Raw genomic sequence first — 113,471 nt, forward strand, 5'->3', positions numbered from 1 at the left:
CCTCGGCGAGTTGGTTCTTGTTTTGTACGAGTAGCCCTTGCGGCGCACGAAGGCCCAGACGGTGCGGTAGTCGACCTTGAGCCCGCGCTCGGCCAGTTCCACCACCAGTCCGCGCAGTGTGAACGGCTCCGTTATCCGCTCCAGAAGCCACGCCTCATGCCCGCCTGCAATCTTGCGTGGCGGGTGGCCGCCTGTCCCTGCCGGAGCGCAACTCCCGGTCGCACGCAAACGCTGCGACCACTTCACAACACTGGACGGAGCCACATCCAGGGCCGCTGCGACCTGACGCACGCTCTCGCCCCCCAACAGCCGCGCCATTGCCCTCTCTCGAAGGTCCATTGAAAGTGCTCTACCCACTACTCGCCCTCCATCTTGTGGTCGGCAACAGTGAATCACCAAAATGCAGGCCTGTGAATCCTCTATCGATTCAGGCTGATTTCATCCCGCTCTAGCGCCGGCCGCAGCCACATGCCCAGAACGAAGCCGTTCATCTGATAGAACGCGATCTCTTCGTTCTCGAAGATCGGTGCCCATCCGAACCCGCCCCGATAGAACCGCGTCGAACGACCCAGATCGCGGATGCCGAGGGTTACGACCGAAATCTGCTGCTGCATGTCAGGCTCCATGATCCGTCCCTCTACCATCGCCGAAAAAGTGCCGTGAAATTTCAGGGATGGCGTTGGGCACGGACGCCATCCCCGCGCCAGTCATGGGAGCGCGTCGAGCAGCATCCTCAACGCATGATCACAGGCCGCCGCGCGCACGGCATCGCGGCCTATGGCGCCGAATTCCACCGTCTCTGCCGTGATGCCGCCGGGGGCCGCGACCGCAAAGCACACCCGTCCCTCGGGTTTGTGCTCCGACCCGCCCGGACCTGCGATTCCGGTGACCGCCACGGCGTGGCTGGCCCCGCACCCGCTTCGCGCCCCGTCCGCCATTTCGCGCGCGACCTCTTCAGAGACTGCGCCGGCACGGCCGAGGGTGTGGCGCGAGACGCCGAGCAGCGCAATCTTGGCGGCGTTGGAATAGGTGACGTACCCCCGGTCGAACACCGCCGAAGCGCCCGCAGGCCCGGTCATCGCGGCCGCGACCATGCCGCCCGTGCAACTCTCCGCGGTCGCGATCGTCGCACCCGCCGCCCGGGCGCGTTCCAGGATCCGCGCGGCGGGGGTCACACCACGAACCCGTGCGCCAAAGCCGCCAGGACAACCACGCCGACGGCCGCCATCAGCCCGGCGATCACATCGTCCAGCATCACACCCGTGGCGCTACCCATCCGGTCCGCCCAGCCCACGGGGCCGGGCTTCCAGATGTCGAAAAGGCGGAACAGCGCGAATGCCCCGGCCCACCCGGGCCAGAGAGCGGTCACGGAGACGTCCGCATACGCCGCCCCGAACGAAAGCGGCAACAGCGCCACCCACTGACCCGCGACCTCATCGATGACGATCCAGCCCGGATCCTTCACGCCCGCGCGCGCCGTTTCCACCGTGGTCGCCCAGTGGCCAAGCGCATAGGCCACGGCGATCCCGACGACGGCGAGCGCGGGGCCGCCCAGCACATGCAGCAGCCAGAACGCCGGCAGCGCCGCAAGGGAACCCCAGGTTCCGGGCGCGGGTCTCAACAGTCCCACGTAGAAGAATGTCGCCACGATCCGGCTCATTGCGACACCAGGCAAACCGCCGACATCGCGGCGATCCCCTCCTGCCGCCCGGCAAAGCCCAGCCCCTCGGACGTGGTCGCCTTGACCGAAATCCGCTCCGGCGAGATGCCGATGATCGCGGCGAGTTCCGCGGCCATGGTCCGCGCATGGGGACCGATCTTCGGCATCTCGCAGATCAGCGTCACGTCCACGTTCGACACCGCATAGCCGCGTGCGCGCGCCAGTTCTGCGGCATGGGTTAGGAAAACGCGCGACGCCGCCCCCTTCCACTGCGGATCGCTGGGCGGGAAATGGCGGCCGATGTCGCCTTCGGCCAGGGCGCCGTAGATCGCGTCCGTCACGGCGTGCATCCCCACATCGGCGTCGGAATGGCCCAGCAGGGCGCGGTCATGGGGCACCGCGATGCCGCAGAGGGTCACGCCGTTCCCGTGCGTGAATGCGTGCACGTCGAAGCCATTGCCCACGCGAATGTCCATCTCTGCCTCCAGGATCGCCTCGGCCCGGGCGAAGTCCTCCGCGCCGGTGATCTTCAGGTTCCTCTCATCGCCCTGGACGATGGAAACGTCCAGACCTGCCCCCAGCGCGACTGCCACATCGTCGAGCGCGCGGCCGGTATCGGCGCGGTGCGCCTCCAGGATCGGCTGGAACCGGAAGCCCTGGGGCGTCTGCGCGCGGAACAGTCCCTGCCGGTCCACGGAACCGGTCACCTCGCCGTCCCGCCCGGTCCAGAGCGCGTCCGTCACCGCGATGGCCGGCGCCGCACCGGGCGCGCCGTCCAGCGCGGCGATTACCCTGTCGATCAGGGCCCGCGGCACCAGCGGCCGCGCCACGTCGTGGATCAGGACCCGGTCGATGCCCTGGTCGACCAGGGCCTCCAGCCCGGCACGGACCGACGCGCCGCGCGTCGTGCCGCCCATGGCGACCGCCATGTCGCCGTGGGCCCGCCAGCCTGCGGCCAGCCCCATGTCGTCGGGATGCAGCACCAGCACGGTACGCGACACCGACGGATGGCTCCGGAACGCTTCGATGGCGCGGGCGGCCACGGTTCGGCCGCGCAGGTCGCGCCACTGCTTGGGCAGGCCGGCCCCGGCCCTGGTGCCGCGTCCTGCCGCGACGATGACTGCTGCGATCCGTGTGCTGCCACTCATGCTTTCTTTCCGATTAGGGTCCCGGCCATGGTTGCATAGAGTAACGCGCAGATCCGGGGGACCGGCACCGCCTCTCTTTTGGGCAATTCAAGAAAATTTACGGAAAATGCGGCTCTGATCATTGGCTCTTGTCGGTGGGGGGCGATACTTGACCGGGCAAACGCACATTGTTTCATCAGAACGGGCTGCCGTGCTTCCGATGTCCTCGCCCCTCGACCTGACCCCTCCCGTCGTGCTGGCCCCGATGGCCGGGATCACCGATCTGCCGTTCCGCAGCCTTGTGCAAGGGTTCGGCGCCGGTCTGGTGGTCAGCGAGATGGTGGCCAGTCAGGAGATGGTTCAGGGCAAGCCCGGCACGCGCGAGCGGGCGGCGCTGGGTCTGGGGCGGGCCGGCACCGCGGTGCAGATCGCGGGACGCGAGGCGCATTGGATGGCAGAGGCCGCGCGCCGGGTCGAAGGCGCCGGTGCGCGGATCATCGACATCAACATGGGTTGCCCGGCCAAGAAAGTCGTGAACGGGCTGTCGGGCTCGGCTCTGATGCGCGATCCGGACCATGCGCTCCGCCTCATCGAGGCGGTGGTGTCGGCGGTGTCGGTGCCGGTCACGCTGAAGATGCGGCTCGGCTGGGACGAAAGCGCCATGACCGCGCCGGACATCGCGCGCCGCGCAGAGGCGGCGGGGGTGCGCATGATCACGGTCCACGGCCGGACCCGGTGCCAGTTCTATACCGGCCGCGCCGACTGGGCAGCGATTCGGGCGGTGACCGAGGCCGTGGAGGTGCCGGTCGTGGCCAATGGCGACATCCGCTCGGCCGCCGACGCGCGCGCGGCGCTGGCGGATTCGGGCGCCGCGGGGGTGATGATCGGCCGCGGCATCCGGGGGCGGCCCTGGCTCATCGCCGGGATCGCGGCGGAGCTTTACGGAACGCCCGCCCCCGCGGTCCCCGGCCCGGCGGCGCTGGCGGATCTGGTGGTGGGGCATGTGGACGCGTCGTGCCGCTTTTACGGCCGCGCATTGGGCACGCGCGTGGTCCGAAAACACCTGGGATGGTACCTGGACCATGCCGCCCCGCAAACGCCGCTCAGGCGCATGATCCTCACCGCGGACGGACCTGAGGCCCTGGCCCGTCTGCTCCCCGATGCGCTGGCGCGGGAGGCGCGGGCGGCATGAGCTTTCCCGAAGGTCTCTGGGCGTCGCTACCGCTGCCCGCCTTTCTGGTCGATCCGAAGGACCGGATCGCCCAGGTGAACGCCGCGGCCGAGGATTTTCTGAACGTGTCCATGCGCTCCTTGGTGGGCGCGCCGCTCTTCGACCGGGTCTTCATCGATGCGCCGCTGGACGACGCGTTCCAGCGCGTGCGCGACAATCGCTCGCCCTTGTTCGTGAACACGGTCGATGTGGGATCCGGCACCCGCCCCCCCGAAAGCTGCAACATCCAGGTCGCCCCCATGGTCGGGATGCCCGGCCATCTGCTGCTGCTGGTGACCCCGCGCCAGCTGGCCGTGCGTCTGCAGAAGGCAGGGGCCGCACGTTCTTCCGCGCGCTCTGCCATCGGCATGGCCGAGATGCTGGGCCACGAGATCAAGAACCCGCTGGCCGGGATCACCGGGGCGGCCCAGCTGCTTTCCATGGGGCTGTCCCAGAGCGACCGGGAACTCACCGACCTCATCGTGATCGAGACCCGGCGGATCACCGCGCTGATCGACCAGGTGGAGCAGTTCGGCAACTTGCGCCCCCCCGCCTGCCGGGCCGTCAACGTCCACGATGTGCTCGACCACACCCGCAAGAGCGCGTCGCTGGGGTTCGCCGCGCAGATGCGCATGGTCGAGGACTATGACCCGTCTTTGCCGCCGGCCTGGATCGATGCCGACCAGATCCAGCAGGTCGTGATGAACCTGATGAAGAACGCGGCCGAGGCCGCCGGCCCCGCGGGCGGGACCCTCACGGTGCGTACCTTCTACGACCACTCGCTGCGCGTGCGTCGCCGCGACGGATCGGGATCATCGGTGCCGCTGCAGGTCGAGATCGTGGACGACGGGCCCGGCCTGCCGTCCGAGCTGATCGATTCGATCTTCGACCCGTTCGTGTCCGGGCGCGAGAACGGCACCGGCCTGGGCCTCGCGCTGGTCTCCAAGATCGTCAGCGAACACGGCGGGCTTGTCGGCGTCGAAAGCTATCCCGGACGCACCGCGTTCCGTATCTCGCTTCCCCTCGCACCGTATGCAGCAACCGAAGAGGACTGACATGGACGGCACCGTTCTCGTCGCCGACGACGACCGCACGATCCGAACCGTTCTGACCCAGGCACTGACCCGGGCCGGCTGCAAGGTCCACGCGACATCTTCGATGGTCACGCTCATGCGATGGGTCGATGAGGGCAAGGGCGATCTGGTAATCTCCGACGTCATCATGCCCGACGGCAACGGGCTGGAGGCGCTTCCGGAGATCGGGACCAAGCGGCCCGGTCTGCCGGTGATCGTGATCTCCGCGCAGAACACGATCATGACCGCGATCCAGGCCGCGGAAGCCGAAGCCTTCGACTACCTGCCCAAGCCGTTCGATCTGCCGGACCTCATGAAACGTGCGGCCCGCGCGCTCGATACGCCACCCAAGCCCCCCGCCGCACTCCGGCGCGAAGAGCTTCCTTCCGCGCAATCGGACCTGCCGCTGGTGGGACGGACGCCGGCCATGCAAGAGCTATACCGGCTGGTCGCGCGGATCATGAATACCGACCTGGCGGTGCTCGTCACCGGCGAATCCGGCACCGGCAAATCGCTGGTCGCCCGTGCGGTGCACGATTTCTCGGACCGCCGGACACTGCCCTTCGTTGTGGCCGGCGCCGGCGATCTGGCCAGCATAGAGGGCACGGCATCCATCCTGGCCCGCGCGAGGGGCGGCACGATCCTCTTCGATGAGGTGGGCGACCTGGACCAGGACGCGCAGGCCCGGATCGTGCGGCGTCTCGACACGCTGCCGGAAAACGCCCCCCGCATCATGGCCACCAGCCAGGCGGACCTTGCCGAACGCATGGAGGCGGGGCGGTTCCGCTCCGACCTGTTTTACCGGCTGTCCGGGGTGACGCTCGCCGTTCCGTCGCTGCGCGAACGGGTCGAGGACATCCCGCTTCTGGCCGAGCATTTCCTGCGCCGGGCAGAGCGTGACGGTGCCGCGCCGCGGGCCATCTCGGACGACGCGATGACGCTGGTGCGGCGCTATTCCTGGCCCGGCAACGTGCGGCAGTTGGAGAACACCGTGCGCCGTCTGATGATCACCGGCGGGGAAGGAGAAATCACCCGCCCGGAGGCGGAAGGCGTGCTGGGCAGCCAGCCGGCCATGGAGCCCCTGAAGGGCGGTGGCGACGGAGAGCGCCTCCAGGCCTCTGTCGCCCGGCATCTTCGGCGGTATTTCGACCTCCACGGCAGCGTGCTGCCGCCGCCGGGGCTCTATCAGCGCATCCTCAGGGAAATGGAGATCCCGCTGATCGAGATCGCCTTGGATGCCACAAGCGGGAATCAGGCGAAATGCGCCGATCTGCTGGGCATCAACCGGAACACGCTGAGAAAGAAGATCACCGATCTCGAAATTCACGTGACACGCCGCAGAAAATTGATGTAAAGCTGCAACAGAAGCGTGGCGCAGGGGCATCCAACGACCCCGACGAACGGTCACGCCCGAGCGGTACAGGCGTACACGGCGCGCCGTCATTTCTGGGGGTCCCCCATGGCGCATCCAAGGCGGATGCTGAGCTGGGAACGGCTGGCGCGTTTGCGTCGCCACAGGCGTGCGAAGACGGCGGCGACCATCGGGCTCGTCGTCCTGGGGCCCGTGCTGGCTTTTGCCACCTACGTCGTGCTGGGCCCGCTCGACGCCTCCAGCGTCGCCGTGTCGCTGCGCCTGGTGCTGCTTGCGGACCTCATCTACGTCATCTCGCTGGCGACGCTGGTGATGATGGCCCTTGCGCGGACCATCTCCGCCCGGCGCGCGCAATCCGCCGGCTCCCGGCTGCACCTGCGCCTGACGGGGGTCTTCGCCGTCATCGCCCTGGTGCCGACGATCACGGTGGCGATCTTCGGCGCGCTGACGGTGAATTTCGGGCTGGAGGGCTGGTTCTCGGATCGGGTTCGGGAGGTCGTTGGCGCGTCGCTCGACGCGGCCGTGGCCTACGAGGAGGAGCAGCGGCGCGATCTGTCCACCGATGCCGAAGCGCTGGCGCGGTTCCTGTCCGCCGCCAACGCCAACTCCTTCCTGCTGTCGGACGGCGAGATGCGCCAGCTTCTGGGGCAGGGACAGGCGCAGATCCAGCGCGGTCTGCGGGAAGCATTCGTCATCGACGGAGAGGGCGGGATCCGCGCCCGCGGAGAGGGGTCGTATCTGTTCGACTACGAGGCGCCGGACCCCGACGCCATCGGCCGCGCCCGCGACGGGGAAACCGTCATCATCGAGGACTGGGACATCAACGAGTTCCGCGCGCTGGTGGCGTTGGGCGGCATCGGGGACCGGTTCCTCTATGTCAGCCGCGACGTCGACGGAGAGCTTCTGGCGCTGCTGGACGACACCAAGGATTCCGCGCGGCTCTACAACCAGCTCGAACAGGATCGCGGGCGGCTGTTGTTCGAGTTCGCGCTGCTCTATCTGGGCTTCGCGCTGATCCTCGTCCTGGCTGCGATCTGGCTGGGCCTGTGGTTCGCCGAACGCCTTTCGCGCCCCGTGGGGCGGCTTGCGCAGGCTGCCGAACGGGTCGGTAAGGGGGATCTGGACGTGCGCGTTCCCGAAGAGGACGGCGACGACGAGATTTCGATGCTGGGGCGCCTGTTCAACCAGATGACCGGTCAGCTCAAGGTGCAGCGAGAGACGCTTCTGGACACGAACGCGCAGATCGACAGGCGCCGACGCCTTTTCGATTCGGTGCTGTCGTCGGTGACCGCCGGCGTCGTCGGGCTGGACGATGCCGGCCGCGTGACCTTCGTCAACCGCTCGGCCGAGCGGCTGCTGCGGCTCGAAGAGGGACAGGGACAGGCGGTGCACCTGACCGTGGCGGTGCCGGAATTCGGCCCGCTCTTCACCCGCATCGCCGAGGGGCGGGAGGAAACCGTGCAGGCAGAGGTGCGGGTGTCGCGCGGCGGGATCCTCGAAAGCCTGCTGGTGCGGGTGGCCAAGCGGCGCTCTGGCGACGGCGCGCTTGAGGGATACGTGGTGGCCTTCGACGACGTGAGCGACCTGGTCGCGGCCCAGCGGCTGGCCGCCTGGGGAGACGTCGCGCGCCGCATCGCCCATGAGATCAAGAACCCGCTGACGCCGATCCAGCTGTCCGCGGGACGGATCCAGCGCAAGTTCGGGCGCGAGGTGTCGGAGCCGGAGAAACTGGCGCAGATGACGGAAGTGATCGTCCGCCAGGCCGAGGGGCTGCGACGGATCGTCAACGAATTCAGCCAGTTCGCCCGCATGCCCGAACCGGAGCGGCGCCAGCAGGACCTCAAGGTGCTGGTCGAGAGTGCCGTCCTTCTCCAGCAGGCGGGCCAGGAGGCCGTGCGGATCGGCGCGACCCTGCCCGACGCTCCGGTGCCGGCCGATCTCGACGAGAACATGATCGGCCAGGCGCTGACCAATCTCATCAAGAACGCGGGCGAAGCGACGCAGAGCCTGATCGAGGCCGGCGCTCCCGAAGGCTACCAGCCGGAGATCCGGGTCAGCCTGATCCCCGGCGACGCCGAAATCGCGATCGTGATCGAGGATAACGGCATCGGTCTGCCGGAGGACCGATCGCGCCTGTTCGAGCCCTACGTGACCACACGTACGGAGGGCACCGGCCTGGGCCTGCCCATCGTTCACAAGATCATCGAAGAGCATGGCGGCACGCTGGTTCTGACCGACGCGCAGCCGTTCGCGCCGGGGGCCCATGCCGGGGCCCGGGCGGAGATCCGGCTTCCGGCGCTCGACGCACCGGCACCGGCACAATCAGAAACGACCAACAAGGAGGCGGAGAAGAAATGGGCGACATCCTGATCGTGGACGACGAGCGCGATATTCGCGAACTCATCGGGGATATCCTGGAAGACGAGGGCTATACCTGCCGCAGGGCATCGAACTCGACCGAATGCATGGCCGAGATCCAGTCCGACCCCCCCAGCCTGATGATCCTGGACATCTGGCTCAAGGACAGCGACATGGACGGGATCGACATCCTGAAGGTCGCGAAGCGCGACTATCCCGGCGTTCCGGTCATCATCATCTCCGGTCACGGCAACATCGAGATCGCGGTCGCCGCGATCAAGCAGGGCGCTTACGACTACATCGAGAAACCGTTCAACATCGACCAGCTGATGGTGGTGATCGGCCGCGCCATGGAGACCTCGCGCCTGCGCCGCGAGAATGTGGAGCTTCGGCGCCGCGATGTGGAGCCCCCGGAACTGATCGGGTCGTCGCCGGCGTTTCGCGCGCTCAAGGCGTCTCTCGACAAGGTCACGCGCTCCAACGGGCGGGTCATGCTGACCGGCCCCGCAGGCTGCGGCAAGGAACTGGCCGCGCGCTACATCCACGCCAATTCGGGCCGGGCGGAGCATCCGTTCGTCACCGTCGGCGCCGCCGCGATCGAGCCCGAGCGGATGGAAGAGGTGCTCTTCGGCCGCGAGAGCGCGGAGCGGGGGATCGAGCCGGGCCTGCTGGAACAGGCCGACCAGGGCGTTCTGTTCTTCGACGAGATCGCGGACATGCCGCTGGGCACCCAGTCGAAGATCCTGCGCGTGCTCGTGGATCAGGCCTTCACCCGCGTCGGCGGCACCGAAAGGATCAAGGTGGACACCCGCGTCATCTCCTCCAGCAATCGCGATCTCACGGTTCTGGCAGAGACCGGCGCCTTCCGCATAGAGCTGTTCCACCGCCTTGCCGTCGTCCCCATCGACGTGCCCGGCCTCGACGACCGCAGGGAAGACATCCCCGAGCTCGCCGCCTTCTTCCTGGGCCTCTTCAACCGCAGCCAGGGCCTTCCGGCGCGCGCGTTGTCGCAAGAGGCAGAGGCGATGCTGCAGACCATGGTGTGGCCGGGCAACGTCCGCCAGCTGAAGAACATGATGGAGCGCGTCCTGATCCTTGGCGACGGCAAGGAAGAGATCGCCGCCGCGGAACTGCCCGGCCCCGACGTCCAGCCGTCCGGCGACAACGGCCGTGTGGTGCTGTCCGGCAGCCTTGCCACGCTGCCCCTGCGGGAGGCCCGGGAACTCTTCGAGCGCGAATACCTGCTGACGCAGATCAACCGGTTCGGCGGCAACATCTCTCGCACGGCGAATTTCGTCGGGATGGAGCGCTCTGCCCTGCACCGCAAGCTGAAATCGTTGGGCGTGGTGACCACGTCCAAGCAGGGCGCGCGCGTGGCGCATCTGGACGAGCAGACCGTGGACTGATGCCCTATGCCGACCGCACCGCTACCGTGGGCGGACGGCGCATCGCCTATGTGGACGAGGGGCCACGCGATACGGTGCCCCTTGTCTGCCTCCATGGCGCCGGGTTCGATCATGCCGAACTCACCTGGCGGCTGACCGTGGCCGCCATGCGCGACACCCGCCGGGTGATCGTCCCGGACCTGCCCGGCTACGGGGAAAGCGAATCTCTGGCCGGCACCCCGGACCTTCCCGGGATGGGTCGCTGGGCGGTGGCGTTCCTCGACGCGCTGGGACTGGACCGGGTGGACATGGCGGGCGTTTCGATGGGCGGCGGCATGGCGCTCTGGGTGGCGATCCGCGCACCGCACCGGGTCCGGTGCCTGGTGCCCGTCTGTCCCTACGGGTTGATGCCGCGCGCCCGCTACCACGCCCTTGCCTATGCGGCGTTCCGCATGGGCATTCTCCCGGTCGCCTACCGTGCCGCGGCACTCTCTCCGCGCCTCGCCCGGTTCGGCCTGGCCATGAGCTACGGCGACCCCGCGCGCGTCAGCAAGAAAGCGGTGGCGGAACTGCGCCGCACCGCGCGCCAGCAGATGCACCGCCGCAGCCTCGACGCCTTTCTTTCCGCCGAGATGGACGCCGGCGGGCTGAAGTCCGACCTGACGCCCCAGCTTCACCGCATCACCGCGCCCACGCTGCTGGTGGCGGGCCGTGACGATCGCCTGGTGCCCGCGCACCTTGTTGCCCGTGCCCGCGAACGGATCCCCGACTGCCGCTATATCGCGCTGCCCACCGGCCACTGGCCCATGCGCGAAAGGCCCGATCTCTTCCATCCTGTCCTGCGCCGCTTCCTGGAGGCGGAGACGCCCCCCGCGGCGCAAACTTGATCCCCCCGTTGAGACGTGCCACACCCGGTCCATCCGCGTGGCGGCAAAGGTTTCCTCCATGAAAATCATCATCTGCGGTGCGGGGCAGGTCGGCTGGCAGATCGCGCGCCACCTGTCGGGCGAGCAGAACGACGTCACCGTCGTGGACAACAATCCCGACCTGGTGCGCCAGGCCACGGACACGCTGGATGTCCAGGGTATCGCGGGACACGCATCCTATCCCGATGTGCTCGACCGTGCTGGCGCGCGCGACGCCGACATGATCATCGCCGCGACCCATTCCGATGAGGTCAACATGGTGACCTGTCAGGTCGCCCATTCGGTCTTCGCGGTGCCGCGCAAGATCGCGCGGCTCCGGGCGCAATCCTACCTGGATGCGATCTATTCCGACCTCTACCGGCGCGACCACATGCCCATCGACGTGGTCATCAGCCCCGAAAGGGAAGTGGCCGAAGCCGCGTTGCGCCGCCTGTCCACGCCGGCCGCCTTCGACAACCAGACCTTCATGGGCGGCAAGGTGCAGCTTCTGGGTATCGGCCTGGACGAGGACTGCCCGGTTCTGAACACGCCGCTCAAGCAGCTGACCGATCTCTTCTCGACCCTTCGCAGCCTGGTGGTCGGCGTTCGGCGCGGTGGCGTGCTCTTCGCGCCGGAGCCGGGCGACCAGCTTTTCGCCGGCGACGAGATCTACGTGGTCAGCCACCGCGACGACACCGACCGCGCGCTCGACATCTTCGGCAAGGCCGTAAAGCGCCAGGAGCGGGTGGTGATCCTGGGCGGCGGCAATGTCGGTCTGGCCGTCGCCCGTGCGCTGGAGGCGTCGGAACTGCGGATCCGCGTCAAGATGATCGAGAAGAACCGCCGCTGCGCGGAGTTTGCCGCCGATGCGCTGGACCGGACCATCGTGTTGAACGGCGACGGCATGAGCCGGGAGCTTCTGGCCGAGGCGACGATCCACAAGGCGGATTCGGTGCTTTGCGTCACCGACGACGACAAGACCAACCTGCTGGCCGCAGTCCGCGCCAAGCAGGCCGGCTGCGGCATGGCGATCTGCCTGGTGAACGATCCGTCGCTCCAGACCCTGATGAAACCGCTGGCGATCGACGCGTTCATCAACCCGCGCGCCACGACGGTCAGCTCGATCCTGCGCCACATCCGTCACGGTCGGGTGCGCGGCGTCTATTCCATCGGCGATGCCGAGGCAGAGGTGATCGAGGCGCAGGTGCTCTCCACCTCTCCGATCTCAGGCCAGCTGATCCGGGAGATCGACTTTCCCGAGGGCGCGCTGGTCGGTGCGGTCGAAAAGAACGGCAAGGTCATCCGCCCAACGGGCGCCACCCGGATCGAGGAAGGCGATATCGTCGTCGTCTTCGCGCTTGCTGCCGACGTTCCGGCGGTACAGCGGCTCTTCCAGGTCTCCATCGACTTCTTCTGATGCGCGCCACGCTCAAGCGTCTGCCGTTCATCTTGATCCTGCAGGGGATCGGCGCCGCGGCCATGTTCCTGCCGGCCATCCACGCCTATCAGTTGCGCTACCTGCATACCGCGCGGTCGTTTTTCTACTCGGGCGCATTGTTTCTGGTGCTGTTCTGCCTTCTGGCCGTGGCGCTGGGGACGCGGGGCAGGGAGGGCACCGTGCGCGGCCAGCTTCTGGGGCTGGTGGCGGCCCTGGTGCTGCTGCCGCTGATGCTGGCGGTTCCGTTTCGCGAGTCCATCGGCGATGCGCGGCTGCTGAACTCCTGGTTCGAGATGGTCTCGTCCCTGACCACGACTGGCGCGTCGCTCTATTCCGAACGGCCCCTGTCGCCGACGCTGCATCTCTGGCGCGCCATGGTCGGCTGGATGGGGGGGCTGCTCTTCTGGGTTTCGGCCCTTGCGGTGCTGGCGCCCCTGAACCTCGGGGGGTTCGAGGTCATCGCCACGGACATCACCGCCGCGGGGCGCGCGGCTCTGCGCGAACGCCGCGCCGTACGTCCGGGAGAACGGCTCCGCCGCTACGCCGTGCGGCTGGCGCCCGTCTACGTCACGCTCACCGGCATCCTGTGGATCGCCCTGGTCCTGGTCGGAGAGACCGCGACCGACGGCGCGATCCTGGCGATGTCGACGCTCTCGACCTCTGGCATCGTGCCGTCGGGCTGGTCCGGCGACAGCATCGCGGCAGAGGCGATGATCTTCCTCTTTCTGGTGTTCGCCGTTTCGCGCCTGACGTTTCGCAACGACTTCATCACGCGGGAAAGAAATATCTTGTTGCATGACCCCGAGATCCGCCTGGCGGCCACGCTGGTGGTTCTGGTCCCCGCTTTTCTGTTCCTGCGCCACTTCATCGGCGCGATCGAGACCGAGGACCAGGAAAACATCGCGCGCGCCGCCCATGCCCTGTGGGGCGCGGTGTTCACCACTCTCTCGTTCCTGACGACCACCGGGTTCGTAAGCACCGCGTTCGAGCAGTCGCGCTACTGGTCCGGACTTGAAACGCCGGGAATCCTGCTGGTCGGGCTGAGCCTCATCGGTGGCGGTGTGGCGACCACTGCGGGCGGGGTCAAACTTCTCCGGATCTATGCGCTCTACACCCACGGCGCGCGGGAGATGGCGCGTCTCGTCCATCCCAACTCCGTCGGCGGCTCCGGCCGCGGCGGGCGGCGCCTGCGCCGGGAGGGGGCGTTCGTGGCCTGGATCTTCTTCATGCTCTTCGCGCTGACGGTGGCTCTGACGATGGCGGCGCTGGCGCTGATTGGCCTGAACTTCGAGGCCGCCACGATCCTGACGATCGCTGCCCTGTCGAATACCGGCCCGCTGGCGGCCGTGGGCGGAGAGCAGCCGATCGCCTACGCCGACCTCGGCGCCGCCGCGCGGGTGATCCTGGGTTACGTCATGGTCCTGGGGCGGCTTGAGGCCCTGGCGCTGATCGCGCTCTTCAATCGGGATTTCTGGCGCGGTTGACGTCCGGGAAAAAGCTATGGAAAGTTCTCCCCTTGCGATCCATACTCCTCCGGCGTCGGCCAAAGCCGGCGCGAAACAAAAATACGGCGACAAACGCGCCTGTTCAGGGACAAAGACCGGATGGCTGGTGACAAGCAGAACCTTCAGGAAACCTTTCTCAATCATGTCCGGAAGACCAAGGTTCCGGTGACGATCTTTCTCATCAACGGTGTGAAACTGCAGGGCGTCATTACGTGGTTCGACAATTTCTGCGTTCTGCTGCGCCGCGACGGGCAATCGCAACTGGTGTTCAAGGGCGCGATCTCAACCATCATGCCATCCCAGCCGATCCAGCTCTACGAAGGCGACGAACAGGCGTGATCCGTCACGCGCGGACCCGTTGGCGCCGGCCCGGCGTTGCGTTGCCATGACCACGCGTGCCCTTGTCCTGCATCCCGACATCCAGACCGACCGCGACCGACGGGATGCGGAGCCCGCCCTGTCCGAGGCGATCGGCCTGGCCCATGCGTTGCCGGGGCTCGACGTCGTTGGGGGGCAGGTCGTGCGGCTGCCCCGCGCCCATCCCGGCCATCTCTTCGGCACCGGCAAGATGGATGAGCTGAAGGCCCGGATCGAGGCCGACGATATCGGTCTTGTCCTCATCGACGGCCCGGTTTCCCCGGTCCAGCAGCGCAACCTGGAAAAGGCCTGGGACACCAAGCTTCTGGACCGCACCGGACTGATCCTGGAGATCTTCTCGGACCGCGCCCGAACCCGAGAGGGCGTGTTGCAGGTTGAAATGGCCGCGCTCAGCTACCAGCGCACCCGGCTGGTGCGCGCCTGGACCCATCTGGAACGCCAGCGGGGCGGGCTTGGCTTCGTCGGCGGTCCGGGCGAGACCCAGATCGAGGCCGACCGTCGCGCCATCGACGACCAGCTGACGCGGCTGCGCAAACAGCTCGACAAGGTGGTCAGGACCCGCGAGCTGCACCGCGCCGCGCGCGCCAAGGTGCCGTTCCCCATCGTCGCGCTGGTCGGCTATACCAATGCCGGCAAATCCACACTTTTCAACCGGCTGACGGGGGCAGAGGTGATGGCAGAGGACATGCTTTTCGCGACGCTCGATCCCACCATGCGCGCCGTGGACCTGCCCGCCGGAAAGCGCGCGATCCTGTCGGATACGGTGGGATTCATCTCCGATCTGCCGACGCAGCTTGTGGCGGCGTTCCGCGCGACGCTGGAAGAGGTTCTGGCGGCCGATCTGATCCTGCACGTGCGCGACATCAGCCATCCCGGCAGCGAGGATCAGGCCCGCGACGTCATGCGGATCCTGGGCGACCTGGGCGTGCGCGACGACATTCCCATGATCGAGGTCTGGAACAAGATCGATCAGCTTCCTGCGGAGACCGCGGCGGCGACGGAGCGTCTGGCGGGGCGGCGCGACGACGTGCAGCCGATCTCGGCCCTGGCAGGCACCGGCGTGGCCCCACTGGTCGCGGCGGTCGAAGGCGCGCTGGACGAGGCGCGGACCCGCAAGGATCTGCTATTGCCGTTTTCTGCGGGCCGCAGACGCGCCTGGCTCTACGATCAGGGCGTGGTCGAGGATGAGCGCCAGGGCGACGACGGTCTGCATCTCAGCGTGAACTGGACCCGACGCCAGGCGCGCGCCTTCCACGACATCTGACCGCCGGCGATCGGTGACGGGTGCTCGGCGGGCGACCGGGGCAGCGGCTGGGTTTGGTCCACCGGGACCGTGCCGGTCCGGACGGGCCCCGCCGCGTGCCGGATCGGGGTTTCAGCTGCCCCAGGATCGGACCGGACCGCAATCCATGTGCACGAAATTCGATGAATTGTAGCGTCCAACGCCGCCGGCCGCGACGGCCGCCGCCGCACTGTACATCTGATTGACGGAACGGGACTTGAGCCGCAGGTCGGCGGCTTCTCCGCGCAGGTGGCGCGAATTCTTTGCCACGCCAGACGAACGTCTGCGAAGCATCTCGTTGGTTTCCGGGCTGCGATAGCCGGAAATGAGCATGTACGGCTCTGACGTATCGAGAAGATTATGCGAAGCGGCCATGATGTCCACCGTGCGCGGGTCGATCGACTTGAGCTTGTTGTTGCGCCAGTCGCGCATGAAGAAATGGACCTCGTTCAGGGCGTCCTTGATATATTCGCCTTCGATCCAATATATCGTGTCGAGCGTCTCGCCCGTCCGTCCGGAATACATTCGCAGCCTGCGGATGTCGCCGGCGCCGCGAAGGATGCCGAAAGCGTTTGCGAAGGTCGGTGCGGCCGTCACCGCAGTGGCCGCGAACGCACCAAGAAGTGCGCGCCGCGATAGCCCGGTCGGTTTCATCATCATGTCCTGCGTCCCGTCTGTTCGAACCTGCTTTGTGATCTCGCGTTGATCGCGATTGTGTGCCCGTGCCTCCGGACCTCTTTTCTATGACATGCGTGACGCATTCGAGGAAGAGGCCCTAACCCTATCGGCGAAAACTTCCCTCATTCTGGCAAACTTTCGCTTAACGGATCGTAAAAGACTACTGAACAATCGGATGTTTATAAGAGTGGCTCCGGCGCAACGGTCGGCCCAAAAAATCGACATGACTCGCCCATCATCTGATCCATGTCGCGGCGACGCCCGGAGCTTTCTGCGTCCCGACGCCTGGAACGTCGCTTTGAGACGGGGCTCCACGGCGGGCGTGGACGACGGCGTATCGCCGTCCGTCCGACTGTGCGCCGCCTCAATCGTCGCCGACCGGTCCGCTCACACGCGCTGCGGGTTCTTTCGACGCGTCCAAGCGGATCGTCAGATTGGAGGGCCGGACCCGGCAGGGGCGCTGCCCCTCGCAATGCATGCAGGTCCGGGGTGCGATTGAGCGGAGCTGCGTGGGGACTGTGCAAAGGCGATGTTGGCGACGGCATCGCGGCTGGGACGCCGGGTTCCGTGACGTATATCTGGCGGTTGATGTTTGAATGGCCGCGGGACCGGAACAGGTGGCCATGACCGCCGCCCACGGCTAATCCTGTCCGCGACGCGTCAAGAGGACTACCATGGCATACAGGCTCAACGCCATCGCAGAGGCGCTGTCGGCCCGGCTGGAGGGCGATGGCACTCTGCAGATCGCCGGCGCAGCGGAGCCCGCGGACGCTGGACCGGAAGACCTGGCGCTGGCCATGCAGCCGGCCTATGCGGAGCGCCTGAAAGAGGGCCGTGCCCGCGCCGCGATCCTGTGGGAAGGGGCCGACTGGCGCGCCCTGGGCCTGAAAGCCGCCCTCTTCGTTCAGCGACCGCGCCTGGCGATGGCGCGGCTTACCGCCCGGCTCGATCCCGGTCCGCAGATCGCGCCGGGCATCCATCCGTCGGCGGTGGTCGCTCCCGATGCGGAAATCGGCGACGGCGCCGCCGTCGGCCCGTTCGTGAGCATCGGCGCGGCGGCCCGGATCGGCGTGCGCGCCCGGATCGCGTCCCATGTCTCCGTCGCCGAGGACGCCCTGATCGGTGATGATGCCCTGATCCTGACGGGCGTGCGCATTGGCGTGCGCGTGCGCATCGGCGACGGGGTGATCCTGCAACCCGGTGCGGTGATCGGCGCGGACGGCCTGTCCTTCGTCACGCCGGAAACCTCGGGCGTGGAGCGTGCCCGCGCCAGTCTCGGGGACCAGGGCGACATCGCGCCGCAAAGCTGGACGCGAATTCATTCCCTGGGCAGCGTCGAGATCGGCGACGACGTAGAGATCGGCGCCAATGCCACGGTGGACCGGGGCACCATCCGCGACACGCGGATTGGGACGGGCTGCAAGATCGACAACCTGTGTCACATCGCCCACAACGTCGTGCTGGGACGCGACTGCCTTCTGGCGGGCCAAACCGGCATCGCGGGCTCCACCGTGCTGGGCGACCGGGTGGTGTGCGGGGGTCAGACAGGCGTCGGTGACAACCTGACGGTGGGATCGGACGTGATCCTGGGCGGCGCCACCAAGGTGATGTCCAATGTGCCCGCGGGCCGCGTCATGCTTGGCTATCCGGCGGTGCGGATGGACCAGCACATAGAGATGTACAAGGCGCTCCGCCGGTTGCCCCGCACCCTTCGCGCCATGGCGCCGGGCAAGAAACCGGTTTCAAAAGACGGCGCGGACGACTAGATCTCGCCCCGTCACCGAAGGGGCGAAACCATGGCAGACGACGTCAAGGACAAGGTCATCCGGATCCTCGCCGAACAGGCGATGCTGGAGCCGTCCGACATTGCCCTGACCCAGACCCTGGAGGATCTGGGAATCGACAGCCTGGGTCTGGTGGAGTCGATCTTCGCCATCGAGGAGGAGTTCGACATACAGGTTCCGTTCAACGCCAATTCACCTCAGGACAGCGCGTTCGACATCTCTACCGTGGCCTCCATCATCGGCGCCGTCGAGGGTCTGGTCGCGGCGCAATCCACGTGAGGCGGGTGGTCATCACCGGCGCGGGCACGATCAACGCGCTCGGCCACACGGTCGGCGCCACGATGGAGGCCTTCCGGGAGGGACGCTGCGGCATCGGCCGGCTCGACATTCGGGATGTGGAGCGGCTGACCGTCCAGATCGGCGCGCAGGTGAAGGACTACGACGAGTCCGCGCAGTTCAACCGCCAGCAGATCGCGCTCTACGACCGGTTCACGCAATTCGCGCTGATCGCCGCGGCGCAGGCGGTCGCGCAGTCCGGGCTGAACTTCCAGGGAGAGCTCGCGCAGCGCGCGGGCGTCATCATGGGCACGTCCGGCGGCGGTCTGACCACCCAGGACGAGAATTACCGCGCCGTCTACGAAGAGGGCAAGAACCGCGTCCATCCCTTCGTGGTGCCGAAGCTGATGAACAACGCCGCCGCCAGCCACGTGTCGATGCAGTACAACCTGCAAGGGCCCAGTTTTACCGTGGCGACCGCCTGCGCGTCGTCCAATCACGCGATGGGACAGGCCTTCGCCACGATCCGTTCCGGCGTCGCCGATGTCATGGTCACCGGCGGGTCCGAGGCGATGCTGTGTTTCGGCGGCGTGAAGGCGTGGGAGGGGCTGCGGGTCATGTCGCGCGACGCCTGCCGCCCGTTTTCGGCCAACCGCAACGGGATGGTGCAGGGCGAGGGTGCGGGGATGTTCGTGTTCGAGGAGTACGAGCATGCCCGCGCCCGCGGGGCCGAGATCATGGCCGAGGTCGCGGGCTTCGCCATGTCCTCGGACGCCGCCGACATCGTGATGCCGTCCAAGAAGGGGGCCGCGCGCGCCATCGCCGGCGCGCTGACAGACGGGCGGCTGGCACCCGATGACGTCGGCTACATCAACGCCCACGGCACCGGGACGGCGGCCAACGACAAGACCGAATGCGCCGCCGTGGCCGATGTGTTCGGCAGGCACGCGAATGATCTGATGATCTCCTCCACCAAGTCGATGCATGGCCATCTGATCGGCGGCACCGGTGCGGTGGAACTTCTGGCCTGCATCATGGCGGTACGCGACGGTATCATCGCGCCGACCATAGGCTATGAGGAGTCCGATCCGGAATGCGCGCTCGACGTGGTCCCGAACGAGGCACGGGAGGCCAGCGTCACGGTCGCGCTGTCGAACGCCTTTGCTTTCGGCGGGTTCAATGCGGTGCTTGCCCTGCGCCAGGCCTGAGATGCGTGACCCGATCGCAACCTACAATGAGCGGGTGAAGGCGATTTCGACCTTCCTGACGTCGCTGGGGATCGGGCTCATCGGTTTCGCCGTCATCCGCCCGGCCATCGAAGGGAGCGACACCGAGACTGTCGCCAGTGTCGCATGGGGAGGCGCGGGACTGGTAATGCACGCCATTGCGCTCTATATTCTGAGGTATCTGAAGAGGAACGTATGACATGCTGTTCGATTTCGGAATTCCCATCGCCGCGCTCACTCTGGCGCTGTTCAGCGTCCTGTGGGTCCGCCACGAGGGCCAGAAGCTCGACGACGCTGTGCGGCAGAAAAACGACTGATCCGACGCAACCGACTGACCCCGAAGGAAGAAACCGGGGCGAGCGGCGGATTGACCATGTGTTCCACGACATGAGGCACATCACCTGTCAGCCGAGGGGCCGGCAGGTTTTTTTCACTCCGGACCCACGGGGGAAGTTGCGCTTTTTCCGCGCACTCTGACCGATGGTTTGACAGGTCCGTTCACTGCTCGGGTGCCCAAAATTACCTGAATAACGCGTCGCAAAGCCTTGAAAGGATGACCTATTATCCCCTAAGGCATTGCGGTTTTAACCTGCAACATATCCGGCAGCCTTGAAGTAGTTCCAGCACTCTGCTGGGTCGTAGAGATCGCAGATTGCGCCGATGGCTTGAAAGACCTCGGTGAAGGTTCTGGCCCCGATTTTTCGAAGGTGGGCTTTCAGCTTTGAGCAAGCCTGCTCTATGGGGTTCAGGTCGGGTGAGTATGGCGGCAGGTAGAGGAACCAGCAGCCGTGGTCTCGCAAGGCCTGCGCGGCCTCCTTATTCCGATGCGTGGCCAAGTTGTCGAGGATGACGACGGTGCCGCGTACGATCTCTGGAACGAGCACCTCGCGGATGTAGGCGGCAAAGGCGGGGCCGTCCATCGCGCCCTTGATGACCCACGGCGCGATCAACGCATCTTGTGTCAGCCCTGCAATCAATGTCTGCGTGCCCCAACTTCCGAAAGGCGCCTCCATCGTCAGTCGTTGACCGCGTTTGGCCCTGCCGCGCAGGCGCGTGAGGTTCGTCTTCACTGCYGTTTCATCAATGAAGACAACGCGATCCGGCAAGGCCGCAATGGCAGGCAGACGGTGTTTGAACCACTCGGCCCGTTGCTGCCTTACCTTGGCACGGCGGCGCTCGGTCGCGACCAGTGACTTTTTTTGTACGTGAACCCGAGCCGGGACAGCAGGTTGGCGATGGAAGAGTGGTGCACCCGCACGCCTTCTGCCTCAGCCAGCGCATCGCGCAACTCGAACAGCGTGATGTCGGGGTCCTGTGCGATCAACTCCTCAAGGAAAGCCTGATGCGGTGCCAGCTTCCCCTTGCCGTGCGGCGGTCCCTGGGGGGCCGGTTCCGCATGGCCCTTGGTTCTCACCTGGCGCGCCCACCGCGCGCCCGTCGCTGGCGACAATTTCAGACGCAACGCCGCCGCGCGCCCGCTTGACCCTTCTTCAATGTACTTCTGAAACCGCGCCCGAAGTGCGGATGGCAATGGTGCTGACATGATCCATCCTCCCAAACAGGATGAATCACAGACCAGCTCTCAAGGGAATCCCTCACGATCCAAGTTCAAACCGAAACGCTTTAGAACCGAAAGTACTGGAAGGCCGTTCACCTGCGCAGAAGGCTCGGAGACTTCCGATCTCTGCTACCGTAGCGACCCGATTGCGGGACCCGGGGATCGAACGCTTTCTTGAGGATCCATAGCGCCCTCTGCCCTAGTCGTTCCGGGAAGAACCGGCGAAGCGGCCCGCAAGCTCGGCGGCACGGCGCAGCGCTTTGGCCTTGTTCACCGTCTCGACGAACTCGGCCTCTGGGTCGCTGTCGAACACCACACCGCCGCCGGCCTGGAAGTGCAGCGCGTCGTCCTTCAGTACGGCGGTCCTGAGCGCGATGCACATGTCCATGTCGCCGCTGGCGCTGAAATAGCCCAGGCCGCCGCCGTAGACGCCCCGTTTTTCCGGCTCCAGCTCATCGATGATCTCCATCGCCCGGACCTTGGGCGCGCCCGACACCGTACCCGCAGGCAGTCCGGCCAGCAGCGCGGACAACGCATCCTGATCGTCGCGCAATTCTCCGACCACGTTCGACACGATGTGCATGACATGGGAATAGCGCTCTACGATGAACTCCTCCGTCGGACGCACGGTGCCGATCTTCGCCACGCGGCCGACGTCGTTGCGGCCCAGGTCGAGCAGCATCAGATGCTCGGCGCGCTCCTTGGCGTCGGCCAGCAGATCCGCCTCATGGGCGCGATCCTCTTCCGGCGTGGCGCCGCGGGGACGGGTGCCGGCGATGGGGCGGATCGTGACCTCTCCGCCCATTACCCGGACGAGGATCTCCGGGCTGGCGCCGATGACCTGAAACCCGCCGAAATTGAAATAGAACATGAAGGGCGAAGGGTTCTCGCGCCGGAGGCTCCGGTAGAGGGCGAAGGGGGGCAGCGGAAAGCCCATGGTCCAGCGCTGCGACGGCACCACCTGAAAGATGTCGCCGGCGGCGATGTAATCCTTGGCGCGCTTCACGATGGACAGGTAATCCGCGTGGGAGATATTCGAAACCGGCTCCGCCAGCGGGCCGCTTTCGCCCAGATCGCGGGCATCGGCGGGGGGCGCGCGGTCGAGGTCGCGCAGCGCGTCCATCACCCGCTCGGCCGCCTGGGCATAGGCCGCGCGTGCCGACTGGCCCGACCCCGCCCAGGCCGGCGCCACCACCGTGACCTCTCCCTTGACGCCGTCGAGCACCGCCACGACCGACGGGCGCAGCATCAGCGCATCGGGCAGGCCCAGGGGATCGGGGTTCACGTCCGGCAGATGCTCGACAAGGCGGATCATGTCATAGCCGAGATAGCCGAACAGCCCCGCAGCCGCGGCGGGCAGATCCGCGGGCAGGTCGATCCGGCTTTCAGCCAGGATCCGGCGGAGGGTTTCCAGCGGGTGGCCCTCCATCGTCTCGAAGGCGGCGTCGTCGAACCGGGCGCTGCGGTTCACCCGGCTCACCTCACCACGGCACTCCCAGACCAGATCCGGTTTCATGCCGACGATGGAATAGCGTCCGCGGACCTCACCGCCGGTCACCGATTCCAGCATGAACGTATCGCGCCCGGCCTGTCCAAGCTTCATCATCAGCGACACCGGCGTGTCGAGATCGGCGGAGAGTCGCGCGTGGACGACCTGGTTGCGTCCGGCATCGAAGGCGCGGGCGAACGCCTCGAAATCGGGGAAGAGCTGCATCAGTTGAACTGCGACAGCACCGCGCTGACCGCCTGACTGTTGAGCGATATGCCCTTTTGCGATTGAAGCGCCGCGGTGAAGGCCGAGGTGATGTCCTGTGCGATCCCCTGTCCGGCGGCGGTGCGCACGCCCTCCTTGACGGCTTGCGCCTCCTCGGTCGCGCCGCCGGGCACGCTGACCCCATCCACCCGGATCAGAAGCGCGCCGTCGGCCGTCTCGATCACCTCCGACGCGCCCTCGTCCAGGGCGAAGGCCGCGGTGACGGTACCGGCGGGCAGACCCTCGAGGAACGCGTCGCGCAGCACGCCCTCCTGCCGCGTGACCGTGCCGCCGATGGCGTCGATCGCGGCACCTTCGCGCAGTTGCTCCATGGCCGCGGTCGCCCTGTCCGTAAGTCTCGCGCGGCGCTCTGCCGCCGTCCAGTCCTGCGCCACGCGGTCGCGGACATCTTCCAGCGGCTGAAGCTCCGGCTCCAGCACCTCATCGACGCGGAGCGCGAAAAGACCGCCGTCCGACAGCTGCGTGACTTCCGGAAAATCGCCCGGCTCCGCCGCGGCGGCTGCGGTACGGAACTCTTCATAGGCATCGATGTCGGCGCCGTCCTCGCCGGCCTCGCCGGTGCTCCAGACGGTCTCGCCCAGCCGGAATTCGGTCTCTGCCGCGACCTCTTCCAAGGTGGCGCCGCCGGCCAGAAGGTCGGAGACAGGTTCGATCTGCGCATCAGCGGCGCGGCGCGCGGCGCCGGCGGAAAGTTCCGCGCGCAATTCGTCCTCCACGTCCTCAAGTGGCGTCTGCTGCGGGGCGAGGATAGCGTTCACGCGGAAAAGCGCGGGCCCCAGCGGCGTCTGGACCGGCCCAGCGATCCCCGGTGCGTCGAGCGCGAAGACCGCCTCCGACGCGGCCCCCAGACCGTCCGCCGCGACCGTGCCCATGTCCACGTCCTGAAGCGTAAGGCCGCGCTCCTGAACCAGCGTGTCGAAATCGGTCTCACCGGCAGACAGAGCATCGGCCGCGGCCTGGGCCGCAGCATCGTCGGGAAAGACGAGCCGCTCTACCAGACGCATTTCGGGGCGGTCGTATTCGTCGGACCGCTGCTCGTAGAGATCCTGCACCGCCGCGTTGTCGACCGGAACGCTGTCCGCCAGCATGTCGGGTGACAGCCAGACATAGGTGATACGCTTGCGCCGGGGCAGGGTGTAGGCCTCCGGGTCGGATTCGTACTGGGCGGTGAGGGCGTCGTCGTCCGGCTCCGGCACGGATTGTTCCAAGTCGTCCGGGCCGAAGCGCACCAGCGTCAGGTCCCGGGTTTCGCGCGCGTAGTCGTAGAGCGTGTCCACGAAGGTGGTGGGCGGCTGGACGCCCGCGATCACGGCCCCCTGGAGGAGCGAGCGGGCAATCTCATCGCGCAGCTGGTTCTCGAATTCCGCGACACTCAGCCCCGCGCGTTCGAGCGAAAACGCATAGGCCTGACGGTCGAAGCTGCCGTCGGCGCCCTGGAACGCCTGCATGTCCTGGATCGAGCGCGCGACTTCCCCATCGCCGACCGACACGCCCAGCGTGTCGGCCTCGTCCTCCAGCGCGGCCAGCGACACGAGCCGCTGCAGCACGATCCGGTCCAGCCCGAAATCGCGCGCCTGGGACATGGAGAGCCGCTCGCCGGTCTGCGCCTCCATGGCGCGTATCTCCTGCTGGAGCGCGCGGGCGTAGCGGTCGACGTCGATCTCGGTGTCCCCGACGGACCCGACGACGCGGGCCGAGCCGCCGAAGCTGGTGGCTCCGAATCCCGCGAGGCCGACAATGAGCAGCAGCAAGATGGTCCAGACGACCGCCTTGCCGACAGGGTTCTTGGTGCCCTTGGCCATGGTCACGCGCTCCTTCGCCGTGGGGGTTGGGTCGGTGCGCGCCGGTCTAGGGCAAGCTCAGCGGCGCCTCAAGGGATGATGCGCGTGTACTTCGTGCCCTCGACGGAGGCGCCGGCCAGAAGGCCCGCCTGGCCGAAGACCACGCCGATCACCGGCGACAGCTGGGTGATGGTGGTGGCCGACAGGTTCTGGCCGCGGTCGTTCAGCGCGTATTCGATGTCCGCGCCCGCGGTCCAGCCAGGGGACGAGCGGAAGTCGTAGAGCGCGTTGTTGGTCATGAAGAACAGCACATGGGCGTATTGCTGGGCGCCGAGCTGAAAGCCGAGGCTCGCCTCGGCGGCGGAATAGTAGTCCACGGTCGAGTCCTGCACCAGCAGCGCGCCGCGCCCGTAGGAGCCGCCCGCGCCGAGTGCCGCCTTGGTGATGAGCGGCATGACCAGCACGCCCGCGGCCTTGTCGCGCAGCTGCGCCGTGGCGGGATAGTTGCTGTAAAGGTAGTCCATGGTGGACGCGACCCGCGCGTCGATCGTGGCGGCCCCGTTCGAGCCGACGGCGTTGCTGCAGCCCGCCAGCGCGGTCGCGCCCACCGTGGCCAGCGCGCCCGATAGAACCCTGCGCCGTGTCATGTTGGTCATGGGAATGTCCCTCGTTCCTGCCGATGCCTCTTTGGCGGTCTTTTTGGCGACCGCTCGAACGCCACTATACGTGGGCGTGGCGGGTTTGTCATCCGCCCCGCGTCCGCGCCGTCATCGCCGGGATCCGCACCCCGGCCGGCGGGGCCGGGGCGCTACGAACCGCCTTCGAAAGCGACGCGCCGAAGGGCTTTCAGGCAGGGAAGGGCCGATTGCGGGCTGAGTGACATCAAAGAGGCTTTCCAGTGACTGCGGGGCTGTCTCTGACACGCGTCGGTCACATGTCATCACCGATAGTCGGACAGGCGCGAGCTTGGGAAACCGGGCGCGTGCCGATCCTGCCGGCGTTGGCGAACCACAATCGACCGAACCGGGCCGCGGATGCGACGCCGCGCGCGATCTATGCCGGAAGCTGTCCGCAGGATGCAGTGTCGCCCGGCGGCGGCACCCGATCGGCAAAGGCCATGTGGATATGGTCGGCCCGGGCGATCCACACCTCGTCCCGCGCGTCCGAGATCTGCCGCAGGACCGCCCGAAGGCGCCTGAGCCGGTAAGGCTGGCCGACGATGTACGGATGCAGCGCCACGCCCATGACAAGCGGCTGGTCTGCGGACTGTTCGAGCCGTTCGTCGAAATCGTCCAGGACGATCTGCGCGAACGTGCTGGCTGGATCCTGGCGCGCGATGACCGATGGGATGTCGTTGACCTCCTGCGGATAGGGAATCGACAGCAGCGGGCCGGCGCGCGTCCGCATCCAGATCGGCTGGTCGTCCATGCACCAGTTGAGCGTATAGCTGTAGCCCGCCTCGGCCAGCAGGTCCGGGGTGATCATCGTCTCGGCGATCCAGGGACTCAGCCAGCCGGCGGGCGCGCGGCCTTCGGCCTGGGCGATCACGCGCGTGGCCTCTGCGATCAGCTCTCGCTCCTCCGCCTCCGGCATCGTGCTCTGGCGTTCGCTGTTGGTGCGGCCGTGGCCGGCGATTTCGTCGCCGCGCACGCGGTGCGCTGCCAGCAGTTCGGGGGCATGGCCGTACATCGCGCTGTTGGCCAGGACCGTGGCGGGAAGTTCCAGCGAGTCCAGCAGCGCCAGAAGCCGCCAGGCCCCGACCCGGTTGCCGTAGTCGCGCCACGCATAGTTCAGGACGTCGGGCTGCGCCCCGCCCGGCACCAGTTCCGCCCCAAGGCCCTCGCCGAAGGCGAAGTGCTCCAGGTTGATGGCGAAATAGACGGCCAGGCGCTTGCCGCCTGGCCATGTGAAATCCGGGCGCCGGGTAATCGGAACATAGTCGTACCGGCCATGACCGGGCAGGGCGGTCACAGCGGCGCCTCTGACAGGCCGGCCCGATCCAGCAGGATTTCGGCGCTGTCGTTCCAGACTTCGGTGCGCGTGATCAGCCCGTTTCGGACGGCGAAGAAATCCACATAGCGGTTGCCGTCGAACGCCTGTCCGTCCGGCCATTCCCCATAGAGATGACCGGTGTTCCAGACATGGACCGCGCCGGCCGTCTCATCGAGCGCCGCATCCATGCGCAGGACGCGTTTCCTGACCCAGGCGTAGCGCCTGGCGTTGAAGGCGGCCGGGTCTTCGGGGCCCTGCATGATGCGACCGCCGGTGAAGACGATGACGCAGCCCGGGGCCATGTGGCGGCGTGCGCCATCCGCATCGCCCGCCATCGAACACTCCAGATAGGCGTCGACGATGCGCTTTGCCTGGCCCAGGATGTCTTCTGTCATTGGGTCATCTCCGGTTGTCGGGCCCTTCAGCCCAGTTCCAACGTCGCCACACCGAAGGTGCGGTGCAGATCCTGCGCGGGGGCGGGTCCGCGCCACATCCGGGCGGTCTCGAAATCCGGCGTCAGTTTCAGGTCTGCGGCCAACGCCATGGCGGCCGAATTGGGTTCCGGCACATCCAGGCTGACCCGCGCGGGTCCGGTGCGGTGGGCGCATCCGTTCAGGAGCGACTCGGCGGCGGTCCGGTCCGCTGCGAAAAGCGGCCCGATCTTGTGGCCCGACACGCAGGTTCGCAGCACGGCCAGGCCCGCAAGCGCTCCGTCGCGTAGCAGCACGCGGGCCACGCGGCTCGGATCGCCCGCCAGCCAGCCGCGCAGGAAGGCCGCGCGCTCGAAGCCGGTCACGGCGCGGTCGAGCGCCTGTGCCGTCTCCATATGTTCAGGCTCAAGCGGCCGGGTCCGGTCCGGCCCCGCCGGTGTCAGGACGCCCGAGTGGCGCAGGTTGCGATGCGCCGTTACAAAGCCTGACCTGGTGTAATTGGCCTGCTGTGCCGGCACGCCGTCCAGACCCGTGGTGCGCGGTGCCAGCCGCGCCATACCCTCTTGCCAGAGGGTCAGGCCGACGCCGCGTCCGCGCAGGTCCGGGCGACAGATATAGAGGCCGAGAAACGCGGTCGCGTCACCGAACCTCACGATCGACAGGCTGGCCGCGGGTTCTCCGTCGATTTCGGCCAGAAGGAAGCCGTCCGGATCGGCGGCGTGGAAGGCCGGCGCATCGGCCAGGCCGGGATTCCAGCCCTCCGCCTCGGCCCAGGACAGGACGGCTTCAAGCTCCGTTCGGGTCATCGTTCTGATCGCGGATCGGCCGCGCGTCATGGTTCGGCAGTCTCCGTCGGGCCCGCATAGGCACCGCGTTTCGAAGTCTTCAGCCCCGCGCCCGCCACGGCCGAGACAAGCGCCAGGCCTGACGAGATGCCCTCGATCACCGGGCAGCCGAATTCGGCCTCCAGATCGGCCGCCAGCCGCGCCATGCCGGCGCACCCGAGAACGATGGCGTCGGCCCCGTCCTGCGCGAGTGCCGACTCGACCTGCCGGCGGATCGCGGCCACGGCCTGCGGCGTACCCGCGTCGATATCGAGTACCGGCACGCCCGCGGCCCGCAGCCCGGCACAGCGATTGGCAAACCCGTAGCGCACCAGGTTGCTGCGCAGCACCGGCAGAGCCTGGGAAACGGAGGTGACGATCGCGAAGCGGTCGGCCAGCAGCGTCGCGCAATGGGCCGCCGCTTCGCCGATGCCGATCACGGGTGCGCGGGCCAGGCATCGCGCCGCGTCCAGTCCGGTGTCGTCGAAGCAGGCGATGACATGGCCATCGGTCCCCCGGGCCTCTGCCTCGGCGATCCGTCGCAGCATCCACGGCACCGCCATCGCGCCGTCCAGCGGACCCTCGATCGACACCGGACCGCCTGCCGCGCCCGTCGTTTCGACCGTCACCCCCCGGGGCGCCGCGGCCGATGCCGCGTCGGCGATACCGGCCGTCATCGCCGCGCTGGCGTTCGGATTGACGACGTGGATGCGCATCAACCGCCGCGCCGTCGCTTCTGTATCAGGCTGGCCAGCGTGAACGTGACGATCACCAGCACGACCGATCCGAAGGTCGTCGCGGTCCCGAGCGCGTAGATTTCAGGGTCCGTGACCGTTGTCGTCTTGGCGGCAAGCTGCATGGGCAGGGTATTTTCGGATCCCATGACCTGGGACGAGCGTGCAAGCTCATCCCAGCTGAGCGTGAAACCGAACACGGCGACGCCGATCAGGAACGGCGCGATGATCGGCAGGGTCACGTGGCGAAACGTCTGCCAAGAGGTCGCGCCAAGGTCGCGCGCGGCTTCCTCATAGGCCGGGTCGAACCGGTTGAAGACGGCGAACATGATCAGCAGGCCGAACGGCAGCGTCCAGGTCAGATGCGCGCCCAGCCCCGATGTGTAGGGCCCCAGGGCCGAGATGAAATTCCCCTGGATCCAACCGATCCCCATCGACGCGCCAAGCGCCTTGATCGCATTATCGAACAGCCGGAATTCCAGCGCGATCCCAAGCGAGACCACGATGGACGGCACGATCAGGCTGGCGATGGCGACGTAGAGGAGCACGGTCGCGCCGCGAAACCGGCGACGGAACGCAAGTCCCGCAAGAACCGAGATCGCCACCGTCAGCACCATGACGACGATCGCCAGCAAAAAGGATCTGCGCAGGGCAGACCCGATCCCGACCTGGCTGCCGCCGGCCAGCAGCGTTCCGAACCAATGGGTCGAGAACCCGTTCATCGGAAACACCAGACCGCCCTCCGGGCCCTGGAACGACAGGACAAGGATGGAGATCATCGGCCCGTAGAGGAACAGGATGAACAGCCCGAAGACAATCGACAGGACATAGAAGGCGCGGGGGCGGCGGCCGGTCATGGCATCAAAGCTCCTTGCGGATGTCGACAAGCCTCAGAAGCGCCCAGACCCCGCCCAGAACGGCGACGAGCAGGATGACCGCATTCGCCGCGGCAAGTGGAAACTGCAGAAACTGCATCTGCGTCTGGATGACCTTACCCACCGATGCGATCTGCTGACCGCCCATGATGCCGATGGTCAGGAAATCCCCCATCACCACGGTCACGACGAAGATCGACCCGATCAGGATGCCGGGCTTTGCCAGCGGGAGGATGACAAATGCCAGCGTCTGGAACCCGGTGGCACCGGCGTCGCGTGCCGCCTCGATTAGGGCGCGGTCGATCCGCATGAGCGAATTGAAGATCGGCACCACCATGAACAGGGTATAGAGGTGGACCATCGCCAGGATCACCGCAAAATCGGAGTAAAGCAGCCCTTCGAGCGGGGTGTCGATCGCACCCATGAAAAGCAGGGTCTGGTTGACAAGCCCGTTGCGGCCCAGAAGCGGGATCCATGAAATCATGCGGATCACGATGGAGGTCCAGAACGGGATCGTGCAGATGATGAACAGGATTACCTGCACCTTCAGCGTGCGCACATGGAACGCAAGAAAGTAGGCGATGGTGAATCCGATCACCAGCGTCGCCGCCCAGACGATCAGGCCGAACTTCAACGTCGACAGATAGGTTCGAAAGGTCGTGCAAAGGTTTGGCAGATCGCGCAGGCAGCCGTAGAAGACATCGCCATAGTTCTGAGCGGTAAAGGCGGGTTCGATGGAATATTGCGTGTACTGCCAGAAGCTGACAAGGACGGTTGCGGCCAGGGGCAGCACGAAAAAGATCAGGAACACCAGCGCCATCGGCGCCGCCTGAAGGTACGGCGCGATGGCGGATCCCCTGCGGCGGCCCTTGCGGCGGCCGCGGGCGGCGGTCCGGCCGGTCCGGACCGCCGCATCGGTATCGGCGGCGTGGGTCACGCCGCGATGAACTCGTTCCACTTGCGAACCATGTACTGGTTTTCGTCCATGACGGCGTTCCAAGCGGCCACCGCCCCCATGCGCTCCTCATAGGAGCCGCCGTCGCGGACCGCTCCGGCTTCTTCCAGCAGGCGTCCGTCGGGGGACATGATGTCCTGTGCCGCGGCTTCGCCTTCGTACCAATACGCCCATTCGTAAGGCTCCATGAACTCTTTTGCGGTGTCCAGGACGGCGGCGTAGTAGCCCTGCTTGGAGAGGTGCGCGCCGGCCCAGCCCGACAGGAACCAGTTGATGAATTCATAGGCGGCGTCCTGTTTGCGCCCTTCGATCGTACGTGGCAGTCCGAAGCCGGACGCCCATGCGCGATAGCCCTCCTTGAGCGGTTGATAGACGCAGGGAATGCCCTGGGTGCGGACGGCGGTGACCGCAGGCGACCACATCGACTGGAGCACGACTTCGCCCGACGCCATCAGGTTCACCGATTCCTGGAAGTTCGACCAGAACGCCCGGAACTGGCCGGCGCGCTTGGCTTCGATCAGCGCCGCGATGGTGGCGTCGATTTCTTCGCGCGTCATGTTGCCCTTGTCGCCATAGGTGATGTCGCCGCGTGCCTGCAGCGCCATGGCCGCGTCCATGATGCCGATGGAGGGGATGTTGAGGATTGCGGTCTTTCCGGCAAAATCGGGATCGAGCAGCGACGCCCAGGAGGTGATCTCCTTGTCGATCAGGTCGGGACGCAGACCCAGCGTGTCGGCGTTGTAGGTGGTCGGGATCAGCGTGATCCATTCGGTCGGCTCGGCTGCGAAGGACGTCGCGTTCTGGCCTTCCAGATAAAGAACTTCATGCGGCGCGGTGCCGTCCCAGCCGACCTTCTTGCCGTCGACCGTGCCCTTGGCGATCACGCTGGCCAGATCGTCGATCCGGTCGATCCGGTTCGCATCCATGCCGATCATATTGCCCGAAGGGACAAGGTTGGGCAGCGAGAAATACTCCGAATCCACCAGATCGAAGGAGTTCGGCTGGGTGATGACGCGGCGCGGCACCTCGTCGGTGTTCACGGCGATATACTCGATGTCGATCCCCAGATCTTCGGACGCCCGCTCGGCTATGGCGGGCGACTGGTTCACGGCCGTCGAAAGATAGCGCAGCGTGACGCGTTCCTGGGCGTGTACGAAGGGCGCCGGGAACGCTGAGGTTCCGACCAGCGCGGCGGCGCCTTTCAGGACGCTGCGGCGGCTTGCCTTGGGTGCGTTCGCGGTATCGGTCATGGTGCTGCTCCTTGGTGGTTGTCCGTTGGGTGGGTCAGGCGTCCTGCGCGAGCGCGTGGACCGCGTCAGGGCGCCATCCGACGCAGACGCGTGCGCCGGGAGTGATGCGACCGTCGAAGAAGGCGCGTTCGCCCATCACGGCGGTCAGGGCCTCGCCGGCCTCTGTCTCGAGGGACAGGCGCACGTCCGGGCCGCGATACTCGACCTCCCGCACCACCGCGCTGTGTCCGCCGCCCGGCGCATCCGCAGGCCGAACCTCAAGCTCATCGGCCCGCACCGCGATCGTGCGTCCGCTGTCCTCTATGATATTGTGGCCCCCCATGAACTGAGCGACGAACCGATTGCGGGGGGCGTTGTAGATTTCGCGCGGCGGACCGGATTGCGCGATCCGTCCGTCCTTCATCACCACCACCAGATCGGCGAGGGCCATCGCCTCTTCCTGGCTATGGGTGACATGGATGAAGGTGATGCCCAGTTCGGCCTGTATCCGCCGCAGTTCGGACCGCATCCGCACGCGCAGGAACGGGTCGAGCGCAGAGAGCGGCTCATCCAGCAGCAGAACGGATGGCTCTGTCATCAGCGCCCGCGCCAGCGCGACGCGCTGTTGCTGCCCGCCGGAAAGCTGGTTGGGAGACCGGTCGGCGTAGTCTTCCATCGACACGAGCTTCAGCATCTCGTCCGCGCGGGCACGCCGATTGTTCCGGTCGACACCCTTCATGCGCAGCGAGAAGGCGACGTTCTCGGCAACGCTCAGATGCGGAAACAGCGCGTAGCTCTGAAACATCATCGCGGTTCCGCGCCGCGCCGGCGGGTCGTCGTTCACGACCCGATGCCCGACCACGATATCGCCATCGGTGACGTCCTCGTGCCCCGCGATCATCCGCAGCGTCGACGTCTTCCCGCAGCCCGACGGACCCAGCAGGCAGCAATAGCTGCCGGCCTTGATCTTCAGGCTGATCGCGTCAACGGCAACCGCGCTGCCATAACGTTTGGTGACTGCGGCAAGCTCCACCATCTGTGCCCTGGACATCTTCGATCCCCCGTTGCTGGCACCAGAAGGTTTGCCAACGCCCGGGTGCTCAAGGCCGGCAGGGCATCAGACGCCGATCTTTGCGCGCGATCCTTCGATGGGGATGGATTCGTTTGCAGGCGCGGGGCAGGTGACCAATAATTGGGCGCTCCGGAGCACGTACCGTCCGACAGCGGTGCAAGCCAGGAGCCGCCGAAGATCGCCGGTGGTCGTGAGCGGTTCTGGGACGGCCATCGACGTTCGTCCTGCCCGGGTGGATTTGCGAAAGAGCGGGTCGGATCCCGCGATCGGCTGAAACTGGCCGAACACCCCGCCGCACCCGACCCATCCGACCCGATACCGTTGCAGGAATGAGACATCGCGCGGAGGTTCCCGCGGCGGAAGATCGCAGCGGCCCGAACCGCGTCGTACCCTGGATCGGCGCGACATTTCAGCCGCCCGTTCTTGGAAGGAAAGCCAACATGACCAGGACCGCCATTCTTTATATTACAGCAGCCACCGCGGCCCTTGCCGGGCCGGCCCTTGCGCAGGATGGAGCGCGCATTTCTCAACTCGAAGCACGCATCGCCCAGCTGGAGGCCGCGCAGAACGGGGGTAGCGGCCCGAAACTCACGTTCGGCGCCGGCACGGCAACCGACGTCGAATTCTACGGCTACATCAAGACCGACTTCATCGCCGATTTCGGCGCCGAACTGGGCGACACGACGTTTCCGCTGGCCGCGCTCACCTCCGACGACAACGGCACCTTCTTTAACGCCACGGTGCGCCAGACCCGACTGGGGTTCCGCACCACCACGCCGACCGCCTTCGGCGACCTCGGCACCCAGGTCGAGATCGATTTCTACGGTCCGGACCAGATCGAGCCACGGATCCGGCACGCGACGGCAACGCTCGGCGGGTTCCGGGTGGGGCAGTATTGGACCACGTTCATGCCGATCGCGTCCTATCCCGTGACGCTCGACTTTCAAGGCGTCGCCGGGATCCCCTTCGCCCGGCAGGAAATGATCCGCTATACCTATGACGCCGGTGCCTTCGTCGGCGAAGTGGCGATAGAGGAATCCAACGCGGACAGCGACGATCCCGTCCTCATCGCGACGGCGGCCTACGACACGGATCCGCTGCTGGTGAAACTGGCCGCCCTCTACGGCACGGTAAACGCCCCGGACGGCACGGAGACCGACGTAAACGGTTTCAACCTGTCGGCCACGGCGAAGCTTTGGGAGGGCGGGACCATCGACGCCTCCTACACGAACGGCGACGGGATCGCCTCCTACATGGTGTTCGGGGGAAACAACCTAAACGCGGACGGCGATGCGATCGGGTTGCAGTCCGCATATATAGGCCTGTCGCAAGCGGTGAACGACAAGCTGACCCTGCGCGCGATCTACGGCTGGCGGGACAACGACGAGGGCGCCGACGACGATTTCGAGACCCTGACGTCGGTCCACCTCAACGCCCAGTATCAGCTGCTCGAAAACACCGTTGTCGGACTGGAATACTTCCACGGCACGGTCGACCGGTTCTCGGGCGCGACGTTCGAGGTCGATCGTCTGCAGGCATCGGTACAGATCGACTTCTGATCGGCCCCTCCAATGTGACGTCCGCGTTTTCCGCAGGCGTCGCGGACCGAACGTCCCAAGTGCGAGCGGGCCACTTGCCCGCCCCCGCGGCCGCCCGTCGGTGAAGGATCGAGACGGCGATGTGGCTTCGGGGGGCGGGGTACGAAGCCCGCGCGCCTCTCAGCCGTCCCGCGCGTTGCGGACCCAGGCGACGATCCGGCGACGGGCGTCTTCATCCATCTGGATCGCGTTCGGGGGCGGCATGGCGTGGCTGACTCCGGCCTGCAGGTAGATCTCTTCCGCGTGGCGCGCGACATCGGCTTCCGTCTCCAGATGAACGCCCTTCGGAGCCCAGCGGAGCCCGTTCCAGGCAGGTTCGCGCGCGTGGCACATCGAGCAGTTGCCGACGACCGTGTTATAGGCGTCGTCGAACCCCTCGGCCGACGCGAACTGCCGGTCGCGCGGCGTCATCTCGGCGGTGCCCAAAGCGTCGTAGTCCCCGTCCCAGGTCGAGGCCGTTGAGAGCCACGCCATCACGATGAACAGGACCGCCGTGACGCCCCAGGTCCACAAGGGCCCCTTGCCCGTTGCGTGCATGGTGTTGAAATAGTGCCGGATCGTCACTCCGGTCAGGAACACGAGGCTGGCGATGATCCAGGAGAACTGGGTTCCGAACGCCAGCGGATAGTGGTTGCTGAGCATCAGGAATATGACCGGCAGCGTCAGATAGTTGTTGTGGGTCGAGCGCAGCTTGGCGATCTTGCCGTATTTCGCATCCGGTGTACGCCCCGCCTTCAGGTCCGCCACCACGATGCGCTGGTTCGGCATGATCTGAAAGAACACGTTCGCCGTCATGATCGTGGCGGTAAAGGCGCCAAGGTGCAGAAGGGCGGCGCGGCCGGTGAAGATCTGGTTGTAGCCCCATGACATCGCTACGAGAATGCCGAACAACACCAGCATCAGTGCGGTCGGCCGCGTGCCCAGACGCGACTTGCAGAGCCGGTCGTAGGCAATCCATCCGATCGTCAGGGACCCCGCCGATATGACGATGCCCTGCCACAGCGCCAGATCGGCCTTCGTCGGATCCAGCAGGAACAATTCTCCGCCGACCCAGTAGACGATCATCAGGAGCGCCGCGCCAGAAAGCCAGGTCGTGTAGCTCTGCCACTTGTGCCAGGTCAGGTGCTCGGGCAGTTCCCGGGGCGCCACAAGGTATTTCGTGGTGTGGTAGAACCCGCCGCCATGCACCTCCCACTCTTCGCCCGACGCACCTTCGGGCAGGGTCGGAGACGGCTTCAGCATCAGGTCCAGCGCGATGAAATAGAACGATGCCCCGATCCAGGCCATCGCGGTGACGATGTGCAGCCAGCGGACCGCGAAGCCCACCCAGTCCCACATGATCGCCAAATCGTACATCGCGTGCTCCTTCCGACGGTCCGAACCGCGCCAGTCTAGGCGGCCGGTGTTTGTTCGGGTATCCTGCGGCGGTTCCAAGCTATATCAAAAAAAGCGGAAAGATGTCCTATCTCGACAACATCCGGACCTTCGTACGCGTCTATGAACTGGGCGGCATGTCGGCGGCGGGGCGCGACCTGCGGATTTCGCCGGCGGTGACGTCGTCGCGGATTTCGCAGCTTGAGGATCATCTGGGCGTGCGCCTGTTCCAGCGCACCACCCGCAGCCTTGCGCCGACAGAGCAGGGAAAGCTCTTCTACGATGGGGCCTGCAGTATCCTCGAACAGGTCGAGGCGGCGGAAGCGCAGGTCATGAACATCACCGAGCGTCCGCGCGGGCCCATCTATGTCGCGGCGCCCCTGGGTGTCGGACGGCGCCTGATCGCGCCGCAGGTGCCATTGTTCCTGGCCGAGTATCCGCAGGTGAACGTGCGGCTCCGCCTGACGGACCGCAGGGTGGACCTGACGACCGAGGGACTGGATCTGGCGTTTTTCCTGGGTCAGCCCGAAGACAGCACCCTGCGCATCCGCAAGATCGCCGATGTGGCCCGCGTCCTGTGCGCGTCGCCCGGCTATATCGCCCGCCACGGGCACCCCCGATCCGGAGACGAGATCGTGCGCGACCGGCACGAATGCCTTGGCCTGCGCTTTCCCGGAGCGACCGAATTCCGCTGGCCGCTGGTGACGGAGGCCGGGGTGAAGCGGTTCCAGACCGGCGGGCGCTACGAATGCGACGATGGGGACGTGCTGACCGACTGGGCCGTCATGGGTCATGGAATCGCGTTGAAGCCGGTGTTCGAGGTCGCCGAGCACCTCAAGACCGGGCGGCTTGTCGTGGTGGGTGAGGATACGCCGCCCGAACCGATCCAGATGGCCTGCCTTTTCACCCACAGGCGCCATCAGGATCCGAAAAACCGTCTGTTCATGGATTTCGTGATCGAGCGGATCGGAGCGGCCGTTCGGGACAGCGGCGCCGCCGGGCCGGTTCTTCAACTGCCGCGGTAGGTCGAGTACCCGAACGGCGAAAGCAGAAGCGGAACATGGTAATGTGCGGTTTCCGACATGCCGAAGCGGAGCGGGATGATATCCAGGAATTGCGGCTCTTGGGACACGGTGCCCGTCTGGTCCAGATAGTCGCCGGCGTGGAACAGAAGTTCGTAGGTGCCGGTTCGGAATTCGCCCTCGGGGAGGATATGTTCCTCCGTGCGCCCGTCCTCATTGGTCGTGAGCGTCCGGAGATGCTGCCGGGTCCCGGCCTCAAGACGGTAGAGTTCGATCTTCAACCCGGCGGCCGGGCAGCCGCGCGCGGTGTCGAGGACATGGGTCGTCAGATAACCGGACATGGGGCCCTCCGAGCCGAACGGGTCGTCGCATCAGAATAAGCGTCGAACGCCACGCGGGCGCAATCGGCGCAATGCAGAGGCTACTTCTCGAATTATTTGAAGATCAACCTCATTATTCTGCCTTATGGAATGTCCCATGATGAAGGAAGCGCACATGAACAGGTATCCGCGCGATATGACGGGATACGGAGCCACCCCGCCGCGGGCCAATTGGCCCGGCAGCGCCAGTATCGCCGTGCAGATCGTCCTGAACTACGAAGAGGGCGGCGAAAACAACATCCTTCATGGCGACCCCGCGTCCGAAGCGTTCCTGTCCGAAATCACCGGCGCCACGCCCTGGCCGGGCCAGCGGCACTGGAACATGGAGACGATCTACGAATACGGATCGCGCGCGGGATTCTGGCGCCTGCACCGCATGCTGTCGGACCTGCCGGTGACGGTCTTCGGCGTGGCGACCGCGCTTGCGCGCGCGCCTTGCCAGCTTGCCGCGATGAAATCGGCAGGCTGGGAAATCGCGAGCCACGGGCTGAAGTGGATCGAGCACAAGGACATGCCCGAAGCCGAAGAGCGCGCCCTGATCGCGGAAGCGATCGCGCTGCACACGGAGGTGACCGGCAGTCCGCCCCGCGGCTGGTATACGGGCCGCTGTTCGATCAACACCGTGCGCCTGGCTGCCGAAACCGGCCGGTTCGCCTATGTTGCTGACAGCTACGCCGACGACCTGCCGTATTGGGAGCATTTCGACGGGACCGACCAGCTGATCGTGCCCTACACCATGGACTGCAACGACATGCGCTTTGCGATCCAGGCGGGATTCACCAACGGCGACCAGTTCGAACGCCACCTGCGCGACAGTTTCGACACGCTCTATGCCGAAGGGCAGGGGGGCACGCCCCGGATGCTGTCGATCGGGCTGCACTGCCGCCTGGCTGGGCGCCCCGGGCGGGCCGCGGCGCTCAAGCGCGCGCTGGACCATATGCGCGGCCATGATGGGGTCTGGTTCGCCACGCGGCTGCAGATCGCGCAGCATTGGGCCGCGACACAACCCCCATCCCATCGCCCCCGCCCATCGCAGATGGACAGAGACACCTTCGTGTCGGAATACGGCGGGGTCTTCGAGCACAGCCCCTGGATCGCCGAGGAGGCGCACGGACTCGAACTGGGACCGACCCACGACAACGCCGCGGGCGTCCACCTGGCCCTCACCCGCGTGTTCCGGACCGCGGATGCCGACCGCCGGCTTGCGGTGCTCAACGCGCATCCCGACCTTGCCGGCAAACTCGCCGCCGCCGGACGCCTGACGGCGGAAAGCACCGCGGAACAGGCGGGGGCGGGCCTTGCCCTGCTCACCGACGCAGAGCGCACCGCGTTTCAGGAGCTGAACGCGCATTACGTGGAGAAACACGGTTTTCCGTTCATCATCGCCGTGCGCGACCACGACAAGCCATCGATCATGGCCGCCTTTCGCCGTCGCATCGACAACGACCGAGAGACCGAATTCGCTGAGGCCTGCCGACAGGTCGAGCGCATTGCAGAGCTGCGGCTGCAGGAGAAATTCCCGTGACCCGGCACATCCGGACCGAACCGCTGACCGCGGAGACCTTCGCGGCCTTCGGCGATGTGCTCGACGCGTCGGGGGCGCCGGACAGGACCATCAACGAAGGCCGCTGCCAGCGCTACCACGACAAGGCCCGGCTGGATTTCTCGGACGGCCGCGCGGGTGTCAGCATCTTCAAGAGCGAAACGGTCTCCCTGCCGCTGACGCTGACGTTGGTGGAGCGTCACCCGGACGGCAGCCAGGCATTTCTGCCGATGTCGTCCGACCCGTTCCTGGTCGTCGCCGCCGGTGATCGGGACGGCACACCGAAGACTCCGCGCGCCTTCCTCACCAGAGCGGGGCAGGGGGTCAATTTCCACCGAGGTGTCTGGCACGGCGTTCTGACTCCGCTCGGCGGTCCCGGTCTGTTCGCGGTCGTCGATCGCATCGGCGACGGCGCCAACCTCGACGAACATCGTTTTGCAACGGGATTCATCATCACGTCGGATTGAATCGCGCCGGGGGAGACGCCGGCGGACAACCGCAATGGAGAGGACACCATATGGATAACTCATCGATCGGGACGCCGGAGCAGCTCCGCGACCCCGACTTCACGCCGCCGATCTACCAGGCGATCCCGCTGGGTATCCAGCATGTCCTTGCGATGTTCGTCTCGAACGTGACGCCGGCGATCATCGTCGCCGGGGCCGCCGGCTTCGGGTTCGGCTCCGGCTCTGCCGACTTTCCCGAACTGCTCTACCTGATCCAGATGTCGATGCTCTTCGCCGGGGTGGCGACGCTTCTGCAGACGATCACCATCGGCCCCGTGGGCGCGGCGCTGCCCATCGTGCAGGGCACATCCTTCGCCTTCCTGCCGATCATGATTCCGCTGGTGGCCGGAAAGGGTATCGACGCGCTGGCGGCGCTGTTCACCGGCGTCGTCATCGGCGGCCTTTTCCACGCCCTGATCGGCACGTTCATCAAGAAGATCCGCTTCGCCCTGCCGCCTCTGGTCACCGGCCTGATCGTAACCATGATCGGGCTTGCGCTGGTCCGCGTCGGCATCCAGTACGCCGCCGGGGGCGTGCCCGCCATCGGCACCCCCGAATACGGGAGCCTTCTGAACTGGTCCGCGGCGATCGTTGTCGTCGTCGTCACGCTGCTCCTGAAGTTCTTTACCCGCGGGATGTTGGCGATCTCGGCGGTGCTCATCGGCATCGCGGCGGGCTATGTCTACGCCTTGCTGATGGGCATGGTGTCGTTCGGCGGCGACTTCGGCATCGCGGCCAGCTGGAACAACGCGTCGTGGTTCGCCCTGCCGCTGCCGTTCAAGTACGGGTTCGAATTCAGTGCCGCGGCGATCATCGGATTTTGCCTGATGGCCTTCGTGTCGGCGGTGGAAACCGTGGGCGACGTGTCAGGCATCACCAAGGGCGGCGCGGGGCGCGAGGCGACGGACACTGAGATCCAGGGCGCGACCTATGCCGACGGAATCGGCACCGCCGTGGCCGGGATCTTCGGCGGCTTTCCCAATACCAGCTTCAGCCAGAACGTCGGTCTGATCGCCATGACCGGCGTGATGAGCCGGCATGTCGTCACCTGGGGCGCGCTGTTCCTGATCCTCTGCGGGCTGGTTCCCAAGGTCGGCGGCGTGATCCGCACCGTGCCCATCGAAGTGCTAGGCGGCGGCGTGATCGTCATGTTCGGCATGGTCGTGGCGGCCGGCATCTCCATGCTGTCGGACGTGGACTGGAACCGGCGCAACATGGTGATCTTCGCGGTCGCCCTGTCGATCGGACTCGGGCTGCAACTCGAACCCGGCGCGGTTCAGCACCTGCCCGACTGGGCGGAGGTGCTGATGGTGTCCGGCCTGCTGCCCGCGGCGGTGATCGCCATCGTGCTGAACCTGGTGCTGCCCGACGATCTGACCGCCGAATCGGTCAAGGAAGTGTCCGGCGGCATGTCCGGCCACGGCACGGGACTGAAGGGAAAAGCCGAAGCGGGCGCGGCCAACGTCTGACCGCTTGCGGCCGAGCCGCAGGCGCAGGGCACGGGCCACATGCGGCTCGTGCCCCGCGCAGGAATTCAGACAGCAGGCAAAGATCCGATGATCGCTCATTCCGGTCGTCGCGGTATTCGTTGGCTTGCACTCATGCCGGCGCCGAACGTGTTCCAGACGGAACCTGGCAAACCTGCTCGCCGCTGGCCTGGAACGGTTACGCGACGCGGGTCCCCGGCGCGGCATCGGCGGTAGCGGAGCGGCGCAGATGCAGGCGACCTGCGGACAGTTCGTCGCGGAGGCGACGGAACGAATGTCACGACGTTCGGTATGGCGCAGAGCGTCCACTGTGCGGCCGAGCCTCGCCGAAAACCCCCGCTGGGCCGGAACTTTGGCCGTCCCGAGCTTCGCGGTCCCGTTGCGGGGTCAGAAAAAACCGACGCGCGACCGGTACGCCCGATGCGCGTCCGGGTATCGCCGCGCCAGCCAGCGGTCCTCGACCACGCTGGCATGGACCAGCGCGGCGCAACCGGCGGCGGCCGCCAGAAGCCCGCCGGCGCTGCCGCCCAGGATTCCCAGCCCGACAAGGCTCAGCACCTGTCCTGCATATTGCGGATGGCGGCGCGTGGCATAGGCGCCGGTCTCGACCAGCCCCACGTCCCAACCGCTGGTGCCCTTGAGGCCCAGGTCCCAGATCCCGCGCCCCTGCACCCAGAAGGACGCCAGCGTCAGACCTGCGCCGCCGATCCCCCAACGCAGCCAGACGTTCCAGCCCAGCGCGTTCCAGTCCGCCGACGCGCCGCGGATCAGCCCGACGTAGATCAGCGTCGTCAGCCCCCAGGCCCAGGCGGCCGTCAGCCATCCGCCCCGCGGCCAGATCCGCGCCCAGCCCCGATCCGACACGACCAGGATCACGCCCCAGGCTGCCGATGCCGCGAGAGAGGCCCAGATCCATCCGCTCACGCGCAGGCTCCTTGCGGGAAACGCTGCCTCTCGACGGGGGCGGGACCTGCCGACCTCATCCGGCTTCCATCTCGTCCAGCACCTGCCGCCACAAGCCGGGCTGCTGCGCGCCGGGCACTGCGTGGCGCTGTCCGACGATGAACGTGGGAACCCCGGTCACGCCCCGCTCCCGCGCGTGGGCGTCGCGCGCGGCGACATCCGCGCGATCCGCGGTGGTGCCCAGCAAGCGCAGCACCATGTCGCGGTCCATCCCGATCCGTTCGGAAAGGTCCGCCAGCACCTCCCGGTCGCCGATGTCCTCTCCGCGCAGGAAATAGGCGTCGAAGAGCTGGCTCACGGCGGCGATCTGGCGCCCCTCGATCCCGGCCCAGTGGATCAGGCGATGCGCGTCCAATGTGTTCGGAGTCCGGGCGATCCGGTCCCAGGCGATGTCCAGACCGGCCGCCTCGGCGGCCTCGATCACCGGGGCATAGGCCCGAAGGGCGCCGTCGCGGCCGCCGAACTTCGCCTCCAGATAGGCGCGGCGGTCCATGCCCTCCGGCGGCATGTCCGGGTTCAGCTGGAACGGATGCCACTCGATCTCGAACGGATGGTCGGGGCGTTCCGCCAGCACCACGTCCAGATGGGTCTTGCCGATATAGCACCACGGGCAGATCGGATCGGACAGGATGTCGAGTTTCATGGCTGGTCCGTCTCTCTCCCGTTGGCGCCTTTTCGGCATCGCGATGGCTGGCCGGCCCCTTTGCCCGCGATGCTGGGGGAGGGTGTATCGCACCAGCCCCGAACCGCAATGCGACAGTCGCACCGCGCGGTCCGCATCCGGGACCTGGCGGATCGCAAGGCACTCCTCTGGGAAAGGAACCCGGTGGGCGGGATAGACGGGTCGCGGAACGGCGCCGGACCGCGTCGGGGCGCGCGCAATCTGGGGCCATGCGACACGCGTGCCCGCATCCGCCGCGCCACAGGAGCATCGAGAGTTGAACCCCGACACCCCATTCTCCGTTGCCGTGCGCACGGTGCGGCCCTAGCCTTGCGGGAATCCTGACGGCGAACCGAATCATGACCTATTGCGTGGGACTTCTGCTCAACGAGGGCATCGTCCTTCTTTCCGACACCCGCACCAACGCCGGTGTCGACAACATCTCGACCTATCGCAAGATGTACACCTTCGTGGAGCCGGGTGAGCGGGCCATCGCGATCATGACCGCGGGCTCTCTGTCGGTCACCCAGACCGCCATCGCGCGGATGGACGAGGCGATCGCCAACCCGGACGCGCGCTCTATCATGAGCGCCGGCACGATGCTCGAGGTGGCCGAGGTGGTGGGCGAAACCCTGTCCGACGTGACCAAGCAGGTCCGCTCGCGCATGGGCGAATCGGCGCAGTCGGCGCGGGCGTCGATGATCGTCGCCGGCCAGAGGCGCAACGGCGCCGCGCGGATGTTCCTCATCTATCCGGAGGGCAACTTTATCGAGGCGACCGAGGATACGCCCTATCTGCAGATCGGCGAACACAAGTACGGCAAGCCGATCCTTGACCGGGTGGTGCGGCCGGACACCAGGATCCACGACGCCAAGAAGGCGGTGCTGCTGTCGATGGATTCCACCCTGCGGTCGAACCTGAGCGTCGGGATGCCGCTGGATCTCTGCGTGATCGGGATCGACACGCAGCAGATCACCGAGCAGCGCCGGATCGAGCCCGAGGACGAGGTTTTCCAGGCCATGAGTCACGCCTGGTCCCAGGCGCTGCGCGATGCGTTCCAGGGGATCGAGATCTGAGCGTCCCGCTCAGCCCAGGTGACCGATCAGCGCGGCCATGGCCTGCGAGCGCAGGGAAGGCGCCTCCATCAGGCATTCGTGGCGCGCGCCGTCCAGCACCTTGAGGTCTCCGCCGGGCCATCGGGCCATGCGCGCGCGGACCGCAACGGGATCGACGATGGCCTCATCGGTGCCCAGAAGCGTCAGGCAGGGCGTATCGGGCGAAGGCAGCGCGGCCAGCGCCCGGCATTCCATCAGCGCCTCCGACAGCCAGCCGAGCGACGGTCCGCCGAGCGCAAGCTCCGGAACCGCCTCCGTCTGCCGCGCCATGCGGGCGAACTGTGCGGGATCGGTGGTCAGCAGGTTGTCGGCAAAGGGGATGAGGGACGCATAGGCCCTGGCGGACCCGCCCGGCGCGTAGCGATGCGTCAGCCCCAACCAGCGCGCGGCCCTTGCGGTGGCCCATGCGGCCGGACGCAGGCGGGGGGCGATCAGGATCCCCCACATGGGGGCGGAGAAGACCGCGCGGCGGATCGGCGCGCCGGCGATGAGCGCGCGCAGACCGATGGCCCCGCCCATGGAATGAGCGACCAGCGACAGGGGTTGCGGGCAGTCCGTGGCGGCCAGGTGGGTCAGCAGGGCGGCCACATCCAGCTGGTAATCCGCGAAACGGCCCACATGGCCCGACAGAGGATCGGGCAGCAGCCTGTCGGACAGCCCCTGGCCGCGCCAGTCGATGGCCACCGCGGTGAAGCCGGCAGCCACCAGATCGGCGGCCAGCACGCCGTATTTCTCGATATACTCGGTGCGCCCCTGGAAGATCAGGACCGTTCCGCGCGCTGGTCCCGGCGGATTCCACCGCGCGACCCGCAGCCGTCTGGCATCAGCGGTGGTGATCCATTGCGCCGCACCGCCGTCCGGGCCATCCGCGATGTCGGCATGGAGCGGCGCGGGATCCGCCATTCAAAGCGTCGAAGCGAGTTTCATGGCCTGACCCATGTCGCCGTCGATCTTCAGCCGGCCGGACATGAAGGCCGATGTCGGGTCGAGCGAGCCTTCGAAGATCTCCCGGAACGTGTCGGAGTCGGCGGTGAGCGTGACCTCTGCGTCTTCGTCGGCGGCGCGCGCGCCTTCCCCGTCCAGCATGATCGTTCCCTCGTCGGCCACGACGAATTTGGCCGAGCCGTCGAAGCTGCCGCCCGTCTTGCGGTTCAGTTCGCTGACGGCCTGCTGAATCATGTCGCTCATGGACATCTCCTCCATTTGTGTTCCGTCCGGGGGTGCAATCGGGGTGGGACGGGTTACAGTCACTCTCGATATGATATGGATGCTCCGCAATCTCAAATCTGCCGTCGCGGCATGGATGATCGTGGCCGCCGCCGCGTCGGCGCAGGGCGTCGCGGATCCGGTCGACGATCTGTTGGCGGCGCTTGCCACCGCCGAAGGCCCGGACGCCGAGCAGATCGTCGAAAAGATCGCGTCGGAATGGTCGCGCTCCGGCTCTGCCGCGCTGGACCTGCTGCTGAGCCGTGGCCGCGAGGCGCTGGCCCAGGACGACATCGACACCGCTCTGGGTCATTTCACCGCCCTGATCGACCATGCGCCGGAGTTCGCCGAGGGCTACAACGCGCGCGCCACCGCCTATTTCAACGCCCGGATGATCGGTCCCGCCGTGGACGACATCCGCAAGACGCTGTCGCTCAACCCGCGCCATTTCGGGGCGATGACCGGGCTGGCGATCATCCTGGAGGATCTGGGCCGGGAGAGTGCGGCGCTCGACGTCTGGAGAGAGGTGCAGCGCCTCTATCCCGCCAGCCCGCAGGCAGAGAGGGCCGTGCCGCGCCTTGAACGGATGGTCGAAGGCGCGACGCTGTAGCCGCCCTCCGCGGGCTTGTGTCTCCCGCCTGCAACTTTGCGACGCAACCGATGTCCGCGCTTCCGCGCGCCCGTGTGGCGCTGGTCGCCGCGTGGTAGCGTTGTGCAAAACACAGTCCGCGAAACTGCGGCAGCAAAGGGCAGTCAAACATGGCATCGAAACTGACGATCGGGCTTCTGGCCCTTGGCGGGCTTGCCGCGGCAGGGGCCCAGGCCCAGGAGATTTCCGGAGGAGAGCTCCGCCTCGGCTTCGGCGGCTTTCTCAACAGCGATACCGCCGTTCCGGATCGGGATGCGGATGCGCGCTATACGCTCGAAGGGTCGATGGAGTTGGAGTTTGGCCGCGCCGCGATGCAGTTCGACCTGTCGCTGGACCAGTTCGGTCTGGTCGATGAGAACGCCCGGGCCGGGACCCTTCATGGCATGTACAAGCCCGCAGGCAACCTTGCCGCGGGCGCGTTCATCGGGTTTGAGAACAGCGACATCCGGGACGTCACCTTCTACGGGGTGGAGGGCCTGTTCGAAGGGTCCAGCTACGGAGTCGAGGCCTATCTCCTGCGCTCCGATGTCGATGAGATCGACCTGTCCGGCACGGTTGGCGGGATCGCCGTGGGATACGACGCGCTTGCGGACCTGCGCAGCGGCGCCAAGATTGTATATGGCGAATTCGACAGGGACGAATCCATCGCGCTCTATGCTTTGACGGCGGAGTACCGGCTCGGCCCAGCGACGGCGATATCGGCCGAACTGGGGCGGTTCGACAACGATGCGCCCGGTTCGAACGACATCGAAGGCAACTATGTCGGTGTCATGGCAACCTTCAGCTTCGGTCCGGGCCAATCCACGACCTTCGACCGGCGCGGCATTGTCGATCTTCTTCCGGGATTCTGAGCCGGGTTCAGGGTTGTGCCCGAAGGCCCGCGCCCTCATCTGAGGGGCGCGGGTGACGAAAAGGATCGGCATGGGACGGATCACGGCGGTCCTCGGCCCCACCAATACCGGCAAGACGCATTACGCGCTGGAGCGGATGCTGGGCTATCGCACCGGCGTCATCGGCCTGCCGCTGCGTCTGTTGGCGCGCGAGATCTATGACAAGCTGGTGGCGCTGCGGGGTCCGTCCGTGGTGGCGCTGGTCACGGGTGAGGAACGCATCGTCCCGGAACGGACCCAGTACTGGGTCTGCACCGTCGAATCCATGCCAGAGGCGATGGGCGCCGATTTCGTCGCCATCGACGAGATTCAGCTCTGTGCCGACCCAGAGCGCGGCCATGTCTTCACCGACCGGCTGCTGCGCGCCCGCGGCACCCATGAGACGCTTCTGCTGGGGGCGGAGACCATGCGCGGCGCCATCGCCGCCCTGGTCTCCGACGCGCAGTTCGTGCGGCGCGAGCGGTTCTCGACCCTCATCTACACCGGCAGCCGCAAGATCAGCCGGATGCGCCCCCGCTCGGCCATCGTCGGGTTTTCCGTGGACAACGTCTATGCGATCGCCGAACTGATCCGGCGCCAGAAGGGCGGCGCCGCCGTGGTGATGGGCGCCCTTTCCCCGCGCACCCGCAACGCCCAGGTCGAGATGTACCAGAACGGCGACGTGGACTACCTGGTGGCGACGGACGCCATCGGGATGGGGCTGAACCTGGACATCGACCACGTCGCCTTCTCTGCCACGCGGAAATACGACGGGCGGCGGATGCGCGACCTCCAGCCCAACGAACTGGCCCAGATCGCGGGCCGCGCCGGGCGCTACCGCAACGACGGCACCTTCGGCGTCACCGGAGAGGCCGCCCCCCTGGACGACGGCGTGGCCGAGGCGATCTGTGAGCATCGTTTCGCCCCGATCCGGACGCTGCAATGGCGCAATCCGCGGTTGAGCTTCGGCACGGTGGACGCCCTCATCGCATCGCTGGAGGCCAGGCCCGAGCAGGAGGGCCTGGCCCGCGCGCGGGAGGCGGACGACCTCATCGCCCTCCGCGCGCTCTCCGCCATCCCGGAGGTGGCGCAGTCGTGCCGCGACGCCCAGGCCGTGCGGCTGCTCTGGGACGTTTGCCGGATCCCCGACTTTCGCGGCATCAGCGCGGGCGAACATGCCGGGATGCTGGAGCGCATCTTCGGCTTTCTGCGCGATGTGGGCCGGGTGCCCGACGACTGGCTGGCGCGGCAGGTCAAGCGTATCGATCGAACCGACGGCGACATCGACACGTTGTCCAAGCGGTTGGCGTATATCCGCACATGGACGTACGTTGCGCAGCGCAAGGGCTGGCTTGACGATGAGCGGCATTGGCGCGAGGCCACCCGTTCTGTAGAAGATCGGCTGTCCGATGCGCTCCACGCGGCGTTGACCCAGAGATTCGTGGACCGTCGCACCAGCGTGCTGATGCGACGGCTCAAGCAGAAGGAGGCCATGGTGGCCGAAGTGAACGACAAGGGCGAAGTGACCGTCGAGGGTCAGTACGTGGGGCGGATCGAGGGCTTTCGGTTCCGGCAGGACAAGTCTGGCAGCCCGGATGAGGCCAAGACGCTCCGCCAGGCCAGTGCCGCGGCGCTGGCGCCGCAGTTCCACCTGCGCGCCGACCGGTTCTACAACGCGCCCGACGGCGAGATCGACGTGACCGAACAGGGCGGCCTGATGTGGGGCACAGCCGCCGTCGGCAAGCTGGTGCGCAGCGACGATCCGCTGCGGCCCGGCGTGGAGGCGTTCGTCGACGATGAGGCCGGGGCCGAGGTGGTCCAGAAGGTCCAGCGCCGTTTGCAGCATTTCATGGACCGCAAGGTGGCCGCGCTGTTCGAGCCGCTGTTGGCCCTGAAGAAGGACGAGACGCTGGAAGGCCTGGCCAAAGGCTTTGCCTTTCGTCTCATCGAGGGGTTCGGCGTGATCCCACGCAGCGAAATCGCTTCGGAGGTCAAGGAGTTGGACCAGTCCGCGCGCGGCGCCCTGCGCAAGCACGGTGTCAGGTTCGGACAGTTCACGGTGTTCCTTCCGCTGCTGCTCAAGCCCGCGCCGACACGGCTGCGGATGGTGCTCTGGTCGCTGGCCGAAGGGCTGGCCACCTTCCCAGAAAGCCCGCCGCCGGGGCTTGTGACCATTCCCGTGGACCGCCAGGCGCCCCGGGGCACCTATACGATGGCCGGTTACCGCGTGGCCGGCGAGCGTGCGATCCGGATCGATATGCTGGAGCGCCTGGCCGATCAGATCCGCGGCCAGGACACCCGCGCCGGGTTCGAGGCCAAGCCCGACATGCTGTCGATCACCGGCACCACGCTGGAACAATTCGCAGCGCTGATGGAAGGGCTGGGCTACAAGGCCGTCCGGGGTGAGCGGGAGAAGGTTCAGGGCCCGAAGGGGACATCCTCCGCTTCGGCCACCCCCACGCCCCCCGATCCCAAGACGCCGGACGACCGCCCCGGCGACGCGCCCGACGATCCGCCGCCCGCACCGCCGCAGGAACCCGACACGCCACAGGTCGATGAGCCCCCGGAGACACCGGCCCCGCCACCATCCGAGGTGCCGCCGGGCGCTCCGGGCGGTCCGGGAACCGCCCCCTCGATGACCGCCGAGGCCGGGACACCGTCGGCAGATCAGGGGGCAGAGCCGGACTCGCCTGCCATGACCGACATCGCGGCTGTGACGGATGCTGACATGTCCGGTTCGGATCAAGACTCCGCAGCGGATATGTCAGGCCATACCGGTGCGCCGGCCGCCGCCGCCGTCTCCGCCGGAGCGGACGACACCGCCGCGATCACCGATGCGGATATAGCCGGCGGACCTGCGGCGGAGGCGGCGCCCGCGACCGGTCCCGAAACGGAGGTGTTCTTCACGTTCACCTGGGGTGGTGGTCGCGGCCAGCGCGGCGGACAGGGATCCCGGGCCGCGCGCGGCCCTCAGGACGCCAAGCCGAAGGGCAAGGGACGCGGACCGAAAGGCGGACCCAAGGGCGACCGCCAGAAGGCATCGGCCGAGCCGCCCCGCCGGGCCGAATCCCGACCGCCGCGCAAGGAAAAGGCCATCGACCCCGACAATCCCTTCGCCGCCGCGCTGATGGGGCTGAAAGGCGGCAAGTGAGCCGGATCTGGTGACGCCGGTCCCGCCGCAGCCGTCGATCCGCCTGGACAAGTGGCTCTGGTTCGCACGATTCTTCAAGACGCGCAGCTTGGCCGCGCGCACGGTTGCACAGGGGGGTGTGCGGGTGAACGGCAGTCGGGTGTCGAAACCCTCGGCGACGGTCAGGACCGGCGATCTGCTGACGTTCTCACAGGGGGACCGCACGCGCGTGGTGGCGATCCTTGGCACGGGAGAGCGTCGCGGCCCGGCGCCGGAAGCGCAGGCGCTCTATCAGGACCGCTCGCCACCCGCACCGCCCAAGGGCCCGCCAAACCCCCGTTACGACAAGGGCGGGCGACCGACCAAGAAGGACCGGCGCACAATGGGCGGACCTCAGTGGGACTAGGGCCGGGGCGGCCGCCACCCCACGCGGAAAGCAGAGCGGGCCGGAATCGTTGACGGCACGCGTTTATTCGCCCAGAAGTTGTTTCTAACTGCAGCATAATCTCCTCCCGGAGGTGCCGATGCCCACGACCTTCAACGTCTTCTCGCTTGGGCAGGGGAAGGCGATCGACCGGAACGAGGGCAACACCGTTGCGGAGCGGGCGGACCGCCTGGTGGGCAACACCTACGGCAGCCGGACCAATCCCCTGTTCAGGAATATCGCCGAGTTTTCACCGGGATCGACCGGCTTCTCGGGCGGATCCGCATCCGACGCGTACGACCAGGACAACAATAGCCTCAACAACAGCCCGCGTGGGGAGTATTTTCGTCTGAATGGCGGCCCGAACCGGGTGTTCGACGCCGTGGCGGTCTACAACGCGACCCTCACCTATACGGACGGCACCACCGCACCGATCACCGCAGTCGTTTTTCAGGATACAGGCAGCAATCTCTACCTGGCACCGGAACGGGCGAACAATTCCGACCAGACCGCGCTGGAGGCGAAGCCGCTTCAGTCGGTCAGACTGAACAGCCTGAACGACAACGATTTCACAGGATTGTTCGGAAACCGCCCGGCGGGCAATTTCGCCGTATGCTTCACCCGCGGCACGCGGCTGCTGACGCCCGGCGGTTACGTGGCGATCGAGGCGCTCGTGCCGGGGGACATGGTGACCACGGCCGACAACGGCATACAGCCGATCCTGTGGATCGGTCGCACGTCGCTTACGGCGACGGAGCTGGCCGATGCGCCCAATTTCCGGCCCGTGCGCCTGCGCCGGGGCCATCACGGGTTGATGCGTGACGTACTGGTATCGCCTCAGCATTGTGTGGCGGTGGGCGACAGTTTCGTGCGCGCCCGGCACCTGGCGGACATCGCCGGCGCGGGTGCGCGGGTGGCACGTGGCATGGGCCGGGTCGAATACATCCATCTCCTTTGCGATCGTCACCAGGTGCTGATCGCCGAAGGGATGCGGACCGAGAGCTTCTATCCCGGTCCCTTCGCGCTGGCAGCACTGGGCGCCGATGCGCGGGCCGAACTGTGCATCGCAGCGCCGGAACTGGGACGGGGACCCGTGGCGCGGCAAGCCGTCGCCCGGTGTTTCGGCCCGCCCGCCCGCCCCATCCTGACCCGCGCGGAGTTGCGATCCGTGAACCGCCTGGAAGAACTGGCCGAGATCGCGTGAGCAATCGTGTTCGCGGCGCTGTGCCCGTCCGCTTTGCCGGGATCCTTCACTGGGCGGACAGAGGTCAGCCTGCCAGGCACCACCTGCCGTGAGTGTCGCGGATAAATTGCCGCCCGTCGCTTGAACCTCGCGTCGCCCGGGTCTATCCCGCCGGGTGACCAACGGCGGATCGAACCCCATGACATACATCGTCAACGACAACTGCATTGCCTGCAAGTACACCGACTGCGTCGAGGTGTGCCCCGTGGATTGCTTCTACGAGGGCGAGAACATGCTTGTGATCCATCCGGACGAATGCATCGACTGCGGCGTGTGCGAGCCCGAGTGTCCGGCCGACGCGATCCGTCCCGATACGGAGCCGGAGGCCGAGAAATGGGTCGAGTTCAACCGCAAGTACTCAGAGCGCTGGCCGGTTATCGTCACCAAAAAGGACCCGCTGCCGGGTGCCGATGAGATGGACGGCAGGGAGGGCAAGATAAAGCTGTTCTCCGAAGCCCCCGGGGAAGGCGGCTGACGGCACCGGCGCAGGCCTCATCCAGCGGCGGATGAGGCCCGGACACCGGTTGCGACACCTTGTGCTGCGACTGCATCCTGCCGCGCTGGCGCGGGGCGTTTTTTTATGCTATGATCCGTCACATGCGAAAGGCGTCGGCGGTGTCCGGCCGGACCGTCGGGACATCGTTGCTCCCGGCGGAATTTCTTTCGCCATACGCCTTGGGGGCTGAAAAGGAACAATGTCTGCAATGAGCAAAGCGAAAAAGCCGGAATTCCGACCGAACGATTACGTGGTCTATCCTGCCCACGGGGTCGGTCAGATCCTGTCGATCGAAAAGCAGGAAATCGCGGGGCTCGAACTCGAGCTGTTCGTGATCTCCTTCGAGAAGGATAAGATGACGCTCCGCGTCCCCACCCACAAGGCCACCGAAGTCGGTATGCGGCAGCTGTCCTCTCCCGATGTGGTGACCAAGGCCATGACCACTCTCAAGGGCAAGGCCAAGGTGAAAAAGGCCATGTGGTCGCGTCGGGCGCAGGAATACGAGCAGAAGATCAATTCGGGCGATCTGATCGCCATCGCGGAGGTCGTGCGGGACCTGCATCGGACCGATGATCAGCGCGAACAATCCTACTCGGAGCGCCAGCTCTACGAAGCCGCCCTGGAACGCCTGACCCGTGAGATCGCGGCCGTCTCCGGCGACGACGAGGCATCCGCCCAGCGCCAGATCGACTCTGTTCTGGAGAGCCGCAAGGCCGCCGCCTGACGTCTGCGTGATCGACCAACCTGACGCCGCGCCCCATGGAGAGCGCGGCGTTTGTCATGGGTGAAGGACTTGGTGCGTTTCGCGCCGCATGATTTTCCTGAGCGGTCAGGCCACCCGCGCGGTCCCGGGCTTGGGATCGCTGTCGTCGTCTGGCTCGTCCTCGTCCTCTTCTCTCTGCGTTCCCCGCATCTCATCGTATTTTGCCGAGAGGGCGCTCTCCAGTTCCGCGTTGAGCTGGCGCGCGCGCTCCATGTAGGGCTCGTTCCGGGAAATCGGAACACCGGGGCGCCAAAGCTGCGCCATCTCACGCAATGCAGAGCGGTCGACCTTGTAGAACGCCTTCTCCAGTTCCGCGGCCTCGAACTCGCTGAGGCCGATGTTCTCCAGCACATAGCGTCCGGCCCGCAGAGAGCTGTCGAACACCTCCCGCACGATGTCGTCCGCCCCGGCACGGTAGAGTTCATAGACGTGGTTGCGATCGTAGGCGCGGGCGATGATGTGCAGGTCTGGCCGCGCCTTGCGCGCGTATTTCACCAGCGCCGTGACATTCTTCGGCTCATCCATGGTTACAACCAGCACCTTGGCGGTATCGATCCCGGCGGCGTGCAGCAACTCCGGACGGGTCGGATCGCCGAAGAAGCCCTTGAACCCGAACTTCCGCATGAGTTGAATGGTGTCGAGGTCGTGGTCCAGCACCGTCGTCTCATATCCCGCAAGCTGCAGCATTCGATTGACCACCTGACCGAACCGGCCGATCCCGGCGATAATGACAGGCGCCTGGTGGTCGATCTCGTCGGCCTCCATCTCTTCGGCATCGCCGCGTTCCACCGCGCGCTTGTTGATCTGCTCCCAGACAATGAAGAACAGCGGCGTGAGCAGCATCGACATGCCGATGACCAGCAGCAGCGTCTCGCTCAACTCGCGGCCCAGGACGCCGGTCTGGACCGAGAACGACGTCAGCACGAAACCGAACTCGCCCGCCTGCGCAAGCCCCAGTGTGAAGAGCCACCGGTCACGCCGGCCCAGCCCGGACACACGCGAGATCACATAAAGGACCGTGCCCTTGAGCAGCATCAACCCCAGGGTCAGGCCCATGATCGTGACGGGCGAGTCCAGCAGGCGCGGGAAGGAGATGCCCGCCCCTACGGTGATGAAGAACAGTCCCAGCAGAAGGCCCTTGAACGGCTCGATGTCGGATTCCAGCTCATGGCGGAACTCCGAGTTGGCCAGCACGACGCCGGCCAGAAAGGCGCCGAGTGCGGGCGACAGGCCGACTAGGGTCATCACGAAGGCGATGGAGATGACGATCAGGAGCGCCAGCGCGGTGTAAAGCTCACGCAGGCGCGCGCGGTGAATGTAGCGGAAAAGCGGTCGCATTCCGTACACGCCGGCGACGATGATCGCGGCGATGGCACCGACCGTCATCAGCGTGATGCCCCAGCCGGGAAGGTTCTGGACGATGCTGCTGACGGTCTCCGCATTGGCGGCGGCCGTGCTGTCCCCGGCCCCGCCCGTCCCGCCGCCGTGAACGCTGGCCCTGCCGACCAGTCCGCCGCCGCTGACAGCCAGCAGCGGAAGGACGGCCAGCATCGGGATCACCGCGATGTCCTGGGTCAGCAGCACCGAAAAGGACGACCGCCCACCCGCTGTCTGCATGAGCTGCTTTTCGTTAAGGGTCTGGAGCACGATGGCGGTGGACGAAAGGGCCATGATCATGCCCACCGCCGCAGCTTCGGCGACCGGAAGTCCCAGCACGATCGCTGCGCCGCTGACCAGCGCCATGCTCGTGACGACCTGGGCGCCGCCCAGGCCCAGCAGCTTGTGGCGCATCTTCCAGAGCGCCTGGGGCTCAAGTTCCAGACCGATGAGGAACAGCATCATGACGACGCCGAACTCGGCGAAATTCTTCAGATCCTCGGTCTCCGAGCCGACAAGCCCGAAGGCCGGACCGATCAGGATTCCCGCAGCAAGATAGCCGAGGACGGATCCCAACCCGAGCCGCGCCGCGATAGGCACCGCCAGAACGGCGGCACCAAGGTAGACCGTGGCCTGAAACAGAAAGGATTCCATGCTCTCTCCGGTATGGTTTTCGCGCCTTGCAGGCAATGGCCCAAGCGGGTGCCGCAAGAGATCTTGCGGAAAAACCGCCGCCGCGGCGTACGCACCACCGGCCGCCGATCGGCCTCAGGGCATGGCCAGCATATATGTGCGTCCGCCCTTGATGTATTGCAGATCGGACTGTCCGATCGCGCGCACGCGGCCGCCGTTTATGCGGTCGCCGACCTTCACCTTTTCGAAGCGGCCGTTCGGCAGACGGACCAGCGCACGGCGGTTCGACTGCGCGCCGTAGACCCCGATCAGGTTCATGGCGTTCAGCTTCAGGATCTTGCCCTGGGTGGCGCGCGACGCGACAGCGCCGGTCGTGGGCGTGCGGGGCGTGATTGTGGCAGAGGCCGCAGCGACTTCGACCGGCGCGGCACGGGAGACGGTGCGCGAGAAGGTCCGGGGCCGCGCGTCGGGCCGCAGGGAGCGGGCGACGGCATATGGGCTGGTCTCCACGGGTGGCGGGACGATGGCAGCCAGGGTCGCGACGACGGCCGCCACGTCGGCGGCGTCGGTCTCTGCGTCGATGGCGGGCGCAGCGGGGGCCGGCCGTGCCCGGGGGGCGACGCCCGTCGCAACCGCGTCGGAATCGGCGCCGATCGCTTTTTCCACGGCGGTATCGATGGCATCGCCCCCCTGTCCCGGCCGCGGCAGGGGCGAGAACGCGGCAAGACGAACCGCGCCGGCGGTGGGCGCGGGGTCCGCCTGGTCCAGGGCGGCGTCCGGCCGCGACGGGCTGTCGTCTTCCGGTTCCGCTACGCCGGGTCTGGCGCGCGGCTCGGACTGGGCCAGACGTGTTGCCTCCGGACGGGTGTCGCCCAAGGCGTCATCGGCCCGACTGTCCGTCGGACCGGGGCGGCTTGGTGGCACGGCAGGGGGCGGGCCCTGGGTCACCGGTACTGACAGATCACCCTCGTCACTGGCGGCGGTTGCGTCGGTTGCGGCCACGTCGCCCGGCCGGGTGGGCGGCGGCGGGGGCCGGACGGCAGGGGCGCCTGCCGTCACGCGCACCCCATCCGGTGTCACGGTGCCCTCTGGGGTGGCGGTCGTCCGGCCCGGCTCTGCGGTTGCGGACGTGGTCCCGGAGGGCGCGGGCGGTACCAACGCATCGGGCGCGGCAGTGCCGGCGAGGTCAGGGGGGGCGATGGCCGGGACGCTCTCCTGCGCCGCGATCTCCGGATCGGTGACGGGCGCCGGGTCGGTCTGCGGGGCGTCCGTCCGGGGCGCGGTCGCGGCCGACGGCCCGGAGGTCCAGACCCCCGTCGCCGCGTAGCGTGAGGTCTCTGCCGCCTCGGCGGGACGCCGGAGCGGATCGTCCGGGGCGACATCGGTTTCCGAGCTCTCCGGCGCCGCCGCGGTCGCCGGATCTTCGGACCGGGCGGGGGCGGGCAAGTCATTTCCTGCCGCGGGGGCGGGTGCGGGCGGTGTGGCCGTTTGCGCAACCGCGTCCGCCGCGCCGGAGATTTCGCCGCCGGTCTGATCGGCTGCGTCCGGCAGGCCGGGGGCGGGTCGTGTCAGCGTCTCCGGGTCGATGATCGGTCCCGGATCGGTCACCGGCGCCGCCAAGTCCGCGGGCGGCAGAAGGGCCACGCTCTCAGCGCCCGCATCGCGGGACGCGGTGTCCTCGGCCAGAAGGAAGAACGCCGACCAGATGGCGAGCGCCAGGATCAACGCCACGGAGACTCCGGCGAAGACCGGCAGAAGGGTGGCCATCCCGGAACGATGCCGGGGCCGGGCCCCGAAGATCGTCATCTGCTCAGCCTCTGTCGGACTGTCATGGCGCATCTGCGGCGCAACGCGCGCCGGGCCTTCGGACGGTGCCGCCGCGGCGCCGTCGGGCGGCGCGACCCTGCGGACGGTGGGCACCGGAGCGACGCCGCGCGGCCCCGTCGGCGCAGGCCGCGCGGCGGCATCTCTGCCGTTCGGGCGGCCCGAGGGCGCCGGCGCGGCGGGGCCGGATCCGGCGTCGGGCGCCATGTCGATGCGCGGGTCGATGGCGCCGAGGCGCGGCACCCCGGCAGGCTTGGCACCCGTCTCCGCGGGGGCCGGGGACCTGTCCCGCCGCGAAGCGAAGGCCGGCGTCTCTGCGGGTCGCTTCGGCGCGGCGGCCGGTTCGGACCCGGCCGAGGGAGCGTTCGCGGCTCCCTCCGTTTCCGCGCGCGGCGTCGCACTCTTGGGCTGCGGGGTCGATGCGGCGCTTCCGGCCGCCGGGACGGACGTCACAGGCGCCGCATCCGACGCGACAGGCGCCGGGCGCGGAGCCGTGAAACTGTTGCGGCCGGGCGTAGAGACCGGCGGGGCGGCCTTGGCCGATGTCGTCTCCGTCCCGGCCCGGGCGGGATCCGTGGACGCGCCGGTCGGGTCGCCCGGAACCGGCCGATCCGCAAGGGTCGCCCCGATCGCAACCTCTTGCTCTGCAGGCCGCGTGCGCAAAGACCTATCCGAAGTGCCTGCGTTGCGCAGCGAAGCGTCGTCCATCTCCGGCCGCGCGCCTGTCGCGGCCCCTTCATCGACCGGCGCGGGCGCTGGCCGCTGGGCCGGGGCCGCATTATCGGCGGGTGTCTCCCGCACCGCTTCGCCGGACCGCGCGGGTCCCTCCAGATCCGCCACCCGCGTCACCGCAGGGCTGGCGGAAGGAGTATCAGGCACCTTGGTCGAGACCCCGAAATCGGCCTGACCGCGGAACGCGCCCGGCTTCGGCGCGGATCCGAACCCCACGTTGCCGAACCCGTGGGACAGCGCGAAAGCCTCTGCCTCATCCAGCGTAGCGCGCGCCACGGCGGCGACCTGCACCCTGGATTTCGACTTGGCCTTCCAGTCGTAGACCAGATCCTCCAGCGCGTAGGGGGTCAGCCCGTCCAGCTGCCGTTCGATCTCGGCGGCGCGGGCGACCTTGTCATCGGCCTGGACCTCCAGTTCGGTGAACAGGATCTCCGAATGGGGGATCATCAGCAGCGGTTCGACAGGCTTTCCGGCCGCCGCCTCGACCTCGCGCCGCAGATCCTCGAACCGCGTGTCGAAATGCGGATCGTCCAGCGGGATCTCTCCCAGGACGGTCTGTGCCGATCCCGCATGGGACATGAGCCGGACCCGGTCCTGAGAGAAGTCGAGCGCGTAATCTTTTTTCATGATCCGGTTCTAGCATATGCGCGGATGGCGGAAAGGCTCTGAGATCCGGTCATAGTATTATCGCAGAAATCCGCCATTGGAAAGATTCTGGCGCGAAGGGGGTGGCGGATCGCTGCAAAAAATCGCGTCATGGCGGATGGATCGATCAGGAGTGAAGCGCATGAGATTTTTGGTTGCAATCGCGGTTCTGGCCGTCGGGCTGGCGGGCACGGCCCGCGCCCAGGACGAACCGGCAGCCCTTGTCGTCAACGGACAGGGCGTGTCCACGGCCGCGCCGGACATGGCGACGCTGCGGACCGGCGTCCTGGGAGAGGGCGAGAGCGCGGGCGACGCGATCGACGCGCTGAGCGCCGGGCTCGATCCGGTGATGGCCGCCCTGGCGGAGGCCGGGATCGCCCCCGCGGACATCCAGACGGGCTCTCTGCAACTCAGCCCGGTCTATGACGACAACGAAGTGGAGCCGCGCGGGCCCGGCACGCCACCCCGGATCGTCGGCTACCGTGCGGAGAGCCTGTTGGGCGTGCGCGTCCGTGATCTTGACGCCCTCAGCGGCGTGATCGACCGGGTGGTGACGGAGGGCGCGAACCGGCTCGACGGGATCGGCTTCGGGCTGGCGGACCCTCAGGCCGCGGAGGATGCCGCCCTGGCGGCGGCGGTCGAGGACGCGATGCGCCGGGCGGCCGTGATGGCGCAGGCCGCGGGCCGGCGCCTGGGTCCGATCCTGGAGGTGACGGAGACCGGCGGCGGCGGACAGCCGATGATGATGCGCGCGGCGATGGAATCGGACGCCGTCGCCATCGCTCCGGGCGAACTGGAGATCCAGCAACAGGTGCGTCTGCGGATCGTGCTGGCGGAGGACTGAATTGGAAAATCGCCGCCCGGCAAGGGTTTGCCGGGCGGTGTTGACACGTCTCAGGCGGGGGCCGCCGTCGCCTTGGTCAGCGCCTGGTCCAGATCGGCGATGAGGTCGTCGGCGTCCTCGATCCCGATGGACAGGCGCACCACCTCCGGATCGGCGCCCGCGGCGCGCTGCTGGTTCTCATCGAGCTGGCGGTGCGTGGTCGAGGCCGAGTGGATGATGAGCGAGCGGGTATCGCCCAGGTTGGCCACATGGGAGAAGAGATCCAGCGCGTCGATCAGCCGGATGCAGGCGTCGTACCCGCCCTTCACCGCGAAGGTGAACAGGCTGCCCGCGCCCTTCGGGCAGATCGCCGGCACACGGGCCGAATAGGGCGAACTGTCGAGCCCGGCATAGGTCACGTAATCCACCCGGTCGTCCTGTTCGAGCCAGCGGGCGATCTTCATGGCGTTGGCGACGTGGCGCTCCATGCGCAGGGACAGCGTCTCGATCCCCATCAGCGTGTAGTGCGCGGCCTGGGGGTTCATGGTCATGCCCAGATCCCGCAGGCCGATGGCGATGCCGTGGAAGGTGAAGGCCAGCGGGCCGAAGGTCTCATTGAACTTCAGCCCGTGGTAGGCGGGCTCTGGCTCCGACAGCGACGGGAACTTGCCGGACGCCGACCAGTCGAACTGGCCAGAATCCACCACCGCGCCCCCGGTGACCGTGCCGTTGCCGGTCAGGAACTTGGTGGTGGAATGGACCACCAGCGTGGCCCCGTGCTTGATCGGGTTGCACAGGTACGGGGTGGCCGATGTGTTGTCGACGATCAGCGGCAGTCCGACGTCGCGGGCCAGATCGCCCACGGCGTCGAGGTCGGTGATGTAGCCGCCCGGATTGGCGATGGATTCGCAGAAGATCGCGCGGGTGTCGTCGTCCACCGCCCCGCGGATCGCATCCAGGTCGTCGAAGTCGACGAACCGTGCCGACCAGCCGAACCGCTTGATGGTCTGGGTCATCTGCGTGACCGTGCCGCCGTAAAGCCGGGTCGAGACGACCACGTTCTTGCCCGGGCTCATCAGCGGAAACAGCGCCATGATCTGCGCGGCGTGCCCCGATGAGCAGCAGACCGCCCCCACGCCGCCCTCCAGCGTGGCGATGCGCTCCTGCAGCACCGCGACGGTGGGGTTGGTGAGGCGGGAATAGATGTAGCCGACCTCTTGCAGGTTGAAGAGCGCCGCGGCGTGGTCGGCATCGCGGAACACATAGGCGGTGGTCTGGTAGATCGGCGTCTGCCGCGCGCCCGTCGCCGGGTCGGGGCGGGCGCCCGCGTGGATCTGGAGCGTGTCGAATCCGTAGGTATCGGGCATCGGGGGCCTCCCTTTCTGGTCGCCGGGACGCTAGGGGAGGTTTCGTGCCGACACAACGCCCGGAGACACCGATGCCGACGCCGTTCCACCTTGCCATCCACGTGACCGATCTGGACGAGACCCGCGCCTTCTACGCCGGCCTTCTGGGCTGCGCAGAGGGGCGATCCACCGACACCTGGGTCGATTTCGATTTTTTCGGCCACCAGTTGTCGCTGCACCTGGGCACGCCCTTCGCCACCACCGACACCGGCAAGGTCGGCGATCACATGGTGCCGATGCCACATATCGGACTGGTGCTGGCGCTGCCGGACTGGGAACGCCTGCGCGACCGGCTGGAGGCGGCGGGAACTGCCTGGGTGCTGGCGCCGTCGGTCCGGTTCGAAGGCGCACCGGGCGAGCAATGGACGATGTTCTTCCGCGATCCGTCCGGCAACCCCATCGAGATCAAGGGGTTCCGCGACATGGACGCGGTCTTCGCCGCCTAGCCCAGCCGCGTCTTGTCCGCGAACTCGGCGGTCCCGTTCTCTCCGGTACGGGCGATGACGCTGAAATCTCCAGTGGACTCGAGGATCACCGCGGCGACATCCTCGGGGCGCGGCGTCTTGGAGCTGCGGATCACCGTCATCAGCTCGGCCTCGGTGACCCGCGCCCGGCGCATCGCACCCGCCAGCATCCGCCCCTCGCGCATCAGCAGCGTCGGTTCGGAACGGACCAGCCGCGCGAACGTGGCGGAACGGGCCGAAAACCAGGCGATGGCGTATTGCAGACCGATCAGCACCGCCAGCGCCACGACGCCTTCGACCAGAGCGATGCTGTCGTTCAGCAGGATTGTCGCCAAGGTGGATCCGATGGCCACGGTCACCACGAAATCGAAGGCATTGAGCTTGGCCATCGTCCGCTTGCCCGAGACGCGCAGCATGGCGATCAGCGCGACATAGCCGATGGGTCCGACGACGGCGATGTGAACCAGCCCGTCCCAGCCCTGAAAGAAAAGATCGCGGTCCATCCCTTCGGAACGGAGCCGGTCGCGCGCCTGTTCCTCAGGTCTTGAGCGGGGCGACCCGGGCCAGACCTTCGACCTTGCCGCGGGCGGCGCCGGAGTCGATGCTTTCCCGTGCGATATCGGCACCTTCCGGCAGGCTCTTCGCACGCCCGACGACCATCAGGGCGGCGGCCGCGTTGAGGAGCACCGCGTCCCGATAGGCCGAGCGCGCGCCGTCCAGAAGCGCGCGAAAGGCGCGACCGTTGTCGTCCGGCGTGCCACCCACGATGGCGTCGAACCCATGGACCGGAAGGCCGGCATCCTCTGGCGAGACCTCCCGCATCGAAACGTGACCGTCCTCGAGCACCGCGACGCGGGAGGGTGCCGCGATCGACAGCTCGTCCGTGCCGTCGCCGCCATGGACCAGCCAGGCGCGGATGCAGCCCAGCCGGCCAAGCGTTTCGGCCATCGGGGCCAGCACGTCGGGCGAGAACGCTCCTGTCAGCTGGTATTTCACGCCCGCCGGGTTGGTGAGCGGCCCGAGGATGTTGAAGATCGTGCGGGTCCCCAGCTCGATCCGCGTGGGCATGACGTTGGCGATCGCGGGATGATGCATCGGCGCCATCATGAACCCGATGCCGACCTCCGCCAGCGCGCGCTCGACCACATCCGCGCCGACCATGACGTCGATCCCCTGGCTCGCGATCACATCCGCGGCGCCGGATTTCGAGCTGAGGTTGCGGTTGCCGTGCTTGGCCACCGGCACGCCCGCGCCGGCCACCACGAAGGCCGTCGCGGTTGAGATGTTGAGCGTTCCCTTGCCGTCGCCGCCGGTGCCGACGATGTCCATGGCGCCCTCCGGCGCGCGGACCGGCCGCGCGCGGGCGCGCATGGCGGCGGCGGCGGCGGCGTATTCGGACACCGATTCGCCCCGCACCCGGAGGGTCATCAGGAAACCGCCGATCTGGCTGGGAGTGGCCTGACCGTCGAACAGGATGTCGAAGGCGGCGCGGGCCTCGTCTTCGGTCAGCGGGCGGTCGACGGCGGCGGCGATCAGCGGCTTGAGGTCGGCGCTCATGCCGCCACCGGCGCGGAATCGGGCGCCATGTCTAGAAATGTCTTCAGCATCGCGTGGCCGTGTTCCGACCGGATCGATTCCGGGTGGAACTGGACGCCGTGGATCGGCAGCGTCCGGTGCGCAAGGCCCATGATCGTGCCGTCCTCCAGCGCCGCGGTGACGTGCAGATCGGCCGGCAGGCTCTCGCGCTCCACCACCAGCGAATGATAGCGCGTGGCCGACAGCGGCGACGGGAGGTCCGCGAACACGCTCTGGCCCTGGTGATGAACGATGCCGGCCTTGCCGTGAACGATCTCCGTATGGCGCACGACACGGCCGCCGAACGCCTGCCCGATGGCCTGATGGCCAAGACAGACACCCAGCAGCGGGATCCCCGCCTCGGCCGCCGCCAGCACCAGCGGCAGACAGATCCCGGCACGGTCGGGATCGCAAGGCCCGGGAGACAGCAGGATCTGCCGGGGGTTGAGGGCCATGGCGTCCTGCACGGTCAACGCGTCGTTGCGGTGGACCTGCACCCGGGCGCCCAACTCGCCGACATAGTGGACCAGGTTCCAGGTAAAGCTGTCGTAATTGTCGATGAGCAGGAGCACGCTGGCGGTCCTTTCGTCTGGATCGGGCCGGAGCCGGCCGGCTGGGCGTATAGATGGGGGACGGCGCGGGGGAGCGTCAAGGTCGCGAAGGGCGCGGGAACGGGATCGCCGGGGCGGGACCGTGGCGGAACGCGGGAGCGGCCAGGATCAGTCCGTGCCCGGGCTTGCAGCCTCCCTCAAACGGACCCAGGCGGCGCGCAGGCCGCTCAGGTCAGGGCTGGAACGCCGCCGGCCGATGATCCGGGCCTCCGAAGCCCGGCGCGGCGCATGTCCTCCCGGTGGGCCCGTGCTGATCGCGCCGGGCCGGACCGGCCGACCGGGGTCAGGCGCCGCCGGTCCGCCAGGCCGCGATATGGGCGACAGCCTCGGGCACGTCGCCAGCCACCGTCAGGAAGTCGCGCAGCGACGGTGCCGCGAAACCCTGATCGATCACGTGCTCCACCATCGCCACCACCGGATCCCAGTAGCCGCCGACATTCACGAGCACGATCGGCTTGGCGTGAAGGCCGAGCTGGCGCCATGTCAGCACCTCGAAGAGCTCGTCCAGCGATCCGGCGCCGCCGGGCAGCACGATCACGGCGTCGGCGTTCATGAACATGACCTTCTTGCGCTCATGCATGGTCTCCGTAACGACGAACCGCGTCACGTCACGCTTGCCCACCTCCAGATCGAGAAGATGGCCGGGGATGACGCCGAACGTCTCCGCCCCCGCGGCCTGTGCGGCCCGGGCGACACGGCCCATCAGGCCTATGTCGCCGGCGCCGTACACCAGGCGCCAGCCCCGTGCCGCCATGGCCGTGCCGAGCGCCTCTGCGGCGTTCGCATAGGCGGGATCGTTGCCGTCGCGCGATCCGCAATAGACGCAGATGGATACTGGTGCGGGGGCGGTCGCGGGCATGAACGGCAGTCTTTCGGGTCAGTTCGTTCACTGCTACGGGTCGAGGGCCGGTCCCGCAAGACATGCGACGCTTCCGGCCGCGCAAACCAACGGCCGTACGCTCCGCTCCGGCGCGCCGGAGACCGTCACGCTGTCGCTCGGTTGGAAGATTCGGGGGCTGTTCGGACCCCGAACCGGACCTGCGCTGTCGCCTCCGTGACCTTGGTCTGCGCCGTGTTCGATGACAGCCGTCGTTCGGGGAGACATCGTTGCCAGCAGGCCCCCGGGCGGCTCTTCCCACCGACCGGCGCTGGCCAATTCCGGCCGGACCGCCTAGATCACGCCCATGCGCGCGCGTCCTCCCGCCCCCGACATCGACCGTCAGGACCAATACGCCGGCGGTGCGGGCATCGTCCTGCGTGTGCTGCCGTATCTCTGGCCGGAAGGCGAACGCGGCATCCGCGTCCGGGTGGTCGCGTCGCTGCTGATGCTTCTGGCGGCCAAGCTCATCGCCGTCACCACGCCGTTGTTCTACAAAGCCGCCGTGGACAAACTCGCCGGCGAAGGTGCGGATGCCGCCTGGATGCTGGGCGCGGGCGCCGTCGGGCTGACGGTGGCCTATGGCGTGGCCCGCGCGCTCAACGTCGGCTTCCAGCAGCTGCGCGACGTGCTCTTCGCGCGCGTCGGCCAGCGCGCGCTCAGGACCCTGGCGCTGGAGACGTTCCAGCATATCCACCGCCTGTCGCTGGGATACCACATCCGCCGCCGTACGGGGTCTCTCCAAAGGGTCATGGAGCGGGGGGTCAAGGGGGTGGAGTTCCTGCTGCGGTTCCTGCTCTTCTCCATCGGCCCCCTGGCGCTGGAGCTGATCATGGTGGGAGCGATCCTGGCGGCGCTGTTCGACTGGCGCTACCTTGCGGTCATCGCCCTGACGATCCTGGCCTATGTCTCCTTTACCTTCGCGGTGACCGAATGGCGGGTGAAGATCCGCCGAGAGATGATCCGCCAGGACAATGACGCCGCGCAGAAATCCATGGATTCGCTTCTGAATTTCGAGACCGTGAAATACTTCGGCGCCGAGCGGCGGGAGGCCGACCGCTACGACGGCGCCATGGCGGGATATGTCGAGGCGGCGCTCAAGACCTCCTACTCGCTCGCGGCTCTCAACGCGGGCCAGTCGGTCATCATCACCGCCGGACTCGTGGCGGTGATGGCCATGGCCGCGGCGGGCGTCCAGTCAGGGTCCCTGACCACGGGCGATTTCGTCATGGTCAACGCCTACATGATCCAGATCACCGTCCCGCTGAACTTCCTCGGGACCGTTTACCGGGAGATCCGGCAGGCGCTGGTCGACATGGCGCAGATGTTCGGCCTTCTGGAGCAGCCGGCCGACGTGACCGACGCGCCCGACGCCCGGTCGCTGATCGTGGACAGGGCCGAGATCGTATTCGACGATGTGCGCTTCGGCTATGGCGACGACCGTGAGGTTCTGGCGGGCGTGAGCTTCCGCGTGCCGCCCGGGCGCACCCTGGCGCTGGTCGGCCCCTCCGGCGCGGGGAAATCCACCATCGGGCGGCTCCTGTTTCGGTTCTACGATGTGACCGGGGGCGCCATCCGCATCGACGGGCAGGACCTGCGTGCCGTGTCGCAGGACAGCCTCCACGCCGCCATCGGCGTGGTGCCCCAGGACACGGTGCTCTTCAACGATACCATTCTCTACAACATCGCCTACGGCCGCCCCGATGCGACCCGCGGTGAGATCGAAGCCGCCGCCCGTGCCGCCAAGATCCACGATTTCGTCGCCAACCTGCCGGAGGGCTACGATACCCAGGTGGGAGAGCGCGGCCTGCGCCTGTCGGGCGGCGAGAAGCAGCGTGTCGGTATCGCGCGAACGCTTCTGAAGGATCCCGCGATTCTGCTTCTGGACGAGGCGACCAGCGCGCTCGACACCGAGACCGAGCGTGACATCCAGTCGGAGCTGAAGGCCATGGGGCAGGGACGCACGGTGCTGGTCATCGCGCACCGCCTGTCCACCGTCGTGGATGCCGATGAGATCGCGGTGATCGAGGGCGGCCGCATCGTGGAGCGCGGCAACCACGAAGCACTTCTGGCGCGCGGCGGGCGCTATGCGGTGCTGTGGCGGCGCCAGGAGACAGAAGAGGCCGCCTGACCGGGACGGCTTCGGGGCGTCCGGGAGATGGTGAGGCGGCCGCAACGGTAAATTTGGCCAGCGGTCTGGCCGCGCACCGTGTCGTGGGGGACGTTCCGCGAACACCGGCTCAGAACAGAGTGGCCCAGAGGGCGGCCGCGATCCCCAGCATGGCCAGTCCGGACACCGCGTCCACCGCCGTCGCGCCCCCCGCCGTGTCGAGGAGCGGGCGCACGATGCGCGCACCATGGGTAACGCCGGTGAACATGACGGCAGAGGCCGGGACGGCGCCCGCCACGAAGATCGACCGCGCGTCGGAGGCGGTCGCGAGCCCGCCCAGAACCACGATCCTATCCACACGGACCAGCGGGTTCAGGAACGTGACCGCGGCCGCGCCCGGAACGGCGGCGCGGACGTCCTGCCGGTTCAGCGTCGCCGCTCCGGGCCGGTCCGGCATCGTCCCTGCCACCGATGCGGCGGCGCGCCAGGGCCGTCAGGCCAGGACAAGCCAAGAAGATCGCCCCACCCAGCGTCAGCGTCACCTCCGCGCCCTCGATCCGGGCGGACAGTCCGTTGGAGACCGTCGCGCCCGCGGTCAGGATCGTGGCGTCGCGGGTGGTGACAGTGGTGCAGACCGGCAGGACATGGCGGCCGGACAGTCCCTGCCGTAGAACATAGAGGGTCTTCGGCCCGACCGCGACCAGCAAGGCAAGGCCGGACAGACATCCGAAGAGCGCGCTGTCGAGAGTTGCCACGATCCGTCCCCCACGATTGACGTGAGCAGAGGATGGCGGCGGCAGCCCGTCCGCGATGTGATCGGGCCCACAGCCGCCCGGCTATTCGGCCGCCTCCAGGCGCGGGCGGCCATCGGCGGCCGGCAGCGACGCGTCCCAGATGATCTCGGGCGACTTGATCTTGCGCACCGCCCGGTTCAGCCGCAGATCGGCCCGCACATCCCGTGCGGCCAGCGATTGCAGACCGCGCATCCCGCGATAGGCCCCCTTGCCGACCCAGACCCGGAACGCCAGAGCGGCGGGCGTGAACACCAGGGTAAGCACCGTGGCCACGGCCAGACCGAACACGACGGCGGTGGCCAGCTGCTTCCACCACAGCGCCGTCGGACTGTCGATGGAATAGCCGCCCGCGATGAAGTCCAGACTGAGGCCCAGCACCATGGGGGCCAGGCCGGCGATCGTGGTGATGGTGGTCAGCAGAACCGGGCGAATGCGGTCTTCTGTCGTGCGGATGATCGCCTCGATCTTCGGCATGTAGGCCGAGTATTCTTGATAGGTGTCGATCAGCACGATATTGTTGTTCACCACGATTCCGGCCAGCGCGACGATCCCCGTTCCGGTCATGATGATGGAAAACGGCTGGCCGAGGATCAGCATCCCCCAGAGAGAGCCCGCGGTGGACAGCACCACCGCCAGCAGCACCAGCACCGCATTGTAGAAGGAGTTGAACTGCGCCAGCAGGATGATGAACATCAGACCCAGTGCGCCGGCAAAGGCCGTTTGCAGGAACGCGGCGCTCTCGGCCTGGTCCTCCTGATCGCCGGTCCATTCCCATGTGACACCGGCGGGAAGGGGGTCGGTGTCCAGCCATTCGGTAAGTACCTCGATACGCTCGTTGCCGTTGACGGGGGCGATCGTCATGGCGCCGTCGGCAAAAGCGTCGGTCAGCGTGTCCGCGGCGGTTCCGGCCGCGCGCCAGGTGATGTTGTAGGACGACTCTCCCAGCGTGACGGTCGGGGCACCGGCGGCGGCCTCCGGCGCATCCGTGGAGCGCAGCAGCGCGACGGTCTCTCCGTCCACGACCGCCTTTTGCAGCGACGGCGCCACGTCGGCGCGCACGTCGAAATAGCGCTGCTGGTCGATCCGGTCGATCTGGCCCAGGCTCGCCACCGGGGTGCGGGTGATGAAGTTCGACAGCGGCACCAGACCGTCCGCCGTGCGCACCTTGAGACTGTCGAGCGTGGACAACACACGGTCCTGAGCGGGCAGGCGCACGCGGATCTCGATCTCTTCGTCGGAGCTGTCCACCCGCATCGTGTCGAGGAGCAGCCCGCGCGTCACCAGCTGCACCATGCCGCCCACGGTCGCCACGTCGGCACCGTATCGGCCCGCCTTTTCCACGTCCACGTCGATCTGGAAGTCGATGCCGGGCAGGGGCAGGCTGTCGTCGATGTCGACCAGACCGGGGGTCGATTCGAACTTCGCGCGCGCGGTCGCCGTGGCCTCGCGCAGGGTCGTCCAGTCGTTGCCTTTCAGGCGCAGGTGCACGGGCTTGCCGCTGGCCGGACCCATGGCCAGGTTCAGCGTCTCCGTGCGGATGCCGGGCAGCTTGACCAGTTCGCTTTCCAGCTTGTCGAGCACCACGTTGCCGTCCAGAAGCGCGGGATCGATCCCGTTCGTCGCGGCATAGGCGGCGCGGTCCTCCCAGGGGATCAGTTCGATCTGGATCTGGCCTACGGTGTCCAGGGGCGCCTCTCCGCCGCCGGTGTTGTTGTTGATCCCGCCCTCGCCGGCGAAGGCGAACGCGCTGTCCACTCCGGTGGTGTTCAGCGCGATCTCTTCCGCGTCGCGCAGCAGCGCGTCCTGTTCGTCCAGGCTGAGGTTGCCGCGGGCGCGGACATAGACCAGCGCCTGCTCCGGCTCACTCTCCACGAAGAACTCGGTGCCGTTGTTGTTGGCGCCGTAGTAGCCGAAGGTGAACACGACAAAGGCAATGACCCCGCCCATGGCCACCAGCGGCATGACCGGGTTGCCGGCGATAAAGGCGATCACCCGGCCGAACGGGGTGCGACGATGGCCGCCGCGGATCCTCCGGGGTGCACGGTGGATGGCGACCGATCCCAGGGTGATGCCGGTCAGCACGGCGCCCGCGAAGAACATCAGCGCGCCGGGCAGGACCGACGCGCGGCCAAGGCTTCCCGCCGGGATGAGGTAGTCGTGGTTGAGCGACTGCATCGCGCCAAGGAACACCAGATAGGCGGACGGGATGACCAGCGCGGCGCGCACGATCCAGGGCAGGGTGCTGCGCAGCCAGTCGGAACCGTGCGAAAACAAGCGGCTCATCCGGCCCGCAACGCCGCCCATGACCGGAAGGTACACCAGCGCCACGACCAGGCTGGCCGAAAGCACGAAGATCAGCGTGACCGGGAGCATCCCCATGAACTCGCCCGGGACGCCGGGCCAGAACAGCATCGGCAGGAACGCGCACAGCGTCGTCGCGGTAGATGACACGATGGGCCAGAACATGCGCTTGGCGGCCTCGGTGAAGGCGGCCATGGGGCCCGCGCCTTCCGAGATCCGGCGGTCCGCGTATTCCACCACGACGATGGCGCCGTCGACCAGCATCCCCACGGCCAGGATCAGCCCGAACATCACGATGTTCGAGATCGAGATGCCCATGAGCCCCAGCAGGATGAAGCACAGCAGGAAGGAGGTGGGAATCGCGAAGCCGACCAGCAGGGCGGACCGGATCCCGAGCGAGGCCAGCACCACGATCATCACCAGGGCGATGGCCGTGAGCACCGATCCCTCAAGCTGGCTGACCATGGAGGCGACCTGCCGCGACTGATCGTTCGACGTGCCGACCCGGATCGCGTCCTGAAGGACCTTGGGCCAGTCGGCGCGCGCCGCCTCGACCTCCTGGCGCACCAGGGTGGCGGTGTCGATGACGTTGTAGCCCTTGCGCTTGACGACCTGCAGCGCGACGGTCTTCTCACCGTTGAATCGCGCGGTTCCGGTGGGATCCTCGAAGGTCAGGCGGATGTCGGCCAGATCGCCCAGCGTCACCACGCGGTCGCCGTTCACCTTGACCGGCAGGTCGTAGATGTCCTGCTGATCGTCGAAGCTGGACGGGATCTTGACGGCAAAGGCGCCCTGGGCGCTTTCGATGTCGCCGGCGGCGATGAGCTGGTTGTTGTTGCGTACCGTATTGATGAGTTCCGCGGCGGTGACGTTGTAGGACTCCAGCCGCAGCGGGTCGATCAGAACCTCCAGCATCTCGTCGCGGTGACCGGCCAGAGGCGCCTGAAGCACCGGCTCAAGCGCCTCCAGCCGGTCCTGAAGGTCCTTGGCCACGCGCAGCAACGTGCGTTCCGGGATGTCGCCGGTCAGGTTCACGATGATGATCGGGAATTCCGAGAAGTTGATCTCGTTGATCGAATACTGCTCGGCGCCATCCGGAAAATCGGCCTCGGCGTTGTTCATCTTGTCGCGCACGTCGGCAAGCGTCTTGGTCTTGTCCCAGCCGAATTCGAACTCCAGCGCAACGCCCGCGTAGCCCTCCGCCGCCGTGGCGTTCATGGATTTCAGGCCGTCGAGATCGGACAGCTCGGTCTCCATCGGCTTGACCAGCAGCGTCTCGCTGTCCTCGGCGGAGATGCCCGGGAAAGGCACCGACACGAACAGCGCGGGGATCTCGATGTCGGGCTCACCTTCCTTGGGAAGCCCGGTATAGGCCAGCCAGCCCGCCACGACGGACAGCACGATGAAGGCGATGACCATGCGCGCATGGGCGCCGGCCCAGTCGACCAGTCCCGTCATCCGGCGGTCTCCCTGTAGGTAACGTCCAGCGGAACGCCGTCACTGACGTATTCCTGCCCGACCACGATGACGTCGGCCTGGTCGGGCAGGCCCGCGACGAAGACGCCCTGCGGCGTGTCGCGCAGCAGCTCCACGGGGACGAACGCGGCGGTGGTGTCGGCGCTGACCAGCCGCACGCCCAGGTCGCCCTCATCGTTCAGGGTCAGCGCCGACTGCGGCAGCAGATGGGCCTGCTGTCCCGCGGCGCTGATCGCGACCTCGACGGTCTGGCCGTCGCGGATGGCAAGCTCCGGGTTCGGCACCCGGATCTCGGCGCGGAAGGTGCGGGTCTCCGGGTCCGCGGCGCGCGACAGGAACGATACCGTGCCGTCGATCGTCCCGCCCGAGGCCAGCCGCGCCTGTGCCGGTGCGCCGAGTTCGACGCGCGCGACCTCCGTCTCCGGGACGAACCCGACAAGCTCGATCGGGTCGAGCTGGATGACCGTCGCGCAGAGACCGGCGGGTTGGAGGAATTCGCCAAGCTCCGCCGTGTCGGTCTCCAGCAGCCCGGAGAACGGCGCGGTGATGTCGAGCCGCGCGATCTCCGTCTCGGCGGCGGCGACGGCGGCCTCGGCGCCCTGAATCGCGGCGACGACGGACTCCAGCCCGCTTTCGGCGGCGGCGATCGAGGCCTTGGCGGATTCCACGCCGGCGTCGGTGGAAGCGACGCGCATCTGCGACGCGAATCCGCCCTCCGACAGGGAGGCGGCGGCGCGCTGGTCGATCTGTGCTTCGGTCAGGCGGGATTTCGCCTCCGCGATGCGGGCCTCTGCCTCCGGGCGACCGGCCCGGGCCTCTGCCAGACGCGCCTGCGCCTCGGCCAGAGCGACCTCGCGCGTGCCGGGGTCGAGCGAGCACAGCACCTCGTCCGCCGCGACGAAACTGCCCTTGCGCAGCGGCTCGCTCGTGACCTTGCCGCTGGTCTCTGCCCGGACTTCGACCTGGCGCGCGGCCTCCGTCCGGCCACGCAGCACGACCGCACTGCCGATGGAGCGCGCCGTGGAGGAGACCGCCACCACGGACACGCCCGACGGCTGGTCGGGAGCCTCTTGCGCGGGTGTTCCGACGGCGGCTCCGGCGGAGCCGGCGACATCGAGCACGGCAGCGCGTTCAAAGACCAGAAAGTAAAGGGACACCGCGACGACGAGCGCGGTCAGGATGGCTGCGATGCGCATGACGATACTCTGAATCCTTGGCGGCAATGGGTCGCCACCCAACTGAACTATTCGGTTCAGAAGGGAATCGCACGCCCTTTTTTGCAGTCGACGGCGGAAAAAAGCCGTGATCGCGTCCCTTGGCAAGGGGCGATCCGCCGCGCTAAGAGGCGCCAGTACGAATTCCGCGCCAGGGGAGCGAGCGTGAGCAACAGCGACGGCTTCATCGAAGAGGTGACCGAAGAGGTCCGCCGCGATCGTCTCTACGGTCTGCTCAAGCGCTATGGCTGGATCGCGATCCTGGCCGTGGTCGTGCTGGTCGGCGCGGCGGCCTGGATCGAATGGCAACGCTACCAGTCCCGCCTCACAGCGCAGGCCTTCGGGGATGCCATCGTCGCGGCGCTGAACCTGGAGACCCCCGACGCCCGCCGCGCGGCGCTTCTGGAGATCGACGCCGATGGCGCGCGGCGCGCGCTTCTGGCCATGCTGGCTGCCGACACGCTGGAGGGCGAGGCGGTTCAGGGACAGACGCTGGAGGCGCTGGAAAGCGTATCCGCGGACGGTGGCCTGCCCGCGCTCTACCGGGAGCTTGCGGGGCTGAAGGCGGCGATGCTGCTTCAGGACAGCGCGCCGCCGCAGCAGGTCATGGATCGGCTTGAGCCGCTGACCGTCCCCGGTGCTCCTTTCCGGCTTCTGGCGTTGGAGCAGATCGCCATCGCACAGCTGCGGGCGGGAGAAAGCGACGCGGCGGTCGAGACGCTCCGGGGGATCATCGCCGACAGCGGCGCCACGCAGGACTTGCAAGCCCGGGTGCGGCAGTTGATGGTCGCGCTCGGAGGATCGCTTGAGGCGTCTGAGGGATAGGAGCCCCGCGACATGACCAGGTTCGGCCTGCTGACCGGCGCCGCGCTCATCGCGCTTGCGTCCTGTGGCGAACGCGAGGAAATCCTCGTCGGTCCGCGTATGGACCTGCGGGGCGAGACGGGGCAGCAGGTCGATCGCGCCCTGCCCATCACGCTGCCCGCCCCGGTGACCCTGGGCGCCTGGACCCACAAGGCGGCCGCCGCCGATCACGACATCCCCCATGCCAGCTTTTCCGCGCAGCCCCGGCTGGCGATGTCTGTCCCGATCGGACAGGGAGAGGACCGCCGCCACCGCATCAGCGCCGATCCGGTCGTGTCGGACGGGCGCATCTACACCGTCGACAGCCGCGCCCGGGTCACGGCCCTGACGACGGCCGGACAGCCGATCTGGAGCGCCAGCGCCTCTCCCGCCGGAGAGCCGGTGGACGATGCCTCCGGCGCCGGACTTGCGGTGTCGGGCGGGCGGCTGTTCGTCTCCACCGCCTTCGGCCAGCTCATCGCGATGAACGCGGCCACCGGGCAGCGGCTCTGGACGCAGGACCTGGGGGCCGCCGCCGCGGGGGCACCCACCGTGGTCGGCGACCGGGTCTATGTGATCGGCCGCGACGCGACCGCCTGGGCGCTGGATGCGAACACCGGCCGGGTGCGCTGGACCGCGCAGGGCACTCCGTCGCCCTCCGGCGTCGTCGGCGGCGCGGCCCCGGCCGTATCCGGCGATATGATCGTCCTGCCCTTCGCCAGCCGCGAGCTTCACGGGCTGCTTCGCGACGGCGGCACCTCTCTTTGGACCAGCACCGTTGCGGGCACGCGGGTGGGGCGGGTCTATGCCTCGATCACCGACATCTCGGGCGATCCGGTCATCGACGGCGGCACCGTCTATGCCGGCTCGCCGTCGGGCCGGATCGACGCGTTCGAGCTCTCCTCAGGGCGGCGCCTGTGGTCTGCCGAAGAGGGGGCGATGTCACCCGTGGTGGTGGCCGGAGGCTCGGTCTTCGCGGTCAGCGACCAGGCCGAGCTGGTGCGGCTGGATGCCGCGACCGGAACCCGGATCTGGGGCACGGAACTGCCCTATTTCAAGACCAACCGGATCCGCCGGCGCAAGGACGTCTATGCCCATTACGGCCCCGTGCTGGGTGGCGGGCGGCTCTGGGTGGCCTCTTCCGACGGTCGTCTGCGCGGCTTTTCGCCCAGGTCCGGCGCGCTTGAGGTGGACGTCCCGCTGCCGGACGGCGCCGCGACCAACCCGGTGATCGCCGGGGGGGTGCTCTATGTCGTGAACACCGCCGGGCGCCTGCTGGCGTTCCGCTGAGCGGGGCGCTATGGGGCGGGGTTCGGACCCGTACCCCCGGAGGCCTCCATGAGCTTCACCCTTGCCATCGTCGGACGGCCCAACGTGGGCAAGTCGACGCTGTTCAACCGCCTTGTCGGCCGCCGTCTGGCGCTGGTCGACGACCGCCCCGGCGTGACCCGCGACCTGCGCGAGGGAGAGGCGCGGCTGATGGACCTGCGCTTCACCGTGATCGACACGGCCGGTCTGGAGGACGCCACCGACGACAGCCTGGAGGGGCGGATGCGCCGGCTGACCGAGCGTGCGGTGGACATGGCCGATGTCTGCCTCTTCGTTATCGACGCCCGCGTGGGCGTGACGCCGGTGGACGAGATCTTCGCCGAAATCCTGCGCAAACGCTCAAGGCATGTGATATTGGCCGCGAACAAGTGCGAAGGTCGGGCCGCCGACGGCGGTTTGATAGAGGCCTGGGGCCTGGGCCTCGGCGAGCCTCTGCGCCTGTCGGCCGAACATGGCGAGGGCATGTCGGATCTCTATACCCTGTTGAAACCCGTGGCCGACGAGATGGCGAAAAGCGACGCGGCCCATGCCCCCGAGACCGACGTGACGGTGGATGAGGACGACGACGACACCCCCCGCGTGCCCACCCGCGAGAAGCCGCTTCAGATTGCCGTGGTCGGCCGTCCGAACGCAGGAAAATCGACGTTGGTCAATCGCTTGCTGGGTGAAGATCGCCTGCTGACCGGGCCGGAGGCGGGCATCACGCGGGATGCGATCTCGGTCCGGATGGACTGGGACGGAATCCCGGTCCGGGTGTTCGACACGGCGGGGATGCGCAAGAAGGCGAAGGTCCAGGAAAAGCTGGAAAAACTCAGCGTTTCCGACGGCTTGCGTGCCGTGAAGTTCGCCGAGGTGGTCGTGGTGCTGCTCGATGCGGCGATCCCGTTCGAGCAACAGGACCTCAGGATCGCCGACCTTGCAGAACGCGAAGGCCGCGCGGTGGTCATCGCGGTAAACAAGTGGGACGCAGAGACGGCGAAGTCCGAAAAGCTCCGCGCGTTGCGCGAGGCCTGCGACCGATTGCTCCCGCAACTGCGCGGCGTGCCGCTGGTGACCGTCTCAGCCTTGACCGGCAAGGGTTTGGACAGGCTCAGGGATTCGATCCTCCAGGCCCATGCGGTGTGGAACCGCAGGGTGACCACGGCGAAGCTGAACTCCTGGCTGGGGGCGATGGTCGAGGCGCATCCGCCCCCCGCGCCCGGAGGCCGCCGGATCAAGCTGCGCTACATGACCCAGGCCAAGACCCGGCCCCCGGGGTTCGTGGTGATGTGCTCGAACCCCAGGGAGATTTCCGAAAGCTACAGCCGGTATCTGGTGAACGGGCTGCGGCAGGATTTCGACATGCCGGGAACTCCGATCCGGCTCTGGATGCGGTCGCAGGCGGATCAGAACCCCTACCAGGGCCGCACCAAATCGACCCCGTCGCGGCTGCGCAAACACCTGAAGTGAGTCCGAACCGCGGGGCGGATCGTACGCGTCAGGCCGTTTTCGGGGCCGTTTCGTACGCCTCGCGTCACCACAGCGCGCGTTTCGTACAAAGCCCCGCGACCAGCGCAGCGGCCCCCAGGGCGACGGGGGAAAGGCCGGTTCCGGTGCCCCAGTTCGCCACCGCGACGCCGACCAGCGCCCAGGCAAGGGCGGCGGCATAGCCCGGGCTGGGGCGCCGCCAGATCACCGCGATGCCGAGGACGAGGGCCAGGGCGAGCGCGCCCCAGGCGGCGGTCAGCGCCGGCACCAGCCCCCAGCCCGCGGCCACCAGCCCGAGACTCACGCAGGACGCGGCGGTGAGCCACCCCGCGTAGAGCCCCAGCGGCGTGTCGAGCCACCACGGATCGGCGGTCCCCGCGCGCAGCAGGGCGGCCAGCGCGCCCGCCAGCATCACCAGGATCAGCACCGTGGCCCAGAGGGGAGAGGCATTTGCGACCGGGATCCAGACAGCCCCCACGGCGAGGCTGACGGCCAGCGGCAGGCGGGTGGGGCGCCAGCCCGGATGGTCGCGCCGGGCCAGCCCCCTGACCCCATGGGCGATGAGCCAGAGATAGATCAGCCCCCAGATCGCGAACGCATACCCCGCCGGCTGCACCGGCGGGTCGTCCTGCGGAACCGGAAAGGCATCCGGCGCGAACCCCCCGAAGCTGGAGGTGAGGAAGGGCGACGCCGCGAAGGCGATGGCGAGGAGGGGGATGAGGTAGGGCATGGCTGTCCTACGCTTCCCAGAGTTCATATCGAAGAGTGCCAGGAGGATCAAACGAAAGTACAATTATCAAACCTGTTATCATAATTGAAAGCGCTAATATAGCATAGAAAATGTCGATCTTATGATCTGAATGTACTTCTCTCCCCAATATTTTGAAAGGGCTCGCGTCCTTGATGCTCTTACCAAGTGGGGAGGGGATCTCGCATTCTGCCATTCGACGCTCTAGTTCAATCCCGGCCATCACCGATCCGTGAAGCAAACGATGATACCAAAATCGATCCATGAAGTAAAAAGCAAATAAAGGCAGAAGAGCCGCCCAAACGATTATTCCAGTGACTGAAATACCGAAGGCAGACTGAGATATAACGCCCGTTGACGCGGTTCCACCGCCAAAGGCAAGAAAAGCACCGGTTATTATAAGCGCAAAATTTCGGATGCGAAGTTCTAAATCGTTGAAGTGCTGCTGGACTTCAACAACCTTCTTCCATTGCTCTAACGTTAGCCATGCCCTGTCGTTGGAGTTCATCAATCAATCCTCAGAAGAGATACTTTATTGGCGTAAAGTTCTTAGGTAAGGAAATGCTGGGAATTACGGATTTGCGGGATTGTATCTCTTGTTCACGCTTCACGTCTTGATCGGTCCAGTGGGTTACCTCCTTCAAGAGTTCGTATTGCTCTCTATCTTGTGCTTGCCCGTACGCAGCGTGAACATCTAAGATGCCAGCGTCCTGCGCCATTGCTATATCCTTCATTTCACTGTCGCCGAGATAAACAACTTGATCAGATGAAGCTCCGACTTCATTGATTATAGAGGCAAGAATATGTGGGTTCGGCTTGAGTTCATTCTCTGGTGTGAAGCGATGCTTAGTAATAGCAAACTCGTAATGACTAGGATTATAAAGCCGAAGGTTTTCTCTTTCAATCTCGGTCAATGCATGATCAGGCGGTGAGTAAAGAAAATCAAATATCTGGTCTAATCCTAGCTTTCTGAACCGGTAACTTGTATAAAACGCTTTTGACTCTGTGTACGCTACGAGAACCACGCCCTTCTTTCTAAGGTCCTTCAAGGTTTCAGAGACTCCCGGATAGAGGGCGAGCGCTTCTTTTCTGGCCTTCCGAAATGCGTAGATTGCGGGGTCAAGGCTTTCTAGAAGTTCAGTTCCGAATTGCTTTTTTAAAGATGGAATTTCACCTAGGAGTAAAGAATATTCACTAGTACCGTGTTGTTGGTGAACTTTTTTGACCTGGGGAGGCTCTGTTGCACAAATCCGGTGAGGGATTCATGTCGTGAGTCCAGCGTGGTAGCTGGACGACATGAGCAGACCCACACCGCCAACCTACAAGACCAAGAACTGGCCGGCCTATAATGAAGCGCTCAAGCGCCGTGGCTCGCTGACGATCTGGTTTGACCCAGAGATGATCTGGGATGCTGCGCCGACCGGCAAACGCGGCCGACAGCCAACCTACAGCGATACCGCCATCCAGACATGCCTGACGATGAAGGTTCTGTTTGGCATGGCGTTGCGCCAGACGACCGGGTTCGTCGAGAGCCTGTTGCGTCTGATCGGTTTGAACTGGGCGGTGCCCGACTTCAGCACGCTATCGCGCCGCCAGAAAACGCTGGCCGTGAACATCCCGTATCGTGGCTCCAACGGCCCAGTGCATCTCCTGATCGATAGCACSGGCATCAAGGTCGAGGGTGAAGGCGAGTGGAACGCACGCAAGCATGGTGGGCCCAAGCGGCGGGTTTGGCGCAAGATCCATCTTGGGATCGACGAMCAAACGCTGGAGGTTCGGGCGCTCGAGATTACCGGAAGCCACATCGGTGATGCGCCGGTGATGCCCGATCTGCTCAACCARATTCCGGCGGACGAGGCGATCGGCAGCGTCACTGCAGACGGTGCCTATGATACCCGCAAATGCCACGACGCCATCGCTGACCGCGGGGCGAATGCCGTCATCCCACCCCGCAAGAACGCCAAGCCGTGGAAGACCGTCACTGCGGGTGCCGTGGCCAGAAACGAGGCCCTGCGAGCTTCGAAATATCTCGGTCGCGCGATCTGGCGAAACTGGAGCRGATACCACCGCCGAAGCCGCGTCGAAACCAAGATGCACTGCGTTAAATTGCTGGGGCAGCGCCTCATGGCGCGGGACTTCGACCGACAAGTCGCGGAAGTCCAGGTCCGCATCGCCGTCATGAACGGCTACACCGCCCTTGGCATCCCTGTCACAGAGGCCGTGGGATGAATCCGTCCGGGGAAAGGGGAATCTCGGGTATTAAAAGCTTTGTGCAACAGAGCCTTGCCTATGGTGAAATCCTCGGCCGGGAGGCAGGGCAGGGGTCAATTGAACCCAAGAAGCTGGTGGTCCCCATGCTCGAGCGCTTCATCGCGACGGATCGTGGCTTCGCCAAGGCGCGACGATTGCTTCCGAAAGGTTAGGTGGCGAAAGAAAGACCATGATGCACGGCTCCGGCTCCCATAAGAACAGATCTGTTGCAGCCGGGAGAGTGACTATGGGTATGGTGATGGATGACAACGATTTTGACTTAATTTAAATAAATTAGAAGATCTCGTGTGCAGTGTATGTTTGAGATGCAATTGCGTGAATTCGCACTTTGACGCGTCAATTCGGTGCGCCGACAGATACAGCTTCCATAGTGGCTCGTGATCTTTATCGGGAAGAACAGCGATTTTTTGACTCGTTCTTAGACGCGTTTTGTAAGTGTGAATGTGTCTGTTCACAGTCGGCTTTGGTCAAGTCCGTCTCGCAGACAGAGCCAGCCTTATGTTGGGCCGCATGAAGGTCTGTTTTGCAATCCGGCAGTACTTCAGCTGCGGTCTTTCATGAACTCCCCTAGAACCCGGTTCAACACTTGGGCAGCCGCACTGAGGGTCGGTTCATCGAAGGCCGCGTAGCCGAGGACAAGACCCTGTCGAGGATCAGCCAAGATGCTGTAAGAGGACAAGGCCTTAACCTGCAAGCCTCTGCTCTGAGCAACCGTCGCGATTGTCTGATCCGTGGCTCGACGCCGCAGGCACTGAAGAAGAGCCGCGCAAAGGTGCATACCGGACGGGTCAGCAGAAACATCAATGAGACCTGCCGACGGGCTCAACGCTTCGATGAGATGCGCCTGCCGCCTCGCATAGATGCGTCGCATCCGCCTCAGGTGAACCGCGAACTCCCCGCTGTCCATGAACGTCGCCAAGGCCGGTTGCGGCACGAGCGACGCCCGCGCCGCATATATGTCGAGATAGCCCCGAGCGGAGGCGATCAGCGTGTCAGGCAGAACCAGATACCCGATCCGCAACGCGGGGCTCAGCAGTTTCGAAAAGCTGCCGAGATAGATTGTCTGCTTCAGCCCGTCCAAGCCCGCCAGCGATGGCAGTGGGTGGCCCTGGTATCGGAATTCGCTATCGTAATCGTCCTCGATGACCAGACCGCTTCGATGCGCCGCCCAGGCGAGCAGGGCGGTACGGCGACCCATCGGCATGGAAATCCCGGTCGGGTAATGCCGCGACGGGGTGACGATGGCGACCGATGCCGCGTCGTCTATCCTGTTGGCGTCGAGCCCGCGCGCATCGATCGGGATGGGCTGAACCTCGGCGCCGAGTGCGCCGAGGACTTGACGCATCGTTTGCCAGCCGGGGTCTTCGACAGCGGCGCGCACGCCCTGAGTGGCCAGGCTGCGAAAGATGATCTCGAGCGCTTCCGACGTGCCGGAGGTGATCAGCACCTGCTCGGGCCGACAGTCCAGCGACCGCCAGGCCGACAGGTGGCTGCTGATGGCCCGTCGTAAGGGGTACCAGCCGAAGGGATCGGGTTTGCCGAGCAGCGCCGCGTCCGGCTTTGCCCAGGCCCTTTCAAGGTGGCGGGACCAAAGCCGGTGCGGAAAGAGCGATTGGTCCGGAATCGCGGACTCGAAAGGCACCCACGCCTTCGGCGGTGTCGGGTGGTCCTTGGCGGCCGGGGGTGGCGGCGAAAGATGGGGAAGTTGATCGGCGACGAATGTCCCGCCGCCGGTCTTCGTATGCAGATACCCCTCGCTGACCAACTGATCGTAAGCCCCCACGACGGTGGTCCGCGACACGGACAGCTCCTGCGACAGCTGGCGACTTGATGGCAGGCGCAGACCCATTGGCGCGCGGCTTTCGCTCAAAATGGCGCGTAGGGCGGCGATGAGCTGTGCCTGAAGGCTGACGCGGGACGTTCGGTCGAGAGAAAGGCGTAGAAGGGTCGCGTCGAAATTGGACTGTTCATTATGTTTCAGATTGGACATTTCTATATATCCAATATGGAACTAGGTGTCGTCAAGAAGAGCATCCTGAAAGGCCCCATCTGTGGAAGACACGCTGACCATCTCGGAAAAATCCCGTCTGCGCCGGTATCACGAACGCGGCCACTTCGACCGAAAGACGGTCAACGCGATCCTCGATGCGCAGCCCATGTGCAGCGTGGGCTATGTCATCGACGGGCAGCCCTACGTGACGCCGACATTTCAATGGCGGGAGGGCAACCGGGTCTACTGGCATGGCTCGTCGGCCAGCCGCGCGCTGCGTCAGTCGAACGAGGCCCAAGTCTGTCTGACGGTTTCGATCCTCGACGGTTTAGTTCTGGCGCGCTCCGGGATGCATCACTCCGCCAATACGCGCTCCGTCATGCTGTTTGGGACGGCCCGCAAGGTTGAGGACCCGGAGGAAAAGCTCGCTCGTCTGCGCAATTTCGTGAACGGGTTGTTCCCCGGTCGCTACGACACGCTCCGACCCGATCACGCGCAGGATCTGAAGGCGACGATGGTCTTGGGGATGGAGATTTCCGAAGGCAGTGCAAAGATCAGGACGGGCGATCCGGGCGATGACGAGGCAGACTACGCCCTGCCGATATGGGCTGGGGTGATTCCGGTCCAGACCACGTTCGGCGCGCCGGCCCCCGATCCGCGCAATTTGCCGGGCGTCGAGGTGCCCGAGCATGTGCGGACCTTCCGGCTTGAATGAGAGGCGGACGAAAACAGCTCACTTTTTCCTAGGTGTTCAGTCCCGGACGATCACATAGACTCTCGCCGGTCTGCGCTCTTCATGGCAAGGTCGTTTCTGCGTGAGGTTCGGGATGGGGGACGATCATGCTGATCTCTCTTCACAAGCAGGCGACGACGACACCCAGGATCAGAGCTGCGATGCAGGCGAGCGATGAGCCGGCGTGGATGGTTGCGGAGCGCTACAGCATCTCCGAACAGACGGTCTGGAAGTGGCGCAAGCGGGATGGCGTTCACGACCACAGCCACACCGCGCACAGGCTGCAGACGACGCTGACCCCTGCCCAGGAGGCGGTTGCCGTAGCGTTGCGGAAGGCTCTGCTGTTGCCGCTCGACGACCTGCTGTCCGTCGTTCGCGAGTTCCTGAACCCGAACGTCTCGCGCTCCGGGCTGGATCGCTGTTTGCGGCGACATGGGGTGAGCAAGCTCCGCGACCTCACACCAAAGGCGCCGAAGCCTGCGCACAAGCCTTTCAGGGCCTATGAGCCCGGCTATCTGCATGTCGACGTGAAATACCTGCCGCAGATGCCGGACGAGCAGCGGCGACGCTACCTCTTCGTGGCGATTGACCGTGCGACCCGATGGGTCTTCGTCCGCATCTACCCAGCGAAGACGGCCGCCAACGCGCGCCGCTTCCTGCGTGACCTGGAGCGCGCCGCGCCGATGAAGATCACACGTGTTCTCACCGACAACGGCAAGGAGTTCACCGACCGGCTGTTCGGCCTGCGCAAGCGCGCGGCCACGGGCAACCACGAGTTCGACCGCCTCTGTGCCGACCTCGGGATCGAGCATCGCCTCGCACCACCGATGCGGCCGCAAACCAACGGCATGGTGGAGCGCTTCAACGGGCGGATCGAGGACGTCCTGCAGAGTCATCGCTTCCGATCAGGCGAGGACCTTGAGCAGACGATCCTGCGCTATGTCCGCCTCTACAACGGCCAGCTCCCGCAATCCGTCCTGAAGGGCAGAACGCCTATCGACGCCCTCAAGGACTGGCATCGCCAAAAGCCAAGGCTCTTCAAAAAGCGGCCATACAATCAAGCGGGATCTGACAGCTATGTCTGGACCCGCGAAGGCTGGTTGTATCTGGCCGTAATCCTCGATCTGCATTCACGGCGTGTGATCGGCTGGGCCGTGAGCAACCGGATGAAACGCGACTTGGCGATCCGGGCGTTGAACATGGCCATAGCTTTTCGGGCGCCGCCCAAAGGCTGCATCCATCATACGGATCGCGGGTCGCAATATTGTTCACACGACTATCAGAAGCTTTTGCGCCAGCATGGCTTCAAGGTGTCGATGAGCGGCAAGGGCAATTGCTATGACAACGCCGCTGTCGAAACCTTCTTCAAGACGATCAAGGCCGAGCTCATCTGGCGCAGGTCATGGGAAACGCGGCGGCAAGCTGAAGTGGCGATCTTTGAATACATCAATGGCTTCTACAATCCGCGTCGCCGCCACTCAGCACTGGGCTGGAAAAGCCCCGTCGCATTCGAAAGAAAAGTGGCTTAAACGAGCACTTGGGGCGGCACGAAATCGCGACAGGTCCAGTTCTGCTCCTCGGCGAGTTGGGTCTTTTTTTGAACGAGTAGCCCGTGCGGCGCACGAAGGCCCAGACGGTGCGGTAGTCGACCTTGAGCCCGCGCTCGGCCAGTTCCACCACCAGTCCGCGCAGTGTGAACGGCTCCGTTATCCGCTCCAGAAGCCACGCCTCATGCCCGCCTGCAATCTTGCGTGGCGGGTGGCCGCCTGTCCCTGCCGGAGCGCAACTCCCGGTCGCACGCAAACGCTGCGACCACTTCACAACACTGGACGGAGCCACATCCAGGGCCGCTGCGACCTGACGCACGCTCTCGCCCCCCAACAGCCGCGCCATTGCCCTCTCTCGAAGGTCCATTGAAAGTGCTCTACCCACTACTCGCCCTCCATCTTGTGGTCGGCAACAGTGAATCACCAAAATGCAGGCCTGTGAATCCTCTATCGATTCAGGCTGATTTCATCCCGCTCTAGCGCGAAGCCTGCGCCGGCGCGGCGGCAAGACCGCGACCGATCCGCCGGCCCGCGGCGGGGCCGGCGCCCGGCACGGCGCCCGTGTCGGCATCGCCATCATCCGGCGCCGGAAACAGAGCGGACCGGCTGCGCCCGGCGACCGCGGCCCGACCGCAAACCGACCGCTCATTCTTCCTGCCGGCCCGGCGTTGCCGCCGGATCGGCCTTGGCGTCGCAGGCGTTCCCGCCGCCCTTCATGCACAGGCCCAGGGCGCACATCAACGCGCAGGGTGCCAGCGCCAGGAGCAGCGGTGCCGCGCCGACCGCGGTCAACCACCCCCAGTTCAGGGCCGCGCCGGCACCCGCGATGGCGATCCCTGCAATGATCAGCCCGCGTCGGTCAAGCGGCAGCCAGCGCCGCCCGATCCGGCGAGCCGGGGCCGGGTCGTTCGCCTCAGACATCGCCATGGCCCTTTTGCGCCGCCGGTCGCGGCGCGAAGCGCCATTGCGCCAAAGGCTTCCCGCCACCGGTCATGATCCGCCCTCGTCCTGCGCCGTCACCTCTGCCTGGGCCGCACGCTGCCGCTCGGGCCAGGTGCTCTTGATATAGGCCAGCACGGCCGTGATCTCCGCGTCGGTCAGCACCGCGCCGAAGGCCGGCATGTCGCTCTCGTAGCCGGCGACGACCGCTTCGACCCCGTTCTTGGTGATTTCGAACAGGTTGCGGTCGGAGTGGTGCCAGGTATGGCCGGTCTCGTCATGCGGCGGGGCCGGCATCCGGCCGTTGGGCAGGCGCCGCTTCCAGTCGGGCTGACCTTCCAGACCGGCACCGTGGCAGGCGGCACAGCTCTGCGCGTAGAGGTCCTTGCCCGCCGCGATGTCGGCGGCGGTGACGGGCTCGCCCAGAAAGGTGATGTCCGACCCCGACTCCGACCCCGACCCCGACTGGGCCAGCACGGCGATCCCGGTGGCCGCGACGGCGAGCACCCCGGCGGACACATAGGCCACGCGTCTCATCGCGGCCCCCGCAGGTATTTCACCAGACCGAGAACGCCAAGGACCAGGACCGCGACGACCAGCAGCAGGACCAGCCCGCCGCCGATCATCATGCCCCACATCATGGAACCGTTCATCATGCACGCGCCCTCATTCATCGGAATAAAGCGAGATGCCGTCCGGACCGAAGGCATAGGTTCTGAGCGTGCCGTATTTCTCGGGTGCCATGCCCGGTGCGTTTCGCGGCATTCCGGGCAGCGTGATGCCGGTGATGTCGGGGGTTTCGGCGACGACGCGTTCGAGAATCTCCACCGGCACCAGGCCGCTGACGAAATAGCCGCCGAGCTTCGTCAGATGACAGCCGAGCCCCTGTTCGGGAACCCCGACAGAGATGGAGGTCTTGTCGAAGTCGCGATCGTCGATGCGCGTCACCTCGTAGCCGTTGCGTTCGAGATAGTCGGCATAGGTGTCGCAGCATCCGCAGCCGGGATCGCGCCAGATGGTGACCTGCCTTGCGCCGCTGTCCTGGCCGGACGCGGCGTCCTGCGCGTTTGCCGCGGGCGCCGTGTCCTGGGCAGTCTGCGCCAGGGTCGCGCCTGCCATGGCCACGGTCGCGACCGCGGCGGCGCTTGCTGCGAGAAGTCCGAGAAGGGTCGTTCGTAGCATCGTTCTCTCCTTATTTGGCCGCCGCGGCGGTCCAGGTCATGCCGCTATCGCGGCTGAGTTTCAGGGCATCGCCAACGATCGCGGCGACGTAGGTCTCGTCCTCGGGGTGGACCGCGACGGCGGAGGCGGACTCCTCGACGATCTGCGTCCAGACCACCCCCCCGTCCCTTGACGCCCAGAGGCCCGACGGCAGCGCGGCATAGAGCCGCTCCGGCGAGGACGGGCTGCTTGCAAGCGACAGGACGGGTTCGCCTGCGGGCAGCGGGTTCTCGGGCGGCGGCGCATCGCCCGCCACCAGCGCATCCATCGCGTTTCCGGGCTGCACGTCCTGCCAGCGGCAGAAGCAATCGGGCACACGGGTCAGCCCCGTCTCTGTCCCGGCATAGATCCATATCCCGCCCATTCCGGTGTCCAGATCGACAGATACCAGGGCAAGCGGATCGCGCTCCGCCTCGTCCAGCCACGGGCGATCCATGGCGAGCGTCCAGCTTTCGCCCGCGTCCTCGCTCTTGTAGAGACCGTCGCCGGGGATCGCCGCGTAGATCAGGTCCGGGTCCCTCGATCCGATCGCGACCGCGTTGACCGCGCCGTCGGGGAGTCCGGCGGTGCCGACGCGCCAGGTCGCGCCGCCGTCCTCGGAAAACCCGACCCCGCCTTCGGCCAGGCCCGCGACGACCCGGCCGGGCCGGTCGCGATGCGTCGCCAGGGCCAGCACCCGTCCCGGCAACGCGCGTTCGGACCAGGTCGCGCCGCCGTCGGTGCTTGTCGAAAGCGTTCCGCCGGCGGACAACAGCGCATCGCCATCAAAGGCAAGCGACCCGTTCGCGCCGCCCGTGCCCGCCCGTGCGACCCCGGGCAGCGCGGCGAGAACCCCGATGCCAAGCGCCGCCGTCAGCACGGCGCGTCGCGTGGGCCGGAAATTCGGTTCGATCATCTTCAACTGTGTCTCTCCTTGTCTTCAGGCGGTTTGGACCTCGCCCGTCATCCCGACCGCCTGGCGTCTGAGGATGGGAAAGCGGACTATCGGGGGCGGGCACGGCCGGGCCGGACGTGCGCGCGGGATCGATGTCGATGGACGCGGAAGGGCTCGCTCCGATCCGGTTGGACCCTGCCGAACCGGTCGTGAACGACGGCCCGGACGGCCGCGCGACAGGGATGGCACCCCGTCGGCACGGGAAATCACACCGGCTGTCGAACGTCGCCGGGTGTCAGATCAGAGGAAGGATCGGGGTGGTTGCGTGAACCCTGGCCCTGCGATGCCGCGCATGGTCCCGACGGACGAACCGTCATGGGAGGCGACAGCGGCCCCCGCATCGACAAAGGCCGAGGGCGCCTGGAGCGCGACCAGGCTTCCGGCGCCGCATACGAACTGGCACGCCAGATTGTCGAAACTTGCCTGCATGTCGTCGCAAGCGTCGCAACCGGCCGCACCCGTCATGCCGGCGTCCTGCGCAACCGTGTCCGAAGCCACGGCCGCCGCGCCCGCCGCATTCGCGACCGCACCCGCGGCAAAGGCCACCAGAGCAAGGACGCAGAAGACGCGGGCGATCAGGGTCATGACGGTGTCCTACAAGCTCTGAAGCTACCTTTCCAGCGCAACATGATCGCATCTGCGTGACCAGCGCTGCGGCCTGCACGGAGCCGTCCGGGCTGAAGAGCCGTGCGGGGGCCGCCACGACGACCACGGTCTGCGGCGTCGGGGTCAGGTGCCTGCCCGCCGCGAGGTCGAGTGATCCCTCGGGGCAGCGAGCGCTCGATGGCGCTCCGGAATCTCGCGCGGCGGGCGGAACCGGTCCGCGCGAGCGACCGGTCGCGGGACCGGGCATCGAACCTGTCGCGGCTGCCTTCCTTCCATCGGGATCCGTGGCGATCGCGCCGGGTGTCGAGCGGCGCGGGCAAGCCCGGGGACTTTGCCCTGCAATTCTGCCGCCCGTCGCCCGACAGCACCGCGGCTGGCGTGCGGCCGAAGCCCGCGCCACGAGATATGCGAACGCGTTCTCGCAACCCCGACTGCCCCCCGGATATTCTGACCTCAGGCCGCGTCGTCCAGTCCGCGCCCCTTCAGCAGCGCCGCGACGCCCGGCATCCGGCCGCGGAAGGCCACATAGGCGTCCGCCGCCTCCTGGCTGCCGCCGGCCGACAGGATGTGCTTCTCCAGCTTCTGCGCCATGTCGGTATCGAACGGCCCGCCGGCCTCCTTGAAAGCGGCGAAGGCGTCGGCATCCATGACCTCCGACCACATGTAGCTGTAGTATCCCGCCGAATAGCCGTCGCCCGCGAAGATATGCGCGAAATGCGGCGTCGCGTGGCGCATGCCGATGGCCTTCGGCATCTCCAGCCCCTCCAGAACGTCACGCTGCATTTCCATGGGGTCGTCCGGCGCCTCGCCCGAATGGAACTCCAGGTCCACCAGCGCGGAGCCCAGGTATTCGACGGTCTGGAACCCCATGTCATAGGTCGAGGCCGCTAGCAGCCGGTCGCGCATCTCGGCCGGCATCGCCGCGCCGGTCTCGGCATGGGTGGCGTAGGTGGTCAGAACCTCCGGCACCTCCAGCCAGTGCTCGTAGAGCTGGCTGGGCAGTTCCACGAAGTCGCGCGCCACGCTGGTACCCGACATGCATTCGTAGGTCACGTCCGACAGCATCTGGTGCAGCGCATGGCCGAACTCGTGGAACAGCGTCCGCGCGTCGTCATAGGACAGGAGCGCCGGCTTGCCCTTGGGCGGCTTGGCGAAGTTGCACACGTTGACCACGATCGGCCGCACCTCTCCGCCAAGGGTCTTCTGGCTGCGCATGGCCGAGCACCAGGCGCCCGACCGCTTGGAGCCGCGCGCGAAGTAGTCACCCAGGAACACCGCCATGTGCCGGCCGTCGCGCGTCACCTCCCAGGCGCGGACGTCGCCGTGGTAGAGCGGCACGTCGCAGGGCGCGAACGCCAGCCCGAAGAGCCTGTGCGCCACGTCGAAGGCCGCCTCGATCATCCGGTCGAGCTGCAGGTACGGCTTCAGCGCGGTTTCATCCAGGTCGTGTTCCTCGATCCGCCGCTTCTCGGAGTAATAGCGCCAATCCCAGGGCTCCAGGTCGCCGTTCACCCCGTCGGAATGCATCATCGCGGTCAGACGCAGGCCGTCCTCCTCGGCCTTGGTGCGCGCCGGCTCCCAGACCTTCATCAGCAGCTCGCGCACCGCCTCGGGCGTCTTGGCCATCTCGGTTTCCAGCTTGAACTCCGCGAAACTGTCGTAGCCCAGCAGGCCCGCGCGTTCTTCGCGCAGCTCCAGGATCTCGCGCGCGATGTCGCGGTTGTCCGTGTCCCCACCGTTCGCGCCGCGGGCAGTCCAGGCGGCGTGGGCCCTCTCCCGCAGGTCGCGCCGGGGGGAAAACTGCAGGAACGGCACGATCAGCGACCGCGACAGGGTCACGACGGGGCCGCCCGCGCCCCGCTCCTCCCCGGCGGCGCGCGCGGCGTCCACGACGAAATCCGGCAGCCCGTCCAGATCGGGCTCGGACAGCTCCATATGCCAGTCGCGCTCATCGGCCAGCAGGTGCTGGGTGAACTGCACACCCAGCGACGCCAGCCGTTCGGTCACCGACCTGAGCCGGTCCTTGGCGATGCCCTCAAGCTCGGCCCCCGCCCGCACGAACCCGCGGCGCGTCAGATACAGAAGCCGTGCCTGCTCTTCGGTCAGATCGAGGCTTTCGCGCGCCGCCCAGACCGCCTCGATCCGCGCGAAAAGCGCCTCGTTCATCGCCACGTCGGATGCATAGGCCGATAGCATCGGAGAGAACTCCCGCGCCAGCGCCTCCCGCACCGGGCTCGAATCGGCGCCGCTGAGGTTGTAAAACACCCCCAGTACCCGCCCCAGATCCGCGTCCGCCAGTTCCAGCGCCTCGATCGTGTTGGCGAATGTCGCCGGCTCGGCGCTGTCCGCGATCTCCGCGACCCGCGCGCGCGCCGATTCGAGGGCGGCATCGACCGCCGGGCGGAAGTCGTCGTCCGCGATCCGGTCGAAGGGCGGCATGGCAAAGGGCGTGTCCCAGCTTTCGAGCAGCGGATTGGTCAAGGTCGCCTCCTGTTTCTACGGTTTCCACGGTCCGGGCCACCCTACGCGCCGCGTCCGCTGCGTGCCAGCCGACTCTCCGAATGCCGTAGCCACCCAAGTGTTCGGTCCCGGCATCTGGTGGATCGGGTCGGGGGTGGATCGATCCGGCTTTGATGTTTGTCGGACGTGAGACCGTTTGGGATGGTGCGTCGGCGGGCGGGGTCGTCGGCCGCCGGGACGTCCGCGAGGTGCGGGCGCAGCCGATCATGGCTGTCGGAGTGGACGCGCTCGACCGTGGCCTCCGCGATCGTGCGGCTCCGCGAACGGACTGCCGTTATCGGTGAGGCACCCGACAGGGCACAGCCTCGGGCATGCGGTCTTTCTGTCCGCCGTTGCAACGCGTTGGGCGACCGCGAACTTGGTCAAGCTTGCCCTCCGCTGTCTGCACCTCGGCGATGTCGATGTGAAAGACCCCGATGGGATACCGCTCGAAGGTCTGTCGCCCTCGTCCGGCAGGCGCGAGCTGCCATGGCTCCAAAGGCACAGATGCAGTGCCGACCGCGTGAGATGCGGGATCGATGACGGCAGGGCGACCGCGGTCGTCCAGTGGCAGGCGCGTGCGGCGCCGGGACGCGACCCGTCGCGTCGCCGGTCCAGGTCAGCACGGTGGCCCGTGTTGTCCAGCTGCTCGTGGCGCGCGTGACGGTGGGCGAGGAAGGGCTCAACATCGATCTCCGCCATGACGGACTCGGCGCGCTGGCGAGCCTCATGACGCCAGCGCGAGAGGGCGCCGCCTGATGCGCGCAAACGACACGATCCGCGTCCACATCCCGCTCTCGGTCCGCAAACGCGGCGGCCGGCCTCGGATCCTGCCGCCGAAGGACGTCGAGACGTCGGACCCGCCGCCGGGTGAGGATCCGCGCGTGCTGCGCGCCATCGGCCGCGCATGGGGCTGGCGGCAGACCGAGTCAACGAGGACGGTGGCACATCGACTAAGCTGATAGAGCGAACTCTTCCCGTAACCATAAGTGCCGCCACCGCCCGCCACGTCACGACGGGCAGTCCGGACGAAAGTTCGCTGGCTGACCTCAAGAATTTCTTCGAAAAAGTTCGCCTCTCAAACCGCTGAAATCCAACCGGGTTTCAGCGGTTTCTCTTTGTGCTGAGCCCGCCAAGGCCGCCGCACCAACGAATTTTCGCCGGTCCCGGTCACTCGGGCCGCGTGCCCGTCCACCTGGACGAAGGCGAAACTTCATGGAGCGTTTCCACCCCATTTGCGACGCGCGCTCGCGCGTCTCCCGCAACATCATCATCCGGGCCGAACGACTTGCTCGATCAGGTTCGGTCCCCGGCATGGACGCCGAGGACACCAAGCAGGACCTGCGTCTGCACCTCTATCGCCGGGATGACAGGTTCGACCCCTCCCGCGGTCAGTACGACACGTTCGCAGACCGCGTTCTCGCGAACCGCATCGCCACGCTGGCCGCGCCGACCGAACGCCTTCGGGCCGAGCGGGCGTGGGTCGACTTCGAGACTCCGTCCGAGGGTCGCGGCGATGGCGAGACGCTGCCGCTCGCGGAAACCCTGCCTGACAGTGTGGCGCTGCACGCCGCCGTCGCGCGCGCACCGGACGAGGCGTTCGGGCTGGTCCGCGATGTCCGGCGCCTTCTCGCGGGGCTGACACCGACCTGCAGGGATGTCGCGCTGGCGCTGATCGACATGTCGCCGACGGAGGCAGCCGAGGCCCTCGGGATCCATCGCAGCACAGTCTACGCCCGGCTCGGCACGATCCGGAAGGCGGCCGAGGCGCTTGATCTAGCCGCATATCTCGGCGCCGCTCCGACAGTCTCGGATGCCCGCCGGCAGGTGACAACAGGACCGGCGATGACCCGGTTCCACCAAGTTTCATGCCGGGCCCTCGGAGGAATGCGACACCCCCACGCGGGGAAACACTCCGACCGCAAGCTCCAGGGCGGCGTCAGGCCCGGCAGCAGTCTTCCCGACGATCCCTGGACACCAACCGACGAAAACACGGAGCATCACCATGTTCACGACTTCCCCCCTGAAACGCCTGCGCCAGTCGAGCTGGATGGAGGCGATCCCCGACACGGTCAACGTTCCGGCCCTGTCTGAGAGGCCGAACCGCGCGGTGCCGATCGAGCGCGCCACTGTGGACGACATCGAGTTCTCGCTTGTCGCCCTGGCGCGGCAGCAGTCCGAGCTTTGGGCCGGCAAGTGAGGCGCGGGATGATCGAACGCTCTCCCCCCACGCTGTCGGTCGGGGCGCAATGCCGCCTGCTGTCGATCTCGCGGTCGTCGTTCTACGACGCGCCGCTGGGCGAGACCGCGATGAACCAGAGACTGATGCAGCTCATCGACCGGCAGTTCCCGGAAACCCCGTTCTTCGCGGTCCGACCGATGACCTGGCACCTGAGGAACGGGGGCCATGCCGTGAACGTGAAGCGCATCCGGCGGCTGATGGGGCTCATGGTGAAGGGGACCGTGGCCCCAGTGGGGCCGCGAAAGCCCCGGAACGATGCCGATCTATCAAAAGCCCAACACCGGCAAGCCCGCGAAGGGGCACAGGACCTACCCCTGCCTGCTGGGTGGGCTGCGGGTCGATCGGGCCAACCAAGTCTGGTGCGCCGACATCACCCATCTGCCGATGCGGCGTGGGTTCCTCTACCTGGTCGCGGTCATGGACCGGTCCACCCGCAAGGCGCTGGCTTGGCGCATCTCGGACACGCTCGAGGCCGACTTCTGCGTCGTAGGATGAAGCAGTCCGTCGCTTCGGCCCGCCGGAGATCATAAACACAGACCCGGGTTTGCAGTTCACGTCTTTCGCTTGAACCGACGGGCTGAAACGGATCGGCACCTGGATCTCGATGGACGGCAAAGGCCGGTGTCTCGACAACATCTCCATCGAACGACGAGACCTTGTCCGGTTGCCCCTCGGGGCGCCATCGGTTCAGTCCCGATAGGCGACGGTCCGAGGACAACGGTCGCGTGGCGCAGCTCAAATACGAACCTGGCTCACGCACGCGCCGTGATCGTCGCCCGGGCAGCAGACCACGACACGGAGCGCCCGCAACCGGCGTTGCATTGCCGGACCCCGGCCGATTGCGCGCAGACCCCGACCACCGCAATCGCCCGCCCCGCCGCGCGCGATGAAAGCTCCGCGCGTCGGGCGATTGCTCAAACTGCGCCGATCGGCGTAAACACCAACCGGGCTCAAATGGCGGCTGGATGAATGTTCAGTGGCAGGTCATAGTCAAACAACGCCGGAGGAGTGGCAGAGTGGTCGATTGCACCGGTCTTGAAAACCGGCGTGCGCGAAAGCGCACCGTGGGTTCGAATCCCACCTCCTCCGCCACCCACCATTCGCAAACCCGAGATGAGGTCCCTGACGGGGCCTTTTTTCTTTTTGGTTCAAAGGGGTTTAGCGAGGCCATCCGACTTACGGAGACTGGGGTTTCGGCCGAAATCGGTCTCCGAACGCCCCGCGTCTCTTTCCACCCGCCCTTCACCCTAATCGAGACGCATTCAAAAATGTGCGTCTTTTCAGTTGCTTGCCGAAAATAGGTTGCGCCGCAGTTGAAGCGGGCTCGACCGCTATCAATGCGAACAGAGACACCCGAAGGCGGCGTGGTTGTGCGCGTTGGTGCGAACGATCACGAGAAGTCTCTGATGACAAAGAGACTTTCCGCTCATAGCCTGGCGGCATGTCGACCGTGCCCTGGACAGATAAAGAAAACGACCTGATCGTCGCAGATTACTTTGCGATGCTGGCCGATGACATCGCTGGGCACCGCTACAACAAGGCCGAGCATCGACGGGCGCTTATGCCATTGTTGAAAGATCGGTCCGAGGGATCGGTCGAGTTCAAACATCAGAACATCAGCGCCGTGCTGAAGGGGCTCGGTGAGGACTGGATCCCGGGCTACAAGCCAGCGTTCAATTTCCAGATGACACTGGTTGATGCCGTGGCGCGCTGGCTGGCGTTGAACCCGGCGTGGCTCGGCCGCCGTTCGGGTGCAGGAGCGCCGACCGGCCTGGCCGAAGCCGCGCCAATCTGGATCGGGCCGCCGCCCACGTTGTCGAACCAGCCGCCGCCGCAGGAGCTGGAGCAGATGCTGCACATCGCCCGAATATTCGATGTCGCGGCGAGAGACGAGCGGAACCGCACGCTCGGCCGTGCCGGTGAGGAGCGCGTCCTGGCGCACGAACGTGCAGCCCTCAAATCAGCGGGCCGCGAGGACCTTGCGCGTAGGGTTCGGTGGGTGTCAGAAGAGGATGGCGATGGTGCTTGACCTGCCCCCCGGAAGTCACCTCACCATGATGTAGAGTCTGCCAACCTGAAGGAGCAGACGAGATGAGGAAAAGCCGTTTCACCGAGGCGCAGATTATCGGGATGATCAAAGAGCAGGAGGCTGGCTTGCCGACCGCTGAGCTTTGCCGGAAGCATGGGCTGAGCCCGGCGACGTTCTACAAGCTGAAGGCCAAGTATGGCGGGATGGACCTGTCCGATGCCAAACGCCTGAAGCAGCTTGAGGAGGAGAACGCGAAGCTGAAGCGCCTGGTGGCAGATGTCATGCTGGACAATGTCGTTCTGAAGGATTTGTTGGGAAAGCCCTGACGACGCCGATGCAACGGCGGGACGCAGTGCTGCGGGCGATGAAGGGGCATCCGATCTCTCAGCGCCGGGCCTGCGTCCTGATCGGTGTCGATCCGAAGACCGTGCGGCGGGAACGCCCGCCGGACAACCCGGAGATCCGTCTGGAAATGAATAAGATCGCCGAGAAGCGGCGGCGGTTCGGCTACCGGCGCATTGGTGTCATGCTGGAGCGCAAGGGCATGGTGATGAACGAGAAGAAGCTCTACCGGATCTACCGGGAAGAGGGACTGTCGGTTCGGCGTAGACGCGGGCGCAAGCGGGCGCGGGGCAGTCGCACACCGATGCCTGTGCCGCTGCGCCCGAACCAGCGCTGGTCGTTGGACTTCCTGTCCGACACGTTCGGGGCCTGCCGGAAGTTCCGCATCCTGGCCGTCAACGATGACTGTTGTCGCGAAAACCTCGGCCTGATCGCAGACACCAGCATCTCCGGTGCGCGGGTCGCGCGGGAATTGGACGCGCTGGTCAGGATTTACGGAAAACCGGCGTGTATTGTCTCTGACAATGGCACCGAGTTCACCAGCAAGGCGATCCTGAAATGGGCGAACGACAACAAGGTCGAGTGGCACTACATCGACCCCGGCAAACCGCAGCAGAACGGCTACATCGAGTCATTCAACGGCAGCCTGCGTGACGAGTGCCTGAACGAGGAGATCTTCGACAGCCTGGATGATGCCAGACGGAAGCTGGGCCTGTGGCGCTACGATTACAACAATGTCAGGCCGCATTCTTCGCTGGGGAACCAGACCCCGGCCGAAGCGCGCCGGGCGCTTGAGCAATCTGAGGGCTCCGCGCCCGGCGCGCTTGCCCAGCCCGAAACCGACGTCTATCAACCCAAAGGACTCTCGTTATGAACGAGGGACGACCGGGGGGCAGGTCATGCTGGCTACGATATCGCCAGCTTCGCGCCGGACGGACGCTCGCGCCTGATCGAGGTGAAGACGACGAATGGCTGGGAACGCACACCTTTCCACATCAGCCGGAACGAACTGGCTGTGGCAGAGGAGCGGTGCGCGGAATGGTCCCTGTTCCGGCTCTGGAATTTCGCACGCGAGCCGAAGGCGTTTGAGCTACATCCACCGCTGGACGCGCATGTCTCGCTGACCGCGACGTCCTTTCAGGCGAGTTTTCATTGATAGCGAAGCGGGAGACGGACCTGTTAATTGCGGCCTGTCGCGCGTTGGCGCTTTTTACTCTTCAGGACTCCTGATCCAACCGCCCCTGATCTGTTCGTCGAACACTTCAGGAATTCGTTCTTTAATCTCCGCTATCAGAGGCCGCATGGCTTTCCAAGCTTCAGTAGCTAGCCTATTCACTTCATTAATCTCATCTTGGTGGTGCGGGGTTACATTCATTTCATCGAACTGGTTGGCTGGAATGACGGATTGCAGCATCACAGATCCAAACTGCTCCGGTGACGAGTGCATTCCAAAATAGTCGACAAAGGCCTTCAGGCGCTCGAAGAAGTCCAAGTATTTTTTCTGGACCCGACCGTCCTGGAAATGTGCAATTCCGAGCTCAGTTTCGCTGACCAATAGTGACGCTTCAGTCAGAAACCTGGGGTGGATGCCACGATGGTAGTCGTGATCTTTCAAAAGCTCTCGGAAATTCCAAGTTCCATACGCAAAAATCTCTCGGCCAAACCGGATATCATTTGGCGTAGATGCTCGATAGATAACCTCTTCGCTCAGTTTAAACTCGGTAAATGCCCAGACGACCACCGCAACACCAAAAGCGAAAAACGGCTCAGGCTCAAACTGCCACGTCCCGCCGGGCCACAAGAACCAAACGAGCATTGCAATGGCTGCTAGGCCCGCGCCGATTCGTGCGAATGTCTGATAGTATCTGCCCATGAGACATGAAATGATCTGGCCTGATGCACTTCGTCAAGTAGCGTGCATCCGACACTACTGAGTACGGCCGGTCGACCAGCTCTTTGGCAGTTCCACGAACTATCGTGGGTCACAGCATTAGCCTACTTCACAGACGGAGTAAGTTCACAGAACGCTTGGTTTTCTTTTTCTAGAAAACCCGCTCTGCCTGCTCCCCCCACGGTTCTGCCGCTAGAAAACACAGATCGTAAAGACTGACCGCCGACGCCTCCCGCCCGCAGGTCAACAGCTTCAGCACCTCGGGGGCGAGATACGCGAGCCGCAGCTGCCGGCTGACATGGCGCTCGGCCAGACCGACAGCCTCAGCCAGTTCTTGGATCGTGGCGAACTCCCCTGCCTCCATGCGCCGCCGCCAAGCCCATGCCCGGCCGATGGCGCGAAGGATGTGGGGATCCTGTGCCTGATCCGCACTCGGGCCATGGTCAGCGGGCGGCAGGATCTTCGGTCGCCCGTTTTTCTTCCGCACTTTGAGAGGGATCAGAATGCGGATGGTGTCATTGGAATTGGTCATTCGGCGGCCTCTATCTCGCGCGGGGCGAACATCTCGCGGATGACCCCGGCGATGCCTTCGCGCCGGATATCGACCTCGAGCCCCGCGGCAGTCACCGTGATGCGTCGAACGAGGAGCTGAACAATCCGGCCTTGCTCGACTGGAAAGAGTTGGGCCCAGAGTGTGTCGAACTCGTGCAGCGCGCCCAACGCGTCGGCTTCTGAAATATTGGCGGTTTTGGTTTTGAGCGCCGACAACACCTGCGTGACGACCTCTGGCGTTTGCAGGATCCGTCGGATTTCAGTCACCACCACCTTTTCGACCATCCCGGCAGCCAGCCGCGTGGGCGCGGTCTCGTCGCCGGTATCTCGGTTCCGGATCACGTCCATGGACACGTAGTAGCGGTAGAGTTTCGAGCCTTTCTTCGTGGTGGTGGGCGTCATTGCCGCGCCGGTTTCCGAGAAGATCAGCCCTTTGAGCAGCGCCGGTGTCTGCGCGCGGGTGTTGTTGGCGCGTTTGCGGGGGCTCTCCTGCAGGATGGCGTGGGCGCGATCCCAGAGGTCGGCGTCAATGATGGCATCATGCTCGCCGGGGTATGCAGTACCCTTGTGGACAGCTTCACCGCGATAAACGCGGTTCTTGAGCAATCGGTAGAGATAACCTTTGTCGATCAGCGTCCCCTGCTTGTTGCGGGCCTCTTCGCGGCGGAGCTCTCGCGCCAGAATCGTGGCGGATCCAAGTTCGACGAAGCGCTCAAATATCCGCCTTACCTGCGCCGCCTCGTTCTCGTTCACGAGAAGCTTGCGGTCGACGACATCGTACCCGAGGGGGACGTAGCCGCCCATCCACATTCCCTTTTTCCGCGAGGCGGCGACCTTGTCCCGGATCCGCTCTGCCGTTACCTCCCGCTCGAACTGCGCGAAGCTGAGCAGGATGTTCAGAGTGAGCCGTCCCATCGATGTTGTCGTATTGAAGGACTGGGTCACCGACACGAAAGTGACGCCATGCCGGTCGAAAAGCTCGACCAACTTCGAAAAATCCATCAGGGCGCGGCTGAGGCGGTCGATCTTGTAGACCACGATCACATCAACGAGGCCGTCTTCTACATCGGCAATCAGCTGTTTCAACGCAGGGCGTTCCAGTGTGCCGCCGGAGAACCCGCCGTCGTCGTAGCGCTCGCGCAGGCAGGCCCAGCCCTCAGATCGCTGACTGGCGATGTAGGCCTCGCAGGCCTCGCGCTGTGCATCGAGGCTGTTGAACTCCATATCGAGCCCCTCTTCGGACGACTTGCGGGTATAGATCGCACAGCGCAAACGGCGATTTGGGCGCGTGTTGCTGTCCATGGTCAAATCTCCCGGGAACGGGTCTGTAGCCCGAAGAAGCGATAGCCGTTCCACCGCGTGCCAGTAATTTCGCGAGCGATGCCGGAGAGCGATTTATACTTGCGGCCCTGCCAATCGAACCCGTCTTTCAAAACGGTCACCGTATGCTCGACGCCGTTCCATTCGCGGATGAGCTGCGTGCCCGGGACGGGATTGCGAGGATCCGTGATCTGATGCTTGCGGCGCGCGATCCCTTCGACCTCGTCAGCGAGCAGATCGAGCATCCGCCGGGTTTCCCGATCCGGCCCGCCGTAGGTCACTTCCTGAATGCGATAGGCGAGCCTGCCCTCCAGAAATGCGCGGCTGTTATTGGGCGCTGAGCTCCCCATCAGGGTTTCCCACTCAGCTTTCAATTCCTTGACGGACAGGGTTTTCAACGCGGCCAGACGCGACAGGACCGTTTGGTCCAGGCTGGCATCCTGGCCCGGTGTGGGTGGTATTATCTTATTGTGATGCTTCATCAATTCCTCCGATACGGATACGTTTCCTGCGACGACCACCGCTCTTTCGGGGCGGTAAGTCCACGAAACGGTCTCCGGGTTCGGCAGATAAAGAACTGGACTCCTCGGCCAGAACACGCACCAGGCCACCAGCGAGGATGCGGCCGATTGCTTCGATGCGCGCCTCAGCCGACATGCGCTCAGGGCATAGGGGATTGGGCCCGGAAATCGGGCCTTCTGAATCAGATGTCATGGCGACTTTTCGCGATTGAGATGATGCCGTAATCGTATCGCGAAATCATAAAAATACAAGTAAATCAATAATTTACGGCAGGATTCGACCTGTGCGAAGAACCGCGTAAAATTGCGTATGCGCTTTGTCAGTTCATTGGCCGTCCTAACCGGGCCTCACGGCGAATCACCGCCCGGAACCGCCCATGAATTTGTCGAACGTATCGACGGTAGCTTCTTCCTCGAGCTCGGCCATCTCCCAACGCGAGGGCGCCTGGTCGGGATAGAGGAGCAATGAGATCGACATTTCATTGCCCGGCGAGAACACCGTCATCTCGCGGACCGGTTCGTTGCCTAGCCAGACCCCGGCCGGATGCTCAACGCCGTGGCGACCTGTGTCCCAATCGACTTCTCGCGCCGCCAATGATGCTGCTGGCAATTCCGTCACGATTTGGCGTGCCCGGTAGAAGATCCCGGACTTCAACAACGGTTCGCTGGACCACGCCCAGTCGATGAAGCCTTCCTTGCCAACCACGATCATCGCGCGCTTATCGGTGATCGTCATCCATTTCAGGATCGCGGCTGTGAGCGACACGGCATATCGATCTGCGAGTTCGGTCATCACGTTGATGTCGACGATCCGTCCTTTGATCTGTTCGCGGAAATCGTCGAACGGCATCAGCAGGTAGGAGGCGAAGGTGTTTGCCTCCCCCTCGATCTTGTTCCGGGCCTCATCCCAATCGGCCATGTTACGGCTGGTGCATTCCAGCCCACGCGGGTTGGCGTTTCGGTGGAGGAGGTAGTGCCCCAGCTCATGGGCCAGCGTGAAGTTGCGCCGCCCCGACGACCGGATGGTCTCGTTGTAAATAATGCCCCACTCGCCGGAGCCGCTAGGATGCGGCATCAGCATGCCTTCGACGCCCTTGGACAGCGCAAGCCCCTTCACGATGGTGATCGGCGCGTCTGGAAACACCTGACGCGAGAAATCCTGCGCGAGCGCGGCCACGTCGATGGGGAACCGCGGCAGCCCGTGCACCGCCTGATGCACGGACAGGATTTTCGTCAGGCGGTTGGCCCAGCTCTGAGGCGTCGTCGGCAGGCTCAATCCTTCTTCCCCCACATATCGATCATCTGGTTGATTTTCTGTTGGTCTTCGGGATCGAGCTTGCTGAACTTGCGGAAGAATGCCTCTTTCAGAACCTCGTCGCCGGGCTCCTCGCTGTCATCGAGCAGGTAATCGGTCGTGACCTCCAGTGCCTGGGCAATGCGGGTCAACTTTTCGCCGGACGGTTTTCGGGTATCACGGTTCTCGAGTTCCCAAAGATAGCTTTTGCTGGAGTCGGTCAGCGCCGCGAGTTTGTCGAGGGAGTATCCCTTCTCCTTGCGGTGGCGCTTGATCTTGGCGCCGAGGGACGTGGTCATCGTATCATCCTTGATTTCCTTGGTTGGAGGACGCTTGTTCGATATGCCGAACAAAAATGTTCCGCGCAAGTAGACCTGACGATTTGTTCGGTATATATCGAACATGATCGTATCGCATTTTCGCGATTCTGTCGTCCTCCTCCCTCCCAGGCTTAGAAAGGCCACGTCATGACAGCGATTGCTTCCTTCCTCCGCAAAACCCCGATTCCCCGGCTGCAGGACTATTTTACCGCAGGCGGCTTCACCTCCCTTCCTCCGGTCGACTGGACCAAACCCGAGCCGGAGGTTGTCGAGCCTTTGATCAAGGCAGTCGACGACATGGACGAGGCTGAAAAGCAGCGCGTCATCCTTGACGCTGGGCGCGTTGCGGCCCTCGCAGATGAGCCCGGGCAGAATGCCTTGCAGAATGTCGTGCTGGATCGCGCGACGTTCGACACGCTCGAGGGCCCCAACAATCGATCACTCTGGGTGTTCTTGAACGAGGCAGACCGGTTCCGGCTGGCCGAAGAGGTCCGCTACAACGACGAGCGTCGGCGCGGTCGGTCCTGGAGCGGCTTCGGTGTCGATGAAGGTCTGGATGTGAAGAATGATCCGATCTCGATTGCTGCCTTCACTGCCGCGATCCGTGAACGGTTCGAAACACCCAATGTGCATGTCGACATCTTCGATCGCCACCGGGTGATCCTCGACGGTGAAGAATGCGAACTCGTTCAGGTGGCCGTCTACCGCGAAGGCCGCCCCGAGGACATGTTGGGTTTCGATGCCAACAGCACGTTGGCGCGGCGGATCGTCAAACCGGTGTTCGAGGCTGCATTGACCTATGAGGCGGCGACCGGCGTGATCGAGGTCGTGGCCAAGACGCGCGAGGATCGCATGGATCTGACGCGTTTCATGGCGCGTGATCTGCTCGGCATTGCCATTGACGAAAAGCAACAGCTGCCGCTGCGGGAATATGATCTCAGCATGCTCGCGCAGCCGTTCGATTTTCCGACCGATCCGGCAGACGGGATCGCCGGCGTGACCGTCAAGGAACTGCGGTTGATGGATCTCGGGGATGCGAAGGAACGCATCACGCTGGAGTCCATGTCAGGCGCTGACCGGACAATCTGGCAGATGGCCGAGCATCGCATTGGTCTGGACATCGGCGGAGGTACTTTCGCCCACGGGGTTACCGGTGAGGTGCCGGAATGGGTGATCACGCGGGCGCGTTTCACGATCAAGTTCCACCCCGGTCCCTCGGGCGGGCGCGGCAAATCTCTGTCGCTGACCGTGACCATGCCGCATGGCTGCAACCTGAAAGACATGACGCCGCAAGAGCGCCTGATCGGCGAGAAGTACCTGCGGCTCTGGGGCATCCTGAAAGACGACACCGACGAAGGCGACGTCCTTGAGTAAGCGTGCGATCGATCTTCTGCTGCGGGCCATGGAAGCCCGCAGCGCGTCTCTTCAGGTATCGGCGCTGCACCAGGTCTCGCGCGCTGCGACAGACGCATTGTTGAAGGCCAACCTGCTGGTTCCGAACGGGCATGTCCCGGTCGTTGCGGGTATGGATGACTACGAAGATGAGCCGTTTGAGGCGATCTGGTCGGCCGAGCTGAAATCATTCGGCTATCACGACAGCATTGGCCGATGGATCACTGTGACCGATCAGGACATCGCGGCATGCAGGGTCGACTGTGGTCTGGCCCTCGCCAAGATGCTGGTGGCGTTCGAGCGTGCCGGGCCCTCCCGTCCGACACCTTTGATTGCCGATCTCATCTGGGATGTGGGCACCATCAAGCTTGCCGGCGCCAAGGCCCCGGTGCCCGTCTGGTTCGCCCGGCGACTCATTGATCCGCGTGTCTGGGCGCAGCTTGAGGCGCTGATTGCACGCAAGCCGCCGCACGAAATCCGCATCATCCTGACATCGACGGCCGGTGGGCGTATCCCGGAGACCTCCCAGAAGCGAAATCACTTCATCAGTGTTGCGGATGTCGCAAGTGATCCGACCAAGCTAGCGATCTCACCGCAGGTCCTGGGGGCAAGGGTCTTCCCCGGGCAGGCGCAGCGACGGTTTCCTATCGATCACTCTGACGATTACGGCATCGTCTGGCTACGCGGCGAAACCCTCACCTTTGGCAGCGATAAACAGCGGCAACTCTTGGGGCTGTTGTTTGACGCCTATTGGTCAGGTTCGCCTGTGTGCCGGACGGCGGTCGTCCTTTTCGAGGCGGGCTACGGGGACAGCACGAACGCGTTCTCCAAGGTATTCAGCGGTCGCGACGACTGGCGTTCCTTCATCAAATACGCCGACGGAAATTGTTGGATCGAGCCCTGACGTGACCAGACATCGCCGTTTCAAAGGCCGTCCAGCAGGGCGGCCTTTTGCTTTTTGTCACCTTCCTACCGGCTTCCCTACCATTGCCCTCCCTCAGCCCTACCGCCCCCTCCGCGATGTTGGTCCCGCAACTGTTCGCACAATCCCCAAGGAGGTTCACATGGCGACAAGGCACCTTTCCCAGATCGAGCTGGCGGCTCGCTGGAACATTTCGCACCGGACGCTGGAGCGCTGGCGGTGGACGGGCGAAGGCCCGAAATTCATCAAGCTCGGCGGCCGCGTGATCTACCGCCTCGAAGATGTCGAGGCGTTCGAGGCCGAGCAGATCCGCGGCGCAGACGGCGAACCCCATCGCCCGATGTCGGCGTAAGGGGGCTGCAATGACGATCCCTAACCACATCACACTCGCGGATGTTCCCGCCATGCCCGTCGGCGAGATCGCTGCGCTTTCCGCTGATCAACTGGCGCTGCTGCAAGAGGCGGCACAGCAAGACCTTCAGCGGGCCAAGATGGTGTCCGACTGGCTCGAAGGCGCGATCGCCTTGAAGTACGCCGACCGCGCCCATGACAACCGCCAGGAGGCGGGCAAGGACACCGGCACGATCCGGTTAGAGGATGACGGCGTCACAGTGATCGCTGACCTGCCAAAACGCATCGATTGGGATCAGCGCGCGCTGGCAGAACTGGCCGAAACCATCGCCGCATCGGGCGAAAACCCGGCCGAGTTCATCGAAACCACGCTGAAGGTTTCGGAACGCAAATACGCCGCGCTGCCGGAGAGCTGGCGCAAGGGCTTCGAGCCCGCGCGCACGGTCCGCACCGGCAAGCCCAAGTTTCGCCTGATGCTGAACGAGGAGGTGCGCTGATGGCCATTTCTCTCGCTTCCCTGCGCACAGCATCGGTGCTTCAGCCGCCGCGCATCCTGATCCACGGCGTGGCCGGGGTCGGCAAATCCACCTTCGCGGCCGATGCTGACCGGCCTGTCTTCCTCATGACCGAGGATGGTCTTGGCAAATTGCAGGTCCCGCATTTTCCGTTGGCGACGGGCTATGCCGACGTGTCGGAAGCGCTCGACGCCTTGCTGGATGAAGACCACGACTATGGCACAGTCGTCATCGACAGCGTCGACTGGTTGGAGCCGCTGATCTGGGCCGAGGCCTGCAAACGCAACGGCTGGGCCTCCATCGAGACGCCGGGCTTCGGCAAGGGCTATGCCGAGGCACTGACCATCTGGCGTGAGTATCTCGACAAGCTCAACGTGCTGCGGGACCGCAAGGGCATGGTGGTCATCCAGATCGCCCATACCGACATCAAGCGTTTCGACAGCCCCGAGCACGAACCCTACGACCGCTATGTGATCAAGCTGCAGACCCGCGCCTCGGCGCTGCTGCAGGAGCATTCGGACGTGGTGCTCTTCGCCAACTATCAGATCTCGGTTGCGAAATCCGATGTCGGCTTCAACAAGAAGGTAACCCGGGCGCTCGGGTCCGGTGCGCGCGTCATGCACACCGAAGAGCGCCCCGCCTTTCTCGCCAAGAACCGTTACGGCCTGCCGGACACCCTGCCGCTTGCGTGGTCGGAGTTCCTCGCAGCCATGCCGCAGCCTGAATAATCCAGAAAGGACAATACCATGGCACGTTTCGATACGTCCTTCGACGCGACCGGCGTCGAGCCCACCACCGCCTACGAGGTCCTTCCCGCAGGCAAGTACCGCGCCCAGATCGTCGAAAGCGAGATGCGCGTGACCCGCAATGGGATGGGCCAATTCCTGTGGTTGATGCTCGATATCCTGGAGGGCGAACACAAGGGTCGGAAGATCTTTGACCAGCTTAACCTGGTGAACCCGAACCCGACTACAGTGGAAATCGCGCAGCGGACGTTGTCGGCGATCTGTCACGCCACCGGCAAGATGCAGGTCAGTGACAGCGAGGAGCTGCATCTCATCCCGATGACCATTCAGGTGACGGTCAAACCGCCCAAGAACGGCTACGGCGAGAGCAACGGCATTCGCTACCTGCTGCCCGAGCCCGGACCGGCGGCCCAGCAAGCTGCAACACCGCCCAATGGCGGGAGCGCTTCTACGCCGCCGCCGAAAATGGCCTCCGCGCCCTGGAACAAGAAGGGCTGAGCCTTCGCGCTGCCCTGCGCCCTGACTGTCGGGGCAGCGCGCAACCCAATCTGAGGAAATTCCCATGACTGACATGACCAACGCAGCCCCTGCGGCTGTGAACAGCCCCGGCGTGCCTGAACATCAACGGCGTCTTATCGAACTCGACGACGATATCGCCAAGATTCGCACCCAGATCGCGACCGCTGATCTGGCGCGCCAGCGCGGGGCGAGGCCAATCGACCCGGACTGGTTCCACCGGGCCCGCACGGCCCTGCGCCACTTATACCGCGAGCGGGCCGAACTGATGGCGCAAGGCACTGGCCGCCGTCGCCGCGAAAAACTCAAGGACGCGCTGATCGGCATCCTGCGGGAACGCCATGATCCCGACACCTGGGATGGCATTCTGGCCGAGGCTCAGGCACGCAGCGAACGGGAGGGTCTGTGATGGCAGAGCTTCCCGAAGCCCCCACGCCGACGCTGACGGCGATCTATGCCGATTATGAGACCCGCCAGGGCGATGGTTTCCGCGATCACCTCGGGGCGTCGATCATCGGCAAATCCTGTGCCCGGGCGCTCTGGTATGACTTCCGCTGGATCACGCCCGCGCGCCATTCCGGCCGTCTGCTGCGCCTCTTCGAAACGGGTCAGCTGGAAGAGGACCGTGTTGTGCGCAACCTGCGTGCCACCGGGGCAACCGTGCTTGAGGTCGATCCCGAGACCGGCCGCCAGTTCCGGGTCGAGGCCCATGGCGGGCATTTCGGTGGCTCACTCGATGGCGTGGCCCTCGGACTCTTGGAAGCGCCCAAGACCTGGCATGTGCTGGAGTTCAAGACCCATTCGGTCAAGAGCTTCAACGAGTTGGTCGCCAAGGGTGTCGTTCTGGCCAAGCCCCAGCACGCGGCGCAGATGCAAATCTACATGCACCTGACAGGCATCACGCGCGCCCTCTACGTCGCGGTCTGCAAGGACACGGACGCGCTGCATATCGAGCGTATCGAGGCGGACCACGCTATGGCCGAACGCCTTCTTGAGAAGGCGGGGCGCATCATCTTCGCCCAGCATCCGCCTGCGCGGATCAGCGAGGACCCGGCCTGGTTCGAATGCCGGTTCTGCGATCACCATGCGACCTGCCATGACGGCGGTGGGGTCGCGGTAACCTGCCGGTCCTGCCTGCATGCGACGCCCGTCGGAGCGCTTCCAGAAGAAGTGGATACCGGTTCTTCATCCGGAAGCGCGGCCAGCAAAGACGTCGGTGGTTGGCACTGTGCGCGCCACGACCGGATGCTCGGACCGGCGGAGCAACGCGCGGCCTGCGGCCGCCATCTCTTCATCCCCGACCTCATCCCGGGCGAGGTCATCGATGCGGGCGACGATGTCGTCACCTACCGCATGGCCGATGGCTCGACCTGGACCAATGACGCCCGTTCCCCGGAGGCCGCGCCATGCTGACCCTGCGCCCTTATCAAGAAGCCGCGATCACGGCGATCTACGGCTATTTCCAAACCCACACCGGCAATCCGCTGGTCGTCATCCCGACCGCGGGCGGCAAATCGCTCGTCATGGCGTCCTTCATCGAAGGCGTCCTGAAGGCCTGGCCCGACCAGCGCATCATTATCGTGACCCATGTGCGCGAGTTGATCGCCCAGAACCATGCCGAGATGATCGGCCTCTGGCCGGACGCGCCCGCGGGCATCTATTCGGCGGGCCTCGGCAAGCGCGAGGCGCAGGCGCGGATCCTTTTCGCCGGCATCCAGTCGATCCACCGCCGGGCGGCCGAGATTGGCCACACCGATCTGGTGCTGATCGATGAGGCGCATCTGATCCCCGGAAAATCGAGCACCATGTATCGGCGCTTCCTCGACGCGCTGAAGGCGATCAACCCAGCGCTCAAGGTGATCGGGCTAACCGCCACGCCGTTCCGGCTCGACTGCGGGATGCTGCACGAGGGGCAGAATGCGCTCTTCACCGACATCGCCTATGAGGCCCCGGTCCGCGAACTGATCGATGCGGGGTATCTGAGCCCTCTGGTCTCGAAGCAGCCCGCCACCCGGCTGGATGTATCGAAGGTGGGCACCCGCGCTGGCGATTTCATTGCGCGCGATCTGGCGGCGGCGGTCGATCAGGACGCCATCACCCGCGCGGCCGTCACCGAGATCATCAAGCATGGCCGCGATCGGAAATCCTGGCTGGCCTTCTGCTCGGGCGTCGAGCATGCGCGCCACGTGGCAGAGGAGTTCGGCCGCCAGGGCATCAGTTGCCGCACGATCTTTGGCGACACGCCAAAGGACGAGCGCGATGCGATCCTTGCCGCCTTCAAGCGCGGCGAAATCCGGGCGCTCGCATCGATGGGCGTGCTGACCACCGGCTTCAACGCGCCCGGTGTCGACCTGATCGCGCTGCTGCGCCCGACGCAATCGGCCGGGCTCTATGTGCAGATGGTCGGGCGCGGCACCCGTCTCGCGCCCGGCAAGGAGAATTGCCTGGTGCTGGACTTCGCGGGCAATGTCCGTCGCCACGGACCGATCGACCTGGTGCGACCCAAACGCCCCGGTGATGGCGGCGGGGGCGAGGCGCCGACCAAGGTCTGCCCGGACTGCGATAGCATCGTCGCCCTCTCGGCGGCGGAATGCCCGGATTGCGGTTATGTGTTCCCGCCGCGTGAGGTGAAGATCGCGCCGACCGCAGCCACTTTGCCCGTCCTGTCGCCCAAGGCACCGCAATGGGTCGCCGTGAGCAACGTGTCCTACAGCCGCCATGACAAGCGGGGCGGTCGGCCCTCCCTGAAAGTGACCTATAGCTGCGGGCTCACGACCTATCAGGAGTGGATCTGCTTCGAGCATCAGGGCTACGCGCGGCGAAAGGCAGAAGACTGGTGGCGCAAGCGTGCGCCCGGTCAGCCTGTGCCGCGCAGTGTGAACGAGGCCCTGACGCTATCCCGCAGCTTGGCACGTCCCAGCCACATCTCGGTTCGTCCGTCGGGCCGGTTTTTCGAGATCACCGGCTACAGGTTTGACCCATGCACGCATTCCACAACGGCCTCTGCGCCGTCTGCCACCGGCAACCTCGCGGGTTTGGCTGGTTCGACCCTGTCTTCCCCGTCTCGGACCCGTGGCGCGACCAAAGCCGCAAGTCCCTCTGTAGCCGGACGTGTCAAAACATCTGCCATGGGAGGAAGGGCATGATCGATCCTACACCCAACGAGACTGAGGCGATGACCGTTGGCGGTCAGGAAGGTGGTGCCTTTCTGGAGAGCATCGGCAAATCCGATCTCACGACCTTGAGCGCGACCGAATGGGATCAGTTCATTGATGTCGTGGTCACCGGCTATTGCGATCACCTGCGCGAGCTTGCCGCGCGGGATCGCACCCGGCTCGACGGCATGGTGCCGGAGGTGCCTTTCTGATGCAGAGCTCCTCCCACATGGCGCGCTACGGCGCGCGGCTTGTCACCAATGGCTACGCCATCCTGCCCATTGCGCCCGGCACCAAGAAACCCGGCCGTTTCCAGCGTGGCGCTTGGGTGGATTACCCGGAGTGGAACCGCCATGCCGCGCGCCCGACGACCGAGGTCGAAGTCGCAACTTGGTCTGCCTGGCCCAATTGCGGCGTCGGGCTCGTCGGTGGCGCGGTTGCCGCCATCGACATCGACATCGCCGAGGATGCTGAGCTCGCGTTGAAGATCGAGAAGCTGGCGCGCGATCGCCTTGGCGACACACCGGCGCTGCGCATCGGACGCGCCCCCAAGCGTTTGCTGGTCTACCGTGCGGCAGAGCCGTTTCGTGGCATCAAGCGCCATCCGCTAGAGGTGCTCTGTCTCGGACAACAGTTTCTGGCCTACGCCACCCATCCCGATACGGGCGCGCCCTATGCTTGGCCCGAGGAAGGCCTGGCTGACCTCGATATCGCCGACCTCCCGACTATCACGGCCGATAAGGCGTTGGCCTTCCTCGAGGAGGCTCAGGCAATGCTTCCAGACGCAGTTCGCCACCGCGGGTTCGCGGTGACGCCCACAGTGCACTCCCATCTCACCGGGCACAGCCAGACAGGCACGCTGCCGGCGATTCAAGCGGCTCTCGAATGCCTGCCGAATGCCGAGCTTGATTACGACAGTTGGATGCGGATCGGCATGGCGCTTAAAGGCGCGCTTGGCGATGACGGCGAGGATGTCTTCGCGCAATGGTCGGCACAGGCCGCAAAGGATGTACCGGCGACCACGCTCAAGACCTGGACAAGCTTCAGACCGGACCGGATCGGCGCGGGGTCGATCTATCATCTCGCCCTGGAGCGCGGCTGGAAGCCCGACGCGTCGCTGCGCCTTGACGGATCCACGGACTGCGTGGAAACGCACCCCGCTGCAGGGCTGTTGTCACAGTTGGGCAGCCCATCTGAGCCCCACGCGGAAAGGGACGATCACGCCGCCTACACGCTACATATGCCGGACGGGCTGGTCGGGGATCTGACCGCCTACATGCTGTCGACCGCAAGGCGACCGCAGCCGCTTCTGTCACTCGGCGCAAGTCTCTGCGCCATCGGCGCGCTCATGGGCCGGAACTACCGGACCGAGAGCAATCTGCGCTCCAACCTCTATATTGTCGGCATCGCCGATAGCGGCTCGGGCAAGAACCACGCGCGGGAAATCATCAACGAGGTGTTCTTTGAAGGCGGGCTCGCCCATCACCTTGGCGGAAACAAGATCGCTTCGGGTGCAGGCCTCCTGACGGCGCTGCACCGCCAGCCCGCGATCTTGTTTCAGATCGACGAGTTCGGCATGTTCCTGTCGGCCGCGGCGGATCGCAAGCGCAGCCCGCGCCACATCACCGAGATCCTCGACAACATGACCGAACTCTACACAGCGGCCGGCGGGGTGTTCCTGGGGGCCGAATACGCCAACCGGGACGGATCGAATGACCGGCGCGACATCAACCAACCCTGTCTCTGTGTTTATGGCACGACGACACCCCTTCACTTCTGGGGCGCGCTGCAGGGCGCGAATGTTGTGGATGGATCGCTCGCCCGGTTTCTCATCCTGCCCAGCGATGAGGATTACCCTGATGAAAACCTCGCTGCCGGCATTCGGCAGACACCCCCGGCGCTGATCCACGGGCTCAAGACCCTTGCGGCCGGAGGTGGTCTGCAAAGCGGCAATCTCACCGGAATGACCCCAGGCCAGACAACAGCGGTGAACCCGATCACGGTGCCAATGTCGGATGAGGCCAAAGCCCGTTTCAAGGAGTTGAGCGCCGGACTGACAGAGGAATTGCGAGCGGCGCGGGGCACGGCGTTCACCGCGATCCTTGCCCGGATCGGAGAAAATGCCCTCAAGCTGTCGCTCATCGTCGCCGTCGGTCGCGATCCGGCACATCCCATAATCGATCTCGGCGCGGCGGAATGGGCCATAGGTTTCGTGCGGAACTTCGCGGCCAGAACGATGGAAGCCATCGAGCGGCACGTGGCCGATACTGAAACGGAGGCCCATCTGAAGCGACTAAAAGAGATCATCCGCGCGGCTGGTACCAAGGGGATCACCAAGTCAGAGATCACCCGGGCCTCCCAATGGCTGAAAGCGCGCGACCGGGACGAGATCCTGCTGACTTTGATCGAAAGCGGCGACATCACCACAGGCATGCGGGATACCAGGGGGCGCCGGGCCATGGTGTATCGGCTGTCGGGCTGAAAAGCGGGCTTCTTTCAAACGCGGGCATTCTTCAATTGAAAGAAGTTGAGGGTCAAGTGGCTGAAAACATGACGCGTTTTGCCTTCCTTCACTTCTTTCAATCTTTCAAGAGGTGCCTTGTAGGTGTGTGTCCTCGCGCGCGCGGTTGGAAATAGGATGATGTACCCCATGAAAAAATTGAAATATTGAAAGAAGGTATATTACCTATACAGGTCAGTGGCTTAGGGCTTGACTTCCTTCAAGTCGCCCGCCTGAAGAAACTGAAAGAAGTGCCGGGCGGATCATTCGCCCAGCACCTGACATGACCAGACCACCCTTCGGGGCCTGGCGAGATCGCAGCCTTCACCGGCCAGTCTTCTCGCCGCGTCCAGCACATCGAGGAGGAGGTCGTCATGACCCAATCAAAAAAACTGCGTCCCATCCTGGCGCTCGATCTTGGCACTACCACGGGCTGGGCGCTTCGTGGCTTTGACGGGCTGGTCACCACAGGTACCGCGTCGTTCAAACCCGGACGCTACGATGGTGGCGGAATGCGCTATCTGCGCTTCACCAATTGGCTCACAGAACTGGATCGGCTGAGCGGCCCGGTCGGCACGATCTGGTTTGAAGAGGTGCGTCGTCAGGCCGGCACCGACGCAGCCCATGTCTACGGCGGGCTTATGGCGTCGCTGACCAGCTGGGCAGAGCTGAGGGGTATTCCCTACGAGGGTGTGCCCGTCGGAACCATCAAGCGCCACGCCATTGGCAAAGGCAACGCACCGAAACAGGCGATGATTGACGCGGCACGCGCCCGCGGCTTCAACCCCGCCGACGACAACGAGGCCGATGCCATCGCGATCCTGCATTGGGCGATCGAGACGCAGGGAGGTGTGGCATGAGCTATTTCCCCAAAGGCTACGGCGGCCAGCGCCGCTCACCCGAAGAGGTCAAGCGTGACGGCTGGCGCGAGCAAGGCGTGCTGGCGGTTTCGGTTGATGACCATCGCTTGACCTGGCCGGAACGCGAACTCGTCGAGCAGCTGGGCACCAAGCTCTATGGGCCACGCCCCATGGGGGAGGTCCGCCATGGGTGAGAAGAAGACATGGACCGCCGACGATGTCGCCGACCACTTCGAGGAAGCATTTCGCACGCTGCGCAAGCTGCCACCGGTTAAGGCGCGTGGGTATTTCAACGCCTGGCCAGACATCGTGAGGTCTGCCCGAGAGATCGCGGCGATGGATCCACAGCCGATGCGGGTCTGGCCGTCGGCCTCCGCCATCACCCGGCTCGAGCAGACCTTCGACTGGGTGCTCTGGATCGAGGTGGAGGAGCGCAAGCTGATCTGGTCTCGCGCCGCCCGCGTGCCGTGGAAGCAGATCAGCGGCGAGCTTGGTGTCGACCGCACAACGGCATGGCGCAAGCACAAGCTGGCCTTGACCAAGATCGCGTCGCGGCTGAATGTCTGATCGACTCCAATATGTTGCAACACTTTTGTGTTCGACACATGCAACATTTCCGTGCTACCCGTAGGGCATGATGGGGAGAGTGCGTTGGAAGACGGCTCTCCCCGTTTTTCGTGGTGGATACCCTCACGGCGTCCAGAGTCCAGTTCGGGTCCAAACCGCTAACCCACTGACTTCACGGGTCCTTCCTGGCCCCAAACGTATACGGGCGGGCGAAGCGCGCAATATCGCTAGCGACAGGGCCGGTTTTTTGGGAAGCCACCCCGCGCAGGCATCCACCCGCGACCCTCTGAAAACCACAACAAAACAAACCTTTGGCACCGGACACACCCGGTGGCCGCTGGACCCCTCGTGGAGTCCAGGCTGGCCGCCGGTGTCCGGAGTCCACCCGATTGAGGCGAACCGAACCGCATGACCCTGAGCTTTGCCCCGGACGCGATCGAGATGTGGCCGCTGGCCAGGCTCCAGCCCTACGCAAACAACGCGAAGGCGCATGGCGCGGATCAGGTTTCGAAGATCGCTGCCAGCATGGCGGAGTTCGGCTGGACCGTGCCGTGCCTCGTCGCTGATGACGGAGAACTGATCGCGGGCCATGGCCGGGTGCTGGCCGCCACGCAGCTAGGGCTGACCGAGGCCCCGGTGATCGTACTGGGGCATTTAACCTACGCGCAACGCCGGGCTTACCGGATCGCGGACAACAAGCTGACGGAACTCGGGACCTGGGATGAGGCGCTGCTGTCGGCCGAGTTGAACGATCTGATGGCCGAGGACTACGACCTGTCGCTCATCGGTTTCGACGATGCCGAACTCGAAGCGCTGTTGGCTGGTGAGGTCGATCCTGAAACCGCCTCCCGCGAGGGCGAGGACGATGTTCCAGAGGTCCCCGAAACCCCGATCAGCCGTCCCGGCGATCTCTGGTTGCTCGGCAAGCATCGATTGCTCTGCGGAGACGCGACCGTGGCCACGGACGTCGAGCGACTGCTCGGCGATGTGACACCGCTGCTGATGGTGACCGACCCGCCTTACGGCGTCGAATACGATCCGGGCTGGCGCAACAAGGCAGGGGCCGCCGCGACCAGGCGCACCGGCAGGGTGCTGAATGACGACCGTGCTGACTGGCGGGAAGCCTGGGCGCTGTTTCCGGGTGATGTGGCTTATGTCTGGCACGGCGCGCTGCATGCGACCACTGTCGCCGACAGCCTTGAGGCATCCGGCTTCAACATCCGATCCCAGATCATCTGGGCCAAGGATCGCCTCGTGCTGAGCCGCGGCGATTATCACTGGCAGCACGAGCCGTGCCTCTATGCCGTGAAGAAGACCGGCAAGGGCCACTGGGCGGGTGACCGCAAGCAGACAACACTCTGGCAGATCGCGAACAAGGATCAGGACGCGGAAACCGTGCACGGGACTCAGAAGCCAGTAGAATGCATGCGCCGGCCGATCCTCAACAATTCAAGCCCGGGGCAAGCGGTCTACGAGCCCTTCATGGGATCTGGCACCACCCTGATCGCGGCGGAAACCACCGGCCGCGTGTGCCTCGGGATCGAACTGAACCCGGCCTATGTCGATGTCGCCGTGCAGCGGTGGCAGCAGTTCACCGGCCAAGAGGCCGTGCTGGACGGGACCGGCGAGAGCTTCGCCGATCTCATGGCCAATCCACGCTGAGGCGATGCATGACCTGGCTTTACCTTCCTCCGGACACGGTTCCGGAGTCGGAGACCTGTTCGGCCTCTCGCTCTGCTCCGGCGCAGGCGGGCTCGACCTCGGGCTCACCATCGCCATGCCCGGTTATCGAACTGTGGGCCATGTCGAACGGGAAACCTACGCCGCGGCCATTCTCGTGGCACGGATGGAAGAGGCGGCCCTGGATCCGGCACCTGTCTGGGACGACGTTGGAACCTTCGACGGCCGCCCGTGGCGCGGCGCGGTGGACATCGTCACTGCGGGCTATCCGTGCCAGCCGTTCTCCGTCGCGGGCAAGCGCCGGGGCGCGGACGACCCGCGCCACCTCTGGCCACATGTCGCGCGCATCATTGGCGAGGTCGAGCCGCCCTTCGTCTTCCTCGAAAATGTCGCCCATCATCTCCGCCTCGGCTTCCCCGAAGTCGCCGGAGGACTGGTCGGCATGGGCTACCGCCTTGCGACGGGCCTCTTCACGGCGGCGGAAGTCGGTGCGCCCCACAAGCGCGAGCGGCTCTTCATCCTCGCGCACCGAGCGGACTGCGAACTGGCCGACCCCGCGCGCCTGCTCCGGGACCCGGTCGAGTGGCGGGAACCGGACGGAGCTGCTGCGGCTCTGGCCGACGCCACGGGCGAGCGCCAACGAGAACCGGCAGACGAAACCAACGCCCTCACAAGAAGCGGGCAAACACGGGATGAACCTGGCGACCTCTGCCGCCATGTGGCCAACACCCCAGACCGACAGCTTCCGCAGTCGGGGCGGTGCCCGGAAAAACGAGAAGGGCCTGGACGGGATGGCCCGGGACTGGCCGACGCCAATGGCGACCGACGGCAACAAGCCGAGCGCGGGCAATCGCAAATCGGCCGACCTGACCAGCGCCAGTCAGATGTGGATGACGCCGACGGCGCGCGATCACAAGGACGGCGCGACGACATTGGCGAACACACCGGTGAACGGCCTGCTTGGCCGCCAGGTCCTGGTGACGCCGACGGCTGGGAGCGATACCTCCGAACCGCGCCGGACGCTGAACCCAGCATTCGTCGAGGCGCTGATGGGCTGGCCCACCGGGTGGACCGCCTTCGGCTCTGCGGCAACGGCGTGGTCCCACTGGTTGCCGCGCATGCGCTCCGAACTCTTGCAGCTCAATTGCTGGCCGATGGATGAGGCGCCAGCATGAAACAGTCCCGCCTCATGTCGCTGGTCGAAGCCGTCGCCAATGTGCTTGTCGGCTACGGCGTCGCGGTCATCACGCAGATCCTGATCTTCCCGATCTTCGGCCTGCATACGACGCTGGCGCAGAACCTCAAGATGGGCGCGATTTTCACCGTGGTGAGCATCGCGCGTTCCTTCGCCCTCCGGCGGGTGTTCGAGGCGATCCGGATGCACAAAGCAGATTGAACCCCCGAACCGTCTTACTTTGGTCGAAGTTCTGTTGTTTGAACGCGGATAGAGTGTAAG

General features: G+C 65.9%; 110 protein-coding genes, 1 tRNA gene and 8 pseudogenes. 65 read left to right on the forward strand and 54 right to left on the reverse strand.

Features of this window, described 5'->3' with window-relative positions:
- The 5 genes and pseudogenes from KW83_RS04090 to KW83_RS04110 all read right to left on the reverse strand — a co-directional run.
- A pseudogene (locus KW83_RS04090) lies at positions 1-318 on the reverse strand (IS630 family transposase); the annotation flags it as partial.
- 101 nt (positions 319-419) lie between these two features.
- Complete coding sequence (locus KW83_RS04095; protein ID WP_036175933.1) at positions 420-614, reverse strand: VOC family protein; 195 nt, start codon at positions 612-614, stop codon at positions 420-422.
- Positions 615-707: 93 nt separating this feature from the next.
- Positions 708-1,175, reverse strand: a complete 468-nt coding sequence (locus KW83_RS04100; protein ID WP_036175083.1) for a CinA family protein — start codon at positions 1,173-1,175, stop codon at positions 708-710.
- Complete coding sequence (locus tag KW83_RS04105; protein WP_036175085.1) at positions 1,172-1,660, reverse strand: phosphatidylglycerophosphatase A family protein; 489 nt, start codon at positions 1,658-1,660, stop codon at positions 1,172-1,174. The genes KW83_RS04100 and KW83_RS04105 overlap by 4 nt, the downstream gene beginning before the upstream one ends.
- Positions 1,657-2,808: a bifunctional 2-C-methyl-D-erythritol 4-phosphate cytidylyltransferase/2-C-methyl-D-erythritol 2,4-cyclodiphosphate synthase gene (locus tag KW83_RS04110; RefSeq protein ID WP_036175087.1), complete on the reverse strand. Its 1,152-nt coding sequence runs from the start codon at positions 2,806-2,808 to the stop codon at positions 1,657-1,659. Before KW83_RS04110 ends, KW83_RS04105 begins: the two co-directional genes overlap by 4 nt.
- A gap of 199 nt (positions 2,809-3,007) precedes the next feature.
- Here KW83_RS04110 and dusB point away from each other — a divergent pair, with 199 nt between their 5' ends.
- The 10 genes from dusB (at position 3,008) to hflX (ending at position 15,675) form a co-directional block, all read left to right on the forward strand.
- Positions 3,008-3,979, forward strand: coding sequence for a tRNA dihydrouridine synthase DusB (gene dusB / locus KW83_RS04115; protein ID WP_036175936.1), 972 nt, complete (start codon positions 3,008-3,010; stop codon positions 3,977-3,979).
- Positions 3,976-5,052 (forward strand): two-component system sensor histidine kinase NtrB, encoded by a 1,077-nt coding sequence (locus KW83_RS04120; RefSeq protein WP_036175089.1) that lies wholly within the window; start codon positions 3,976-3,978, stop codon positions 5,050-5,052. Before dusB ends, KW83_RS04120 begins: the two co-directional genes overlap by 4 nt.
- Before the next feature lies 1 nt (position 5,053).
- Complete coding sequence (locus KW83_RS04125; RefSeq protein WP_036175091.1) at positions 5,054-6,424, forward strand: sigma-54-dependent Fis family transcriptional regulator; 1,371 nt, start codon at positions 5,054-5,056, stop codon at positions 6,422-6,424.
- A 105-nt stretch (positions 6,425-6,529) separates the two neighbouring features.
- Positions 6,530-8,812 (forward strand): sensor histidine kinase NtrY-like, encoded by a 2,283-nt coding sequence (locus KW83_RS04130; RefSeq protein WP_081904458.1) that lies wholly within the window; start codon positions 6,530-6,532, stop codon positions 8,810-8,812.
- Positions 8,797-10,206 (forward strand): nitrogen assimilation response regulator NtrX, encoded by a 1,410-nt coding sequence (gene ntrX, locus KW83_RS04135; RefSeq protein WP_036175094.1) that lies wholly within the window; start codon positions 8,797-8,799, stop codon positions 10,204-10,206. The genes KW83_RS04130 and ntrX overlap by 16 nt, the downstream gene beginning before the upstream one ends.
- On the forward strand, positions 10,206-11,072 hold the full coding sequence (locus tag KW83_RS04140) for an alpha/beta fold hydrolase (RefSeq protein WP_036175097.1): 867 nt from the start codon (positions 10,206-10,208) through the stop codon (positions 11,070-11,072). The genes ntrX and KW83_RS04140 overlap by 1 nt, the downstream gene beginning before the upstream one ends.
- Positions 11,020-12,507 (forward strand): Trk system potassium transporter TrkA, encoded by a 1,488-nt coding sequence (gene trkA, locus KW83_RS04145; RefSeq protein WP_407667840.1) that lies wholly within the window; start codon positions 11,020-11,022, stop codon positions 12,505-12,507. The genes KW83_RS04140 and trkA overlap by 53 nt, the downstream gene beginning before the upstream one ends.
- Positions 12,507-14,012, forward strand: a complete 1,506-nt coding sequence (locus KW83_RS04150; protein ID WP_036175102.1) for a potassium transporter TrkG — start codon at positions 12,507-12,509, stop codon at positions 14,010-14,012. The genes trkA and KW83_RS04150 overlap by 1 nt, the downstream gene beginning before the upstream one ends.
- A gap of 120 nt (positions 14,013-14,132) precedes the next feature.
- Positions 14,133-14,372: an RNA chaperone Hfq gene (gene hfq, locus KW83_RS04155; RefSeq protein ID WP_036175105.1), complete on the forward strand. Its 240-nt coding sequence runs from the start codon at positions 14,133-14,135 to the stop codon at positions 14,370-14,372.
- A 46-nt stretch (positions 14,373-14,418) separates the two neighbouring features.
- Positions 14,419-15,675: a GTPase HflX gene (hflX, locus tag KW83_RS04160; RefSeq protein WP_036175108.1), complete on the forward strand. Its 1,257-nt coding sequence runs from the start codon at positions 14,419-14,421 to the stop codon at positions 15,673-15,675.
- Positions 15,676-15,786: 111 nt separating this feature from the next.
- Here hflX and KW83_RS04165 read toward each other — a convergent pair whose 3' ends face one another.
- On the reverse strand, positions 15,787-16,347 hold the full coding sequence (locus KW83_RS04165; RefSeq protein WP_036175939.1) for a YcbK family protein: 561 nt from the start codon (positions 16,345-16,347) through the stop codon (positions 15,787-15,789).
- 698 nt (positions 16,348-17,045) lie between these two features.
- On the opposite strand from KW83_RS04165, the gene lpxD reads away from it, so the two are divergent.
- The 4 genes from lpxD to KW83_RS04185 are packed head-to-tail and all read left to right on the forward strand — an operon-like array spanning position 17,046 to position 19,856.
- Complete coding sequence (gene lpxD, locus KW83_RS04170; protein WP_036175111.1) at positions 17,046-18,137, forward strand: UDP-3-O-(3-hydroxymyristoyl)glucosamine N-acyltransferase; 1,092 nt, start codon at positions 17,046-17,048, stop codon at positions 18,135-18,137.
- A 30-nt stretch (positions 18,138-18,167) separates the two neighbouring features.
- Positions 18,168-18,434 carry an acyl carrier protein gene (locus KW83_RS04175; RefSeq protein WP_036175114.1) on the forward strand — a complete coding sequence of 89 codons (267 nt, stop codon included), beginning with the start codon at positions 18,168-18,170 and terminating at the stop codon, positions 18,432-18,434.
- Positions 18,431-19,639 carry a beta-ketoacyl-[acyl-carrier-protein] synthase family protein gene (locus KW83_RS04180; RefSeq protein ID WP_036175117.1) on the forward strand — a complete coding sequence of 403 codons (1,209 nt, stop codon included), beginning with the start codon at positions 18,431-18,433 and terminating at the stop codon, positions 19,637-19,639. Before KW83_RS04175 ends, KW83_RS04180 begins: the two co-directional genes overlap by 4 nt.
- 1 nt (position 19,640) lies before the next feature.
- A complete protein-coding gene (locus KW83_RS04185; RefSeq protein WP_036175119.1) occupies positions 19,641-19,856 on the forward strand; it encodes a hypothetical protein in 216 nt (71 codons plus the stop codon).
- A gap of 385 nt (positions 19,857-20,241) precedes the next feature.
- On the opposite strand, the gene KW83_RS21825 is transcribed toward KW83_RS04185, so the two are convergent.
- The 13 genes from KW83_RS21825 to KW83_RS04250 all read right to left on the reverse strand — a co-directional run bounded on the left by KW83_RS21825 (position 20,242) and on the right by KW83_RS04250 (position 32,861).
- Complete coding sequence (locus KW83_RS21825; protein WP_407667841.1) at positions 20,242-20,847, reverse strand: IS630 family transposase; 606 nt, start codon at positions 20,845-20,847, stop codon at positions 20,242-20,244.
- On the reverse strand, positions 20,814-21,071 hold the full coding sequence (locus KW83_RS21830; RefSeq protein WP_407667839.1) for a hypothetical protein: 258 nt from the start codon (positions 21,069-21,071) through the stop codon (positions 20,814-20,816). Before KW83_RS21830 ends, KW83_RS21825 begins: the two co-directional genes overlap by 34 nt.
- A gap of 343 nt (positions 21,072-21,414) precedes the next feature.
- Positions 21,415-22,929 carry an anthranilate synthase component I gene (gene trpE, locus KW83_RS04200; protein WP_036175128.1) on the reverse strand — a complete coding sequence of 505 codons (1,515 nt, stop codon included), beginning with the start codon at positions 22,927-22,929 and terminating at the stop codon, positions 21,415-21,417.
- Positions 22,929-24,791: a peptidylprolyl isomerase gene (locus tag KW83_RS04205; protein ID WP_036175131.1), complete on the reverse strand. Its 1,863-nt coding sequence runs from the start codon at positions 24,789-24,791 to the stop codon at positions 22,929-22,931. The genes trpE and KW83_RS04205 overlap by 1 nt, the downstream gene beginning before the upstream one ends.
- A gap of 68 nt (positions 24,792-24,859) precedes the next feature.
- Positions 24,860-25,426 carry a lipid-binding SYLF domain-containing protein gene (locus tag KW83_RS04210; protein ID WP_036175134.1) on the reverse strand — a complete coding sequence of 189 codons (567 nt, stop codon included), beginning with the start codon at positions 25,424-25,426 and terminating at the stop codon, positions 24,860-24,862.
- 397 nt (positions 25,427-25,823) lie between these two features.
- Positions 25,824-26,741, reverse strand: a complete 918-nt coding sequence (locus KW83_RS04215) for a polysaccharide deacetylase family protein (RefSeq protein WP_051928259.1) — start codon at positions 26,739-26,741, stop codon at positions 25,824-25,826.
- Positions 26,738-27,157 (reverse strand): nuclear transport factor 2 family protein, encoded by a 420-nt coding sequence (locus tag KW83_RS04220; RefSeq protein ID WP_051928260.1) that lies wholly within the window; start codon positions 27,155-27,157, stop codon positions 26,738-26,740. The genes KW83_RS04215 and KW83_RS04220 overlap by 4 nt, the downstream gene beginning before the upstream one ends.
- 26 nt (positions 27,158-27,183) lie before the next feature.
- Positions 27,184-28,029, reverse strand: a complete 846-nt coding sequence (locus KW83_RS04225; protein ID WP_036175137.1) for a GNAT family N-acetyltransferase — start codon at positions 28,027-28,029, stop codon at positions 27,184-27,186.
- Positions 28,026-28,733 carry an aspartate/glutamate racemase family protein gene (locus KW83_RS04230; protein WP_036175140.1) on the reverse strand — a complete coding sequence of 236 codons (708 nt, stop codon included), beginning with the start codon at positions 28,731-28,733 and terminating at the stop codon, positions 28,026-28,028. Before KW83_RS04230 ends, KW83_RS04225 begins: the two co-directional genes overlap by 4 nt.
- The gene (locus tag KW83_RS04235; RefSeq protein ID WP_036175143.1) at positions 28,733-29,608 is read right to left on the reverse strand and encodes an ABC transporter permease; all 876 of its coding nucleotides are present in this window, start codon (positions 29,606-29,608) and stop codon (positions 28,733-28,735) included. Before KW83_RS04235 ends, KW83_RS04230 begins: the two co-directional genes overlap by 1 nt.
- A 4-nt stretch (positions 29,609-29,612) precedes the next feature.
- Complete coding sequence (locus KW83_RS04240) at positions 29,613-30,446, reverse strand: ABC transporter permease (RefSeq protein WP_152563489.1); 834 nt, start codon at positions 30,444-30,446, stop codon at positions 29,613-29,615.
- 113 nt (positions 30,447-30,559) lie between these two features.
- Positions 30,560-31,831 (reverse strand): ABC transporter substrate-binding protein, encoded by a 1,272-nt coding sequence (locus KW83_RS04245; protein ID WP_036175146.1) that lies wholly within the window; start codon positions 31,829-31,831, stop codon positions 30,560-30,562.
- Between the two features lie 34 nt (positions 31,832-31,865).
- A complete protein-coding gene (locus tag KW83_RS04250) occupies positions 31,866-32,861 on the reverse strand; it encodes an ABC transporter ATP-binding protein (RefSeq protein WP_036175149.1) in 996 nt (331 codons plus the stop codon).
- A gap of 461 nt (positions 32,862-33,322) precedes the next feature.
- Here KW83_RS04250 and KW83_RS04255 point away from each other — a divergent pair, with 461 nt between their 5' ends.
- Positions 33,323-34,441 carry a DcaP family trimeric outer membrane transporter gene (locus KW83_RS04255; RefSeq protein WP_036175152.1) on the forward strand — a complete coding sequence of 373 codons (1,119 nt, stop codon included), beginning with the start codon at positions 33,323-33,325 and terminating at the stop codon, positions 34,439-34,441.
- A gap of 159 nt (positions 34,442-34,600) precedes the next feature.
- Here the strand turns inward: KW83_RS04255 and KW83_RS04260 are convergent, their stop codons facing one another.
- Positions 34,601-35,836: a urate hydroxylase PuuD gene (locus tag KW83_RS04260; protein ID WP_036175155.1), complete on the reverse strand. Its 1,236-nt coding sequence runs from the start codon at positions 35,834-35,836 to the stop codon at positions 34,601-34,603.
- A 101-nt stretch (positions 35,837-35,937) separates the two neighbouring features.
- Between KW83_RS04260 and KW83_RS04265 the strand changes: the two genes are divergently transcribed.
- Positions 35,938-36,879, forward strand: coding sequence for a LysR family transcriptional regulator (locus KW83_RS04265; RefSeq protein WP_036175158.1), 942 nt, complete (start codon positions 35,938-35,940; stop codon positions 36,877-36,879).
- Here KW83_RS04265 and uraH read toward each other — a convergent pair.
- Positions 36,864-37,217 (reverse strand): hydroxyisourate hydrolase, encoded by a 354-nt coding sequence (gene uraH / locus KW83_RS04270; protein ID WP_036175160.1) that lies wholly within the window; start codon positions 37,215-37,217, stop codon positions 36,864-36,866. The two genes, KW83_RS04265 and uraH, sit on opposite strands and share 16 nt — an antisense overlap.
- Before the next feature lie 154 nt (positions 37,218-37,371).
- Here uraH and puuE point away from each other — a divergent pair, with 154 nt between their 5' ends.
- The 3 genes from puuE to KW83_RS04285 are packed head-to-tail and all read left to right on the forward strand — an operon-like array spanning position 37,372 to position 40,774.
- Positions 37,372-38,781: an allantoinase PuuE gene (gene puuE / locus KW83_RS04275; protein ID WP_036175951.1), complete on the forward strand. Its 1,410-nt coding sequence runs from the start codon at positions 37,372-37,374 to the stop codon at positions 38,779-38,781.
- A complete protein-coding gene (locus KW83_RS04280; RefSeq protein WP_036175162.1) occupies positions 38,778-39,266 on the forward strand; it encodes an ureidoglycolate lyase in 489 nt (162 codons plus the stop codon). Before puuE ends, KW83_RS04280 begins: the two co-directional genes overlap by 4 nt.
- Before the next feature lie 50 nt (positions 39,267-39,316).
- Positions 39,317-40,774, forward strand: a complete 1,458-nt coding sequence (locus KW83_RS04285; protein ID WP_036175165.1) for a uracil-xanthine permease family protein — start codon at positions 39,317-39,319, stop codon at positions 40,772-40,774.
- Between the two features lie 405 nt (positions 40,775-41,179).
- Here the strand turns inward: KW83_RS04285 and KW83_RS19005 are convergent, their stop codons facing one another.
- Positions 41,180-41,716: a methyltransferase family protein gene (locus KW83_RS19005; protein ID WP_051928262.1), complete on the reverse strand. Its 537-nt coding sequence runs from the start codon at positions 41,714-41,716 to the stop codon at positions 41,180-41,182.
- Positions 41,717-41,771: 55 nt separating this feature from the next.
- Entirely contained in the window at positions 41,772-42,398 is a 627-nt protein-coding gene (locus KW83_RS04295) for a DsbA family oxidoreductase (RefSeq protein WP_036175168.1), read from the reverse strand.
- A 377-nt stretch (positions 42,399-42,775) separates the two neighbouring features.
- Between KW83_RS04295 and KW83_RS04300 the strand changes: the two genes are divergently transcribed.
- Entirely contained in the window at positions 42,776-43,492 is a 717-nt protein-coding gene (locus KW83_RS04300; protein WP_036175171.1) for a peptidase, read from the forward strand.
- Positions 43,493-43,501: 9 nt separating this feature from the next.
- Here KW83_RS04300 and KW83_RS04305 read toward each other — a convergent pair whose 3' ends face one another.
- Together KW83_RS04305 and KW83_RS04310 are read right to left on the reverse strand one after the other, a co-directional pair.
- The gene (locus KW83_RS04305) at positions 43,502-44,434 is read right to left on the reverse strand and encodes an alpha/beta fold hydrolase (protein WP_036175174.1); all 933 of its coding nucleotides are present in this window, start codon (positions 44,432-44,434) and stop codon (positions 43,502-43,504) included.
- Positions 44,435-44,719 (reverse strand): SCP2 sterol-binding domain-containing protein, encoded by a 285-nt coding sequence (locus tag KW83_RS04310; protein WP_036175957.1) that lies wholly within the window; start codon positions 44,717-44,719, stop codon positions 44,435-44,437. It abuts the gene before it with no gap.
- A 79-nt stretch (positions 44,720-44,798) separates the two neighbouring features.
- Between KW83_RS04310 and KW83_RS04315 the strand changes: the two genes are divergently transcribed.
- From KW83_RS04315 to KW83_RS04345, 7 genes are all read left to right on the forward strand, one after another.
- Entirely contained in the window at positions 44,799-45,347 is a 549-nt protein-coding gene (locus tag KW83_RS04315; protein WP_235191359.1) for a tetratricopeptide repeat protein, read from the forward strand.
- Positions 45,348-45,496: 149 nt separating this feature from the next.
- Entirely contained in the window at positions 45,497-46,237 is a 741-nt protein-coding gene (locus KW83_RS04320; RefSeq protein WP_036175180.1) for a hypothetical protein, read from the forward strand.
- 70 nt (positions 46,238-46,307) lie between these two features.
- Positions 46,308-49,406, forward strand: a complete 3,099-nt coding sequence (locus tag KW83_RS04325; protein ID WP_036175183.1) for a helicase-related protein — start codon at positions 46,308-46,310, stop codon at positions 49,404-49,406.
- 10 nt (positions 49,407-49,416) lie between these two features.
- A complete protein-coding gene (locus KW83_RS04330; RefSeq protein WP_036175186.1) occupies positions 49,417-49,791 on the forward strand; it encodes an RNA-binding S4 domain-containing protein in 375 nt (124 codons plus the stop codon).
- 118 nt (positions 49,792-49,909) lie between these two features.
- The gene (locus KW83_RS19010) at positions 49,910-51,013 is read left to right on the forward strand and encodes a Hint domain-containing protein (RefSeq protein WP_051928264.1); all 1,104 of its coding nucleotides are present in this window, start codon (positions 49,910-49,912) and stop codon (positions 51,011-51,013) included.
- A 178-nt stretch (positions 51,014-51,191) separates the two neighbouring features.
- On the forward strand, positions 51,192-51,527 hold the full coding sequence (gene fdxA, locus KW83_RS04340) for a ferredoxin FdxA (protein ID WP_036175189.1): 336 nt from the start codon (positions 51,192-51,194) through the stop codon (positions 51,525-51,527).
- A gap of 229 nt (positions 51,528-51,756) precedes the next feature.
- Entirely contained in the window at positions 51,757-52,272 is a 516-nt protein-coding gene (locus KW83_RS04345; RefSeq protein WP_036175192.1) for a CarD family transcriptional regulator, read from the forward strand.
- A gap of 105 nt (positions 52,273-52,377) precedes the next feature.
- Here KW83_RS04345 and KW83_RS04350 read toward each other — a convergent pair whose 3' ends face one another.
- Complete coding sequence (locus KW83_RS04350; protein ID WP_036175195.1) at positions 52,378-54,342, reverse strand: cation:proton antiporter domain-containing protein; 1,965 nt, start codon at positions 54,340-54,342, stop codon at positions 52,378-52,380.
- Between the two features lie 114 nt (positions 54,343-54,456).
- Positions 54,457-57,504 (reverse strand): hypothetical protein, encoded by a 3,048-nt coding sequence (locus tag KW83_RS04355; protein ID WP_036175198.1) that lies wholly within the window; start codon positions 57,502-57,504, stop codon positions 54,457-54,459.
- A 160-nt stretch (positions 57,505-57,664) separates the two neighbouring features.
- On the opposite strand from KW83_RS04355, the gene KW83_RS04360 reads away from it, so the two are divergent.
- On the forward strand, positions 57,665-58,366 hold the full coding sequence (locus tag KW83_RS04360) for an SIMPL domain-containing protein (RefSeq protein WP_036175202.1): 702 nt from the start codon (positions 57,665-57,667) through the stop codon (positions 58,364-58,366).
- 50 nt (positions 58,367-58,416) lie between these two features.
- Here KW83_RS04360 and KW83_RS04365 read toward each other — a convergent pair whose 3' ends face one another.
- Complete coding sequence (locus KW83_RS04365; RefSeq protein ID WP_036175205.1) at positions 58,417-59,712, reverse strand: O-acetylhomoserine aminocarboxypropyltransferase/cysteine synthase family protein; 1,296 nt, start codon at positions 59,710-59,712, stop codon at positions 58,417-58,419.
- A 71-nt stretch (positions 59,713-59,783) separates the two neighbouring features.
- Between KW83_RS04365 and KW83_RS04370 the strand changes: the two genes are divergently transcribed.
- Positions 59,784-60,197, forward strand: coding sequence for a VOC family protein (locus KW83_RS04370; protein ID WP_036175208.1), 414 nt, complete (start codon positions 59,784-59,786; stop codon positions 60,195-60,197).
- On the opposite strand, the gene KW83_RS04375 is transcribed toward KW83_RS04370, so the two are convergent.
- The 4 genes from KW83_RS04375 to KW83_RS04390 all read right to left on the reverse strand — a co-directional run bounded on the left by KW83_RS04375 (position 60,194) and on the right by KW83_RS04390 (position 63,260).
- The gene (locus KW83_RS04375; protein WP_036175211.1) at positions 60,194-60,718 is read right to left on the reverse strand and encodes a DUF421 domain-containing protein; all 525 of its coding nucleotides are present in this window, start codon (positions 60,716-60,718) and stop codon (positions 60,194-60,196) included. The genes KW83_RS04370 and KW83_RS04375 overlap by 4 nt on opposite strands.
- A 34-nt stretch (positions 60,719-60,752) precedes the next feature.
- On the reverse strand, positions 60,753-61,772 hold the full coding sequence (gene trpD, locus KW83_RS04380; RefSeq protein ID WP_036175213.1) for an anthranilate phosphoribosyltransferase: 1,020 nt from the start codon (positions 61,770-61,772) through the stop codon (positions 60,753-60,755).
- A complete protein-coding gene (locus tag KW83_RS04385) occupies positions 61,769-62,362 on the reverse strand; it encodes an anthranilate synthase component II (RefSeq protein ID WP_036175218.1) in 594 nt (197 codons plus the stop codon). Before KW83_RS04385 ends, trpD begins: the two co-directional genes overlap by 4 nt.
- Before the next feature lie 322 nt (positions 62,363-62,684).
- Entirely contained in the window at positions 62,685-63,260 is a 576-nt protein-coding gene (locus KW83_RS04390) for an LOG family protein (protein ID WP_036175225.1), read from the reverse strand.
- A gap of 325 nt (positions 63,261-63,585) precedes the next feature.
- On the opposite strand from KW83_RS04390, the gene KW83_RS04395 reads away from it, so the two are divergent.
- Positions 63,586-65,409, forward strand: coding sequence for an ABCB family ABC transporter ATP-binding protein/permease (locus KW83_RS04395; RefSeq protein ID WP_081904462.1), 1,824 nt, complete (start codon positions 63,586-63,588; stop codon positions 65,407-65,409).
- A gap of 109 nt (positions 65,410-65,518) precedes the next feature.
- Here KW83_RS04395 and KW83_RS04400 read toward each other — a convergent pair whose 3' ends face one another.
- The 3 genes from KW83_RS04400 to KW83_RS04410 all read right to left on the reverse strand — a co-directional run bounded on the left by KW83_RS04400 (position 65,519) and on the right by KW83_RS04410 (position 71,155).
- Positions 65,519-65,845, reverse strand: a complete 327-nt coding sequence (locus tag KW83_RS04400; RefSeq protein WP_051928266.1) for a LysE family transporter — start codon at positions 65,843-65,845, stop codon at positions 65,519-65,521.
- Between the two features lie 379 nt (positions 65,846-66,224).
- The gene (locus tag KW83_RS04405) at positions 66,225-69,941 is read right to left on the reverse strand and encodes an efflux RND transporter permease subunit (RefSeq protein ID WP_036175229.1); all 3,717 of its coding nucleotides are present in this window, start codon (positions 69,939-69,941) and stop codon (positions 66,225-66,227) included.
- Entirely contained in the window at positions 69,938-71,155 is a 1,218-nt protein-coding gene (locus KW83_RS04410; RefSeq protein ID WP_036175231.1) for an efflux RND transporter periplasmic adaptor subunit, read from the reverse strand. Before KW83_RS04410 ends, KW83_RS04405 begins: the two co-directional genes overlap by 4 nt.
- A gap of 183 nt (positions 71,156-71,338) precedes the next feature.
- On the opposite strand from KW83_RS04410, the gene KW83_RS04415 reads away from it, so the two are divergent.
- The 3 genes from KW83_RS04415 to der are packed head-to-tail and all read left to right on the forward strand — an operon-like array spanning position 71,339 to position 74,794.
- The gene (locus KW83_RS04415) at positions 71,339-71,998 is read left to right on the forward strand and encodes a hypothetical protein (protein ID WP_036175233.1); all 660 of its coding nucleotides are present in this window, start codon (positions 71,339-71,341) and stop codon (positions 71,996-71,998) included.
- Between the two features lie 12 nt (positions 71,999-72,010).
- Complete coding sequence (locus KW83_RS04420) at positions 72,011-73,306, forward strand: outer membrane protein assembly factor BamB family protein (protein ID WP_036175236.1); 1,296 nt, start codon at positions 72,011-72,013, stop codon at positions 73,304-73,306.
- A 48-nt stretch (positions 73,307-73,354) separates the two neighbouring features.
- On the forward strand, positions 73,355-74,794 hold the full coding sequence (gene der / locus KW83_RS04425; protein ID WP_036175239.1) for a ribosome biogenesis GTPase Der: 1,440 nt from the start codon (positions 73,355-73,357) through the stop codon (positions 74,792-74,794).
- 64 nt (positions 74,795-74,858) lie between these two features.
- On the opposite strand, the gene KW83_RS04430 is transcribed toward der, so the two are convergent.
- Genes KW83_RS04430 through KW83_RS19615 form a run of 3 tightly spaced genes read right to left on the reverse strand, consistent with a single transcriptional unit; the run spans position 74,859 to position 76,822 of the window.
- Positions 74,859-75,542 carry a hypothetical protein gene (locus KW83_RS04430; RefSeq protein ID WP_036175242.1) on the reverse strand — a complete coding sequence of 228 codons (684 nt, stop codon included), beginning with the start codon at positions 75,540-75,542 and terminating at the stop codon, positions 74,859-74,861.
- Positions 75,543-75,549: 7 nt separating this feature from the next.
- Complete coding sequence (locus tag KW83_RS20415) at positions 75,550-76,068, reverse strand: hypothetical protein (RefSeq protein WP_152563473.1); 519 nt, start codon at positions 76,066-76,068, stop codon at positions 75,550-75,552.
- Positions 76,069-76,078: 10 nt separating this feature from the next.
- Positions 76,079-76,822, reverse strand: a complete 744-nt coding sequence (locus tag KW83_RS19615) for an HAD family hydrolase (RefSeq protein WP_081904463.1) — start codon at positions 76,820-76,822, stop codon at positions 76,079-76,081.
- Positions 76,823-76,856: 34 nt separating this feature from the next.
- On the opposite strand from KW83_RS19615, the gene KW83_RS04435 reads away from it, so the two are divergent.
- Together KW83_RS04435 and KW83_RS19620 are read left to right on the forward strand one after the other, a co-directional pair.
- Entirely contained in the window at positions 76,857-77,789 is a 933-nt protein-coding gene (locus tag KW83_RS04435) for an IS5 family transposase (protein WP_036175245.1), read from the forward strand.
- Positions 77,786-77,983 (forward strand): DUF2274 domain-containing protein, encoded by a 198-nt coding sequence (locus KW83_RS19620; RefSeq protein ID WP_081904464.1) that lies wholly within the window; start codon positions 77,786-77,788, stop codon positions 77,981-77,983. The genes KW83_RS04435 and KW83_RS19620 overlap by 4 nt, the downstream gene beginning before the upstream one ends.
- 389 nt (positions 77,984-78,372) lie before the next feature.
- On the opposite strand, the gene pdxR is transcribed toward KW83_RS19620, so the two are convergent.
- Positions 78,373-79,821: a MocR-like pyridoxine biosynthesis transcription factor PdxR gene (gene pdxR / locus KW83_RS04440; protein ID WP_036175248.1), complete on the reverse strand. Its 1,449-nt coding sequence runs from the start codon at positions 79,819-79,821 to the stop codon at positions 78,373-78,375.
- A gap of 61 nt (positions 79,822-79,882) precedes the next feature.
- On the opposite strand from pdxR, the gene KW83_RS04445 reads away from it, so the two are divergent.
- From KW83_RS04445 to KW83_RS21110, 3 genes and pseudogenes are all read left to right on the forward strand, one after another.
- Entirely contained in the window at positions 79,883-80,536 is a 654-nt protein-coding gene (locus KW83_RS04445) for a pyridoxamine 5'-phosphate oxidase family protein (RefSeq protein ID WP_036175251.1), read from the forward strand.
- 125 nt (positions 80,537-80,661) lie between these two features.
- A pseudogene (locus KW83_RS04450) lies at positions 80,662-81,627 on the forward strand (IS481 family transposase); the annotation flags it as partial.
- Positions 81,616-82,083: pseudogene (locus KW83_RS21110) on the forward strand (IS3 family transposase); the annotation flags it as partial. The pseudogenes KW83_RS04450 and KW83_RS21110, both read left to right, overlap by 12 nt.
- Here the strand turns inward: KW83_RS21110 and KW83_RS19625 are convergent.
- The 9 genes and pseudogenes from KW83_RS19625 to KW83_RS21350 all read right to left on the reverse strand — a co-directional run.
- On the reverse strand, positions 82,001-82,447 hold the full coding sequence (locus tag KW83_RS19625; RefSeq protein ID WP_152563475.1) for a hypothetical protein: 447 nt from the start codon (positions 82,445-82,447) through the stop codon (positions 82,001-82,003). The pseudogene KW83_RS21110 and the gene KW83_RS19625 sit on opposite strands and share 83 nt — an antisense overlap.
- 299 nt (positions 82,448-82,746) lie before the next feature.
- Positions 82,747-83,022 carry a hypothetical protein gene (locus tag KW83_RS04455; RefSeq protein ID WP_036175973.1) on the reverse strand — a complete coding sequence of 92 codons (276 nt, stop codon included), beginning with the start codon at positions 83,020-83,022 and terminating at the stop codon, positions 82,747-82,749.
- Positions 83,023-83,091: 69 nt separating this feature from the next.
- Positions 83,092-83,577 (reverse strand): c-type cytochrome, encoded by a 486-nt coding sequence (locus KW83_RS04460; RefSeq protein WP_036175254.1) that lies wholly within the window; start codon positions 83,575-83,577, stop codon positions 83,092-83,094.
- A complete protein-coding gene (locus KW83_RS21700; protein ID WP_268745531.1) occupies positions 83,574-83,696 on the reverse strand; it encodes a hypothetical protein in 123 nt (40 codons plus the stop codon). The genes KW83_RS04460 and KW83_RS21700 overlap by 4 nt, the downstream gene beginning before the upstream one ends.
- A gap of 10 nt (positions 83,697-83,706) precedes the next feature.
- A complete protein-coding gene (locus KW83_RS04465) occupies positions 83,707-84,222 on the reverse strand; it encodes a DUF411 domain-containing protein (protein WP_036175257.1) in 516 nt (171 codons plus the stop codon).
- Between the two features lie 10 nt (positions 84,223-84,232).
- Positions 84,233-85,156, reverse strand: coding sequence for a beta propeller repeat protein (locus KW83_RS04470; protein WP_235191367.1), 924 nt, complete (start codon positions 85,154-85,156; stop codon positions 84,233-84,235).
- A gap of 279 nt (positions 85,157-85,435) precedes the next feature.
- Positions 85,436-85,780, reverse strand: a complete 345-nt coding sequence (locus KW83_RS04475; RefSeq protein ID WP_036175260.1) for a hypothetical protein — start codon at positions 85,778-85,780, stop codon at positions 85,436-85,438.
- A gap of 474 nt (positions 85,781-86,254) precedes the next feature.
- Positions 86,255-88,282 (reverse strand): M3 family metallopeptidase, encoded by a 2,028-nt coding sequence (locus tag KW83_RS04480; protein ID WP_036175263.1) that lies wholly within the window; start codon positions 88,280-88,282, stop codon positions 86,255-86,257.
- Between the two features lie 403 nt (positions 88,283-88,685).
- Positions 88,686-88,935 (reverse strand): annotated as a pseudogene (locus KW83_RS21350) (IS481 family transposase); the annotation flags it as partial.
- Between KW83_RS21350 and KW83_RS21705 the strand changes: the two are divergent.
- From KW83_RS21705 to KW83_RS04525, 9 genes and pseudogenes are all read left to right on the forward strand, one after another.
- The gene (locus KW83_RS21705) at positions 88,928-89,059 is read left to right on the forward strand and encodes a hypothetical protein (protein ID WP_268745532.1); all 132 of its coding nucleotides are present in this window, start codon (positions 88,928-88,930) and stop codon (positions 89,057-89,059) included. The pseudogene KW83_RS21350 and the gene KW83_RS21705 overlap by 8 nt on opposite strands.
- A gap of 456 nt (positions 89,060-89,515) precedes the next feature.
- Positions 89,516-90,394 (forward strand): sigma-70 family RNA polymerase sigma factor, encoded by an 879-nt coding sequence (locus KW83_RS04495; RefSeq protein ID WP_036175272.1) that lies wholly within the window; start codon positions 89,516-89,518, stop codon positions 90,392-90,394.
- Entirely contained in the window at positions 90,351-90,500 is a 150-nt protein-coding gene (locus tag KW83_RS20885) for a hypothetical protein (RefSeq protein ID WP_161785452.1), read from the forward strand. Before KW83_RS04495 ends, KW83_RS20885 begins: the two co-directional genes overlap by 44 nt.
- A gap of 297 nt (positions 90,501-90,797) precedes the next feature.
- Positions 90,798-91,037: a DDE-type integrase/transposase/recombinase gene (locus KW83_RS19630; protein ID WP_081904465.1), complete on the forward strand. Its 240-nt coding sequence runs from the start codon at positions 90,798-90,800 to the stop codon at positions 91,035-91,037.
- A 249-nt stretch (positions 91,038-91,286) separates the two neighbouring features.
- Positions 91,287-91,511: pseudogene (locus KW83_RS19635) on the forward strand (IS3 family transposase); the annotation flags it as partial.
- Between the two features lie 33 nt (positions 91,512-91,544).
- A tRNA-Ser gene (locus tag KW83_RS04505) sits at positions 91,545-91,634 on the forward strand.
- Between the two features lie 349 nt (positions 91,635-91,983).
- A pseudogene (locus KW83_RS04510) lies at positions 91,984-92,568 on the forward strand (DUF3883 domain-containing protein); the annotation flags it as partial.
- Positions 92,569-92,633: 65 nt separating this feature from the next.
- Positions 92,634-93,787, forward strand: a protein-coding gene (locus KW83_RS04520) for an IS3 family transposase (RefSeq protein ID WP_152563476.1) whose coding sequence is annotated in 2 segments (ribosomal slippage) — positions 92,634-92,883 and positions 92,883-93,787 — 1,155 coding nt in all. Because the reading frame shifts where the segments join, the coding sequence is not laid out codon by codon here.
- A 15-nt stretch (positions 93,788-93,802) separates the two neighbouring features.
- Positions 93,803-94,069, forward strand: a pseudogene (locus KW83_RS04525) (DUF3883 domain-containing protein); the annotation flags it as partial.
- Positions 94,070-94,123: 54 nt separating this feature from the next.
- On the opposite strand, the gene KW83_RS04530 reads toward KW83_RS04525, so the two are convergent.
- The 6 genes from KW83_RS04530 to KW83_RS04555 form a co-directional block, all read right to left on the reverse strand.
- Entirely contained in the window at positions 94,124-94,729 is a 606-nt protein-coding gene (locus tag KW83_RS04530) for a hypothetical protein (protein WP_161785453.1), read from the reverse strand.
- Positions 94,730-94,955: 226 nt separating this feature from the next.
- Complete coding sequence (locus KW83_RS04535) at positions 94,956-95,336, reverse strand: hypothetical protein (protein ID WP_036175291.1); 381 nt, start codon at positions 95,334-95,336, stop codon at positions 94,956-94,958.
- The gene (locus KW83_RS04540) at positions 95,333-96,658 is read right to left on the reverse strand and encodes a recombinase family protein (RefSeq protein WP_036175294.1); all 1,326 of its coding nucleotides are present in this window, start codon (positions 96,656-96,658) and stop codon (positions 95,333-95,335) included. The genes KW83_RS04535 and KW83_RS04540 overlap by 4 nt, the downstream gene beginning before the upstream one ends.
- Positions 96,659-96,660: 2 nt before the next feature.
- On the reverse strand, positions 96,661-97,158 hold the full coding sequence (locus KW83_RS04545; RefSeq protein WP_081904466.1) for a DUF2924 domain-containing protein: 498 nt from the start codon (positions 97,156-97,158) through the stop codon (positions 96,661-96,663).
- A 397-nt stretch (positions 97,159-97,555) separates the two neighbouring features.
- Positions 97,556-98,473: an ImmA/IrrE family metallo-endopeptidase gene (locus KW83_RS04550; protein ID WP_036175297.1), complete on the reverse strand. Its 918-nt coding sequence runs from the start codon at positions 98,471-98,473 to the stop codon at positions 97,556-97,558.
- Positions 98,470-98,790 (reverse strand): helix-turn-helix domain-containing protein, encoded by a 321-nt coding sequence (locus KW83_RS04555; RefSeq protein ID WP_036175300.1) that lies wholly within the window; start codon positions 98,788-98,790, stop codon positions 98,470-98,472. The genes KW83_RS04550 and KW83_RS04555 overlap by 4 nt, the downstream gene beginning before the upstream one ends.
- Before the next feature lie 168 nt (positions 98,791-98,958).
- On the opposite strand from KW83_RS04555, the gene KW83_RS04560 reads away from it, so the two are divergent.
- The 18 genes and pseudogenes from KW83_RS04560 to KW83_RS04645 all read left to right on the forward strand — a co-directional run bounded on the left by KW83_RS04560 (position 98,959) and on the right by KW83_RS04645 (position 113,411).
- Positions 98,959-100,185: a hypothetical protein gene (locus tag KW83_RS04560; RefSeq protein ID WP_036175303.1), complete on the forward strand. Its 1,227-nt coding sequence runs from the start codon at positions 98,959-98,961 to the stop codon at positions 100,183-100,185.
- Complete coding sequence (locus tag KW83_RS04565; protein ID WP_036175306.1) at positions 100,178-101,107, forward strand: hypothetical protein; 930 nt, start codon at positions 100,178-100,180, stop codon at positions 101,105-101,107. The genes KW83_RS04560 and KW83_RS04565 overlap by 8 nt, the downstream gene beginning before the upstream one ends.
- A 160-nt stretch (positions 101,108-101,267) precedes the next feature.
- The gene (locus tag KW83_RS04570; RefSeq protein ID WP_036175309.1) at positions 101,268-101,477 is read left to right on the forward strand and encodes a helix-turn-helix transcriptional regulator; all 210 of its coding nucleotides are present in this window, start codon (positions 101,268-101,270) and stop codon (positions 101,475-101,477) included.
- Positions 101,478-101,487: 10 nt separating this feature from the next.
- Entirely contained in the window at positions 101,488-101,973 is a 486-nt protein-coding gene (locus KW83_RS04575; protein WP_036175312.1) for a hypothetical protein, read from the forward strand.
- On the forward strand, positions 101,973-102,719 hold the full coding sequence (locus KW83_RS04580) for an ATP-binding protein (protein WP_036175315.1): 747 nt from the start codon (positions 101,973-101,975) through the stop codon (positions 102,717-102,719). Before KW83_RS04575 ends, KW83_RS04580 begins: the two co-directional genes overlap by 1 nt.
- Before the next feature lie 18 nt (positions 102,720-102,737).
- On the forward strand, positions 102,738-103,235 hold the full coding sequence (locus tag KW83_RS04585; RefSeq protein WP_036175318.1) for a DUF669 domain-containing protein: 498 nt from the start codon (positions 102,738-102,740) through the stop codon (positions 103,233-103,235).
- A gap of 64 nt (positions 103,236-103,299) precedes the next feature.
- Positions 103,300-103,662, forward strand: a complete 363-nt coding sequence (locus KW83_RS04590; protein ID WP_036175320.1) for a hypothetical protein — start codon at positions 103,300-103,302, stop codon at positions 103,660-103,662.
- Positions 103,662-104,666: a PDDEXK family nuclease gene (locus KW83_RS04595; protein ID WP_036175323.1), complete on the forward strand. Its 1,005-nt coding sequence runs from the start codon at positions 103,662-103,664 to the stop codon at positions 104,664-104,666. The genes KW83_RS04590 and KW83_RS04595 overlap by 1 nt, the downstream gene beginning before the upstream one ends.
- A complete protein-coding gene (locus KW83_RS04600) occupies positions 104,660-106,399 on the forward strand; it encodes a DEAD/DEAH box helicase (protein ID WP_081904467.1) in 1,740 nt (579 codons plus the stop codon). Before KW83_RS04595 ends, KW83_RS04600 begins: the two co-directional genes overlap by 7 nt.
- Positions 106,396-106,620: a DUF6511 domain-containing protein gene (locus KW83_RS04605; protein WP_036175326.1), complete on the forward strand. Its 225-nt coding sequence runs from the start codon at positions 106,396-106,398 to the stop codon at positions 106,618-106,620. Before KW83_RS04600 ends, KW83_RS04605 begins: the two co-directional genes overlap by 4 nt.
- A complete protein-coding gene (locus KW83_RS04610; protein WP_036175329.1) occupies positions 106,620-108,890 on the forward strand; it encodes a PriCT-2 domain-containing protein in 2,271 nt (756 codons plus the stop codon). The genes KW83_RS04605 and KW83_RS04610 overlap by 1 nt, the downstream gene beginning before the upstream one ends.
- A gap of 392 nt (positions 108,891-109,282) precedes the next feature.
- Entirely contained in the window at positions 109,283-109,768 is a 486-nt protein-coding gene (locus tag KW83_RS04615) for a hypothetical protein (protein ID WP_036175333.1), read from the forward strand.
- Positions 109,765-109,962, forward strand: coding sequence for a hypothetical protein (locus KW83_RS04620; RefSeq protein WP_036175336.1), 198 nt, complete (start codon positions 109,765-109,767; stop codon positions 109,960-109,962). The genes KW83_RS04615 and KW83_RS04620 overlap by 4 nt, the downstream gene beginning before the upstream one ends.
- Positions 109,955-110,335 carry a DUF6362 family protein gene (locus KW83_RS04625; RefSeq protein WP_036175339.1) on the forward strand — a complete coding sequence of 127 codons (381 nt, stop codon included), beginning with the start codon at positions 109,955-109,957 and terminating at the stop codon, positions 110,333-110,335. Before KW83_RS04620 ends, KW83_RS04625 begins: the two co-directional genes overlap by 8 nt.
- Before the next feature lie 408 nt (positions 110,336-110,743).
- Entirely contained in the window at positions 110,744-111,997 is a 1,254-nt protein-coding gene (locus KW83_RS04630; protein ID WP_036175342.1) for a site-specific DNA-methyltransferase, read from the forward strand.
- Between the two features lie 115 nt (positions 111,998-112,112).
- Positions 112,113-112,505, forward strand: a pseudogene (locus tag KW83_RS21355) (DNA cytosine methyltransferase); the annotation flags it as partial.
- Between the two features lie 202 nt (positions 112,506-112,707).
- On the forward strand, positions 112,708-113,190 hold the full coding sequence (locus tag KW83_RS21360; RefSeq protein ID WP_036175348.1) for a hypothetical protein: 483 nt from the start codon (positions 112,708-112,710) through the stop codon (positions 113,188-113,190).
- A complete protein-coding gene (locus KW83_RS04645; protein WP_036175351.1) occupies positions 113,187-113,411 on the forward strand; it encodes a DUF7220 family protein in 225 nt (74 codons plus the stop codon). The genes KW83_RS21360 and KW83_RS04645 overlap by 4 nt, the downstream gene beginning before the upstream one ends.
- The last annotated feature ends 60 nt before the right edge of the window (positions 113,412-113,471 follow it).

The sequence above is a fragment of the Palleronia rufa genome (assembly GCF_000743715.1).
Taxonomy (GTDB): domain Bacteria; phylum Pseudomonadota; class Alphaproteobacteria; order Rhodobacterales; family Rhodobacteraceae; genus Palleronia; species Palleronia rufa.

Coding starts and splice junctions, on each gene's coding strand:
- KW83_RS04095 (WP_036175933.1), bottom strand. CDS start 614: ATGCAGCAGCAGATTTCGGTCGTAACCCTCGGCATCCGCGATCTGGGT.
- KW83_RS04105 (WP_036175085.1), bottom strand. CDS start 1,660: ATGAGCCGGATCGTGGCGACATTCTTCTACGTGGGACTGTTGAGACCC.
- KW83_RS04110 (WP_036175087.1), bottom strand. CDS start 2,808: ATGAGTGGCAGCACACGGATCGCAGCAGTCATCGTCGCGGCAGGACGC.
- dusB (WP_036175936.1), top strand. CDS start 3,008: ATGTCCTCGCCCCTCGACCTGACCCCTCCCGTCGTGCTGGCCCCGATG.
- KW83_RS04120 (WP_036175089.1), top strand. CDS start 3,976: ATGAGCTTTCCCGAAGGTCTCTGGGCGTCGCTACCGCTGCCCGCCTTT.
- KW83_RS04125 (WP_036175091.1), top strand. CDS start 5,054: ATGGACGGCACCGTTCTCGTCGCCGACGACGACCGCACGATCCGAACC.
- KW83_RS04130 (WP_081904458.1), top strand. CDS start 6,530: ATGGCGCATCCAAGGCGGATGCTGAGCTGGGAACGGCTGGCGCGTTTG.
- ntrX (WP_036175094.1), top strand. CDS start 8,797: ATGGGCGACATCCTGATCGTGGACGACGAGCGCGATATTCGCGAACTC.
- KW83_RS04140 (WP_036175097.1), top strand. CDS start 10,206: ATGCCCTATGCCGACCGCACCGCTACCGTGGGCGGACGGCGCATCGCC.
- KW83_RS04150 (WP_036175102.1), top strand. CDS start 12,507: ATGCGCGCCACGCTCAAGCGTCTGCCGTTCATCTTGATCCTGCAGGGG.
- hfq (WP_036175105.1), top strand. CDS start 14,133: ATGGCTGGTGACAAGCAGAACCTTCAGGAAACCTTTCTCAATCATGTC.
- hflX (WP_036175108.1), top strand. CDS start 14,419: ATGACCACGCGTGCCCTTGTCCTGCATCCCGACATCCAGACCGACCGC.
- KW83_RS04165 (WP_036175939.1), bottom strand. CDS start 16,347: ATGAAACCGACCGGGCTATCGCGGCGCGCACTTCTTGGTGCGTTCGCG.
- lpxD (WP_036175111.1), top strand. CDS start 17,046: ATGGCATACAGGCTCAACGCCATCGCAGAGGCGCTGTCGGCCCGGCTG.
- KW83_RS04175 (WP_036175114.1), top strand. CDS start 18,168: ATGGCAGACGACGTCAAGGACAAGGTCATCCGGATCCTCGCCGAACAG.
- KW83_RS04185 (WP_036175119.1), top strand. CDS start 19,641: ATGCGTGACCCGATCGCAACCTACAATGAGCGGGTGAAGGCGATTTCG.
- trpE (WP_036175128.1), bottom strand. CDS start 22,929: ATGCAGCTCTTCCCCGATTTCGAGGCGTTCGCCCGCGCCTTCGATGCC.
- KW83_RS04205 (WP_036175131.1), bottom strand. CDS start 24,791: ATGGCCAAGGGCACCAAGAACCCTGTCGGCAAGGCGGTCGTCTGGACC.
- KW83_RS04210 (WP_036175134.1), bottom strand. CDS start 25,426: ATGACCAACATGACACGGCGCAGGGTTCTATCGGGCGCGCTGGCCACG.
- KW83_RS04220 (WP_051928260.1), bottom strand. CDS start 27,157: ATGACAGAAGACATCCTGGGCCAGGCAAAGCGCATCGTCGACGCCTAT.
- KW83_RS04225 (WP_036175137.1), bottom strand. CDS start 28,029: ATGACGCGCGGCCGATCCGCGATCAGAACGATGACCCGAACGGAGCTT.
- KW83_RS04230 (WP_036175140.1), bottom strand. CDS start 28,733: ATGCGCATCCACGTCGTCAATCCGAACGCCAGCGCGGCGATGACGGCC.
- KW83_RS04235 (WP_036175143.1), bottom strand. CDS start 29,608: ATGACCGGCCGCCGCCCCCGCGCCTTCTATGTCCTGTCGATTGTCTTC.
- KW83_RS04240 (WP_152563489.1), bottom strand. CDS start 30,446: ATGGCGCTGGTGTTCCTGATCTTTTTCGTGCTGCCCCTGGCCGCAACC.
- KW83_RS04245 (WP_036175146.1), bottom strand. CDS start 31,831: ATGACCGATACCGCGAACGCACCCAAGGCAAGCCGCCGCAGCGTCCTG.
- KW83_RS04250 (WP_036175149.1), bottom strand. CDS start 32,861: ATGTCCAGGGCACAGATGGTGGAGCTTGCCGCAGTCACCAAACGTTAT.
- KW83_RS04255 (WP_036175152.1), top strand. CDS start 33,323: ATGACCAGGACCGCCATTCTTTATATTACAGCAGCCACCGCGGCCCTT.
- KW83_RS04260 (WP_036175155.1), bottom strand. CDS start 35,836: ATGTACGATTTGGCGATCATGTGGGACTGGGTGGGCTTCGCGGTCCGC.
- KW83_RS04265 (WP_036175158.1), top strand. CDS start 35,938: ATGTCCTATCTCGACAACATCCGGACCTTCGTACGCGTCTATGAACTG.
- uraH (WP_036175160.1), bottom strand. CDS start 37,217: ATGTCCGGTTATCTGACGACCCATGTCCTCGACACCGCGCGCGGCTGC.
- puuE (WP_036175951.1), top strand. CDS start 37,372: ATGAACAGGTATCCGCGCGATATGACGGGATACGGAGCCACCCCGCCG.
- KW83_RS04285 (WP_036175165.1), top strand. CDS start 39,317: ATGGATAACTCATCGATCGGGACGCCGGAGCAGCTCCGCGACCCCGAC.
- KW83_RS04295 (WP_036175168.1), bottom strand. CDS start 42,398: ATGAAACTCGACATCCTGTCCGATCCGATCTGCCCGTGGTGCTATATC.
- KW83_RS04300 (WP_036175171.1), top strand. CDS start 42,776: ATGACCTATTGCGTGGGACTTCTGCTCAACGAGGGCATCGTCCTTCTT.
- KW83_RS04305 (WP_036175174.1), bottom strand. CDS start 44,434: ATGGCGGATCCCGCGCCGCTCCATGCCGACATCGCGGATGGCCCGGAC.
- KW83_RS04310 (WP_036175957.1), bottom strand. CDS start 44,719: ATGAGCGACATGATTCAGCAGGCCGTCAGCGAACTGAACCGCAAGACG.
- KW83_RS04315 (WP_235191359.1), top strand. CDS start 44,799: ATGCTCCGCAATCTCAAATCTGCCGTCGCGGCATGGATGATCGTGGCC.
- KW83_RS04320 (WP_036175180.1), top strand. CDS start 45,497: ATGGCATCGAAACTGACGATCGGGCTTCTGGCCCTTGGCGGGCTTGCC.
- KW83_RS04325 (WP_036175183.1), top strand. CDS start 46,308: ATGGGACGGATCACGGCGGTCCTCGGCCCCACCAATACCGGCAAGACG.
- KW83_RS19010 (WP_051928264.1), top strand. CDS start 49,910: ATGCCCACGACCTTCAACGTCTTCTCGCTTGGGCAGGGGAAGGCGATC.
- fdxA (WP_036175189.1), top strand. CDS start 51,192: ATGACATACATCGTCAACGACAACTGCATTGCCTGCAAGTACACCGAC.
- KW83_RS04345 (WP_036175192.1), top strand. CDS start 51,757: ATGAGCAAAGCGAAAAAGCCGGAATTCCGACCGAACGATTACGTGGTC.
- KW83_RS04350 (WP_036175195.1), bottom strand. CDS start 54,342: ATGGAATCCTTTCTGTTTCAGGCCACGGTCTACCTTGGTGCCGCCGTT.
- KW83_RS04355 (WP_036175198.1), bottom strand. CDS start 57,504: ATGAAAAAAGATTACGCGCTCGACTTCTCTCAGGACCGGGTCCGGCTC.
- KW83_RS04360 (WP_036175202.1), top strand. CDS start 57,665: ATGAGATTTTTGGTTGCAATCGCGGTTCTGGCCGTCGGGCTGGCGGGC.
- KW83_RS04365 (WP_036175205.1), bottom strand. CDS start 59,712: ATGCCCGATACCTACGGATTCGACACGCTCCAGATCCACGCGGGCGCC.
- KW83_RS04370 (WP_036175208.1), top strand. CDS start 59,784: ATGCCGACGCCGTTCCACCTTGCCATCCACGTGACCGATCTGGACGAG.
- KW83_RS04375 (WP_036175211.1), bottom strand. CDS start 60,718: ATGGACCGCGATCTTTTCTTTCAGGGCTGGGACGGGCTGGTTCACATC.
- trpD (WP_036175213.1), bottom strand. CDS start 61,772: ATGAGCGCCGACCTCAAGCCGCTGATCGCCGCCGCCGTCGACCGCCCG.
- KW83_RS04390 (WP_036175225.1), bottom strand. CDS start 63,260: ATGCCCGCGACCGCCCCCGCACCAGTATCCATCTGCGTCTATTGCGGA.
- KW83_RS04395 (WP_081904462.1), top strand. CDS start 63,586: ATGCGCGCGCGTCCTCCCGCCCCCGACATCGACCGTCAGGACCAATAC.
- KW83_RS04400 (WP_051928266.1), bottom strand. CDS start 65,845: ATGCCGGACCGGCCCGGAGCGGCGACGCTGAACCGGCAGGACGTCCGC.
- KW83_RS04405 (WP_036175229.1), bottom strand. CDS start 69,941: ATGACGGGACTGGTCGACTGGGCCGGCGCCCATGCGCGCATGGTCATC.
- KW83_RS04410 (WP_036175231.1), bottom strand. CDS start 71,155: ATGCGCATCGCAGCCATCCTGACCGCGCTCGTCGTCGCGGTGTCCCTT.
- KW83_RS04420 (WP_036175236.1), top strand. CDS start 72,011: ATGACCAGGTTCGGCCTGCTGACCGGCGCCGCGCTCATCGCGCTTGCG.
- der (WP_036175239.1), top strand. CDS start 73,355: ATGAGCTTCACCCTTGCCATCGTCGGACGGCCCAACGTGGGCAAGTCG.
- KW83_RS04430 (WP_036175242.1), bottom strand. CDS start 75,542: ATGCCCTACCTCATCCCCCTCCTCGCCATCGCCTTCGCGGCGTCGCCC.
- KW83_RS20415 (WP_152563473.1), bottom strand. CDS start 76,068: ATGAACTCCAACGACAGGGCATGGCTAACGTTAGAGCAATGGAAGAAG.
- KW83_RS19620 (WP_081904464.1), top strand. CDS start 77,786: ATGAATCCGTCCGGGGAAAGGGGAATCTCGGGTATTAAAAGCTTTGTG.
- pdxR (WP_036175248.1), bottom strand. CDS start 79,821: ATGTCCAATCTGAAACATAATGAACAGTCCAATTTCGACGCGACCCTT.
- KW83_RS19625 (WP_152563475.1), bottom strand. CDS start 82,447: ATGGCGCGGCTGTTGGGGGGCGAGAGCGTGCGTCAGGTCGCAGCGGCC.
- KW83_RS04455 (WP_036175973.1), bottom strand. CDS start 83,022: ATGTCTGAGGCGAACGACCCGGCCCCGGCTCGCCGGATCGGGCGGCGC.
- KW83_RS04460 (WP_036175254.1), bottom strand. CDS start 83,577: ATGAGACGCGTGGCCTATGTGTCCGCCGGGGTGCTCGCCGTCGCGGCC.
- KW83_RS21700 (WP_268745531.1), bottom strand. CDS start 83,696: ATGATGAACGGTTCCATGATGTGGGGCATGATGATCGGCGGCGGGCTG.
- KW83_RS04465 (WP_036175257.1), bottom strand. CDS start 84,222: ATGCTACGAACGACCCTTCTCGGACTTCTCGCAGCAAGCGCCGCCGCG.
- KW83_RS04470 (WP_235191367.1), bottom strand. CDS start 85,156: ATGATCGAACCGAATTTCCGGCCCACGCGACGCGCCGTGCTGACGGCG.
- KW83_RS04475 (WP_036175260.1), bottom strand. CDS start 85,780: ATGACCCTGATCGCCCGCGTCTTCTGCGTCCTTGCTCTGGTGGCCTTT.
- KW83_RS04495 (WP_036175272.1), top strand. CDS start 89,516: ATGGAGCGTTTCCACCCCATTTGCGACGCGCGCTCGCGCGTCTCCCGC.
- KW83_RS20885 (WP_161785452.1), top strand. CDS start 90,351: ATGGAGGCGATCCCCGACACGGTCAACGTTCCGGCCCTGTCTGAGAGG.
- KW83_RS19630 (WP_081904465.1), top strand. CDS start 90,798: ATGCCGATCTATCAAAAGCCCAACACCGGCAAGCCCGCGAAGGGGCAC.
- KW83_RS04530 (WP_161785453.1), bottom strand. CDS start 94,729: ATGCTCGTTTGGTTCTTGTGGCCCGGCGGGACGTGGCAGTTTGAGCCT.
- KW83_RS04535 (WP_036175291.1), bottom strand. CDS start 95,336: ATGACCAATTCCAATGACACCATCCGCATTCTGATCCCTCTCAAAGTG.
- KW83_RS04540 (WP_036175294.1), bottom strand. CDS start 96,658: ATGGACAGCAACACGCGCCCAAATCGCCGTTTGCGCTGTGCGATCTAT.
- KW83_RS04545 (WP_081904466.1), bottom strand. CDS start 97,158: ATGAAGCATCACAATAAGATAATACCACCCACACCGGGCCAGGATGCC.
- KW83_RS04555 (WP_036175300.1), bottom strand. CDS start 98,790: ATGACCACGTCCCTCGGCGCCAAGATCAAGCGCCACCGCAAGGAGAAG.
- KW83_RS04560 (WP_036175303.1), top strand. CDS start 98,959: ATGACAGCGATTGCTTCCTTCCTCCGCAAAACCCCGATTCCCCGGCTG.
- KW83_RS04570 (WP_036175309.1), top strand. CDS start 101,268: ATGGCGACAAGGCACCTTTCCCAGATCGAGCTGGCGGCTCGCTGGAAC.
- KW83_RS04575 (WP_036175312.1), top strand. CDS start 101,488: ATGACGATCCCTAACCACATCACACTCGCGGATGTTCCCGCCATGCCC.
- KW83_RS04580 (WP_036175315.1), top strand. CDS start 101,973: ATGGCCATTTCTCTCGCTTCCCTGCGCACAGCATCGGTGCTTCAGCCG.
- KW83_RS04585 (WP_036175318.1), top strand. CDS start 102,738: ATGGCACGTTTCGATACGTCCTTCGACGCGACCGGCGTCGAGCCCACC.
- KW83_RS04590 (WP_036175320.1), top strand. CDS start 103,300: ATGACTGACATGACCAACGCAGCCCCTGCGGCTGTGAACAGCCCCGGC.
- KW83_RS04595 (WP_036175323.1), top strand. CDS start 103,662: ATGGCAGAGCTTCCCGAAGCCCCCACGCCGACGCTGACGGCGATCTAT.
- KW83_RS04600 (WP_081904467.1), top strand. CDS start 104,660: ATGCTGACCCTGCGCCCTTATCAAGAAGCCGCGATCACGGCGATCTAC.
- KW83_RS04605 (WP_036175326.1), top strand. CDS start 106,396: ATGATCGATCCTACACCCAACGAGACTGAGGCGATGACCGTTGGCGGT.
- KW83_RS04610 (WP_036175329.1), top strand. CDS start 106,620: ATGCAGAGCTCCTCCCACATGGCGCGCTACGGCGCGCGGCTTGTCACC.
- KW83_RS04615 (WP_036175333.1), top strand. CDS start 109,283: ATGACCCAATCAAAAAAACTGCGTCCCATCCTGGCGCTCGATCTTGGC.
- KW83_RS04620 (WP_036175336.1), top strand. CDS start 109,765: ATGAGCTATTTCCCCAAAGGCTACGGCGGCCAGCGCCGCTCACCCGAA.
- KW83_RS04625 (WP_036175339.1), top strand. CDS start 109,955: ATGGGTGAGAAGAAGACATGGACCGCCGACGATGTCGCCGACCACTTC.
- KW83_RS04630 (WP_036175342.1), top strand. CDS start 110,744: ATGACCCTGAGCTTTGCCCCGGACGCGATCGAGATGTGGCCGCTGGCC.
- KW83_RS21360 (WP_036175348.1), top strand. CDS start 112,708: ATGAACCTGGCGACCTCTGCCGCCATGTGGCCAACACCCCAGACCGAC.
- KW83_RS04645 (WP_036175351.1), top strand. CDS start 113,187: ATGAAACAGTCCCGCCTCATGTCGCTGGTCGAAGCCGTCGCCAATGTG.